At 71.8% G+C, this 115,343-nt stretch carries 86 protein-coding genes, 1 tRNA gene, 1 rRNA gene, 4 pseudogenes and 1 riboswitch (1 of these 93 running past the window's edge); of the genes and pseudogenes, 62 read left to right on the forward strand and 30 right to left on the reverse strand.

Annotated elements, in window-relative coordinates; all coding sequences use genetic code 11:
• Positions 1-159: 159 nt before the first annotated feature.
• From rrf to ACIHCX_RS04830, 4 genes and pseudogenes are all read left to right on the forward strand, one after another.
• A 5S ribosomal RNA gene (rrf, locus tag ACIHCX_RS04815) occupies positions 160-276 on the forward strand.
• Positions 277-375: 99 nt separating this feature from the next.
• Positions 376-600, forward strand: a pseudogene (locus ACIHCX_RS04820) (DegT/DnrJ/EryC1/StrS family aminotransferase); the annotation flags it as partial.
• A 150-nt stretch (positions 601-750) separates the two neighbouring features.
• A pseudogene (locus tag ACIHCX_RS04825) lies at positions 751-1,071 on the forward strand (DegT/DnrJ/EryC1/StrS family aminotransferase); the annotation flags it as partial.
• Between the two features lie 41 nt (positions 1,072-1,112).
• Positions 1,113-1,188, forward strand: a tRNA-Thr gene (locus ACIHCX_RS04830).
• 54 nt (positions 1,189-1,242) lie between these two features.
• Here the strand turns inward: ACIHCX_RS04830 and ACIHCX_RS04835 are convergent.
• On the reverse strand, positions 1,243-3,996 hold the full coding sequence (locus tag ACIHCX_RS04835; RefSeq protein WP_400026628.1) for a SpoIIE family protein phosphatase: 2,754 nt from the start codon (positions 3,994-3,996) through the stop codon (positions 1,243-1,245).
• A gap of 376 nt (positions 3,997-4,372) precedes the next feature.
• On the opposite strand from ACIHCX_RS04835, the gene ACIHCX_RS04840 reads away from it, so the two are divergent.
• The 9 genes from ACIHCX_RS04840 (at position 4,373) to ACIHCX_RS04880 (ending at position 19,049) form a co-directional block, all read left to right on the forward strand.
• The gene (locus ACIHCX_RS04840; protein WP_400026629.1) at positions 4,373-9,880 is read left to right on the forward strand and encodes a HAMP domain-containing protein; all 5,508 of its coding nucleotides are present in this window, start codon (positions 4,373-4,375) and stop codon (positions 9,878-9,880) included.
• Positions 9,881-10,171: 291 nt separating this feature from the next.
• Complete coding sequence (locus ACIHCX_RS04845; protein ID WP_400026631.1) at positions 10,172-10,852, forward strand: two-component system response regulator; 681 nt, start codon at positions 10,172-10,174, stop codon at positions 10,850-10,852.
• A 178-nt stretch (positions 10,853-11,030) separates the two neighbouring features.
• Positions 11,031-13,802, forward strand: a complete 2,772-nt coding sequence (locus ACIHCX_RS04850) for a DNA translocase FtsK (RefSeq protein WP_400026633.1) — start codon at positions 11,031-11,033, stop codon at positions 13,800-13,802.
• A 279-nt stretch (positions 13,803-14,081) separates the two neighbouring features.
• Positions 14,082-14,924: a helix-turn-helix domain-containing protein gene (locus tag ACIHCX_RS04855; protein WP_400026634.1), complete on the forward strand. Its 843-nt coding sequence runs from the start codon at positions 14,082-14,084 to the stop codon at positions 14,922-14,924.
• Positions 14,925-15,037: 113 nt separating this feature from the next.
• Positions 15,038-16,510 (forward strand): 30S ribosomal protein S12 methylthiotransferase RimO, encoded by a 1,473-nt coding sequence (gene rimO / locus ACIHCX_RS04860; protein WP_400026636.1) that lies wholly within the window; start codon positions 15,038-15,040, stop codon positions 16,508-16,510.
• Positions 16,507-17,322, forward strand: coding sequence for a CDP-diacylglycerol--glycerol-3-phosphate 3-phosphatidyltransferase (pgsA, locus tag ACIHCX_RS04865; RefSeq protein ID WP_400026638.1), 816 nt, complete (start codon positions 16,507-16,509; stop codon positions 17,320-17,322). Before rimO ends, pgsA begins: the two co-directional genes overlap by 4 nt.
• Positions 17,319-17,864, forward strand: coding sequence for a CinA family protein (locus ACIHCX_RS04870; protein WP_400026640.1), 546 nt, complete (start codon positions 17,319-17,321; stop codon positions 17,862-17,864). Before pgsA ends, ACIHCX_RS04870 begins: the two co-directional genes overlap by 4 nt.
• A gap of 109 nt (positions 17,865-17,973) precedes the next feature.
• Positions 17,974-18,351, forward strand: coding sequence for a helix-turn-helix domain-containing protein (locus ACIHCX_RS04875; RefSeq protein ID WP_400026642.1), 378 nt, complete (start codon positions 17,974-17,976; stop codon positions 18,349-18,351).
• 212 nt (positions 18,352-18,563) lie between these two features.
• Positions 18,564-19,049 (forward strand): hypothetical protein, encoded by a 486-nt coding sequence (locus ACIHCX_RS04880; protein WP_400026644.1) that lies wholly within the window; start codon positions 18,564-18,566, stop codon positions 19,047-19,049.
• Positions 19,050-19,061: 12 nt separating this feature from the next.
• On the opposite strand, the gene ACIHCX_RS04885 is transcribed toward ACIHCX_RS04880, so the two are convergent.
• Together ACIHCX_RS04885 and ACIHCX_RS04890 are read right to left on the reverse strand one after the other, a co-directional pair.
• Positions 19,062-19,907, reverse strand: coding sequence for an Fpg/Nei family DNA glycosylase (locus ACIHCX_RS04885; RefSeq protein WP_400026645.1), 846 nt, complete (start codon positions 19,905-19,907; stop codon positions 19,062-19,064).
• A gap of 128 nt (positions 19,908-20,035) precedes the next feature.
• Complete coding sequence (locus ACIHCX_RS04890) at positions 20,036-24,997, reverse strand: ATP-dependent helicase (RefSeq protein ID WP_400026647.1); 4,962 nt, start codon at positions 24,995-24,997, stop codon at positions 20,036-20,038.
• A 110-nt stretch (positions 24,998-25,107) separates the two neighbouring features.
• Here ACIHCX_RS04890 and ACIHCX_RS04895 point away from each other — a divergent pair, with 110 nt between their 5' ends.
• The 3 genes from ACIHCX_RS04895 to ACIHCX_RS04905 are packed head-to-tail and all read left to right on the forward strand — an operon-like array spanning position 25,108 to position 27,025.
• Positions 25,108-26,073 carry an AraC family transcriptional regulator gene (locus tag ACIHCX_RS04895; RefSeq protein ID WP_400026649.1) on the forward strand — a complete coding sequence of 322 codons (966 nt, stop codon included), beginning with the start codon at positions 25,108-25,110 and terminating at the stop codon, positions 26,071-26,073.
• A complete protein-coding gene (locus tag ACIHCX_RS04900) occupies positions 25,974-26,720 on the forward strand; it encodes an AzlC family ABC transporter permease (RefSeq protein ID WP_400026650.1) in 747 nt (248 codons plus the stop codon). The genes ACIHCX_RS04895 and ACIHCX_RS04900 overlap by 100 nt, the downstream gene beginning before the upstream one ends.
• Complete coding sequence (locus ACIHCX_RS04905) at positions 26,717-27,025, forward strand: AzlD domain-containing protein (protein WP_384083394.1); 309 nt, start codon at positions 26,717-26,719, stop codon at positions 27,023-27,025. The genes ACIHCX_RS04900 and ACIHCX_RS04905 overlap by 4 nt, the downstream gene beginning before the upstream one ends.
• Positions 27,026-27,057: 32 nt before the next feature.
• Here ACIHCX_RS04905 and ACIHCX_RS04910 read toward each other — a convergent pair whose 3' ends face one another.
• The gene (locus ACIHCX_RS04910) at positions 27,058-28,002 is read right to left on the reverse strand and encodes a hypothetical protein (protein ID WP_400026653.1); all 945 of its coding nucleotides are present in this window, start codon (positions 28,000-28,002) and stop codon (positions 27,058-27,060) included.
• Between the two features lie 80 nt (positions 28,003-28,082).
• Here ACIHCX_RS04910 and ACIHCX_RS04915 point away from each other — a divergent pair, with 80 nt between their 5' ends.
• The gene (locus ACIHCX_RS04915; protein WP_361415174.1) at positions 28,083-28,277 is read left to right on the forward strand and encodes a DUF3046 domain-containing protein; all 195 of its coding nucleotides are present in this window, start codon (positions 28,083-28,085) and stop codon (positions 28,275-28,277) included.
• A gap of 60 nt (positions 28,278-28,337) precedes the next feature.
• Positions 28,338-29,597 (forward strand): AI-2E family transporter, encoded by a 1,260-nt coding sequence (locus tag ACIHCX_RS04920; protein ID WP_400026655.1) that lies wholly within the window; start codon positions 28,338-28,340, stop codon positions 29,595-29,597.
• A 74-nt stretch (positions 29,598-29,671) separates the two neighbouring features.
• On the opposite strand, the gene ACIHCX_RS04925 is transcribed toward ACIHCX_RS04920, so the two are convergent.
• On the reverse strand, positions 29,672-30,454 hold the full coding sequence (locus ACIHCX_RS04925) for a phosphotransferase family protein (RefSeq protein WP_400026656.1): 783 nt from the start codon (positions 30,452-30,454) through the stop codon (positions 29,672-29,674).
• 446 nt (positions 30,455-30,900) lie between these two features.
• On the opposite strand from ACIHCX_RS04925, the gene recA reads away from it, so the two are divergent.
• Both recA and recX read left to right on the forward strand, forming a co-directional pair.
• A complete protein-coding gene (recA, locus tag ACIHCX_RS04930; RefSeq protein WP_400026658.1) occupies positions 30,901-32,016 on the forward strand; it encodes a recombinase RecA in 1,116 nt (371 codons plus the stop codon).
• A 3-nt stretch (positions 32,017-32,019) separates the two neighbouring features.
• On the forward strand, positions 32,020-32,853 hold the full coding sequence (gene recX, locus ACIHCX_RS04935) for a recombination regulator RecX (protein WP_400026659.1): 834 nt from the start codon (positions 32,020-32,022) through the stop codon (positions 32,851-32,853).
• A gap of 151 nt (positions 32,854-33,004) precedes the next feature.
• Here recX and ACIHCX_RS04940 read toward each other — a convergent pair whose 3' ends face one another.
• The 8 genes from ACIHCX_RS04940 to ACIHCX_RS04975 form a co-directional block, all read right to left on the reverse strand.
• A complete protein-coding gene (locus ACIHCX_RS04940) occupies positions 33,005-33,427 on the reverse strand; it encodes a rhodanese-like domain-containing protein (protein ID WP_400026661.1) in 423 nt (140 codons plus the stop codon).
• A complete protein-coding gene (locus ACIHCX_RS04945; RefSeq protein WP_400026662.1) occupies positions 33,424-34,026 on the reverse strand; it encodes a cysteine dioxygenase in 603 nt (200 codons plus the stop codon). The genes ACIHCX_RS04940 and ACIHCX_RS04945 overlap by 4 nt, the downstream gene beginning before the upstream one ends.
• A 182-nt stretch (positions 34,027-34,208) precedes the next feature.
• Entirely contained in the window at positions 34,209-34,373 is a 165-nt protein-coding gene (locus ACIHCX_RS04950; RefSeq protein ID WP_400026663.1) for a putative leader peptide, read from the reverse strand.
• 12 nt (positions 34,374-34,385) lie between these two features.
• Positions 34,386-35,987: an FAD-dependent monooxygenase gene (locus tag ACIHCX_RS04955; RefSeq protein WP_400026664.1), complete on the reverse strand. Its 1,602-nt coding sequence runs from the start codon at positions 35,985-35,987 to the stop codon at positions 34,386-34,388.
• 176 nt (positions 35,988-36,163) lie between these two features.
• On the reverse strand, positions 36,164-37,048 hold the full coding sequence (locus ACIHCX_RS04960; RefSeq protein WP_400026666.1) for an amino acid ABC transporter permease: 885 nt from the start codon (positions 37,046-37,048) through the stop codon (positions 36,164-36,166).
• On the reverse strand, positions 37,045-37,710 hold the full coding sequence (locus ACIHCX_RS04965; protein WP_400026667.1) for an amino acid ABC transporter permease: 666 nt from the start codon (positions 37,708-37,710) through the stop codon (positions 37,045-37,047). The genes ACIHCX_RS04960 and ACIHCX_RS04965 overlap by 4 nt, the downstream gene beginning before the upstream one ends.
• Before the next feature lie 75 nt (positions 37,711-37,785).
• The gene (locus ACIHCX_RS04970; RefSeq protein ID WP_400026669.1) at positions 37,786-38,625 is read right to left on the reverse strand and encodes a glutamate ABC transporter substrate-binding protein; all 840 of its coding nucleotides are present in this window, start codon (positions 38,623-38,625) and stop codon (positions 37,786-37,788) included.
• A gap of 98 nt (positions 38,626-38,723) precedes the next feature.
• Positions 38,724-39,500 carry an amino acid ABC transporter ATP-binding protein gene (locus tag ACIHCX_RS04975; protein ID WP_400026671.1) on the reverse strand — a complete coding sequence of 259 codons (777 nt, stop codon included), beginning with the start codon at positions 39,498-39,500 and terminating at the stop codon, positions 38,724-38,726.
• A 284-nt stretch (positions 39,501-39,784) separates the two neighbouring features.
• On the opposite strand from ACIHCX_RS04975, the gene ACIHCX_RS04980 reads away from it, so the two are divergent.
• Together ACIHCX_RS04980 and ACIHCX_RS04985 are read left to right on the forward strand one after the other, a co-directional pair.
• On the forward strand, positions 39,785-40,471 hold the full coding sequence (locus ACIHCX_RS04980) for a response regulator transcription factor (RefSeq protein ID WP_400026673.1): 687 nt from the start codon (positions 39,785-39,787) through the stop codon (positions 40,469-40,471).
• Between the two features lie 9 nt (positions 40,472-40,480).
• Entirely contained in the window at positions 40,481-41,896 is a 1,416-nt protein-coding gene (locus ACIHCX_RS04985; RefSeq protein ID WP_400026674.1) for a sensor histidine kinase, read from the forward strand.
• Here the strand turns inward: ACIHCX_RS04985 and ACIHCX_RS04990 are convergent.
• Complete coding sequence (locus tag ACIHCX_RS04990) at positions 41,886-42,884, reverse strand: TAXI family TRAP transporter solute-binding subunit (protein ID WP_400026676.1); 999 nt, start codon at positions 42,882-42,884, stop codon at positions 41,886-41,888. The genes ACIHCX_RS04985 and ACIHCX_RS04990 overlap by 11 nt on opposite strands.
• A 94-nt stretch (positions 42,885-42,978) precedes the next feature.
• Between ACIHCX_RS04990 and ACIHCX_RS04995 the strand changes: the two genes are divergently transcribed.
• Positions 42,979-43,383 (forward strand): MazG nucleotide pyrophosphohydrolase domain-containing protein, encoded by a 405-nt coding sequence (locus ACIHCX_RS04995; protein ID WP_400026677.1) that lies wholly within the window; start codon positions 42,979-42,981, stop codon positions 43,381-43,383.
• On the opposite strand, the gene ACIHCX_RS05000 is transcribed toward ACIHCX_RS04995, so the two are convergent.
• On the reverse strand, positions 43,307-44,614 hold the full coding sequence (locus tag ACIHCX_RS05000; RefSeq protein ID WP_400026678.1) for a glycosyltransferase family 87 protein: 1,308 nt from the start codon (positions 44,612-44,614) through the stop codon (positions 43,307-43,309). The two genes, ACIHCX_RS04995 and ACIHCX_RS05000, sit on opposite strands and share 77 nt — an antisense overlap.
• A gap of 171 nt (positions 44,615-44,785) precedes the next feature.
• Between ACIHCX_RS05000 and miaB the strand changes: the two genes are divergently transcribed.
• Together miaB and ACIHCX_RS05010 are read left to right on the forward strand one after the other, a co-directional pair.
• On the forward strand, positions 44,786-46,315 hold the full coding sequence (gene miaB / locus ACIHCX_RS05005) for a tRNA (N6-isopentenyl adenosine(37)-C2)-methylthiotransferase MiaB (protein WP_400026679.1): 1,530 nt from the start codon (positions 44,786-44,788) through the stop codon (positions 46,313-46,315).
• A 58-nt stretch (positions 46,316-46,373) separates the two neighbouring features.
• On the forward strand, positions 46,374-47,087 hold the full coding sequence (locus ACIHCX_RS05010; RefSeq protein WP_400026680.1) for a class III extradiol dioxygenase subunit B-like domain-containing protein: 714 nt from the start codon (positions 46,374-46,376) through the stop codon (positions 47,085-47,087).
• Positions 47,088-47,231: 144 nt separating this feature from the next.
• Here ACIHCX_RS05010 and ACIHCX_RS05015 read toward each other — a convergent pair whose 3' ends face one another.
• The gene (locus tag ACIHCX_RS05015; protein ID WP_400026681.1) at positions 47,232-47,564 is read right to left on the reverse strand and encodes an Rv0909 family putative TA system antitoxin; all 333 of its coding nucleotides are present in this window, start codon (positions 47,562-47,564) and stop codon (positions 47,232-47,234) included.
• A 208-nt stretch (positions 47,565-47,772) separates the two neighbouring features.
• Between ACIHCX_RS05015 and miaA the strand changes: the two genes are divergently transcribed.
• From miaA to hflX, 6 genes are all read left to right on the forward strand, one after another.
• The gene (gene miaA, locus ACIHCX_RS05020) at positions 47,773-48,711 is read left to right on the forward strand and encodes a tRNA (adenosine(37)-N6)-dimethylallyltransferase MiaA (RefSeq protein WP_400026683.1); all 939 of its coding nucleotides are present in this window, start codon (positions 47,773-47,775) and stop codon (positions 48,709-48,711) included.
• 108 nt (positions 48,712-48,819) lie between these two features.
• Positions 48,820-49,317 (forward strand): hypothetical protein, encoded by a 498-nt coding sequence (locus tag ACIHCX_RS05025; RefSeq protein ID WP_400027686.1) that lies wholly within the window; start codon positions 48,820-48,822, stop codon positions 49,315-49,317.
• A 221-nt stretch (positions 49,318-49,538) separates the two neighbouring features.
• Positions 49,539-50,408 (forward strand): diaminopimelate epimerase, encoded by an 870-nt coding sequence (gene dapF / locus ACIHCX_RS05030; protein ID WP_400026685.1) that lies wholly within the window; start codon positions 49,539-49,541, stop codon positions 50,406-50,408.
• A 298-nt stretch (positions 50,409-50,706) separates the two neighbouring features.
• Positions 50,707-52,974: a RelA/SpoT family protein gene (locus tag ACIHCX_RS05035; RefSeq protein ID WP_400026686.1), complete on the forward strand. Its 2,268-nt coding sequence runs from the start codon at positions 50,707-50,709 to the stop codon at positions 52,972-52,974.
• A gap of 208 nt (positions 52,975-53,182) precedes the next feature.
• The gene (locus tag ACIHCX_RS05040; RefSeq protein WP_400026687.1) at positions 53,183-54,661 is read left to right on the forward strand and encodes a M1 family metallopeptidase; all 1,479 of its coding nucleotides are present in this window, start codon (positions 53,183-53,185) and stop codon (positions 54,659-54,661) included.
• Between the two features lie 214 nt (positions 54,662-54,875).
• Positions 54,876-56,387 (forward strand): GTPase HflX, encoded by a 1,512-nt coding sequence (hflX, locus tag ACIHCX_RS05045; protein WP_400026689.1) that lies wholly within the window; start codon positions 54,876-54,878, stop codon positions 56,385-56,387.
• Positions 56,388-56,463: 76 nt separating this feature from the next.
• On the opposite strand, the gene ACIHCX_RS05050 is transcribed toward hflX, so the two are convergent.
• On the reverse strand, positions 56,464-57,684 hold the full coding sequence (locus ACIHCX_RS05050; protein ID WP_400026691.1) for a trypsin-like serine peptidase: 1,221 nt from the start codon (positions 57,682-57,684) through the stop codon (positions 56,464-56,466).
• A gap of 213 nt (positions 57,685-57,897) precedes the next feature.
• A complete protein-coding gene (locus ACIHCX_RS05055) occupies positions 57,898-59,136 on the reverse strand; it encodes a trypsin-like serine peptidase (protein WP_400026693.1) in 1,239 nt (412 codons plus the stop codon).
• Positions 59,137-59,582: 446 nt separating this feature from the next.
• Between ACIHCX_RS05055 and ACIHCX_RS05060 the strand changes: the two are divergent.
• From ACIHCX_RS05060 to ACIHCX_RS05075, 4 genes and pseudogenes are all read left to right on the forward strand, one after another.
• Positions 59,583-60,179 (forward strand): annotated as a pseudogene (locus ACIHCX_RS05060) (aminotransferase class III-fold pyridoxal phosphate-dependent enzyme); the annotation flags it as partial.
• Between the two features lie 513 nt (positions 60,180-60,692).
• Positions 60,693-62,618 carry an IucA/IucC family protein gene (locus ACIHCX_RS05065; protein WP_400026694.1) on the forward strand — a complete coding sequence of 642 codons (1,926 nt, stop codon included), beginning with the start codon at positions 60,693-60,695 and terminating at the stop codon, positions 62,616-62,618.
• A 53-nt stretch (positions 62,619-62,671) separates the two neighbouring features.
• Complete coding sequence (locus ACIHCX_RS05070; RefSeq protein WP_400026695.1) at positions 62,672-63,412, forward strand: GNAT family N-acetyltransferase; 741 nt, start codon at positions 62,672-62,674, stop codon at positions 63,410-63,412.
• A gap of 145 nt (positions 63,413-63,557) precedes the next feature.
• Positions 63,558-65,531 carry an ATP-dependent DNA helicase gene (locus ACIHCX_RS05075; RefSeq protein ID WP_400026696.1) on the forward strand — a complete coding sequence of 658 codons (1,974 nt, stop codon included), beginning with the start codon at positions 63,558-63,560 and terminating at the stop codon, positions 65,529-65,531.
• Between the two features lie 169 nt (positions 65,532-65,700).
• On the opposite strand, the gene lexA is transcribed toward ACIHCX_RS05075, so the two are convergent.
• Positions 65,701-66,480, reverse strand: a complete 780-nt coding sequence (gene lexA, locus ACIHCX_RS05080; RefSeq protein ID WP_400026698.1) for a transcriptional repressor LexA — start codon at positions 66,478-66,480, stop codon at positions 65,701-65,703.
• A gap of 573 nt (positions 66,481-67,053) precedes the next feature.
• Between lexA and nrdR the strand changes: the two genes are divergently transcribed.
• Both nrdR and ACIHCX_RS05090 read left to right on the forward strand, forming a co-directional pair.
• Positions 67,054-67,608, forward strand: coding sequence for a transcriptional regulator NrdR (gene nrdR / locus ACIHCX_RS05085; RefSeq protein ID WP_400026699.1), 555 nt, complete (start codon positions 67,054-67,056; stop codon positions 67,606-67,608).
• Positions 67,609-67,768: 160 nt separating this feature from the next.
• Positions 67,769-70,663 (forward strand): vitamin B12-dependent ribonucleotide reductase, encoded by a 2,895-nt coding sequence (locus ACIHCX_RS05090; protein WP_400026701.1) that lies wholly within the window; start codon positions 67,769-67,771, stop codon positions 70,661-70,663.
• Positions 70,664-70,726: 63 nt separating this feature from the next.
• Here ACIHCX_RS05090 and ACIHCX_RS05095 read toward each other — a convergent pair whose 3' ends face one another.
• A complete protein-coding gene (locus tag ACIHCX_RS05095; protein WP_400026703.1) occupies positions 70,727-71,260 on the reverse strand; it encodes a TerD family protein in 534 nt (177 codons plus the stop codon).
• A gap of 155 nt (positions 71,261-71,415) precedes the next feature.
• On the opposite strand from ACIHCX_RS05095, the gene ACIHCX_RS05100 reads away from it, so the two are divergent.
• The 5 genes from ACIHCX_RS05100 to ACIHCX_RS05120 all read left to right on the forward strand — a co-directional run bounded on the left by ACIHCX_RS05100 (position 71,416) and on the right by ACIHCX_RS05120 (position 75,564).
• Complete coding sequence (locus ACIHCX_RS05100; RefSeq protein ID WP_400026705.1) at positions 71,416-72,021, forward strand: YdbC family protein; 606 nt, start codon at positions 71,416-71,418, stop codon at positions 72,019-72,021.
• 115 nt (positions 72,022-72,136) lie between these two features.
• A complete protein-coding gene (locus ACIHCX_RS05105) occupies positions 72,137-72,805 on the forward strand; it encodes a histidine phosphatase family protein (protein ID WP_400026707.1) in 669 nt (222 codons plus the stop codon).
• Positions 72,806-72,808: 3 nt separating this feature from the next.
• Positions 72,809-73,717, forward strand: coding sequence for an ADP-ribosylglycohydrolase family protein (locus ACIHCX_RS05110; RefSeq protein WP_400026708.1), 909 nt, complete (start codon positions 72,809-72,811; stop codon positions 73,715-73,717).
• Positions 73,718-74,164: 447 nt separating this feature from the next.
• Entirely contained in the window at positions 74,165-74,866 is a 702-nt protein-coding gene (locus tag ACIHCX_RS05115; protein WP_400026709.1) for a ribonuclease HII, read from the forward strand.
• A 68-nt stretch (positions 74,867-74,934) separates the two neighbouring features.
• Positions 74,935-75,564, forward strand: a complete 630-nt coding sequence (locus ACIHCX_RS05120) for a hypothetical protein (protein ID WP_400026711.1) — start codon at positions 74,935-74,937, stop codon at positions 75,562-75,564.
• 227 nt (positions 75,565-75,791) lie between these two features.
• On the opposite strand, the gene ACIHCX_RS05125 is transcribed toward ACIHCX_RS05120, so the two are convergent.
• A complete protein-coding gene (locus ACIHCX_RS05125; protein ID WP_400026713.1) occupies positions 75,792-76,406 on the reverse strand; it encodes a hypothetical protein in 615 nt (204 codons plus the stop codon).
• A 261-nt stretch (positions 76,407-76,667) separates the two neighbouring features.
• The gene (locus tag ACIHCX_RS05130) at positions 76,668-78,833 is read right to left on the reverse strand and encodes a RecQ family ATP-dependent DNA helicase (RefSeq protein WP_400026715.1); all 2,166 of its coding nucleotides are present in this window, start codon (positions 78,831-78,833) and stop codon (positions 76,668-76,670) included.
• A gap of 236 nt (positions 78,834-79,069) precedes the next feature.
• On the opposite strand from ACIHCX_RS05130, the gene ACIHCX_RS05135 reads away from it, so the two are divergent.
• The 6 genes and pseudogenes from ACIHCX_RS05135 (at position 79,070) to ACIHCX_RS05160 (ending at position 86,332) form a co-directional block, all read left to right on the forward strand.
• Positions 79,070-80,704: a DUF4192 domain-containing protein gene (locus tag ACIHCX_RS05135; RefSeq protein WP_400026717.1), complete on the forward strand. Its 1,635-nt coding sequence runs from the start codon at positions 79,070-79,072 to the stop codon at positions 80,702-80,704.
• Between the two features lie 108 nt (positions 80,705-80,812).
• Positions 80,813-81,571, forward strand: a complete 759-nt coding sequence (locus ACIHCX_RS05140; RefSeq protein ID WP_400026719.1) for an NUDIX domain-containing protein — start codon at positions 80,813-80,815, stop codon at positions 81,569-81,571.
• 262 nt (positions 81,572-81,833) lie between these two features.
• Positions 81,834-82,195 (forward strand): annotated as a pseudogene (locus tag ACIHCX_RS05145) (ABC transporter ATP-binding protein); the annotation flags it as partial.
• Positions 82,196-82,390: 195 nt separating this feature from the next.
• Positions 82,391-83,278 (forward strand): FadR/GntR family transcriptional regulator, encoded by an 888-nt coding sequence (locus ACIHCX_RS05150; RefSeq protein ID WP_400026720.1) that lies wholly within the window; start codon positions 82,391-82,393, stop codon positions 83,276-83,278.
• A 532-nt stretch (positions 83,279-83,810) separates the two neighbouring features.
• Positions 83,811-85,355 carry an RNA polymerase sigma factor gene (locus tag ACIHCX_RS05155; protein WP_400026722.1) on the forward strand — a complete coding sequence of 515 codons (1,545 nt, stop codon included), beginning with the start codon at positions 83,811-83,813 and terminating at the stop codon, positions 85,353-85,355.
• 119 nt (positions 85,356-85,474) lie between these two features.
• Complete coding sequence (locus ACIHCX_RS05160; protein WP_400026723.1) at positions 85,475-86,332, forward strand: S1 family peptidase; 858 nt, start codon at positions 85,475-85,477, stop codon at positions 86,330-86,332.
• Between the two features lie 99 nt (positions 86,333-86,431).
• Here the strand turns inward: ACIHCX_RS05160 and ACIHCX_RS05165 are convergent, their stop codons facing one another.
• Positions 86,432-86,662, reverse strand: a complete 231-nt coding sequence (locus ACIHCX_RS05165) for a hypothetical protein (protein ID WP_400026724.1) — start codon at positions 86,660-86,662, stop codon at positions 86,432-86,434.
• Between the two features lie 442 nt (positions 86,663-87,104).
• Here ACIHCX_RS05165 and ACIHCX_RS05170 point away from each other — a divergent pair, with 442 nt between their 5' ends.
• The 3 genes from ACIHCX_RS05170 to ACIHCX_RS05180 all read left to right on the forward strand — a co-directional run bounded on the left by ACIHCX_RS05170 (position 87,105) and on the right by ACIHCX_RS05180 (position 91,563).
• Positions 87,105-89,228 carry a type IIA DNA topoisomerase subunit B gene (locus ACIHCX_RS05170; RefSeq protein ID WP_400026726.1) on the forward strand — a complete coding sequence of 708 codons (2,124 nt, stop codon included), beginning with the start codon at positions 87,105-87,107 and terminating at the stop codon, positions 89,226-89,228.
• Positions 89,229-89,419: 191 nt separating this feature from the next.
• The gene (locus ACIHCX_RS05175; RefSeq protein WP_400026727.1) at positions 89,420-89,974 is read left to right on the forward strand and encodes a DUF485 domain-containing protein; all 555 of its coding nucleotides are present in this window, start codon (positions 89,420-89,422) and stop codon (positions 89,972-89,974) included.
• The gene (locus tag ACIHCX_RS05180) at positions 89,971-91,563 is read left to right on the forward strand and encodes a cation acetate symporter (RefSeq protein WP_400026729.1); all 1,593 of its coding nucleotides are present in this window, start codon (positions 89,971-89,973) and stop codon (positions 91,561-91,563) included. Before ACIHCX_RS05175 ends, ACIHCX_RS05180 begins: the two co-directional genes overlap by 4 nt.
• 66 nt (positions 91,564-91,629) lie before the next feature.
• On the opposite strand, the gene ACIHCX_RS05185 is transcribed toward ACIHCX_RS05180, so the two are convergent.
• Positions 91,630-92,322, reverse strand: coding sequence for a response regulator (locus tag ACIHCX_RS05185; RefSeq protein WP_400026731.1), 693 nt, complete (start codon positions 92,320-92,322; stop codon positions 91,630-91,632).
• Between the two features lie 159 nt (positions 92,323-92,481).
• On the opposite strand from ACIHCX_RS05185, the gene ACIHCX_RS05190 reads away from it, so the two are divergent.
• The 3 genes from ACIHCX_RS05190 (at position 92,482) to ACIHCX_RS05200 (ending at position 95,287) form a co-directional block, all read left to right on the forward strand.
• The gene (locus ACIHCX_RS05190; protein WP_400026732.1) at positions 92,482-93,297 is read left to right on the forward strand and encodes an ABC transporter ATP-binding protein; all 816 of its coding nucleotides are present in this window, start codon (positions 92,482-92,484) and stop codon (positions 93,295-93,297) included.
• A complete protein-coding gene (locus tag ACIHCX_RS05195; protein ID WP_400026734.1) occupies positions 93,287-94,150 on the forward strand; it encodes an ABC transporter permease in 864 nt (287 codons plus the stop codon). The genes ACIHCX_RS05190 and ACIHCX_RS05195 overlap by 11 nt, the downstream gene beginning before the upstream one ends.
• Positions 94,151-94,231: 81 nt before the next feature.
• On the forward strand, positions 94,232-95,287 hold the full coding sequence (locus tag ACIHCX_RS05200) for an ABC transporter substrate-binding protein (RefSeq protein WP_400026736.1): 1,056 nt from the start codon (positions 94,232-94,234) through the stop codon (positions 95,285-95,287).
• A 57-nt stretch (positions 95,288-95,344) separates the two neighbouring features.
• Here ACIHCX_RS05200 and ACIHCX_RS05205 read toward each other — a convergent pair whose 3' ends face one another.
• From ACIHCX_RS05205 to ACIHCX_RS05215, 3 genes are all read right to left on the reverse strand, one after another.
• A complete protein-coding gene (locus tag ACIHCX_RS05205) occupies positions 95,345-96,025 on the reverse strand; it encodes a response regulator (protein WP_400026738.1) in 681 nt (226 codons plus the stop codon).
• Positions 96,022-97,692: an ATP-binding protein gene (locus tag ACIHCX_RS05210; RefSeq protein ID WP_400026740.1), complete on the reverse strand. Its 1,671-nt coding sequence runs from the start codon at positions 97,690-97,692 to the stop codon at positions 96,022-96,024. Before ACIHCX_RS05210 ends, ACIHCX_RS05205 begins: the two co-directional genes overlap by 4 nt.
• Before the next feature lie 95 nt (positions 97,693-97,787).
• Complete coding sequence (locus ACIHCX_RS05215) at positions 97,788-98,753, reverse strand: sucrase ferredoxin (RefSeq protein WP_400026742.1); 966 nt, start codon at positions 98,751-98,753, stop codon at positions 97,788-97,790.
• Between the two features lie 188 nt (positions 98,754-98,941).
• On the opposite strand from ACIHCX_RS05215, the gene ACIHCX_RS05220 reads away from it, so the two are divergent.
• On the forward strand, positions 98,942-100,132 hold the full coding sequence (locus ACIHCX_RS05220; protein WP_400026744.1) for a GTP-binding protein: 1,191 nt from the start codon (positions 98,942-98,944) through the stop codon (positions 100,130-100,132).
• Positions 100,133-100,231: 99 nt separating this feature from the next.
• Here the strand turns inward: ACIHCX_RS05220 and ACIHCX_RS05225 are convergent, their stop codons facing one another.
• Positions 100,232-102,688, reverse strand: coding sequence for a DNA topoisomerase (ATP-hydrolyzing) subunit A (locus ACIHCX_RS05225; protein WP_400026746.1), 2,457 nt, complete (start codon positions 102,686-102,688; stop codon positions 100,232-100,234).
• A gap of 321 nt (positions 102,689-103,009) precedes the next feature.
• Here ACIHCX_RS05225 and ACIHCX_RS05230 point away from each other — a divergent pair, with 321 nt between their 5' ends.
• From ACIHCX_RS05230 to ACIHCX_RS05240, 3 genes are all read left to right on the forward strand, one after another.
• A complete protein-coding gene (locus ACIHCX_RS05230) occupies positions 103,010-104,383 on the forward strand; it encodes a M16 family metallopeptidase (protein ID WP_400026748.1) in 1,374 nt (457 codons plus the stop codon).
• Positions 104,380-105,768, forward strand: coding sequence for a M16 family metallopeptidase (locus tag ACIHCX_RS05235; RefSeq protein ID WP_400026750.1), 1,389 nt, complete (start codon positions 104,380-104,382; stop codon positions 105,766-105,768). Before ACIHCX_RS05230 ends, ACIHCX_RS05235 begins: the two co-directional genes overlap by 4 nt.
• 235 nt (positions 105,769-106,003) lie before the next feature.
• Positions 106,004-106,161, forward strand: a riboswitch (cyclic di-AMP (ydaO/yuaA leader).
• Positions 106,162-106,173: 12 nt separating this feature from the next.
• Complete coding sequence (locus tag ACIHCX_RS05240) at positions 106,174-106,929, forward strand: M23 family metallopeptidase (protein WP_400026752.1); 756 nt, start codon at positions 106,174-106,176, stop codon at positions 106,927-106,929.
• A gap of 76 nt (positions 106,930-107,005) precedes the next feature.
• Here ACIHCX_RS05240 and ACIHCX_RS05245 read toward each other — a convergent pair whose 3' ends face one another.
• Positions 107,006-107,287 (reverse strand): HPr family phosphocarrier protein, encoded by a 282-nt coding sequence (locus ACIHCX_RS05245; protein WP_400026754.1) that lies wholly within the window; start codon positions 107,285-107,287, stop codon positions 107,006-107,008.
• 175 nt (positions 107,288-107,462) lie between these two features.
• Here ACIHCX_RS05245 and ACIHCX_RS05250 point away from each other — a divergent pair, with 175 nt between their 5' ends.
• Positions 107,463-110,825, forward strand: a complete 3,363-nt coding sequence (locus ACIHCX_RS05250) for a GNAT family N-acetyltransferase (protein WP_400026756.1) — start codon at positions 107,463-107,465, stop codon at positions 110,823-110,825.
• A 105-nt stretch (positions 110,826-110,930) separates the two neighbouring features.
• On the opposite strand, the gene ACIHCX_RS05255 is transcribed toward ACIHCX_RS05250, so the two are convergent.
• Complete coding sequence (locus ACIHCX_RS05255) at positions 110,931-111,932, reverse strand: AsnC family transcriptional regulator (RefSeq protein ID WP_400026758.1); 1,002 nt, start codon at positions 111,930-111,932, stop codon at positions 110,931-110,933.
• A 130-nt stretch (positions 111,933-112,062) separates the two neighbouring features.
• Here ACIHCX_RS05255 and ACIHCX_RS05260 point away from each other — a divergent pair, with 130 nt between their 5' ends.
• The 3 genes from ACIHCX_RS05260 to ACIHCX_RS05270 all read left to right on the forward strand — a co-directional run.
• Positions 112,063-113,484 carry an MFS transporter gene (locus ACIHCX_RS05260; RefSeq protein WP_400026760.1) on the forward strand — a complete coding sequence of 474 codons (1,422 nt, stop codon included), beginning with the start codon at positions 112,063-112,065 and terminating at the stop codon, positions 113,482-113,484.
• Complete coding sequence (locus tag ACIHCX_RS05265; RefSeq protein ID WP_400026762.1) at positions 113,481-114,722, forward strand: amidohydrolase; 1,242 nt, start codon at positions 113,481-113,483, stop codon at positions 114,720-114,722. Before ACIHCX_RS05260 ends, ACIHCX_RS05265 begins: the two co-directional genes overlap by 4 nt.
• A 154-nt stretch (positions 114,723-114,876) precedes the next feature.
• Positions 114,877-115,343 carry the 5' portion of a DUF5998 family protein gene (locus tag ACIHCX_RS05270; RefSeq protein WP_400026764.1) on the forward strand. Its footprint extends 130 nt past the window's final position, so 467 of the gene's 597 nt are visible here — the first part of the coding sequence; the start codon lies at positions 114,877-114,879; its stop codon lies beyond the right edge, outside the window.

A 115,343-nucleotide genomic window follows, 5' to 3' on the forward strand; every position in this document is an offset into this window, starting at 1 on the left:
GTTGATAGGCCGGATCTGGAAGCACCGTGAGGTGTGGAGGTGACCGGTACTAATAGGCCGAGGGCTTGTCCTCAGTTGCTCGCGTCCACTGTGTTGGTTCTGAAACCACGAACAACCCCATGCAGGTCACGCATGGTGCGGTTGACAGTTTCATAGTGTTTCGGTGGTCATAGCGTGAGGGAAACGCCCGGTTACATTCCGAACCCGGAAGCTAAGCCTCACAGCGCCGATGGTACTGCAGGGGGGACCCTGTGGGAGAGTAGGACGCCGCCGAACAAATTGTGAGAGGGTTGGACCCCGAACTTCGGTTCCGGGTCCAACCCTTTTTTGTTGTCCGTTACTTGAAGTTCATGTTGCACAACCAGCATCCGCCTCATGGGTATTGCTGCTCTGCTCAGGGCCGCCGGCGTCGGAGTCGGTGACGAGGTCGTCGTGCCGGCGTTCGGCAACGTGGAAGTCGCCGAGGCCGTGACACAGGTGGGTGCGCTGCCGGTGTTCGCCGACATAGATCCCGTGACGTACTGCCTCGACGCCGGTGCCGTCGAACAGACCCTGACCCCGCGCACGGCGGCCGTGGTCGTCGTACACCGGTTCGGCCGGTCCGCCGACATGGAGCGGCTGCACGCGATGGGCCGGCGACACGGTCTGCTGGTGCTGGAGCAGGGCGAGTCCGAGGCGCCGTACGACGAGATGGCGCAGCGCAGGGAGCGTGCCGCCTATCTGGACACCAAGCTGCGGGGCGTACGGACGCCCGACGGCGGTGACGGGCACACCTATCAGCAGTACGTGGTGCGGGTGCCCGGGAACGGCCGACCCGACCGGGACGCCTACGCACGTGCCATACGGGCCAGGGGAGTTGACTGCCGCGTGCCCGTGAAGACTCCTGTGCACCGGCTGCCGGAGTTCCGTCGGTGCGTGTCTCTTCCGGTGACCGAGCGGGCCGCCGAGGAGACACTCGCGCTCCCTGTGGAGGCCTCGTTGACACGCCGGGAGATGCAGCGGATCGTCTCGGTGTGCAACGCGCTCGGCGGACCGATCATGGTTGGGGGCACGGCCCTGTTCGGGGTATGATCTATTCCGTTGCCGCGGGGGAAATCCCCGAAAGGCGACCGGCCCCTATAGCTCAGTCGGTAGAGCGTCTCCATGGTAAGGAGAAGGTCAACGGTTCGATTCCGTTTGGGGGCTCCAACGGAAAAGGCCCTCACCCATCGGGTGAGGGCCTTTTCCATGCCCTGCGGCGCCCTACTGCTGAAGACCCGGCACCCGCATCGCCAGGATCGCCATGTCGTCGGACGGGGCGTCCGAGGCGAAGCGCTCCACCGCGCGCATGATGCGAGCCGCCACCGCACCCGCCGTCAGGCCCGTACAGGTGGTGAGAACGTCGGCGAGACCGTCGTCGCCGAGCATCCGGCTGCCCTCACGCCGCTCGGTGACGCCGTCCGTGACGCACAGCAGGACGTCGCCCGGGTCCAGCGTGATCGTCTGCTCGTACAGCTCCAGGTCCTCCATGACGCCGAGCAGCGGCTGGGGGTCGGCGGCCGGCTCCACCGTGCCGTCCTGGCGCAGTCGCAGCGGCAGCGGATGGCCCGCACAGACCACCTTCAGCCGGGCGCTGCCGTCCTCCTGCGGCCACAGCTCGCCGTACAGGAGCGTGAGGAAGCGGCTGCGGGCGCCCTCGTCGAGGATCGCGGAGTTCAGGCGCTCCAGCACCGCCGGGCCGCCGAAGCCCTCGCGGGCCAGCAGCCTGAGCGCGTGCCGGGCCAGGCCGGTCACCGCGGCCGCCTCCGGGCCCGTACCGCAGACGTCGCCGATGGCGAAGCCGTAGGCGCCGTCACGGATGGGGAAGAGGTCGTAGAAGTCTCCGCCGACCTCGTTGCCCTCGCCGGCCGCGCGGTAGATGACCTCGACCTCCACACCCGCGACGTCGGGGAGCCCCGGCGGCAGGAGGCTGCGCTGGAGGGACTGGCTGATGGCCGTGCGCTCCGAGTACAGGCGGGCGTTGTCCAGGGCGAGGGCGGCGCGGCGGCTCAGGTCCTCGGCCAGTTCCAGGATCTCCTGGCGGAAGTGTTCGTCGGTGGGCTTGCCGAGGGTGAGCATGCCGATGACGCGGTTGCGGGCGACCAGCGGCAGGACGACCGTCTCGCCGCCGACCGCGGCGGCCGTGGCGAGGGTCGGTCCGATGGCCGTACCGATCCGGTGGTGCGAGTCGCCGAGGCTGAGGCTGCGCATGGAGCTGCGCAGGGCCGCCTTGTGGGCGGCCTCGCCGGGCGCGGTCCACACGCGCGCTCCGGGCGTGGGCACCGGGTCGGGCGGGGCGATCTTGGAGAGCAGGGACTTGATGCCGTCGATCAGTTCCTCGTCCTCGTGCAGCACGTAGGACAGGTAGGGGTCGGAGGCCTGGTCGGCGATCGTGTAGACGGCGCACCAGGTGGCCAGGGTGGGGACCGTCATCTGGGCCATCAGGGCGAGGGTCTGGTCGCGGTCCAGGGTGCCGGCCAGCAGGTCGGAGGCCTCGACGAGGAAGCTGAGGGAGCCGCGGCGCAGCCGCTCCAGCTCGCCCAGGCGGGCCGACTCGACGGCGAGGGCGATGCGGTCGGCGGCGAACTGGAGGCGCAGCGCCTCCTCGTTGGAGTACCGGCCGGGCGCCTCCGCGGCGACGCCGAGCGAGCCGGTGAGACGGCCCTCGACCTTCAGCGGGACCGTGACGACGGAGCGCATGCCCGTGTTGTTGAGGAGGGGGACGGCGCCCGGGACGGCGGTGAGGTCGTCGTGGACCGCGGGCATCCGGGCAGAGCTGTAGCGGCCGGGGCCCGCCTCGACGGGGACGCGGGCGAAACGCTGCCGCGCGGAGGGCAGGCCCGTGGAGGCGCGAACCTCCAACTCCGTTTCGTCGTCGGTGGCCAGCAGGAGGAAGGCGGCGTCGCCGTCGAGCATGTCGCGGGCGCGTTCCACCGTGCGTTGCAGCAGGCCGTCGAGGTCGTCGGGGGCGGGAGAGCCGATGAAGACCTCGAACGGGTCGGTGCTGGGGCCCTCGGAGGCGCTGCCCGCGTCGGAGGTCGCCGGGAAGCGCAACGGTGTCTGGAGCACGGCGCGTTCGTGGTCCCGTACGAGCAGGCAGACCGTGGAGGGCTCGCCGTCGGTGTCGCGGACACGGAGGTGGGAGGCGTAGACGGGGATGACGCGGCCGTGGGCGCCGCGGATGCCGTAACTGCCTTCCCAGCGGGAGAGTTGGAGTGCCTCGGCGATGCCGGTGCTGGTGCCGGGGGTGTGCGGCCAGGCGGCGAGGTCGGTCAGCGGCCTGCCGGTGACCTGCTTGGCGGCGTAGCCGAACAGCTCCTCGGCGTCCTCGTTCCATGCGGTGACGGAGCCGCCGCGCTCGATCTGGACGACGGCGACGCGGACCCGGCCGTCGGCGAGCGGGAGGAGCTCGGCGGGCAGGCGGGGGCCGGCGGCGCGGGTGCCGACCGGGCGCTCGGGCAGGTCCAGTTGGAACCAGACCTTCTTGTGCGTCAGCGTGTACTCCACGCCCCAGTGGCCGGCCAGGGCCGCGCACAGTTGCAGGCCGCGGCCGCCCTCACGGTCGGGGCTGCCCATGTTGACCGCAGAGCTCTGCACCGGGAGCTCGCGCTCGGGGTAGCGGTCGCAGACCTCGATGCGCACCCCGTCGTCGCTGCGCAGGCACAGCACGTCGGCCGCGGTTCCGGCGTGGACGACGGCGTTGGTGACCAGTTCGCTGGTGAGGACCACCGCGTCGTCGACGATGTCGCCGAAGCCCCACCCCTGGAGGGTGTCGCGGACGAAGGACCGGGCGGTCGCGACCGATCGGCCCAGGGGATCGAAACTGGCGGCCGCGCGCGCGGTGATCACAGAACTCCTCGTCCGGTTGTCGACGTGGGGACCCTCGTGGCCGACGGGCTCGCGTCGCTGCTTTGGCAGCTGCGGTCCGTTCGGCTGCGGCTCCGGGGTAGGTCCCCCCGGGATCACTCCGGTGGTCATGTCTGCGGCCGCCCTCCGATGCCCGCTCGTTCCCGTGCCACCGCCCAGACCGGACGGACCGGTGCGGCTGGACAGCCCCATGCAAGGTTACTTACCTTCGCCGTCCATGCGGATGCCGGTCGCCAGTGTTTCCGCCTCGAGGGTGTGCGGAGGGTGTGCGAAGCTGCCGAACTGTTATGGCCTGGTTCGGCCGGGGTGAAACACTGGGCAGGCTTCTGGTGAAGGTCCGGGCAGGCTGAGTGTGTTCTCTGCACCCAGGGCAGCAGCTCTCCCTGTGTGCTGATTACATCGGACAGTAATACGCAGCAGTAACCGGTACGTCGAGCGGCCGTACCGCAGCACAGCGGTGACGGTCGACCCCTGCGGGAGGGACACAGTGGAGTCTGGCGCAGTGACGCGGGGCACGAAGACGCGCGCGAAGGGCGGACAGTCCCCGAAGAACCGGCGCACGACGCGCAACGGGACCACCGAGGTGGACACCGCTTCCCTGAACCAGCTGCTGGCCGCGCTGGTGTCGATGCGCGACGGCAATTTCCGTAGGCGGCTCACGGTGTCCGGGGACGGCGTGATGTCGGAGATCGCGGCCGTCTTCAACGAGGTGGCGGACCGCAATCTGCATCTGACCGGCGAGTTGTCGCGGGTGCGGCGCATGGTGGGGCGTGAGGGAAAACTCACCGAGCGGCTGGAGACGGGCGCCTGCGAGGGCTCCTGGGCGACGGCGATCGACCACTCCAACGCGCTCGTCGACGATCTCGTACGTCCGGTGTCGGAGGTCGGCCGGGTCCTGTCCGCGGTCGCCGAGGGCGATCTGTCGCCGCGGATGGAGCTGCGCACCCAGGCGCCGGAGGGGGCCGGGCATCCGCTGCGCGGTGAGTTCCTGAAGGTCGGGCGGACCGTCAACAACCTCGTCGACCAGCTGTCGACGTTCACCGACGAGGTCACGCGGGTGGCCAGCGAGGTGGGCACGGAGGGCAAGCTGGGCGGGCAGGCGCGGGTGCGCGGTCTGTCCGGGTCGTGGAAGGACCTCACGGACTCCGTCAACACCATGGCGTCCCGGCTGACGGCGCAGGTGCGGGACATCGCGCTGGTCACCACGGCGGTGGCCAAGGGCGATCTGTCACGGAAGGTGACCGTCCATGTCGCCGGCGAGATGCTGGAGCTGAAGAACACCGTCAACACGATGGTGGACCAGCTCTCCGCGTTCTCCTCCGAGGTGACGCGGGTGGCCCGCGAGGTGGGCACGGACGGCATCCTCGGTGGTCAGGCACATGTGCCCGGGGTCGACGGCACATGGAAGGAACTCACCGACTCGGTGAACCTGATGGCCGGCAACCTGACGGCGCAGGTGCGCGGGATCGCCCAGGTCACCACCGCCGTGGCGAACGGCGATCTGTCGCAGAAGGTGACCGTGCCGGCGCGGGGCGAGGTCGCGCAGCTCGCCGAGACGATCAACCAGATGACCGAGACGCTGCGCATCTTCGCGGACGAGGTCACCCGGGTGGCCAACGAGGTCGGTGCCGAGGGCCGCCTGGGCGGGCAGGCGAACGTGCCGGGGGTGGCCGGCACCTGGAAGGACCTGACGGACTCCGTCAACACGGTGTTCCGGAACCTCACCACACAGGTGAGGGACATCGCCACCGTGACGACGGCCGTGGCCAGCGGTGATCTGTCGCAGAAGGTCACCGTCGACGTGGCCGGCGAGATGCTCGAGCTGAAGAACACCGTCAACGGCATGGTGGACCAGCTGTCGTCGTTCGGTGCCGAGGTCACGCGGGTGGCGCGGGAGATCGGGGTCGAGGGCGAGCTGGGCGGTCAGGCGCAGGTGGCGGGCGCGGCGGGGACCTGGAAGGACCTCACCGACTCCGTCAACACCGCGTTCCGCAACCTCACCGGGCAGGTGAGGAACATCGCCCAGGTGACGACGGCCGTGGCGAACGGCGACCTGTCGCAGAAGGTCACCGTGGACGTCTCCGGCGAGATGCTCCAGCTGAAGAACACCGTGAACACGATGGTGGACCAGCTGTCGTCGTTCGCGGACCAGGTGACCCGGATGGCCCGGGACGTGGGCACGGAGGGCCGCCTGGGCGGTCAGGCGGTGGTGCCGGGCGTGTCGGGCACGTGGAAGGAGCTCACCGACTCCGTCAACTTCATGGCCGGGAACCTCACCTCGCAGGTGCGGCAGATCGCCCAGGTGACGACGGCCGTGGCGCGCGGTGACCTCTCGCAGAAGATCGACGTCGACGCGCGCGGGGAGATCCTGGAGCTGAAGAACACCATCAACACGATGGTCGACCAGCTCTCCGCGTTCGCCGACCAGGTCACCCGGGTCGCCCGGGAGGTGGGCACCGAGGGCCGGCTGGGCGGGCAGGCGCAGGTGCCCGGGGTCGCCGGTGTGTGGCGGGACCTCACGGACTCCGTGAACGGCATGGCCGGCAACCTCACCGCCCAGGTGCGCAACATCGCCCAGGTCGCCACCGCCGTGGCGCGCGGTGACCTCTCGCAGAAGATCACCGTGGACGCGCGCGGGGAGATCCTGGAGCTGAAGAACACCCTGAACACGATGGTGGACCAGCTCTCCTCGTTCGCCGAGGAGGTCACAAGGGTGGCCCGTGAGGTGGGCACGGAGGGCATCCTCGGCGGTCAGGCCGAGGTCCAGGGCGTCTCCGGCACCTGGAAGGACCTCACCCAGTCCGTGAACTTCATGGCGAACAACCTGACCAGTCAGGTGCGCAACATCGCCGAGGTCACGACCGCCGTCGCCAAGGGCGACCTGTCGAAGAAGATCACCGTCGACGCCAAGGGCGAGATCCTCGAGCTCGTCACCACCGTCAACACGATGGTCGACCAGCTGTCGTCCTTCGCCGAGCAGGTCACGCGGGTGGCCCGTGAGGTGGGCACCGAGGGCATCCTCGGCGGCCAGGCGCACGTCGCCGGTGTCGTGGGCATCTGGAAGGACCTCAGCGACAACGTCAACCTGATGGCCAACAACCTGACCATGCAGGTGCGCAACATCTCCCAGGTCGCGAACGCGGTCGCCAACGGCGATCTGACGCGGACGGTGACCATCGAGGCGCGCGGTGAGGTCGCGCAGCTCGCGGACACGTTCAACACCATGGTGAAGACGCTGAGTTCGTTCGCCGACCAGGTCACCAAGGTGGCCCGCGAGGTGGGCACGGACGGCATCCTCGGCGGCCAGGCGTACGTCCCGGGCGTGGCGGGCACCTGGAAGGACCTCACCGAGTCGGTGAACCAGATGGCGTCCAACCTGACCGGTCAGGTCCGCAACATCGCCATGGTCACGACCGCCATCGCCAAGGGCGATCTGACCAAGAAGATCGACATCGACGCGCGCGGGGAGATCCTCGAGCTGAAGACGACCATCAACACGATGGTCGACCAGCTGTCCAGCTTCGCCGAGGAGGTCACCCGGGTCGCCCGCGAGGTGGGCACCGAGGGCCAGCTCGGCGGCCAGGCACGCGTGCGCGACGTCGACGGCACCTGGCGGGACCTGACCGAGTCCGTGAACGAGATGGCCGGGAACCTCACCCGGCAGGTGCGCGCCATCGCGCGCGTGGCCACCGCGGTCACCCGCGGCGACCTGAACCTGAAGATCGACGTCGATGCCTCCGGCGAGATCCAGGAGCTCCAGGACTACATCAACAAGATGATCGCCAACCTGCGCGACACCACGATCGCCAACAAGGAGCAGGACTGGCTCAAGGGCAATCTCGCCCGTATCTCCGCGCTGATGCAGGGCCGCCGCGACCTCCAGGACGTGGCCTCGCTGATCATGAGCGAGCTGACGCCGGTGGTCTCGGCGCAGCACGGTGCCTTCTTCGTCGCCATGCCGCTCGCCGACGACACGGACCTCGGGGGCGAGGGCGAGGACTCCTACGAGCTGCGCATGCTGGGTTCCTACGGCTACTCGCTGGGCTCCATGCCGACGTCGTTCGGGCCGGGCGAGGGGCTGATCGGGACCGCCGCGCAGGAGCGGCGCACCATCCTCGTCGAGAACGCGCCCAGCGGCTATCTGAAGATCTCCTCCGGGCTCGGCGAGGCGCCGCCCGCGCAGGTGATCGTGCTGCCGGTGCTGTTCGAGGGGACGGTGCTCGGTGTCATCGAGCTGGCGTCGTTCACGCCGTTCACGCACATCCAGAAGGACTTCCTGAACCAGATCGCGGAGATGATCGCGACCAGCGTCAACACCATCTCCGTCAACACCAAGACCGAGCTGCTGCTGAAGCAGTCCCAGGAGCTGACCGAGCAACTGCGGCTGAGGTCGGCGGAGCTGGAGCAGCGGCAGAAGGCCCTTCAGGCGTCCAACGCCGAACTGGAGGAGAAGGCCGAGCTGCTGGCCCAGCAGAACCGCGACATCGAGGCGAAGAACTCCGAGATCGAGGAGGCCCGGCAGGTCCTGGAGGAGCGCGCCGAGCAGCTCGCCGTCTCCATGCGCTACCGCAGCGAGTTCCTGGCCAACATGTCGCACGAGCTGCGTACGCCGCTCAACTCCCTGCTGATTCTGGCCAAACTGCTCGCCGACAACGCCGAGGGCAACCTCTCCCCGAAGCAGGTCGAGTTCGCCGAGACGATCCACGGCGCGGGCTCCGACCTGCTCCAGCTGATCAACGACATCCTGGACCTGTCGAAGGTCGAGGCGGGCAAGATGGACGTCTCCCCGACGCGCATCGCGCTCGTCCAGCTGATCGACTACGTGGAGGCCACCTTCCGCCCGCTGACCGCGGAGAAGGGCCTCGACCTGTCCGTACGGGTGTCGCCTGAGCTGCCCGCGACCCTGCACACCGACGAGCAGCGGCTGCTCCAGGTCCTGCGCAACCTGCTGTCCAACGCGGTGAAGTTCACCGACTCCGGGTCGGTGGAGCTGGTCATCCGGCCCGCCCGGGACGACGTTCCGCAGGCGATCCGCGAGCAGCTGCTGGAGGCCGGCTCGCTGACGGACCCGGACGCGGGCATGATCGCCTTCTCCGTCACCGACACCGGCATCGGCATCGCGGCCAGCAAGATGCGGGTGATCTTCGAGGCGTTCAAGCAGGCCGACGGCACCACCAGCCGCAAGTACGGCGGCACCGGTCTCGGGCTGTCCATCTCGCGGGAGATCGCGCAACTGCTCGGCGGCGAGATCCACGCCCAGAGCGAGCCGGGCCGCGGCTCCACGTTCACCCTGTACCTGCCGCTGCACCCGGGGGACCTGCCGCCGCAGGGCTACCAGCAGCCCGGCTCCGTGCTGGACGCCGGCGAACTGGTCGCCGCCCCCGAGCCGGTCCCGTCCGGGCAGTCCGCCGCGCAGGCCGAGACGCCGGCGGAGGTGAAGTCGTACCAGGAGGCGCAGCACGGCCCCGCCGCGCTCTTCCGGCGTCGCCGCAAGGCCCTGCCTCCCACCGAGCCGAGGCCGGCGCAGCACGGGCAACCGCTCCAGGAGCAGTGGGTGGTGGCGTCGGCGGGCCCTGCGGAGCCCGAAACGGTCCCTCAGGGGCACCGCGACATCCGGTTCGGCGGCGAGAAGGTGCTCATCGTCGACGACGACATCCGCAACGTCTTCGCCCTCACCAGCGTCCTGGAACAGCACGGCCTGTCCGTGCTGTACGCCGAGAACGGCCGCGAGGGCATCGAGGTGCTGGAGCAGCACGACGACGTGGCGGTCGTCCTGATGGACATCATGATGCCGGAGATGGACGGTTATGCGACGACCACGGCGATCCGGCGGATGCCGCAGTTCGCCGGGCTGCCGATCATCGCGCTGACCGCGAAGGCGATGAAGGGCGACCGGGAGAAGGCGATCGAGTCGGGTGCCTCCGACTACGTGACCAAGCCCGTCGACCCCGATCACCTGCTGACCGTGATGGCGCAGTGGATGAGCGGGGAGTGACGGCGCGGCGGTGACCGGAACCTTCGAAGGGTGTGGGACGTTGTCGACTCGGAGGCCCCGGAGCCGTGTAGAGGTGCGGATTCCGGGGAACCTTCTGGTCTTCCACGGCGTTTCCGCCAGGTGCACAGTGACATCACGGTGACAGGGTGTGGCGACGGACGGGGTGCGGCTACGATGACCGGCACAAGGACGGGCGGCGCAAGGGAGTCGTCCCCCGGGGCGGCACCCGCCGGTGCCTTCCCGGTTCCTGCGGACAGGGGTGGCCCCAAGCCGGGGCGAGGAGGGCGGGCCATGGTGCAGAAGGCCAAGATCCTCCTGGTCGATGACCGGCCGGAGAATCTGCTGGCGCTGGAGGCCATCCTCTCTGCGCTCGATCAGACGCTGGTGCGGGCATCGTCCGGGGAGGAAGCGCTCAAAGCGCTGCTCACGGACGACTTCGCGGTCATTCTGCTGGACGTCCAGATGCCGGGCATGGACGGCTTCGAAACGGCCGCGCACATCAAGCGGCGGGAGAGGACCCGGGACATCCCGATCATCTTCCTCACGGCGATCAACCACGGCCCCCACCACACCTTCCGCGGTTATGCGGCGGGCGCGGTGGACTACATCTCCAAGCCGTTCGACCCGTGGGTGCTGCGCGCGAAGGTCTCGGTCTTCGTGGATCTGTACATGAAGAACTGTCAGCTGAAGGAGCAGGCGGCCCTGCTGCGGCTCCAGTTGGAGGGCGGCGGCAAAGGCGCGGTGGGCGACGGCAAGGAGTCGGCCGGCCTGCTCGCCGAACTCTCGGCCCGTCTCGCCGCCGTCGAGGAGCAGGCGGAGGCCCTGTCCAAGCAGTTGGACGACGAGTCCGCCGACGCGGCCGCGGTGGCCACGGCGGCCCATCTCGAGCGCAAGCTGACGGGTCTGCGACGCGCCCTCGACGCGCTGGAACCGGGCACGGGGAGCGCGTCGTCGGTGCCTTCGCAGGGCTGAGGCCGCATCCGGGGCGCGGGGCGCCGGCCCACTCGGCGAGCGGCGGAGTCGGGCCACGCCTCCCGTGACGTGCAGCTCTTGAGGGTGTGTCAGCCCGGCTCCTCTCGGGACACGACACGAACGGGTGAAGCAGCGGGCGCACGTGTCCGCTGCCGTCTCCCCCGGTAACCTCACACCCATGGTCTCACGTCCCTCCGCAGCCAAGAAGCAGCCCGCGAAGAAGGCTGCCGCTCCCGGAGCGGCTCCGGCGAGGAAGACCGCCGCGAAGAAGACCTCCGCCAAGAAGGCGCCTGCCAAGAAGGCCGGGGGCAAGCCCGCGTCCAGGCCGGCGCCCAGCCCGACGGGGGGCGTATACCGGGTCGTGCGCGCCCTGTGGCTCGGGCTCGCGCACGCCGTCGGCGCCGTCTTCCGCGGAGTGGGGCAGGGCGCCAAGAACCTCCACCCCGCGCACCGCAAGGACGGCATCGCGCTGCTGCTGCTCGCCGTCGCCCTGATCGTCGCCGCAGGCACCTGGGCCGATCTGCGCGGGCCCGTCGGTGACCTGGTCGAGATCCTGGTGACCGGCGCCTTCGGCCGGCTGGACCTGCTGGTGCCGATCCTGATCGCGGTCATCGCCGTCCGCTTCATCCGGCACCCCGAGAAGCCCGAGGCCAACGGCCGGATCGTCATCGGGCTGTCCGCCCTGGTGATCGGCGTGCTGGGGCAGGTCCACCTCGCCTGCGGCTCGCCCGCCCGCAGCGACGGCATGCAGGAGATAAGAGACGCCGGCGGACTCATCGGCTGGGGCGCGGCGACCCCGCTGACGTTCGCCGTGGGCACGGTCCTCGCCGTACCGCTGCTTGTGCTGCTCACGGTGTTCGGCCTGCTGGTCGTCACCGCGACCCCGGTCAACGCGATCCCGCAACGGCTGCGGCTGCTCGGGACGAAGCTCGGCATCGTGCACGACCCGGAGGCCGACGAGTACAGCGACGACGACGCGCGCTACGAGGAGCAGTGGCGCGAGGTACTGCCGGGGCGCTCCCGCAGGCGGACGAGCGCCCCCCAGGACTACGACCCGGACACCGCGGAGCAGGAGGCCCTCTCCAGGCGGCGTTCCCGCCCCCGTCGCTCGGCGGTGCCGCAGCCGGACATGGAACGGCAGATGGACGCCGTGGACGTCGCCGCCGCTGCCGCCGCCGCACTCGACGGCGCGGTGCTGCACGGCATGCCGCCCTCGCCGATCGTCGCGGACCTCACCCAGGGCGTCGGCGTGGGCGACCGGGGCGAGAGCACCACCCCGACGCCCGTGCCCGCCGCACGCCCCGGCCAGGACGGCCGCCCCGGCGAGGACGGCCGGACCGGGCGGTCCGCGCAGGACGCGCCGGCCGAGCGGCCCGCGAGCCGGCAGCCGTCCGGGGCCCTCGACCTCACGAAGACCCCGCCGCCCCAGCCCCGCGACCTGCCGGCGCGCGCCGAGCAGCTCCAGCTCGCCGGCGACATCACCTACTCCCTGCCCTCCCTGGACCTGCTCGAGCGGGGCGGCCCGGGCAAGGCGCGCAGCGCGGCCAACGACGCCATCGTCGACGCGCTCACCAACGTCTTCACCGAGTTCAAGGTGGACGCCCGCGTCACCGGGTTCACCCGTGGCCCGACGGTCACGCGTTACGAGGTCGAACTCGGGCCCGCCGTGAAGGTCGAGCGCATCACCGCGCTGGCCAAGAACATCGCGTACGCCGTCGCCAGCCCGGACGTGCGGATCATCAGCCCGATCCCCGGCAAGTCCGCGGTCGGCATCGAGATCCCCAACACCGACCGGGAGATGGTGAACCTCGGGGACGTGCTGCGCCTCGCGGCCGCCGCCGAGGACGACCATCCGATGCTCGTCGCGCTCGGCAAGGACGTCGAGGGCGGCTACGTGATGGCCAACATCGCGAAGATGCCGCACATCCTGGTCGCCGGCGCCACCGGCTCCGGCAAGTCCTCCTGCATCAACTGCCTGATCACCTCGATCATGATGCGGGCGACCCCGGAGGACGTGCGCATGGTCCTCGTCGACCCCAAGCGCGTCGAACTGACCGCGTACGAGGGCATCCCGCACCTGATCACGCCGATCATCACCAACCCCAAGCGGGCCGCCGAGGCCCTGCAGTGGGTCGTACGCGAGATGGACCTGCGCTACGACGACCTGGCGGCGTACGGGTTCCGGCACATCGACGACTTCAACGAGGCCGTGCGCAACGGCAAGGTCAAGGCGCCGGAGGGCAGCGAACGGGAGCTGAAGCCGTACCCGTACCTGCTGGTGATCGTGGACGAGCTCGCCGACCTGATGATGGTCGCGCCGCGCGACGTGGAGGACGCGATCGTGCGCATCACCCAGCTCGCGCGGGCCGCCGGTATCCACCTGGTGCTCGCCACCCAGCGCCCCTCGGTCGACGTGGTCACCGGTCTGATCAAGGCCAACGTGCCGTCCCGGCTCGCGTTCGCCACCTCCTCGCTGGCCGACTCGCGCGTCATCCTCGACCAGCCGGGCGCCGAGAAACTGATCGGCAAGGGCGACGGGCTGTTCCTGCCGATGGGCGCGAGCAAGCCGACCCGTCTTCAGGGCGCGTTCGTGACCGAGGCGGAGGTCCAGGAGGTCGTCCAGCACTGCAAGGACCAGATGGCTCCGGTCTTCCGGGACGACGTCGTCGTCGGCGGCAAGCAGAAGAAGGAGATCGACGAGGACATCGGCGACGACCTCGACCTGCTGTGCCAGGCGGCCGAACTGGTCGTCTCCACGCAGTTCGGCTCGACGTCCATGCTCCAGCGCAAGCTGCGCGTCGGCTTCGCCAAGGCGGGGCGCCTGATGGACCTCATGGAGTCCCGGGGCATCGTCGGGCCCAGCGAGGGATCCAAGGCGCGTGACGTTCTCGTGAAGCCCGACGAGCTGGACGGCGTGCTGGCCGTGATTCGTGGGGAGTCTGACGGGTAGCAGGAAGACACCGTCCGGCGGATGTGCTCGCCGCGGGTGGGCACGTGGACCGTGATCCACCCGTTAGCGAGCCACGGGCAACCGTTTCGCACGGGCGTACGTCAAGTTGAGCGAGAGGACCGGTGCGGGTCCCACCCCGGATGCCACATCTGTCCCACCATCGGATTGTCCGGCCATTCCGATGGCGTACAAAGTCCTACCGCCGGGTCGCTTCATCCTTTGGCACATCCCTAGACTGAACCCCCAGCACAGGCGGCTACACGCTCGAAAGGCGCCCCCGTGTCCATCGGCAACTCCCCTGAAGACGAGCGTCCCTTCGAAGACGTTTCCGAGGAAGCCCGCCCCTCCGTCGGCCGCGCCCTGAGGGAGGCACGGCTCGCCGCCGGGCTGACCGTCGACGACGTCACCAGCGCCACCCGGGTCCGCGTCGCCATCGTGCACGCCATCGAGGCCGACGACTTCGCGCCCTGCGGCGGCGACGTCTACGCCCGCGGCCACATCCGGAACCTGGCGAAGGCCGTGCACCTCGACCCGGTCCCGCTGCTCGCGCGCTTCGACGCCGAGCACGGCGGCCGCCCCGCCCCGACCCCGGCCGCCCCCCTCTTCGAGGCGGAACGTATTCGCCCGGAGCGGCGCGGACCCAACTGGACCGCGGCCATGGTCGCGGCGATCGTCGTGGTGATCGGCTTCGTCGGCTTCACGGCCTTCAAGGGCGGCGGCGACGACGCGGGCGCCAAGGCGCACGTCGGCGAGGGCTCCACGCCCACCGCCGGCACGTCGGCCTCGCCCACGCCGAAGAGCAGCAAGCCCGCCGACGCGGCACCGGCGCCGTCCGACAGCGCCATCGCGGCCGCGCCGCAGGACAAGGTGACCGTCCAGGTCAGCGCCGCCAACGGGCGCAGCTGGATCTCGGCCAAGGACCACAACGGCCGGATGCTCTTCGACGGGCTCCTGGAGAAGGGCGAGTCCAAGACCTTCCAGGACAGCTCCAAGGTCAACCTGATCCTCGGCGACGCCGGCGCGATCCAGCTGTACGTCAACGGCAAGAAGATCGAGGACCAGTTCCGGCCGGGTGCCGTGGAGCGTCTCACCTACACCAAGGGCGACCCGCAGGTCGGGTAGTGGCCGACCGGCCCGTACACCACGGGTCGAACAGGATGGCGAGAGCGGGGTTGGCCGAGATCGGCCAACCCCGTCGACGTGGGTGGTCAGAGAGACAAAGTAGTCTTGAGCCCATGCCTGAACGCCGTACCGTCGCACTAGTCACTCTCGGCTGCGCCCGTAACGAGGTGGACTCGGAGGAGCTCGCAGGCCGTTTGGAGGCGGACGGCTGGCAGCTCGTGGAGGACGCCGCGGAAGCGGACGTCGCCGTGGTCAACACCTGTGGCTTCGTGGAGGCCGCCAAGAAGGACTCCGTCGACGCCCTCCTCGAGGCCAACGACCTCAAGGACCACGGCAGAACGCAGGCGGTGGTCGCGGTCGGCTGCATGGCCGAGCGGTACGGCAAGGAACTCGCCGAGGCCCTCCCGGAGGCCGACGGCGTGCTCGGCTTCGACGACTACGCGGACATCTCCGACCGCCTCCAGACGATCCTGAGCGGCGGCGTCCACGCCTCGCACACCCCGCGCGACCGCCGCAAGCTCCTGCCGATCAGCCCGGCCGAGCGGCAGGACGCCGGGACGGAGGTCGCCATTCCGGGGCACGGTCCCGCCGATCTCCCCGAAGGTGTCGCCCCGGCCTCCGGCCCGCGCGCGCCGCTGCGCCGCCGCCTGGACGGCGCCCCGGTCGCCTCCGTCAAGCTCGCCTCCGGCTGCGACCGGCGCTGCTCCTTCTGCGCCATCCCCTCCTTCCGCGGCTCGTTCATCTCCCGCCGCCCGAGCGATGTGCTGAACGAGACGCGCTGGCTGGCCGAGCAGGGCGCCAAGGAGATCATGCTGGTCTCCGAGAACAACACCTCCTACGGCAAGGACCTCGGCGACATCCGCCTCCTGGAGTCCCTGCTGCCCGAGCTCGCCGAGGTCGAGGGCATCGAGCGGGTGCGGGTGAGCTACCTCCAGCCGGCCGAGATGCGTCCCGGACTGATCGACGTCCTGACCTCCACCCCGAAGGTCGCCCCCTACTTCGACCTGTCGTTCCAGCACTCCGCGCCCGGCGTGCTGCGTGCCATGCGCCGCTTCGGCGACACCGACCGCTTCCTGGAGCTGCTCGACACCATCCGCACCAAGGCCCCCGAGGCCGGCGTGCGGTCCAACTTCATCGTCGGCTTCCCCGGCGAGAGCGAGGCCGACCTGGCCGAGCTCGAGCGGTTCCTGAACAGTGCGCGGCTGGACGCCATCGGCGTCTTCGGCTACTCCGACGAGGAGGGCACGGAGGCGGCGACGTACGACGGCAAGCTCGACGAGGACGTCGTCGCCGAGCGGCTGGCGCGTGTCTCCCGGCTGGCCGAGGAACTCGTCTCCCAGCGGGCCGAGGAGCGCGTCGGGCAGACGGTGCACGTGCTGGTCGAGTCCGTGGACGCCGAGGAGGGCGTCCGCGGCCGGGCGGCGCACCAGGCGCCGGAGACGGACGGCCAGGTGCTGCTCGTGGGCGGCGAGGGCCTGGACGTCGGTCGTATGGTCGAGGCGAAGGTAGTCGGTACGGAGGGCGTCGACCTGGTGGCCGAGCCGCTGGCGGAGGCGTTCGCGTGGAGCGAGGAGGCGGGCAGATGACGGGAGTCCCGGCGTCCGCGGCGGGCGGCTCCTCGGGCGCGCAGGGGAGGGGCGTGGGAGCGGCCTCGCGCCGCGCCGGCGCCGACGGGGCTTCGGGCGCTTCCCGTGCCTCCCGACCTGCCGGCTCCGCCCCGTCCGCCGGTTCCGGTGCGGCGGACGCGTCGGGAGCGGCCGGCACCGGCAAGGGACCGCGGGGCGGGAAGATCGCGGCCGCCGCCGTGAACCAGGCCAGTGTGTGGAACGTCGCCAATCTGCTGACCATGCTCCGGCTGCTGCTTGTGCCCTGCTTCGTGGCTCTGATGCTGGCCGAGGGCGGGTACGACCCGGCGTGGCGGTCACTGGCCTGGGCGGCCTTCGCCGTCGCCATGATCACCGACCTGTTCGACGGCCATCTGGCGCGGACGTACAACCTCGTCACCGACTTCGGGAAGATCGCCGATCCCATCGCGGACAAGGCGATCATGGGGGCGGCGCTGATCTGCCTCTCGGGGCTCGGCGACCTGCCCTGGTGGGTGACCGGCGTGATCCTCGGTCGGGAACTGGGGATCACACTCCTGCGTTTCCTGGTCATCCGCTACGGCGTCATCCCCGCGAGCCGCGGCGGCAAGCTGAAGACGCTCACGCAGGGCGTGGCCGTCGGGATGTACGTGCTGGCGCTGACCGGCTGGCTGGCCACGCTGAGGTTCTGGGTGATGGCCGCGGCGGTCGTGCTGACCGTGGTGACGGGGCTGGACTACGTGAGACAGGCCATTGTGCTGCGCAGGCGGGGAATCGCCGAGCGGCGTGCCGCGTTGGAGGAGACGCAAGCGTGAGTTCGCCGGCCGTCGACGTAGTGGAGCTCCTCACGGTGAGGGGCGAGACGGTCGCCGTGGCCGAGTCGCTGACCGGTGGCCTGGTCGCGGCGGAGATCACCGCGGTGCCGGGGGCGTCGAAGGTGTTCCGGGGCTCCGTCACCGCCTACGCCACCGAACTCAAGCACCGACTGCTGGGGGTCGACGCCACCCTGCTGGCCGAGCGGGGAGCGGTGGATCCGCAGGTCGCGGCCCAGATGGCGGCAGGGGTGCGGAAAGCCCTGGAAGCCGACTGGGGTATCGCGACCACCGGGGTCGCCGGCCCCGACCCCCAGGACGGGCAGCCCGTCGGGACGGTCTTCGTCGCCGTGGACGGGCCGCGCGTGACCCGAACCGGCGCCGGAGGCGGCGGGAAAACGGCCGCGCTGCGGTTGAACGGCGGCCGGGCGGACATTCGTATGGAGAGTGTACGGAGCGTGCTCGCACTGCTGTTGGAGCAGATCGCGGGCGAACAGACCGGAAACGAGCGGGCACAGGATACGGAACGGAACGGGGGGTTTTGATGTATGCAGCCCTGAGTGAACACGACATCGCTCCCCGCACGGCCGCGGCGCAAGGCGGTACGGTGGGGCGTGAAGGATGCGGCTACGCGGTCCGAGGAGGGAGCCACCGATGATTCTGCTCCGTCGCCTGCTGGGTGACGTGCTGCGTCGGCAGCGCCAGCGCCAGGGCCGTACTCTGCGCGAAGTCTCCTCGTCCGCCCGAGTCTCGCTCGGCTATCTATCCGAGGTGGAGCGGGGGCAGAAGGAGGCTTCCTCCGAGCTGCTCGCCGCCATCTGCGACGCGCTGGACGTACGGATGTCCGAGCTCATGCGGGAAGTGAGCGACGAGCTCGCCCTCGCCGAGCTGGCCCAGTCTGCTGCGGCCACCGAGCCCGTGCCCACGCCGGTTCGCCCGATGCTGGGTTCCGTGTCGGTGACCGGTGTGCAACCGGAACGGGTGACCATCAAGGCGCCCGCCGCCGAGGCGGTGGACGTGGTCGCCGCGTGACCTGTCGCACGCGCGCGTGAACCGACGCACACGTGAGTGAGGCCCCGGCCGGGGCTTCTCCGGGGAGACCTGGAGGGGCACGGCCGGGGCTTTCACCTTGTACGGGGGTTTACGGCGGGTCGCGCCGCGCCCGTTTGCCGGTGCCGGGTGGGGCCGCCATCGTGGAGGCCAGTGCGGCGGTCCGCCGTCGGCTGGAGGTGACGGTGGGTGCGATGGCGGGGCCGATAGTGCGCTGGGGGGCCGCTCTGGGGTTCGGCGCGATGTGGTGGTGGGCGGTGCTGCGGCTGCTGTCGGGCCAGGCGGGGGTGCTGGAGGGGGCCGTCACGGCCGGGGGATGGGGGCTGAGCCTGCTGCCCGTGCACTGCGTGCCCAAGGAGAGGCCCGGGGAGAAGCGCAGGGAGAGGCTCAAGAAGCACACGCAGGGCCGTACGGGGTCGCAGGAAGAGTGGGACGGTTCGCAAGACGAGGCGGACGAGGAGTCGGTCGAGGGGCCGCCGGTCGAGGGACCGGGCACGGGGGCGGACGCGGGGCATGAGGCGCCGGCGCTCGCGGACGGCGGTGGAGCGCCGTTTCCCGCCTCCGGGGGGTGGCCGTACGGCGCCTTCGGGGGGCCGCCCTCCGCCGACGGGACGTGGCCGTTCGGCACCGCGACGGCATCGCCGCCCCACCGTTCGGAGGAGGAACCGGGCCCGTCGTGAAGGACGGGCCGGTCAACCAGTGGTGCGGTGGTAGCGGTTCCGCCACTTCTGCGCGGTGCCCGGCGGTGGCGCGGGGCCCGCCTGGCAGCTCGGACACCAGTACGTGGGCCGCTCCTGGGAGCCGTCGCCCTGGTCGGCGACCCGGACGGAGGTGCCGCAGCGCAGACAGGGGCGGGGTGCCCGGCCGTACACGAACAGGTCATGGCCTCGCAGGCCGGTGGTCCGGCGGACCACGCGGTCGCGGTTGGCCTCCAGAAGCTTCCTGGCCAGGGCGGGCAGCATCGCGGCGCGGTCGCCGGGCAGGGCGCCGACCGGCATCCACGGGGTCACGCCGAGCAGGAAGCACAGCTCGCTCTTGTAGACGTTGCCGATGCCGGCGAGATTGCGCTGGTCGAGCAGGGCCTCGCCGAGTGGGCGCCCCGGGTCGGCCAGGAGGTTGGCCAGCGCCAGGTCGGGGTCCCAGTCGGGGCCGAGGAGGTCCGGGCCGAGGTGGGCGACGGTGCGGTCCTCCTCCGAGGTGCGCAGCAGCTCCAGGACCTGGAGGCGGTAGCCGACGGCCGCGCGGTCGGCGGTGGCGAGGACGGCTCGGATCTGGTGGCCGGGGCCGCCCTTCCAGCGCTCGCCGGTGGCGTACACCTTCCAGGCGCCTTCCATCAGCAGGTGCGAGTGCAGCGTCAGACCGCCCTCGAACCGGGTGAGCAGGTGCTTGCCGCGGGAGACGGTGTCCAGGACCGTCCTGCCGGTGAGGTCGACCGTGGCGTACTTCGGCACCCGGAAGTCGCTGCGAGCCAGCACCTCGCCCGCGAGGGCGTCGCGCAGCCGCTTCGCGGTCTGCCAGACCGTGTCGCCTTCGGGCATGGGTCAAGGGTGACACGCGCGGGTGGGTGACCATGCAGCGCTGGGCGACCACGTACCGGTGGGGGGTGACCATGTACCGGGGGGTGACGACCTAGGGGGGCGCGTGCGCGTGGCGGCCGCTGCCCGGATCACGCGCGCAGGCGCAGGCCGCGCGGGGTCGCTATGAAGCCCGCGCGCTCCAGGAGGGCGCCGATGGGGGAGGTCAGGGCCGAAGCGCCGTTGACCCGCTCCACCGTGACCGTGCCCAGCGAGCCCGCGCGGGCGGCCGCCGCGAGCGCCTCGGCGGCCTCCCGCAGGCGCGGGTCCTCACCGGCCGTGCCGTCCGCGTCGGCCGGCCAGGCCAGCAGCGTCTTGCCGCCGCGCTCCATGTACAGCGCCAGTTCGCCGTCGACGAGCACCACCAGGGAGCCGGCCTTGCGGCCCGGCTTGTGCCCCGCGCCGGTCGGCGGCTCGGGCCAGGGCAGGGCGGCGCCGTAGGCGTTCGCGGGGTCGGCGGCGGCGAGGACGACCCCTCTGGTCCCGACGGAGGCGGTACGGCCACGGCGGCCACCGAAGCCGTTGCCGTACGGGAAGGCCTGCCCGCCGCCCCTCGGGCCGCCGTGGCCCGGTGAGGCGAGGTCCCGGGGAGAGACGTAGTCACCGGGGGCCGGGCGGCCGGAGTCCAGCCAGTCGGTGGGACCGCCGGAGGCCGGCCAGTCGGCGTCGGCGCCGAAGTCACCGCCGAAGTCGCCGCCGAGTTCGGCGGCGGGGAAGCCGGAGTCGACACCACCGGGGACCCGGGAGCCGTCGGGGGAGCCGAAGCCGTCGGGACCGCCGCCTGCGGAGACCCCGCCGGGCAGGCCCTCGCCCCGTTCACGGGCGTTCGCCACCGCGCGCAGCCGGTCCACCGCGCCGTCCATCGCGAACTGCGCGGCACCCAGTCCCTCCACCACATAGCCCCGCCGGGCCTGGCCGGTGTCCTCGAAGGCGGACAGGACCCGGTACACCGCCGAGAAGCCGCCCTCCACGCCCTCCGCCGCCACCGCGCCGCGCGTGACCACGCCGTGCCGGTCCAGGAGCGTACGGGCCAGGGCGTGCGCGCGCACGGTGGGGTCCGGGTCGCGGACCGGCAGCAGCGACCAGCGGCCGGCGACGGTCGGCGGGCCGCTGCGGGACGCCGTGCGGGCGGCGGCCGTCAGCGATCCGTAACGTCCGCGCGGGACCGCGCGCTTGGCCCGGTGCGCGGTGGAACCCGCGGTGCGGCCCGAGCCCAGCAGGGAGCGCATCGGGGCGAGCGTGTCGTTGGTGAGCCGTCCGGACCACGCCAGGTCCCACAGCGCATCGGCCAGTTGGGGATCGGTGGCCCCGGGGTGGGTGGTCGCGCGGACCTGGTCGGCGATCTGACGGAAGAACAGGCCGTATCCGCCGGACAGGGCGTCCAGGACCGACTGGTGGAGCGCGGTCAACTCCAGTGGGTGCGGGGGCGGCAGGAGCAGCGGGGCCGTGTCCGCCAGGTACAGGGAGACCCAGCCGTCCTTCCCGGGCAGCGCGCCCGCGCCCGCCCACACCACCTCGCCGGCCGCGGTGAGCTCGTCCAGCATCGACGGGGTGAAGTCCGCCACGCGGGACGGCAGGACCAGCTTCTCCAGCGCGGAGGCGGGCACGGACGCGCCCTGCACCTGCTCGACGGCGCGCACCAGCCCGTCGACGCCCCGCAGGCCGTGCCCCTTGCCGACGTGCTGCCACTGGGGCAGGAACTGCGCGAGCGCGGCCGGCGGCACCGGCTCCAGCTCGTGCCGCAGCGCGGCCAGCGAACGCCGGCGCAGCCGACGCAGCACGGTCGCGTCGCACCACTCCTGGCCGATGCCCGCCGGGTGGAACTCGCCCTGTACGACGCGGCCGCCCGCGGCGAGCCGCTGGAGCGCGCCCTCGGTGACCGCCACACCCAGGCCGAAGCGGGCCGCGGCCGCCGCCGACGTGAACGGGCCGTGGGTGCGGGCATAGCGCGCCAGGAGGTCGCCCAGGGGGTCCTTCACCGGCTCGGTGAACGCCTCCGGGACGCCCACCGGCAGCGCGGTGCCGAGCGCGTCGCGCAGCCGGCCCGCGTCCTCGATCGCGGCCCAGTGGTCGGCTCCCGCGATCCGAACCCGGATGGCCCGGCGGGCTCCGGCCAGCTCCTGAGCCCAGCCCGGCTCCGCGCCCCGCTCGGCCAGCTCGGCCTCCGAGAGCGGACCGAGCAGCCGCAGGACGTCGGCGACACCTTCGACGTCCTTCACCCGGCGGTCCTCGGTCAGCCACTGCAGCTCGAGCTCCAGCTCCCCCAGCACCTCGGCGTCGAGCAGCTCGCGCAGCTCCGCCTGGCCCAGCAGCTCGGACAGCAGCCGCGAGTCCAGCGACAGCGCGGCGGCGCGCCGCTCGGCGAGCGGCGAGTCCCCCTCGTACAGGAACTGGGCGACGTACCCGAACAGCAGCGAACGGGCGAAGGGGGACGGCTCGGGGGTGGTCACCTCGACCAGGCGCACCCTGCGCGACTCGACGTCGCCCATCAGCTCGACCAGGCCCGGCACGTCGAAGACGTCCTGGAGGCATTCGCGGACCGCCTCGAGGACGATCGGGAACGAGCCGAACTCGCTCGCCACCTGGAGCAGTTGGGCGGCGCGCTGGCGCTGCTGCCACAGCGGGGTGCGCTTGCCCGGGTTGCGGCGCGGCAGCAGCAGCGCGCGGGCGGCGCACTCGCGGAAGCGGGAGGCGAACAGGGCCGAGCCACCGACCTGGTCGGTGACCATCTGGTCGACCTCACCCTTGTCGAAGGTGACGTCCGCGGCCCCGACGGGCGCCTGCTCCGCGTCGTACTCCAGGCCGGCCCTCGTCGGCTCCTGGTCGAGCAGGTCCAGGCCCATCAGATCGGCGTCGGGCAGGCGCAGCACGATGCCGTCGTCGGCGTGCATCACCTGCGCGTCCATGCCGTACCGCTCGGACAGGCGGGCACCGAGCGCCAGCGCCCAGGGGGCGTGCACCTGGGCGCCGAAGGGGGAGTGCACCACGACGCGCCAGTCGCCCAGCTCGTCGCGGAAGCGCTCCACGACGATCGTCCGGTCGTCGGGGACGTGCCCGCAGGCCGCGCGCTGCTCCTCCAGGTACGACAGGACGTTGTCCGCGGCCCACGCGTCGAGGCCGGCTGCCAGCAGACGCAGCCGGGCGTCCTCCTGGGGCAGGGAACCCACCTCGCGCAGGAACGCGCCCACCGCGCGGCCCAGCTCCAGCGGGCGGCCCAGCTGGTCGCCCTTCCAGAACGGCAGCCGGCCCGGCACGCCCGGCGCGGGCGAGACCAGGACCCGGTCGCGCGTGATGTCCTCGATGCGCCAGGAGCTCGTGCCGAGGGTGAAGACGTCGCCGACCCGGGACTCGTAGACCATCTCCTCGTCCAGCTCGCCGACCCGGCCACCGCCCTTCTTGGGGTCCGAGCCGGCCAGGAACACCCCGAACAGCCCGCGGTCGGGGATCGTGCCCCCGGAGGTGACGGCGAGGCGCTGCGCGCCGGGGCGGCCGGTGATCGTGCCCGCGACGCGGTCCCACACCACGCGCGGGCGCAGCTCCGCGAACGCGTCGGACGGGTAGCGGCCGGCGAGCATGTCCAGGACGGCGGTGAACGCCGACTCCGGCAGGGAGGCGAACGGCGCCGCCCGGCGGACCAGGGCGAGCAGGTCGTCGAGCTGCCAGGTGTCCATCGCCGTCATCGCCACGAGCTGCTGCGCGAGGACGTCCAGCGGGTTGGCGGGCACCTTGAGGGACTCGATGGACCCGGAGCGCATCCGCTCGGTGACCACCGCGGCCTGGACCAGGTCGCCGCGGTACTTCGGGAAGACCACGCCGGTGGAGACCGCGCCGACCTGGTGTCCCGCGCGGCCGACCCGCTGCAGTCCCGAGGCCACCGACGGCGGGGACTCCACCTGGACGACGAGGTCCACGGCGCCCATGTCGATGCCCAGCTCCAGGCTGGAGGTGGCGACCACCGCGGGGAGCCGGCCCGCCTTCAGGTCCTCCTCGACCAGGGCGCGCTGCTCCTTGGACACCGAGCCGTGGTGCGCGCGGGCGATGACCGGCGGCGCGCCCTGCGCCGCGCCGGAGCCGCCCATCAGCTCGGCGGGCGAGTGGTGTTCGTCGAGGGGCTCGCCGGTGGCCCGCTCGTAGGCGATCTCGTTGAGCCGGTTGCACAGCCGCTCGGCCAGCCGCCGGGAGTTGGCGAACACGATCGTCGAGCGGTGGGCCTGGACCAGGTCGGTGATCCGCTCCTCGACATGCGGCCAGATCGACGGCCGCTCCGCCCCCTCACCGCCGTCGGCGACGGGTGAACCGCCCAGTTCGCCCAGGTCCTCGACGGGCACGACCACCGACAGGTCGAACTCCTTGCCGGACTCCGGCTGGACGATCTCCACCTTGCGGCGGGGCGACAGATAGCGGGCGATCTCGTCGACCGGGCGGACCGTCGCGGACAGGCCGATGCGGCGGGCGGGCCTGGGCAGCAGCTCGTCCAGGCGCTCCAGGGACAGTGCGAGGTGCGCGCCGCGCTTGGTGCCGGCCACCGCGTGCACCTCGTCCAGGATGACCGTCTCCACGCCGGTCAGCGCGTCCCGGGTGGCCGAGGTCAGCATCAGGAACAGCGACTCGGGCGTGGTGATCAGGATGTCCGGCGGGCGGGTGGACAGGGCGCGGCGCTCGGCCGCCGGGGTGTCGCCGGAGCGGATGCCGACCTTCACCTCCGGCTCGGGAAGGCCACGGCGGACGGACTCCTGGCGGATGCCGGTCAGCGGGCTGCGCAGATTGCGCTCCACGTCCACGGCGAGGGCCTTGAGCGGGGAGACGTACAGCACCCGGCAGCGCTTCCTCGGATCGGCCGGGGGCGGGGTGGAGGCGAGCTGGTCGAGCGCGGCGAGGAAGGCGGCGAGGGTCTTGCCGGAGCCGGTCGGGGCGACCACCAGCACGTCCGAACCCTCGCCGATGGCCTGCCACGCCCCCGCCTGGGCGGCGGTGGGCGCGGAGAAGGCCCCCGTGAACCAGCCACGGGTCGCGGGGGAGAAGCCCTCAAGGGCCCGGTGTGCGTCGCTGACCATGAGTCCATCGTGCACCCGGCCACTGACAACGCCCGCTGACCTGGGCGTGCCCGGACACCCGGGGCGGCCCCACCCTCGCGCGGCGGCGCCGACGACGGAGAATCGGGGGCATGGCGGCAGCGGGTGAGGAACGGGCGCGGCACTGGCAGTACGAGGAACTGCCCGGTGTCGATCTGCTGCGGGCCCGCTACGTCCGCAAGGAGTTCGTGCGGCACACCCACGAGCACTTCGTGATCGCCGCCGTCGTCGAGGGCGTCGAGGTCTTCCACCACGGAGGGTCCGACCAGTACGCGGGGCCGGGGGCGCTGGCGCTGGTCAATCCCGACACACCGCACACCGGGCGGGCGGCGGTGCCCGAGGGATGGCGGTACGGCGCGGTGTATCCGCGACCGGAGCTGGTCGCCGAGATCGCCGCGGAGACCACGGGCATTCGCGGGACGCCGGGCTTCGTCCGCCCCGTGCTCGACGATCCGTACGCCGTCGGGCTGGTCCACCAGGTGCTGCGGGCCGCGGACGAGGGGAACGCGCTGGCCGCCGACACCCTGCTGCGGGTCGCCGTGACGCGGTTGCTGCGGCTCAACGGCGGGGCGCTGCCGCAGCGGGAGACACGGACGGCGGGGGCCCGCATCGCGGCACGCGCGCGTGCCGTCCTGGAGGAGCGGATGGCCGAGCCGCCGAGCCTGGCAGGACTGGCGGCCGACCTGGGCAGCAGTCCGTTCGCGCTGCTGCGGGCGTTCCGCAGCGCCTACGGAATGCCGCCGCACACCTGGCTGACCGACGCCCGGGTGCGCCGGGCCAGGCGGCTGCTGGACGCGGGCGCCGCCCCCTCCCAGGCCGCGGTCGCCGTCGGCTTCACCGACCAGTCGCACCTGAGCCGGCACTTCTCCCGGATCGTGGGCGTGCCCCCGGGGGCCTACCAGCGCGAGCGCAAGAACGTACAAGACGACAGGCCCCGGCTCTTCCTACCCTCGGCGCTGTGGCAGAACAGACAGCTCTCGCAGACATGCGCGCCGACGACGGAGGAAAGCCCGACGCCGCCGTCGTACGGGACGCCCTGGGGGTCGGGGTCGCCGTAGGACTGTCCGGGTTCGCCTTCGGGGTGACCTCGGCGGGCAGCGGGCTCACGGTCTGGCAGACGTGCGCGCTCAGCCTGCTGGTGTTCACCGGGGCCTCCCAGTTCGCGCTGGTGGGGGCGCTGGCAGCCGGAGGCAACCCGTTCACGGCGGCCGCGGGCGCCTTCTTCCTCGGCGTGCGCAACGCCTTCTACGGGCTGCGCCTGTCGCAGCTGCTGGCCCTCCCGCGCGCGGTGCGGCCGCTCGCGGCCCAGTGGGTCATCGACGAGACCACCGCGGTGACGCTGGCCCAGCCCACGCGGCGCGGCGCGCGGATCGGCTTCACCGTCACCGGGGTCACCCTGTACGTGCTGTGGAACCTCACCACGCTGCTGGGCGCGCTGGGTGCCAAGGCCCTCGGCGACACCGACGCGTGGGGCCTGGACGCGGCCGGGCCGGCCGTGTTCCTGGCGCTGCTGGCGCCGATGCTGAAGACCGCGACCGAGCGGGCCGTCGCCGCGCTGGCCATCCTGCTCGGGCTCGGACTCCTGCCCGTGCTGCCGGCCGGGGTGCCGGTCCTGGCGGCCGCGCTCGCCGCGCCGGCCGTGCTGTACCTGCGAGGCCGCCGCGGGAGCGGCGCCCGTGACGACGTTCGAGAGGGAGATCGTTGAACATCTGGATCGCGGTGGCGGTGACCGCTGTCGGCTGCTACGCCGTCAAGCTGGCCGGGCTGCTCGTTCCGGCGGGTGCCCTGGAGCGACCGCTGGTGAGGCGGCTCGCCGCGTTGCTGCCCGTCGCCCTGCTGGCCGCGCTCACCGCCCAGCAGACGTTCGCCGACGGGCACACGCTGGTGCTGGACGCGCGGGCGGCCGGGCTCGCGGCCGCCGCCGTGGCGCTGCTGCTGCGGGCGCCGTTCCTGGTCGTGGTCGGGGCGGCCGTGGTGGTGACGGCGGGGGTGCGGGCCCTGACCGGGTGAGCCGGTGGGGCGGGGCGTCTGCCGGTGGAGGCTCAGCCGATCGTCCGGCCGTGGGCCCTGAGGGTGCGCAGCGCCTCGATCGTGACCATGGGACGTGCCTCCAGTGCGGGGGTCGGAGCCCACTGGCGCCAGGTGACCGGCCAGCCGCCGTCCTGCTGCTGGCGGCCGGCCAGGTGATCCAGCGAGCGGTTCATCTCCTCGTCCGTGAACCATGCGCGCGCCAGGGAGCCGGGCGTGCGCGCGTAGTCGTGCGGGAAGTGGTGCTCCCCGGCGGCGTAGCCCGGTGCGACCGGGTAGGCCTCCGGCCGCTCCGGGTCCAGCACCGCCAGGCGCCGCTCGCGCACCAGGCGGCCGAGCCGGTCGGCGGCCGCACGCGCGCGCGTGCGGTCGGGTGCGGAGTCCAGGAAGGTGATGGCCGCCTCCACCTCGTAGGGGTGGGAGGTCTCCAGGGACTCGACCCGCTGCCAGCAGAAGTCGGTGGCCCGGAACAGCCAGGCGTGCCACACCTCGTTGCGGTGCAGCAGGCCCACCGCCGGCCCGGTGGCCAGGAGGTCGCTCGGCGGGTCGTCCACGATCGGCACGAAGGGGGCCGACGGATAGCCGCGCTGGCCGGGATGGACCGCGGGCAGCGCGCCGTCGGGAGTGGAGACGGAGGTCAGATAGCGGCACACGCGCTCCGCCCGCTGTCCGCCGCAGCGGCCGACGGTGTCCAGCACGTACAGCGCGTGCGCGGTGTGCAGCGGCTGGCTGACGGGGCCGCGCAGATCGGGCTCCAGCGCGTGGCCGTACCCGCCGTCCTCGTTGCGGTAGGCATCCAGCGCGGTCTCCACCGGATCCGGGCCGCCGTTCAGGAAGTGGTACGCGAACAGTCGCTGCTCCAGCACACGCGCGGTGAGCCACACGAAGTGCTCGGCGCGGAACAGCGGGGAGGACGCCGGGGGCGGCGGGGGAGAAGGGGGAGCTCCGGTCTCGGCCATGCGTCAGACCGTAGGGCGGAAAGCGGTCTCCCCAGGTGGCCCCGGAACGAGGTCACCCGCAGGGGCGGGATACTGGGATCATGCGGTTGACGGTCTTCTGGGAGCGGATGGCGGAGCACTTCGGCACGGGGTACGCCGACACCTTCGCGCGCGACCACGTGATGTCGGAACTCGGCGGGCGCACGGTGCACGAGGCGCTGGCGGCCGGCTGGGACGCGAAGGACGTGTGGCGCGTGGTGTGCCAGGTCATGAACGTTCCGCGGGAGAGGCACTGACCGGTCCCGAGGACCGCGGGCCGGTGCCGGGCCGTCGGCGGCGTCGGCGAGACTTGCACCGTGGCACCCACTGACGAGACCGGGCAGACGGCCCCGCACGCATCCCCTTTCGATACGACGCCGCCTCCCCGGTCTCCGGGACCGGCCGGGGGAGCCGCCGGACCGGCCGAGGGAGTTGCCGAGGTTGCCGCCGGACCGGGCGACCGCATGCCCCGCTGGCTGCCGCGGGCCATGGTGCTCGCGATCGGCCTCGTCGCCGCCTTCCAGCTCGGCAGCTGGGCCTTCCACCAGCTGATCGGCCTGCTCCTCAACGTCCTCATCGCGTTCTTCCTGGCCCTCGCCGTCGAGCCCGCGGTCAGCCGCATGGCCGCCCGCGGGATGCGGCGGGGGCTCGCGACCTTCCTGGTCTTCCTCGGTCTGACGATCGCGTCGGCGGGCTTCGTGACACTGCTCGGCTCGATGCTCGCCGGCCAGATCATCAAGATGGTCGAGGGCTTCCCGGAGTACCTCGACTCCGTCATCAACTGGGTCAACACCACGTTCCACACCGAGCTCAGACGGGTGGACGTGCAGGAGGGCCTGCTCCACTCCGACTGGCTGCGCACGTACGCGCAGAACAGCGCCGCGGGTGTGCTCGACGTGTCCGCCCAGGTGCTCGGTGGCCTGTTCCGGCTGCTGACCATCGCGCTGTTCTCTTTCTACTTCGCCGCCGACGGTCCCCGGCTGCGCCGCACCGTCTGCTCCCTGCTGCCGCCCGCCCGCCAGGCGGAGGTGCTGCGCGCGTGGGAGATAGCCGTCGACAAGACCGGCGGCTATCTGTACTCGCGCGGCCTGATGGCGCTCGTCTCCGGGATCGCCCACTACGTCCTGCTCCAGGCCCTGGGAGTGCCGTACGCGCTCGTGCTCGCCGTCTGGGTGGGCCTGGTCTCGCAGTTCATCCCCACCATCGGGACCTATCTCGCGGGCGCCCTGCCGATGCTGATCGGCTTCACGGTCGACCCCTGGTACGCGCTGTGGGTGCTGGTCTTCGTGGTGGTCTACCAGCAGTTCGAGAACTACATGCTGCAACCCAAGCTGACCGCGAGGACCGTGGACATCCACCCCGCGGTCGCCTTCGGCTCGGTCATCGCCGGCACCGCCCTGCTCGGCGCGGTGGGCGCGCTGATCGCCATTCCCGCGGTCGCCACCCTCCAGGCGTTCCTGGGCGCCTACGTGAAGCGGTACGCCGTCACGGACGACCCCCGCGTCCACGGCCACCGCGATCGCGACCCGGCCCCGGGCCTACTCGCCCGCGCGCGCCGGCTGTGGCGGGACCGGTAGGACTCATCGAGAGCTGTTGCGCCGGTAGGTCGTGCCGGGCCAGCGACACGGGGCGTGGGGCCCGGAGCCCGCTGTCAGGCCAGTAGATCCAGCAACCGGCCGGCCTGGCGTTCCGTGGTGCCGACTGGGTTGCGAGGATGCTCGGGGTCATCGCCGGCCAGCAGAAACAGCCAGACCAGGGCGAGCAGCCGACGGCATGTCCGCAAGCGCGCTGCCTCCGCCGGGGAAAGATCGAACCGGTCCAGGAACGCCGGGACATCAAGCGGGTGCTCCACCCAACTCCCCACGTGCTCGGTGATCTCCGCCAACTCAAAGGCGCGATCACTGCGGCCAGAGTCCTCGAAATCGACTACCTGGACCCGGGAGCCATCCCAGAGATAGTTGGCCAGATTGCCGTCACCAGGGCCGAAGACCGGTGGAACCCCAGCGGGAGTGCCGGCTTTCAAGCCCGATTGGGCAAGCCACGACAACCCGGCCTCCATGGCCTCTCTCACCAGGCCGCTGGCCCGAGGGCATGCTGTCCCGGCCCAGATGTCGAGGTGGCCGATCAGTTCGCCTTGGTGTCCGGGCCTGAGGGGGATCTTGGCGATGATGTCGGACGGCACGGCGGAGTGCAGAGCGGTCACCGCCTCGGCCAGCGCCTTGATCTTCTCGTCCCCCACCGCAGCTCCGCGGAGGGGAACACCGGCGAGGCGCGACATCACCACGACAGGCTCGGATGCTGCCAGGTCCGCCTTCCGGGGATCCGGAGCCAGCCCAGGACCATGCATGGCGAGGAGCGTAAGCGCCCGCCACTCGCGCTCGGCACGACCATCGTCCCCCTTCGCGAACCGCTTGATCACGTTGTCAGCGGTCAACTCGATCGTATGGGTGCCCCATCGGCCAGAACTCATAAGGCGAGATCCTGCCAGGATCAGGAGTCACTGTCGGTGATGGCGGCTTGCGCGACCCCGGCCCGCAACGGCCCCGGCTCGACGAAGACCTCCACCAGCCGCTCGGCGACATCCGTTCGCAGACGTAGCCCAGCCCGCAGCCCGGCAGGCCCGATCCGTCGCCGCGAACGCCTCCGCCGCGTCCTCTTCGACGCGATCGGTCCGGCGTCGGCGTCGCGCTTGACACGAAAATCGAACATCCATTCTTATGGGAGCTCCGGCGAGGGTCGGCGGCAGGGATTTCGCCCCGGTTTGTGGGGGGATATGCCTGAGTTGTCCACAGGCCGGATGTGCGTCGGGGCGCATTGTCAGTGGCAGGCGTTAGCGTCTTTGACGTGAAGCGATCGACTCAAGCAAACCGGGTGGAACCCATGGCAGGAACCGACCGCGAGAAGGCGCTCGACGCCGCGCTCGCACAGATTGAACGACAATTCGGCAAGGGCGCGGTCATGCGCATGGGCGAGCGGTCGAAGGAGCCGATCGAGGTCATCCCGACCGGGTCGACCGCGCTCGACGTGGCCCTTGGCGTCGGCGGCCTGCCGCGCGGCCGTGTCGTGGAGATCTACGGACCGGAGTCCTCCGGCAAGACGACCCTGACCCTGCACGCGGTGGCGAACGCGCAGAAGGCGGGCGGCCAGGTCGCGTTCGTGGACGCGGAGCACGCCCTCGACCCCGAGTACGCGAAGAAGCTCGGCGTCGACATCGACAACCTGATCCTCTCCCAGCCGGACAACGGCGAGCAGGCCCTGGAGATCGTGGACATGCTGGTCCGCTCCGGCGCCCTCGACCTCATCGTCATCGACTCCGTCGCCGCGCTCGTCCCGCGCGCGGAGATCGAGGGCGAGATGGGCGACAGCCACGTGGGCCTCCAGGCCCGGCTGATGAGCCAGGCGCTGCGCAAGATCACCAGCGCGCTCAACCAGTCCAAGACCACCGCGATCTTCATCAACCAGCTCCGCGAGAAGATCGGCGTGATGTTCGGCTCCCCGGAGACCACGACCGGTGGCCGGGCGCTGAAGTTCTACGCCTCGGTGCGTATCGACATCCGCCGTATCGAGACCCTGAAGGACGGCACGGAGGCGGTCGGCAACCGGACCCGTTGCAAGGTCGTCAAGAACAAGGTCGCGCCGCCCTTCAAGCAGGCCGAGTTCGACATCCTCTACGGCCAGGGCATCAGCCGCGAGGGCGGTCTGATCGACATGGGCGTGGAGCACGGCTTCGTCCGCAAGGCCGGCGCCTGGTACACGTACGAGGGCGACCAGCTCGGCCAGGGCAAGGAGAACGCGCGCAACTTCCTCAAGGACAACCCCGACCTGGCCAACGAGATCGAGAAGAAGATCAAGGAGAAGCTGGGCGTCGGCGTGCGGCCGGAGGAGCCGGCCACGGAGCCGGGCGCGGACGCCGCGGTCACCACCGCCGCGGGCGACACGGCCAAGGCGGCGCCCGCCAAGGCCACCAAGCCCAAGGCCGCCTCGGCCAAGAGCTGACCCGTGACACGGCGAACCGACTGGGCCGAGTACGAGCACGCGTACGAGCACGCCGCCTTCGGTGCCCCACGGGGGAGGGGCACCGGGGACGACCTCGGCTCGGGCACGGACGGAGACGGCATACACGGGGATGCCGAGCCGGACGGTGATGTGCCTCGGGGCGACGATGGACAGCGGCGCGCGGGCGGCCCACCCGCGGGTGGTGCGCGCCGAAGCGGCTCGCGTGACGGCGGGCCGCACGGTGGACGCGGGCGCCGTCGGCGCGGCTTCGGCGAGGCGTCCGCCGAGGACGGGGGCACCGCCTCCTTGCCGAGGGAAGGGCAGGGGGAGCCTCCGGGGGACCCGGTGGAGCGGGCGCGCGCCATCTGCCTGCGCCTGCTCACCGGGACCCCGCGCACCCGCAAGCAGCTCGCCGACGCCCTGCGCAAGCGGGAGATCCCGGACGAGGCGGCGGAGGAGGTCCTGTCGAGGTTCGAGGAGGTCGGGCTGATCGACGACAGTGCGTTCGCGGACGCCTGGGTGGAGTCTCGGCACCACGGGCGCGGACTGGCTCGGCGCGCCCTCGCCCGGGAGCTGCGGACCAAGGGCGTCGACGCGGCACTGGTCGACGAGGCGGTCGGCCGGCTCGACGCCGAGCAGGAGGAGGCCACCGCGCGCGAGCTCGTCGCCCGCAAGCTGCGCTCCACCCGCGGCCTCGACCGCGACAAGCGACTGCGCCGCCTCGCCGGGATGCTCGCCCGCAAGGGCTACTCCGAGGGTCTGGCCCTGCGCGTGGTCCGGCAGGCGCTGGAGGAGGAGGGCGAGGACACGGACTTCCTGGTCGACGAGGGGTACTGAGCCGGCGTCCGCCGCGCGGCCGGCGAGGGATGACACGAACCCACGCGGGCAGGAGCGAACACCCGCGGGCAGGCACGAACACCCCAGGGTGCGCGGGCCTGGCGTGTGCTTCCCGCGCTTCCCGTGACCCCCGCGCTTCCCGCGATTTCCTCTACGCCGACTGAGCGCGGCCGTCCCACGGTGTCACCGGCAGCCCGGCCGAGCGCCATGCCTGGAAGCCGTCCACCAGGTCGGTCGCCCGGCGCAGCCCCAGCTGGTGCAGGGACGCGGCCGCGAGACTCGACGCGTAGCCCTCGTTGCAGACGACGACCACGCGCAGGTCGTGGCCGGTGGCCTCGGGGACACGGTGGCTCCCCAGGGGATCCAGCCGCCACTCCAACTCGTTGCGCTCCACGACGAGGGCGCCCGGGATCAGGCCGTCCCTCGCGCGCAGCGCGGCGTAACGGATGTCCACCAGGAGGGCGTCGCCGGCCCGGGCGGCCGTGTACGCCTCGCGCGCCTCGACGCGTTCGTAGCCCTGGCGGACCCGTTCCAGCAACGCGTCGATTCCGACGGGGGGTTGTGGCGTGCTCACTGCCAGTCCTCCGGGCGCTCGACCTGCTCCAGGCGCAGCGTCTGACCGGTGCGACTGTAACGGCGGATACGGGGCAGCGGCGGGTGGTAGGCGTGCACGGAGACAGCGTGTCGATCGGTGGACTCGTTGAGCACCTCGTGCACGTGGTGGCGGCCGAAGGAGCGGCCCCGCCCGGCCGGGAGCCGTCGTTCGCGGTCCACCCCGTCGGTGAGTTCGAGGGTCTTCCAGCCGTCGGTGGGCAGCCGGGCCGCGAGCGAGTTCTCCTTCAACTCGCCCGCCGCGGTGAGGAAGGCACCGGCCGAGTCCGCGTGGTCGTGCCACCCGGTGCCGGTGCCGGGCGGCCAGCCGATCAGCCAGGCCTCGCTGCCGCCGGGCCCGTCCAAGCGCACCCAGGTGCGGCCCTCCGGATCGAGCGGAAGCGAGGCGATCAGTTCGGCGTCGGCGGCGGTGCGCCGCACGAAGTCGAGGAGTTCCGCCTGCGTAGGCCCCTGCGCGGAGGGCGCGGAGGGCGCGGAGGGCGCGGAGGGCGCGGACGGCGCGGACGGCGCGTAAGCGGCGGGAGAGGACTCGGCGAGGGAGAAGCCGGAAGCGGAGGACATGGGGGCGGAGGACCCGGAAGCGGAGGACCCGAGGGGCGAGACAGACACGTACACCGTCCTGAGGAGCGTTCGCGGAGGGCGCGCGGCGGCACGGGATACGGACGGACGTACGCATGTGTGGACGTACGGGCGTACGGGCGTGTGCGGGTCGGGCGGCGCGCGTCGGGGGAGGGGAGGCGAGTTCAACAGGCCGGACGACACACGCAGCCCGCATAGCGGACGAGGTCCATGTGGACCCTCCGCCACAGGCGCACATCGGTGTCGGTCACGTTCCGGAGTAGACCACGGGGGTGCGGACCGGTCAACTCGCCGTAGGCCCTGTGGACCGCACCGCGGGTGAGGTCCACAGGGCTCCGCGGTCAGCGCGCGCCCGTCTCGGCACGGTCCTCGGCATGTGCGGCGCCGCCCAGTGCGGTCTCCGCCGCGGTGTACAGGTCGGCGGGGCGCACTCCGCTCAGCGCCGTGACCAGGTGCCCGTCCGGCCGTACCAGGAGGACGGTGTGGGGAGCGGCGCCCGGGTAGCTCTCGGCGACCAGCAGTTCGGCGGGGTGCGGCAGCGCGGTCACCGCGGCGGCCAGCCGGGGCATGATGCCGGCGCCCACCCAGTGCCGGCGCTCCCACACACCGGTGCCCGGCGCGATCAGCACCACGAGCAGCGCCCCCCGGCCCAGCCGGTTTCTCAGCTGCACGAAGGAGCCGTCCTCCGCGGTCACCACGACGTCGGCGACCGGGGCACCGGCCGGCGTGTCCACGACGGCCGCCCCGTCTAGGGGCGGCGGTGCGAGCGGCGAGTCCGCGTACACCCCCGGCGCGCCCAGCGAGCCGTCTCCCAGATGGCCGTCCATCAGCAGGGCATCGTGTCCACGGCCGGACCCGGGCACCAGGGACCGCAGTCCGCCGCCCCCGCGCAGCACCGGCAGCAACTGGTCGGCGGCGCGCAGCCGGGCGGCGACGACCGCGCGCCGCTCGCTCTGGTAGCTGTCCAACAGCGCCTCGTGCGGCCCGTGGTGCCAGGCGGGCGCCAGCTTCCAGGCGAGGTTGTCGGCGTCCCGCAGGCCCTCGTCCAGCCCCTGGGTGCCGAGCGCGCCCAGCAGGTGCGCCGCGTCCCCGGCGAGGAAGACCCGCCCGGCGCGCCAGCGGCGGGCCACCCGGTGGTGGACCGTGTGGACCCCGGTGTCCAGGAGTTCGTACGTCGGCGAGGGCTCGCCGGTCCAGCCGATGAGGGTCTCCCGGATGCGCGCGAGCAGCAGTTCGGGCGTGACCAGGTCCTTGCCGGGCGGCAGCAGCCAGTCCAGCCGCCACACGTCGTCCGGGAGCGGGCGGGCGGCGATCTCCCCGGCGAAGGGGCCGATCGTCCGCCACGGCGGCAGCCGGTGGAGGAACGCTTCGCCGGGCCGGGGGAGTTCGGTGCGCACCGCGGCGACGGCGTGCCGTTCGACGGCCGTACGGCCGGGGAAGCGGATGTCCTGGAGCTTGCGCACGGTCGACCGCGGGCCGTCGCAGCCGACCAGGTAACTTCCGCGCCACCACGTGCTGTTCGGGCCGCGGGTGTGGACGGTGACTCCCGCGGACTCCTGCTCCATGCCGTCGAGCCGGCTGTCCACGGCGAGTTCGACCAGCGGTTCGCGGGCGGCGGCGCCCCGCAGGGCGCCGGTCAGAACGTGCTGGGCGATGTGCAGCGGCGCGGGTCCGACGTCGTCGAAGGCGATCTCGCGCATCACCTGTTTGCGCCGCAACGACCGCCATCCGGCCCAACGGAGCCCGGCCCCGCCGAGTGGCGCACCGGTCAGGCGCTCCACGAGCGCGGCGGTGTCCTCGCGCAGGACGACGGTGCGCGCGGCGCGCGGCGCGTCCTTGCCGGATCCCTCGTCGAGTACGACGGACGGCACCTCCTGACGCGCCAGCGCCAGGGCGAGCGTGAGCCCGACGGGCCCCGCTCCGACAATGATCACCGGATCCACGGCGCGGCGCCCCCTGCCCGCAGCGGTGTCCTGACGGACAGGTGTGAGGAGAAAACCGGAGCAGGGTGCACGATCACAGAACGTATGCAACCCACTGCCGCTGCTTGCGTCAAGTGACGGGGGCAGTGGTGATCACTCCACTGCCCCCGTGTCACTTCTGTCCGGGTGAGCGGCCGTCAGGCGGAGGTTCCCGTCGACTCGGCGCCGCCCACCGCCGCGGCCGGCAGCACCGCACCCGTCGACTTCTTCCCGCGCCTCAGGCGCCGCTCCAGCCAGCTCGCGAAGCTGGCGAGGCTGAAGTTGATCGCCACGAAGATCACCGCCACGATCGTGAAGCTGGCGATGGTGTTCGCCCCGTAGTAGGAGCTCATGGGGGACACGGCGGCCAGCAGGTCCGGGAAGGTGAGGACGGCGCCGCCGAGCGCGGTGTCCTTCACGATGACCACCAGCTGGCTGACGATCGCCGGCAGCATCGCGGTGACCGCCTGCGGCAGCAGGACCGACGTCATGGTCTGGGTCTTGCGCAGGCCGATCGCCTGCGCGGCCTCCGTCTGCCCCTTGGGCAGGGAGAGGATGCCCGCGCGGACGATCTCCGCGAGTACCGAGGCGTTGTAGAGCACCAGACCGGTGACGACGGCGTACAGCGGGCGGTCGTCCGAGTTGACGTCGGTGTACTGGGCGAACAGCGCGAGCCCGAAGATCATCAGGATCAGCACCGGAATGGCGCGGAAGAACTCCACGACCGCCGCGGCCGGGATCCTGATCCAGGCGTGGTCGGAGAGCCGCGCGATGCCGAGGACCGCGCCGAGGGGCAGCGCGATGAGCATCGACAGGGCCGCCGCGATCAGCGTGTTCTTCAGCCCGGGCAGGATGTACGTGGTCCATGCCTCGGAGCCGGCGAAGAACGGCTTCCACTTCTCCCAGTCCAGCTGGCCCTTGTCGCTCAGGCTCTGGAACACCCACCACAACAGCGCCGCGGCGGCGAGGACGAACAGGACGGTGTAGAGGATGTTGCGCCGCTTGGCCCTGGGACCCTGGGCGTCGTACAGCACGGAGGTCATCGCTTCACCGCCACCTTCTTGCCCACCCAGCCGAGGATCAGACCGGTCGGCAGCGTCAGACACACGAAGCCGAACGCGAAGACCGCGGAGATCAGCAGGAGTTCTGCCTCGTTCTCGATCATCTTCTTCATCAGCAGGGCCGCCTCGGCCACGCCGATCGCCGCCGCCACCGTGGTGTTCTTGGTGAGCGCGATCAGCACGTTGGTGAGCGGGCCGACCACCGACCGGAACGCCTGCGGCAGCACGACCAGGGTCAGCACCTGGGTGAAGCTCAGCCCGAGGGCGCGGGCCGCCTCCGCCTGGCCGACCGGCACCGTGTTGATGCCGGAGCGGATCGCCTCACAGACGAACGCCGCGGTGTAGGCGATCAGACCCAGCACGGCGAGCCGGAAGTTGACGGTGTCGAAGTTCTGCGCACCGAGATTGACACCGAGCGTCTGGTTCAGGCCCAGCGAGGTGAACAGGATGATCACCGTCAGCGGGATGTTCCGCACGATGTTGACGTAGGCGGTGCCGAAACCGCGCATGAGTGGCACCGGGCCGACGCGCATGGCGGCCAGCAGGGTGCCCCAGACCAGGGAGCCGGCGGCCGAGAGCAGCGTGAGCTGCACGGTCACCCAGAAGGCTCCCAGCAGGTCGTAGCCTTGAAGAAAGTCGAACACGATCTCCCGCGCTTCCGCGTGTGGTGGGCCCCGGTGCGCCGCCCTGCGCGGGCGGCGCACCCGGCGGGCGCTGACTCAGCTCTTGATGTCGCCGATCTTCGGCGCGGGCTCGTTCTTGTAGTTCGCCGGACCGAAGTTGGCCTCCACGGCCTTCTCCCACGAACCGTCGGCGACCATGTCCTCGAGGGCCTTGTTGATCTTGTCCTTGAGGTCGCTGCCCTTCTTGACGCCGATGCCGTAGTTCTCGTTGGTCATCTTGAAGCCGCCCAGCTTGAACTTGCCCTTGAACTGCTCCTGGGAGGCGTAACCGGCGAGGATCGAGTCGTCCGTGGTCAGCGCGTCGATCGCCTTGTTCTGAAGGCCGGTCAGGCAGGCCGAGTACGTCGGGTACTGCTGGAGGTCCGCCTTGGGCGCCAGCTTGTCATGGACGTTCTGGGCCGAGGTCGAGCCGGTGACCGAGCACAGCTTCTTGCTGTTCAGGTCGGCCGGCGACTTGATCTTGTTGTCGTCGGCGCGGATCAGCACGTCCTGGTGGGCCAGCAGGTAGGGGCCGGCGAAGTCGACCTTCGCCTCGCGCTCCGGGGTGATCGAGTACGTGGCGGTGATGAAGTCCACGTCGCCGCGCTGCAGCATGGTCTCGCGGTCGCCGCTCTTGGACTCCTTCCACTCGATCTGGTTCTCGTCGTAACCGAGCTTCTTGGCCACGTACTTGGCCACGTCGACGTCGAAGCCGGAGTAGCCCTGCGGGGTCTTCTGACCGAGGCCCGGCTGGTCGTACTTGATGCCGACGGTGATCTTCTTCTTGCCACCGCCGGACGATCCCTCGTCCTTCTTGTCGTTCGAGCCGCACGCCGTCGCCGAGAGGGCGAGGGCGAGGACGACGGCCGAGGCGGCGGTGGCCTTGCGGAGCTTCATGTGAACTTCCTTCGGTGGTGAGGAGATGAGAAGCCGTCGGGACGGCGACGGCACGATCACGGGCCGGTGGCGCACGGCGTCACCGGCGGGCCGCCGCGTCAGTGGTGCAGGATCTTCGACAGGAAGTCCCTGGCCCGGTCGCTGCGCGGGTTGCTGAAGAACTGGTCGGGCGCAGCCTGTTCGATGATCCGGCCGTCGGCCATGAAGACCACCCGGTTTGCAGCCGATCGGGCGAATCCCATCTCGTGGGTGACGACGACCATCGTCATACCGTCCCGGGCGAGTTGCTGCATGACCTCCAGCACCTCGTTGATCATCTCCGGGTCGAGCGCGGAGGTCGGCTCGTCGAACAGCATGACCTTCGGGTCCATGGCCAGCGCCCGCGCGATGGCCACGCGCTGCTGCTGGCCGCCGGAGAGCTGCGCGGGGTACTTGTCGGCCTGCGCGCCCACTCCGACCCGGTCGAGCAGCTCCCGGGCCCGCTCCTCGGCCTTCCTCCGGTCCGTGCGGCGGACCTTGACCTGGCCGAGTATCACGTTCTCGAGCACGGTCTTGTGCGCGAAGAGGTTGAAGGACTGGAAGACCATGCCGACGTCGGCGCGCAGCCGGGCCAGCTCCTTGCCCTCCTGGGGCAGCGGCTTGCCGTCGATCGTGATGCTGCCCGAGTCGATGGTCTCCAGGCGGTTGATGGTGCGGCACAGGGTGGACTTGCCGGACCCGGAGGGCCCGATGACCACGACGACCTCGCCGCGGGCGATCGTCAGTTCGATGTCCTGGAGCACGTGCAACGCGCCGAAGTGCTTGTTGACGCTCTTCAGGACGACCAGATCGGCGGTCGAGGCCACGTCTTCCGTGGCCATCGATACTTCGGTCATCGCTTTCAGGCTCCGTCCTCCTCGGTTTCGGGGGACAGTAACGACCGATGAGACCAGCGTCACCACATCTGAGGGAGATCTGAGCATCACGATCCGGTAGCGGCCGGGCACGTCACGTAGCGCGGCCGGGCGGGGCACGTACCGGCTGGATAACGACACAGGGTGTGCAACCGGAACCCTCTTGACGCCGTCCGCGTCCATCGGCGTCACTGCCATGGTGCACGCGCGCGTGCACGATGTGTACACGCCGTGACCGTACGAACCATGAACCGGAGGGGGCCGGAATGCGACTGCTCCTCGTCGAGGACGACAACCACGTCGCCGCCGCCCTGTCCGCGGTGCTGGCACGGCACGGGTTCGACGTGACCCACGCCCGCAGCGGCGAGGAGGCGCTCCAGGCGCTCGTCCCCGAGAGCGCCGGCTTCAGCGTGGTCCTGCTCGACCTGGGCCTGCCCGACCAGGACGGCTACGAGGTCTGCGCCAGGATCCGCAAGCGCACCAGCACCCCGGTGATCATGGTCACCGCCCGCGCCGACGTCCGCTCCCGCATCCACGGCCTCAACCTCGGCGCCGACGACTACGTGGTGAAGCCCTACGACACCGGGGAACTGCTCGCCCGTATCCACGCCGTCAGCCGCCGCACCGTGCACGAGGACGCGAGCGCCGGCGGCGACAGCACGCTGCGCCTCGGCGCGGTGCACATCGAACTGCCCACCCGGCAGGTCAGCGTGGACGGCACGGCCGTCCAGCTCACCCGCAAGGAGTTCGACCTGCTCGCGCTGCTCGCCCAGCGCCCCGGGGTGGTCTTCCGGCGGGAGCAGATCATCAGCGAGGTGTGGCAGACCAGTTGGGAGGGCACCGGACGGACCCTGGAGGTGCACGTCGCCTCCCTGCGCTCCAAGCTGCGCACGCCGGCGCTCATCGAGACCGTGCGCGGCGTCGGTTACCGCCTCGTCGCCCCGGCGGCCTAGCGGGGACGGGTGAGCTCACGTCTGTTGCCGCTGCTCATCGTCCTGTTGGCGGCCGTCCTGCTCGCTCTCGGCGTCCCGCTCGCCGTCAGCGTCGCCGGTGCCGAGCAGCAGAAGGCGGTCGTGGACCGCATCGACGACACCGCGCGCTTCGCCGCCCTGGCCCAGTTCGTCACCGACGGGACCAGCGGCCCCCGGCGCACGGTCCCGGACGAGCGGTTGGAGACCCTCAGCCGCGAACTCGGCAGCTACCACGAGGTCTACGGCATCCAGGCCGGCGTCTTCTACCGGACCGGCATCCCGATGGCCAACGCCCCGGCCGACTGGTCGCTGCCCGCGCGCGGAGAGGTGCGCGACGCCTTCGAGGAGGCGCTGCTGAGCCGGCGCAGCCACGACCCGGAACAGGTCTGGCCCTGGCAGCGCCACCGGCTCGTCGTCGCCTCCCCCGTGATCCGGGACGGTGATGTCGTCGCGGTCGTCGTCACCGACTCGCCGACCGGGCAGATGCGTTCGCGGACCCTGCACGGCTGGCTGCTCATCGGCACCGGCGAGATCGCCGCGATGCTGCTCGCCGTCGGCGCCGCGCTGCGGCTGACCGGCTGGGTGCTCAGACCCGTGCGGATCCTCGACGCCACCACCCACGACATCGCCACCGGGCGGCTGAAGTCCCGGGTGGCGGCCGCCGGCGGGCCGCCCGAACTGCGTCGGCTCGCCCGCTCGTTCAACGAGATGGCGGACAACGTCGAGGACGTCCTTGAGCAGCAGCGCGCCTTCGTCGCCGACGCCTCGCACCAGTTGCGCAATCCGCTCTCCGCGCTGCTGCTGCGCATCGAACTGCTCGCGCTCGAACTGCCCCGGGACAACGAGGAGATCGCCTCGGTGCGCACCGAGGGCAAGCGCCTCGCCGAGGTCCTGGACGACCTGCTCGACCTGGCGCTCGCCGAGCACGCGGAACCGGATCTGAGACTCATCGACATCGGCGAGCTGGCTGCCGAGCGGGTGGCGGCCTGGGCGCCGGCCGCCGAGGCCGAGGGGGTGCGGCTGGTCGGCGAGTGCCCGGCCACCACGGCCTGGGCCGACCCGGTGGCCCTGTCGTCCGCGCTGGACGCGGTGATCGACAACGCCGTGAAGTTCTCGCCTGGCGGCGAGAGCGTCGAGGTGTCGGTCTCCTTCGACCGCGGCACGTCGACGATCGTCGTCGCCGACCACGGCCCCGGTCTCACCGACGAGGAGCTCGCCCGCGTCGGCGACCGCTTCTGGCGCAGCGGACGCCACCAGAACATCAAGGGATCCGGTCTCGGGCTGTCCATCTCCCGCGCGCTGCTCGCGGCGGGCGGCGGCTCGGTCTCCTACGCCCGGCACCGGGAGGAGAAGCCGCGCGGACTGCGGGTGACGGTGACCGTGCCGCGGTCGGCGCCTACGGCTTGACCGAGCGGTAGTAGCGCCGGGCGCCCTCGTGCAGTGTCAGGGGGTCGGTGTAGATCGCGGTGCGCAGGTCCACCAGCTGGGCGGAGTGGACGTGGGCGCCGATGCCGTCGCGGCTCTTGATGACGGTGCGGGTCACCCACTCCGTCAGTCTCGGGTCCATGTCCGCGCGCGTCATCAGCAGGTTGGACACCGCGATCGTCGGCACGGTCGCGCCCTGCTGGATCGACGGGTACGCCGACTCCGGCATGTTGGCGGCGCGGTAGTAGCGGGTGGCGCCGCCCTCGGCGTGCAGCCTGGCCACCAGGTCGGCCTCGATCGGCACGAAGCGGAACGCGAACTTCCCGGCCAGCCGCTGCAGACCGTCCGTCGGCAGCCCGCCCGACCAGAAGAACGCGTCGAGCTCGCCCCGCCGCAGCCGGTCCGGGGCGGTGCCTATGCCGTCGCTCATCGGGCGGATGCCCGTCCGCGGGTCGATCCCGGCGGTCTTGAGCACCCGCTCGGCGATCAGCCGCACACCGGACTCCGGCGGTCCGACCGACACCCGCTTGCCGCGCAGGTCCGCCACGGAGCGGACGGGCGAGTCGCGCGGGACGACGAGCTGCACGTAGTCGTCGTAGAGGCGGGCCACACCGCGCAGCCGCGCGGCACCCGGCCCGTGGCTCACCTCGTACGTCTCCACCGCGTCCGCCGCGGTGATGGTGAAGTCGGCCCGGCCGGTCGCCACCCGCGCGACGTTCTCCTGCGAGCCGTCGCTGGTCAGCAGCCGCACCTTCAGATCGGGCATGTCCTTGGCGAACGCGGTGCGCAGCCGCACGCCGTACTCCTGGTAGACCCCGCGCAGGGTTCCCGTGCTGAAGGTGATCGTTCCGCTCGGCGGGGCCTCGCCCAGGGGCAGCAGCCACCACAGCAGCAGCCCGAGGACCACGACCCCGGCGGCCGTGCCCGTCAGGCCGCGGCGTCGTCCGATGCGGGGGGACAGCTTTGGCATGGGCGCGATCCTGCCAGCGGTACGCCGCGCTGACCAGGGGCAAGCGACCCGGTGGCCGCCCGGCGCGGTTCGAGCCGGCGGCTACCCTCGCGGTATGAGTTCCTCGCCCGCCGATCTGGTCCGTGAGTTCCACCGCGCCTTCGGGCTCGACGCCCGCCGCACGCCGACCCGGGTGCCGCCGGAGCTCGCCGCGCACCGCGGGGAACTGCTGGCGGAGGAGGCGGCCGAGGTCGCGGAGGTCTCCGTCGGCGGCCCGCTCGACCGGCTCGCACACGAACTGGCGGACGTCGTGTACGTGGCGTACGGCACCGCCCTGGTGCACGGCATCGACCTCGACGACGTGATCGCCGAGATCCACCGCGCCAACATGACCAAGCTCGGCCCCGACGGGCAGGTCGCCCGCCGCGACGACGGCAAGGTGCTCAAGGGGGAGCACTACGTGGCTCCCGACGTGTCCGCCGTGCTGCGCCGGCAGGGCTGGGTTCCCGACGGCGTCTGACGAGGAACGCGTACGGCCCGCGTACGTCCGAAGCGGCGGGCCGCCGCGGTGCACGCCGGGCGCACCGCACGGCGAGCACCAGCGCGAGCCCGCACAGCGTGGCCGCGTCCTTGAATGCCCTGCGGGTCGAGCCGTCCAGGTGCGGGAAGGCGAACTGGGGCACCTGCGGGACGAGCGCGACCCAGAACCACGGCGAGCGCGTCACCGAGTCCGCCTCCAGCGCCCCGGCGACCAGCAGCGGCACGACGACGACCAGGTAGTGGTCGTAGGACGGCCGGGACACCAGAAAGGAGGCCAGCATCAGCAGCGCGGCCGTGTCCGCGAGTCGCGCGGGACCCGGATCGGCGCGGCGCCAGCGCAGCCGGGCGCAGAGCACACCGGCCGCCGCCGCGGCCAGGGCCACCGCCTCGGCCGGTACGGGCGGCAGACCCAGCCGCGGCAGTACCGCCGGCAGGGAGGCGTCGTACGGCCGCATCAGACCGTCCCCGCCCTTGAGCAGGAAGGGCAGGGTGCGGGTGAAGAAGCCGCCCGGGTCCGGCATGATCAGGGCCGCGCCCGCCGACACGGCCAGCGGCACCGCCACCATCCAGGCCAGCGCCCGCCACCGCCGGGCCAGCACCAGCAGGATGATCAAGGGCAGCAGCAGCGGCTTCACCGCCACCGAGACGCCCAGGACCACCCCGGCCGCGTCCCAGCGGCCCCGGTCGGCCAGCAGCAGCGCCAGCGGCAGGGCCAGGGCGCCGACCGCGGTCCAGTTCCCCAGGGTCACCAGGTGGCCGACCGGTGCCCAGCCCAGCACCAGCACCAGCAGCCCCAGCACCGCGAACCGGCTGCACGCCGGCACCCGGAACAGGCGCACCGCACACCACCAGCCGCCCGCGATCAGCGCCACGCAGGCCAGCGGCGCCGCGACGCGCACCACGGGCGCCGGGAGCGCGGCCTGCCCGGCGGCGAACAGCACGGCACTGGGCAGGTACAGGAAGCGCCGGTCGGCATACGGAGCGCCCCCGCCCAGCCAGATCTGCCCGGCATGGACGACGAAGGCGTTGTCCATCCCTCCCTGGGTGAACACGACGGCCACGCGCGCGGCGCGGGCGACCAGGACGACGGCGAGGAGGGCCACCGGGAGCGGACCGGCCGGCCGCAGCAGCCACGCGCGCAGCACCGCCGTCGGGGACACTTCCGGCGCGGGTGCCCGCAGGGCGTCACGAAGCTCCGTCACGCGTGTCATTTTGGGCCAGTTGCCCCCATGCGGGAGGAAGTGACCGGTCGTGTCGCCCTCACGTGGACGCAAAGCCTTCCGGCCGGGCCGTCGCTCCCGCGGATCCGCGCGGTGCCCGGCCCGGAAGGCCGTGGCGCTCCGCCGTCCGGGGGGCTGCCGGGGACCGCCTACCCTTGACGCATGACCAGCAGCAGCGACCGGAGCCCCGCAGTGGACGTTCAAGGACCCAAGAGCTACGAGATCCGCACCTACGGGTGCCAGATGAACGTCCACGACTCCGAGCGGCTGGCCGGGCTGCTCGAGGACGCGGGGTACGTGCGGGCGCCGGAGGGGGCGGACGGCGAGGCGGACGTCGTCGTCTTCAACACCTGCGCCGTCCGGGAGAACGCCGACAACCGGCTGTACGGCAACCTGGGGCACCTCGCGCCGATGAAGGCGAAGCGGCCCGGGATGCAGATCGCCGTCGGCGGCTGCCTGGCGCAGAAGGACCGGGACACCATCGTGAAGAGGGCGCCCTGGGTGGACGTCGTCTTCGGCACGCACAACATCGGCAAGCTGCCCGTCCTGCTCGAGCGCGCCCGCGTGCAGGAGGAGGCGCAGGTCGAGATCGCCGAGTCCCTGGAGGCGTTCCCCTCCACGCTGCCGACGCGGCGCGAGAGCGCGTACGCGGCCTGGGTCTCGATCTCCGTCGGCTGCAACAACACCTGCACCTTCTGCATCGTCCCCGCGCTGCGCGGCAAGGAGAAGGACCGCCGCCCCGGAGACATCCTCGCCGAGGTGGAGGCCCTGGTCGCCGAGGGCGTCTCGGAGATCACACTGCTCGGCCAGAACGTCAACGCCTACGGCTCCGACATCGGCGACCGCGAGGCGTTCAGCAAGCTGCTGCGGGCCTGCGGCACCATCGAAGGCCTGGAGCGGGTCCGCTTCACCTCGCCGCACCCGCGCGACTTCACCGACGACGTGATCGCCGCGATGGCCGAGACCCCGAACGCCATGCCGCAGCTGCACATGCCGCTGCAGTCCGGCTCCGACACGGTGCTGAAGGCGATGCGCCGCTCCTACCGTCAGGAGCGCTACCTCGGAATCATCGAGAAGGTCCGCGCCGCCATCCCGCACGCCGCGATCACCACCGACATCATCGTGGGCTTCCCCGGCGAGACCGAGGAGGACTTCGAGCAGACGCTGCACGTGGTGCGCGAGGCGCGGTTCGCGCAGGCGTTCACCTTCCAGTACTCCAAGCGTCCCGGCACCCCGGCCGCCGAGATGGAGGACCAGATCCCCAAGGAGGTCGTCCAGGCGCGCTACGAGCGGCTGGTCGTGCTCCAGGAGGAGATCTCCTGGGAGGAGAACAAGAAGCAGGTCGGCCGCACGCTGGAGCTCATGGTCGCCGAGGGCGAGGGCCGCAAGGACGGCACCACCCACCGCCTCTCCGGCCGCGCCCCCGACAACCGCCTGGTCCACTTCACCAAGCCCGAGCAGGACGTGCGCCCCGGCGACGTGGTCACGGTCGAGGTCACCTACGCCGCCCCGCACCACCTCCTCGCCGAGGGCCCGGTGCTCGACGTGCGCCGCACGCGCGCGGGTGACGCGTGGGAGAAGCGCACCGCCGCGGAGGCCGCCAAGCCGGCCGGTGTCATGCTCGGCCTGCCGAGGGTGGGCGTGCCCGAGCCGCTGCCCGTCGCCGCGAACAGCGGCTGCGGCTGCGACTGACCCGTCGAGCGGGCGGCCGCCCGACGTGCGGCCGCCCCGCGGAGCTACCCTGCGGATCATGCTTGTCGCCGCCGCTGTCTGCCCCTGCCCGCCCCTCCTCGTGCCCGAGCTGGCCGCGGGAGCCGCACCCGAGCTGGACTCCGCCCGGGCCGCCTGCACGGACGCGCTGGGCGTGCTCGCCGCCGCCCGGCCCGACCTGCTGGTGGTCGTCGGGCCCGCGGAGGGCCCCGGGCGCGGCCCCCACCCGGAGGGCACCCGGGGATCGTTCCGCGGCTTCGGCGTCGACCTGGAGGTCCGGCTCGGCCGGGACACCGGCACCGGGGCAGCGGGCGAGCTGCCGCCCTCGCTCGCCGTCGCCGCCTGGCTGCTGGAGCGCACCGGCTGGTCCGGCGCCCCCGTCGAGGGGCTCGGCGTGGGGGAGTCGCTGGAGCCCGAGCGGTGCGCGGCGGCCGGCCGGGACCTCGCCGGGCGGGCCGGGCGCGTGGCGCTGCTGGTGATGGGCGACGCCAGCGCGGCGCGGACGCTCAAGGCGCCGGGGTATCTCGACGAACGGGCCGAACCCTTCGACGCGGGCGTCGCCCGAGCGCTGGCGCAGGCCGACACATCGGCGCTCATGGCCCTCGACGTGGAGCCGGCCCACGAACTGAAGGCGTCGGGCCGGGCCCCCTGGCAGGTGCTGGCCGGCGCGGCCGAGCGCGCCGGGCTCTCCGGCGCGCTGCTTCACGACGACGCGCCGTACGGAGTGGGGTACCTGGTCGCGGCCTGGTCGTGAGAGGGACACGGCGGGCGCGGGGGACGCGGCCGGTACGGCCAGGACGGCACGCGTAGACCCGGCACGCGTAGACCCTGCGGGTGTTGCGGGCGGCCGGAAGGGCCTGCCTTCCGGCCGCCCGCCCCTGTCCTCCGCTGACGCCCGTCAGGGCGTGGGCGGCTGTCCCTCCGGCGGTGTCGGCGAGGAAGTGCCGCCCGGCGCCGTGCCGGCGCCCGGTTCCGGGCTCGTGCCCGCATCCGGCGCGGTGCGGGTCTCCGGGCTCGTACCGCCCTTGTGGGCGAGCCGGTCCATGGCGCCCTTGGCCTTGTCCGTACCTGCGTGAATCTTGTCGCTGTACTTGCCCTTGGTCTTCTCGTCGACCACCTTCGCGGCCTTGTCGAGGCTCTGTCCGATTGTGCCCCCGTGGCGCTGGGCGAGGTCCGACACCTTTTCCTTCGCCGGGCCGATCCTGGCCTTCATGTTGTCCATCAGACCCATGGTTCACCTTCCCTGACGGAGCGGATTCCTTCTCCCCGGCGGCCGAGGTCTCCTCCGCCCCTCCGACCGCCGAAGGAGTCGCGCGACCATCGAAGGGAGCCGCGCAAAAACGCCCATACTCATTCGATACCCTATTCGTTCTACCCCTTTACCTGCCGTCACACGACTCGTGCGCGGCACCTCCTGCGGGGTTTGGGAGACTGGTGCGGTGAGCAGCGCACCTTCCGCCCCCCGCGTCATCGCCGTCGTCGGCCCCACTGCGGCCGGAAAGTCCGATCTCGGCGTCTTTCTGGCCCAGCGCCTCGGCGGTGAGGTCGTCAACGCCGACTCCATGCAGCTCTACCGCGGGATGGACATCGGCACCGCGAAGCTGACGCCCGAGGAGCGCGGTGGCGTACCGCACCACCTGCTCGACATCTGGGACGTGACCGTCACGGCGTCCGTAGCCGAGTACCAGCGGCTCGCCCGGGAGCGGATCGACGCGCTGCTCGCCGAGGGGCGCTGGCCGGTCCTGGTCGGCGGCTCCGGCCTGTACGTCCGCGGGGCCGTGGACAACCTGGAGTTCCCGGGCACCGACCCCGAGGTGCGCGCCCGGCTGGAGGACGAACTCACGCTGCGCGGATCCGGGGCGCTGCACGCCCGCCTCGCCGCCGCCGACCCCGGGGCCGCGCGGGCGATCCTGCCCAGCAACGGCCGCCGGATCGTCCGGGCCCTCGAGGTCATCGAGATCACCGGCCGGCCCTTCACCGCCAACCTCCCGGGCCACGACTCGGTCTACGACACCGTGCAGATCGGCGTCGACGTGACCCGCCCCGAACTCGACGAACGGATCGCGCGGCGGGTCGACCGCATGTGGGAGGCGGGGCTCGTGGACGAGGTGCACGCGCTGGAGGCGCGGGGCCTGCGCGAGGGGCGTACGGCGTCGCGTGCGCTCGGCTACCAGCAGGTGCTCGCGGCACTCGCCGGAGAGTGCACGCTCGACGAGGCGCGCGCGGAGACCGTACGCGCCACGAAGCGCTTCGCGCGCCGCCAGGACTCCTGGTTCCGGCGGGACCCCCGTGTGCACTGGCTGAGCGGCGCTGCGGCGGATCTCACAGAACTTCCGCATCTCGCCCTGGCGTTGGTCGAACGACCGGTCACAGCCTGATCACGTCATGGCATCGGGACGCCCAGGCCGTCATCCGGGCCTCCGGCGCCGTGCCATCATCATGCTCGGATCGACCAAATGAAGTCCTAGTTGGGAGGGCGCGTGGCGATGGAGGCCGGCCCTCGCGACACCGCACAAGACACCGACCGCATCACCGTGGAGCGCGGTGACGCGGATCCGGACGAGGGCTCGTTGAGCCCCGACGGGCCCGACGAGACGCAGGGCGGCGTGACCGCGGACGGTCCCGGGCCCGAGGAGATGTTCGCCGGGCCCGAGGTGGAGGTCGAGCTGCGCCCGCAGCGGCGGCTGCGCATCTGGCAGCTGGCCCCGATCGTGGGCCTGGCTGTCGTCGGCTCGCTGATGTTCGCCTTCCCGCTGGCCTTCGACGGCGACAACGGTGCCGTGATCGCCATGCTGGGGCTGCTGATCTGCTCCTGCTCGGCCGGCTGGGGCATGATGGCCGCCCGCCGCGTCGGCCACACCTGGCCGGGCCTGCCGCCGCGCGGTTCCGGGCGGCGCCTGGACTGGCGGGTGCTCGGCGCGTACGTCCTCGTCGTCGCCGTGGTCGTGGTGCTCGCCGTGTGGCGAGTAGCCCGCCTGCGCTGACCCCCACCCGCCCCCGGCTCCGCCGGCCCCCGAGCACCACTGGTACCCGCGGCCCGTCCCCGCAGCCCCGGCCACCACTCACACCCGCGCCCGGCCCCTGGCCCCGCCGGCTCCCGGACACCCTTCTTGCCCGGGATCCGGCGTCGTCCCGTGCCCGGGCGGGCCGGGTCGTCGCTGGGCGTGATCGTGGGGTTGCCGGAGGGACCCCGTACGATCGAGCCATGAGCACGCGCATCCCCTTCCTCAAGGGGCACGGCACGGAGAACGACTTCGTGATCGTCCCGGACCCGGAGAACGCCGTCGAGCTGTCCCCGGCGGCCGTCGCCGCCCTGTGCGACCGCCGGGCGGGCATCGGCGGGGACGGGGTGCTGCACGTCGTGCGTTCCGCCGCGCACCCCGAGGCCCGCGCCATGGCGGCCGAGGCGGAGTGGTTCATGGACTACCGCAACGCCGACGGCTCCGTCGCGGAGATGTGCGGAAACGGCGTGCGGGTGTTCGCGCGCTACCTCCAGCACGCCGGGCACACGACCGAGGGCGACCTCGCGATCGCCACGCGCGGGGGCGTGAAGACCGTGCACATCGCCAAGGACGGTGACGTCACCGTCGGCATGGGCAGGGCGAGGCTCCCCGAAGGGGACGTCACCGTGAGCGTCGGCGGGCGCAGTTGGCCCGCGCGCAACGTGAACATGGGCAACCCGCACGCGGTCGCCTTCGTCGACGACCTCGACGACGCCGGGAACCTGCTCTCCCCGCCGCCCTTCAGCCCGGCCTCCGCCTACCCGGACGGCGTGAACGTCGAGTTCGTCGTCGACCGCGGTCCCCGCCACGTCGCCCTGCGCGTGCACGAGCGCGGCTCGGGCGAGACCCGCTCGTGCGGCACGGGCGCGTGTGCCGTCGCCGTGGCGGCCGCCCGGCGTGACGGCGCCGACCCGGCCGCCACCGGAACCCCGGCGACCTACACGGTGGATCTCCCCGGCGGAACGCTGGTGATCACCGAGCGGCCGGACGGCGAGATCGAGATGACCGGACCCGCGGTGCTCGTCGCCGAGGGCGAGATCGACGCGAAGTGGCTGGAAACAGCGGTCGGCTGACGGTCGGCCGGCTGGGCTTCGCAGCTCCGGCGACCCATGGGAAGGTCATACGTATACCCGGAGACCGGAACAGGCGGTGAATCCACGGCTGACCGCCTGTCAGGTGACTGAAAACCGTAAACCTCCTGGCCATCGCTCGAATGGGTGATCCGTTTCACGCTCGCCGAGAGACGGCCGGTCGGGCGTGCTGGGCTCGGTAGCATCAATCACCGGCCCGGACGGGGGATCCGTTGCCAACCCCTGTGCCGCGTACGCCCTGGGGCGCCCCGTCCACCGGTCCACGCAGCCGGAGGTGCCCATGAGTGCGGATGCCACGAATCCTGCGGCCCCGGGCCCGGTGGCTCCCGCGGGGCCCCGGCGCAGGGCCCGCCCGCGGATCGACCTGCGCCGGCTCGGCCGTGCCGCACTGCTCGGCCCGGCCGCCCGCGACCGGCTTCCGGACGCCATCGGCCACGTGGTCGAGGCCCACCGCGCGCACTTCCCCGAGGCCGACCTCGAACCCCTGCGCCGCGCCTACGTCCTGGCCGAGTCCTCGCACCGCGGTCAGATGCGCAAGAGCGGCGAGCCCTACATCACGCATCCGCTCGCCGTGACCCTCATCCTCGCCGAACTCGGCGCCGAGACCACGACGTTGACCGCGTCCTTGCTGCACGACACCGTCGAGGACACCGACGTGACGCTGGACCAGGTCCGCGAGCAGTTCGGCGAGGAGGTCCGCTACCTCGTCGACGGCGTCACCAAGCTGGAGAAGGTCGACTACGGCGCGGCCGCCGAGCCCGAGACCTTCCGCAAGATGCTCGTCGCCACCGGCAACGACGTCCGCGTGATGTCGATCAAACTCGCCGACCGGCTGCACAACATGCGCACCCTCGGCGTGATGCGCCCGGAGAAACAGGCCCGTATCGCCAAGGTGACCCGGGACGTCCTCATCCCGCTCGCCGAACGGCTCGGCGTGCAGGCGCTCAAGACCGAGCTGGAGGACCTCGTCTTCGCGATCCTGCACCCCGAGGAGTACGCGCACACGCGCGAGTTGATCGGGGAGAACGCGAGTCGCTCCGGCGACCCGCTCACCGAGGTCGCCGAGCAGGTGCGCGACGTGCTGCGCGAAGCGGACGTCCCTGCCGAAGTGCTCGTCAGACCACGGCACTTCGTCTCCATGCACCGGGTCTCCCGCAAGCGCGGCCGACTGCGCGGCTGCGACTTCGGCCGGCTGCTGGTGCTGGTGAACGAGGACGCCGACTGCTACGCCGTCCTCGGTGAGCTGCACACCTGCATGACACCCGTCGTCTCGGAGTTCAAGGACTTCATCGCCGTACCCAAGTTCAACCTGTACCAGTCACTGCACACCGCCGTCGCCCGCGAGGACGGGCAGGTCGTCGAAGTCCTCATCCGCACCCACCAGATGCACAAGGCCGCCGAGGCCGGGGTGGTCGCCCTCGGCAACCCCTACGCTCCCCCCGCGGAGGAGCACTCCGCCGGCGACGGCGAGCGCGCCGACCCCACCCGCCCCGGCTGGCTCTCCCGCCTCCTCGAATGGCAGCGGGCCGCGCCGGACACCGACACCTTCTGGTCCACCCTGCGCGAGGACCTCGCCCAGGACCGCGAGATCGCCGTCTTCCGGCCCGACGGGGGCACTCTGGGCCTGCCCGAGGGCGCCACCTGCGTGGACGCCGCCTATGCGCAGTACGGCGAGGACGCGCACGCGTGCATCGGAGCCCGCGTCAACGGCCGCCTGGCGACCCTGAGCACCGTCCTGAAGGACGGCGACAGCGTCCAGCTCCTGATGGGCCAGGACCCGGCCTCCGAGCCCTCCCGGGAATGGCTGGACCACGCCCACACCCCGGCCGCCCGCATCGCCATCCAACGCCGGCTGGCCACCCGCCAGTCCGCCGCGGACCGGACCCAGGGCACCGGCGGGGACGCCGCACCCGCCGCGGATCGGGCCCAGGGCACCGGCGGGGACGCCGCACCCGCCGCGGGTAGTCCTGCGCGCGCCGGCTCCGCCGAGGTCGCGCGGGCCGGTGCGGAGGCCGGCCCGTCGCCGGTTGCGGGTCCCGTCGGCCCGGTCCCGTCGACCGGGCCCGCCGCGCAGGCCGCCCCCGGGTTCGGCACGGCGAGCGTCGCGGTCGTCGGCAGGTCCGACGCGGCCGCACGGCTCGCGGGCTGCTGTACGCCCGTACCGCCCGACGAGGTCACCGGCTTCGCCGTGCGCGGGGGAGCGGTGACCGTGCACCGTGTGGAGTGCGCCGCGGTCGCGCGGATGAGAAGCGCGGGGCGCGCGGAGTTCGGCGTGCGCTGGGGGGAGACCACCGCGTGCCGTGTCACACTGCTCGCGGAATCGTTCGGCCGCCCCCACCTGCTGGCCGACCTCACCGAGGCCATCGCCCTGGAGGGCGTAGAGATCATCTCCGCGACCGTGGCCCCACCGGCACAGCAGCGCGTCCGCCACACGTACACCCTCCAACTCCCCGACGCGGCCGGGCTCCCGGCCCTGATGCGCGCGATGCGCGACGTGCCGGGCGTCTACGACGTGAGCCGCACCCAGCCTCAACCACCGGGGATGTGAGGCGCGCCTGCCCTGGTCCGCGCGCCCGGGCTGCCGACTCCGCGCCGGGGCTGCCGAGTCCGGGTCCGGGGCGCTCGCTCTCCGCGCCCGCGCGCCACTCCGCTCCACCGCACCTCCGTGGTCCTGGGCTTGCTCCCATGGGGCTCATTCGGGTGGGTTGGGCGCGCGTCGGCGCGGTGCGGTGGGTGGGCGCTGATAGCCGTGATGCATGCCGCTCAGCCTTGGACCACGTGTCCCGCGTCGCCTGAAGGCGACTCTCCTCGCGTCCGCCGCCTGCGCTTGTCTCGTCGCCGCGAGTGCTCCGCCCCAGCCGCTGGGCATCGGTGACCGGCTGTTCCCGTACCTGGGCAACCCGGGGTACGACGTGTCGTCGTACGACCTGTCGTTCACCTACGCCGGTGACCACGGCAAGCCGCTCCGGGCCGTCACCACGATCGACGCGTGGACCACCGAGGACCTGGAGCGCGTGAACCTCGACTTCGCGCACGGCTCGGTCGACTCCGTGGAGGTCGACGGCCTGCCGGCCGATTTCGCCACCGCCGGCGAGGACCTCGTGGTCACCCCGAAGGTCCCGCTGCCCCGAGGCAGTTGGATGCGCATCACCGTGCGTCACACCAGCGACCCGATGCCCGCGAAGGGCCGCGACGGCGGCTGGGTGCGCACCGTGGACGGCCTCGCCATGGCCAACCAGGCCGACGCCGCCCACCTGGTGTTCCCGTGCAACGACCACCCCTCCGACAAGGCGATGTTCACCTTCCACGTCACCGCGCCCGACGGGTACACGGCCGTCGCCAACGGCCTCCCGGCCGGTGTCACCCGGAACGGCGGAACGACGACCTGGACGTACCGCACCCGGCACCCCATGGCCACCGAGCTGGCGCAGGTGTCCATCGGCCGCTCCGCCGTGGTGCACCGCACCGGCCCGCACGGCCTGCCCCTGCGCGACGTCGTCCCCGCCAAGGACCGCAAGGTCCTCGAACCCTGGCTGGCCAGGACCCCCGACCAGATCGCCTGGATGGAGAGCAAGGTCGGGCGGTACCCCTTCGAGACCTACGGCGTGCTCACGGCCTCCGCCGCCACCGGCTTCGAACTCGAGACGCAGACCCTGTCCCTCTTCGAGAAGAAGCTGTTCACCGAACCCGCCTACCCCCGGTGGTACGTCGAGTCGCTCATGGTGCACGAGCTGTCCCACCAGTGGTTCGGCGACAGCGTCAGCCCCCGCACCTGGTCCGACGTGTGGCTCAACGAGGGCCACGCCACCTGGTACGAGGCCCTGTACGCCGACGAGAAGGCGAACAAGCCGCTGGTGACCCGCATGAAGGCCGCCTACGGCGCCTCCGACCGCTGGCGCGAGACCGGCGGACCGCCCGCTCGCCCCAAGCCGCCGAAGTCCGGACAGAAGATCGGCTTCTTCCGTGCGAACGTCTACGACGGCGCCGCGCTCGTCCTCTACGCGCTGCGCCAGGAGATCGGCAAGCCCGCCTTCGAGAGCCTGGAGCGGGCCTGGGTACGGGCCCACCGGGACGGCACGGCCACCACGGCCGACTTCGAACGCCTGGCATCGGGCATCGCCGGACGTGACCTGAGCGGCTTCTTCCAGGCCTGGCTGTACGGCGAGAAGACCCCGCCGATGCCCGGCCACCCCGACTGGAAGCCCACCCCGCCGCCGAAGGAGGCGAGGAAGTGAGCGGACGTGGAAGGAGCGGACGTGGAGGGACGGGACGTGAAGGGAGCGGATACGAAGGGGACGACCCGGAGGAGGAACCCGGAGGAATAACGCAGTGACGAGACGGGCCGTACCGTGCGACCATCTTCAGACCGGCGCGGCAGGGCCACGGGAATCTCCCGAGGCGCCCGTACGTTGTGACCGATGACGGACTCTCCCACCACGTAAGGACCAAATGACCTCCTCTTCTTCCTCTTCCCAGACGTTTGAGGCGTCCCAGGACAGCAAGCGCCTCGCGCACTCCTACCCCGAAGGTCTCCGGGCCGATGCCCTGATGGAAGAGGACGTCACCTGGAGCCACGAGTTCGACGGAGAGCGGGACGGCGATCAGTTCGACCGTTCCGAGCGGGCGGCGCTGCGCCGTGTCGCGGGCCTGTCCACCGAGCTCGAGGACGTCACCGAGGTCGAGTACCGCCAGCTCCGCCTGGAGCGGGTCGTGCTCGTCGGCGTATGGACCTCGGGGACCGCGCGGGACGCGGAGAACTCCCTGGCCGAGCTGGCCGCCCTCGCGGAGACGGCGGGCGCGGTGGTGCTCGACGGCGTGATCCAGCGCCGTGACAAGCCCGACGCGGCCACCTACATCGGCTCCGGCAAGGCGGCCGAGCTGCGCGACGTCGTCCTGGAGACGGGCGCGGACACCGTCATCTGCGACGGCGAGCTCAGCCCGGGCCAGCTGATCCACCTCGAGGACGTCGTCAAGGTCAAGGTCATCGACCGTACGGCCCTGATCCTGGACATCTTCGCCCAGCACGCCAAGTCCCGCGAGGGCAAGGCGCAGGTCGCGCTCGCCCAGATGCAGTACATGCTGCCGAGGCTGCGCGGCTGGGGTCAGTCGCTGTCCCGGCAGATGGGCGGCGGCAGCGGCGGCGGCCTCGCCACCCGCGGTCCCGGTGAGACCAAGATCGAGACGGACCGTCGGCGGATCCGCGAGAAGATGGCGAAGATGCGCCGGGAGATCGCGGAGATGAAGACCGGCCGCGAGATCAAGCGCCAGGAGCGGCGCCGCAACAAGGTGCCCTCCGTCGCCATCGCCGGCTACACCAACGCCGGCAAGTCCTCTCTGCTCAACCGGCTCACCGGCGCGGGCGTCCTGGTCGAGAACGCCCTGTTCGCGACCCTGGACCCGACCGTGCGCCGGGCCGAGACCCCGAGCGGGCGGCTCTACACGCTCGCGGACACCGTCGGCTTCGTCCGGCACCTGCCGCACCACCTGGTCGAGGCGTTCCGCTCCACCATGGAGGAGGTCGGGGACTCCGACCTGATCCTGCACGTGGTGGACGGCTCCCACCCCGACCCGGAGGAGCAGCTGGCCGCGGTGCGCGAGGTGATCAGGGACGTCGGCGCCACCGACGTACCCGAGATCGTCGTGGTCAACAAGGCGGACGCGGCGGACCCGCTGGTGATCCAGCGGCTGCTGCGGATCGAGAAGCGCTCCCTCGTCGTCTCGGCCCGCACCGGGCAGGGCATCGCCGAGCTGCTCGCGCTGATCGACAGCGAGCTGCCCCGGCCGTCCGTCGAGATCGAGGCGCTGGTGCCGTACACCCACGGCAAGCTGGTCGCCCGTGCCCACACCGAGGGCGAGGTGATCTCCGAGGAGCACACCGCGGAGGGCACCCTGCTCAAGGCCCGGGTGCACGAGGAGCTCGCGGCGGAGCTGGCACCGCACGTGCCCGCCCCCGCGCTCTGACCCACCGCCGCACGGCCCGAGGGCCCGCCCCCTGCGACAGGGGGCGGGCCCTCGGCTTCGTCACCGGCTCACCGGCTCACCGGCCGCCGTACGTCCTGCTCATGTTCTGGTACAGCGCCTCCGCGCCCTGACCGAGCTGCGGACCCGCCAGCCAGGTGTGGTCCGCCGGACCGATCGAGGTGTTGGACACCAGCTTGGTCCTGCCGTCCACCACGCGGAACCAGCCGCCGCCGGAGGAGCCGCCGGTCATGGTGCAGCCGATGCGGTACATCGTCGGGAGCGACGGGCTGAGCGACAGCCGGCCCGGCCGGTCGACGCAGCGGAACATCGTCAGCCCGCTGTACGGAGGCGCGGCCGGGTAGCCCCAGGCGCCCATCGTGGCGACCTGCGTCGCGGGCGGCGCGGAGAAGTCCACGTCCAGCGCCGCTCCGACGGTCTCCTCCAGCGACCGGGCACCGGACTGCGGCTTCACGTGCAGCACGGCGTAGTCGTACGCCGCGCCCGCGCCGCCCGTCTCGGAACCGCCCTGGATCCACTGGCTGGAGGTGGACGCCCAGTCCGCCCACCAGGCGCCGTACGGGGCGACCTCGGAGACCTTGGCGTTGCTCAGCTGCGCCGCGGACTTGCCGAGGTCGTTGTAGGCCGGCACGAACGCGATGTTGCGGTACCAGCCGCCGTCCCGGCCGGCGTGCACGCAGTGACCTGCGGTCCACACCAGGTTGGACTTGCCGGGGTGGTTGACGTCCTTGACGACCGTGCCCGAGCAGACCATCGAGCCCTGGGGCGAGTCGAAGAAGACCTTGCCGACCGGCGCGGCGTTCTCGTGGTACGGCGTCTTCTCCGCCTGCGCCCGGACCGGCTCCGGGGCCGGGTCGCTGACGCCCTGGTCGGCGGCGGCGTCCTTGGTGGAGATCGTCTTGTTGGCCTCCTGGGCGGACTTCATCCGCTCGGGCTTCCACAGGCCCTCGATCACCGGGTTGACGAAGTCCTTGGCCTCACTGAGCCACTTGTCCTTGTCCCAGTCCTTCCAGCCGCCGTTCTTCCACTTGTCGACGTCGACCCCGTGCTCCTTGAGCTTGTTCGCGATGTCGGCGGGAATCCTGGCCTTGCCGTCGCCGCTACCGCTGTCCGCGGTCTGCGAAGCCGTGGCGTCCGATGCGCCGGCGGCGGCGTCGGCCGAGCCCGAGCTGTCGCAGGCGGTGCCGGTGAGCGCCAGGGCCGCGACGAGCCCGGTGGCGGCGAGAACGCTGCGCCGGCGCGAGCGCCGGGGCGTGGCGGACCCAGGTATCGACTGCATGGTGCGATGAACCCCCGTCGGTTGGTGTGCATGCCGGTTGGTGTGCATGCCGGGCGCCCGGCCCGAGCGCCGAGCACCCTTGGTGTCATGAGCTTGTCATCCGGGCTTGCGTGCGGAGCCGTCCGGAGCGGCACCCCACTATGCCCGGGGAATCGAGGGCGAACGGCGGCGGGATGGTGAAGGTTCCCGTGAGACACCCCGCCGCCCCCCGGCCTACTGTCCGGCGAACTTCCCGCTGACCGCGTTGTACACGCCCTTGGCCTCAGAGCCCAGGCGCGGACCCGCCAGCCAGCCGGCCGTCACCGGGCCGATCGAGGTGTTGGAGACCAGAGCGGGCTTGCCGTCCGAGCCGGTCGCCACCCAGCCGCCGCCGGAGGAGCCGCCGGTCATGGTGCAGCCGATGCGGTACATCGTCGGGTCCGAGGCGTTCAGCGACAACCGGCCCGGCTTGTCCTGGCACTGGTACAGCCGCTGCCCGTCGTACGGCGGAGCGGCCGGGTAGCCGGTCGCGGTCATGCTCCGCACCTGCGGCACGGCCGGGGCGGCGAAGTCCACGGGCAGCGCCGTGCCGACGGTCTCCTCCAGCGACTTGCCGTCGCCGCCCTGCTCGGGCGTCACATGGATGACGGCGAAGTCGTAGGGGGCACCCTGCCCACCGGTCGGACCGCCCTGCTCGATCCACTGATCCGAGGTCTGCGCCCAGTCTCCCCACCACACGCCGTACGGCGCGACCTCGTCCTTGGTGGCGTTCTGGAGGTCGGCGGTGCTGCGGCCCGCGTCGTTGTACGACGGCACGAACGCGATGTTGCGGTACCAGCCGCCCTTCTTGCCGGCGTGCACGCAGTGGCCGGCCGTCCACACGAGGTTCGACTTGCCCGGGTGCGCCGGGTCCTGAACGACCGTCGCCGAGCAGACCATCGTGCCCTCGGGGGCGTCGAAGAGCACCTTGCCCGCCGTCGCCGCGTTCGCGTGGTACGTCGGCGAGACCGCACGCGCCGTCACCGGGGCCGGGGTCGGGTCGGTGACACCCTGGTCGCCGGAGAGGTCGTTGTCGTCGACGCCCTTGTCCGGGTCCTTGGCGCGGCGCATCCGGTCGGGATCCCACAGGTCCTTGATGATCGGGTTGACGAAGTCCTTCGCCTCACGGAGCCAGTCGTCCTGGTTCCAGTCCTTCCAGGCGCCGTTCTTCCACTTGTCGATGTCGATCCCGTGTTCCTTGAGCTTCTTCCTGACATCGTCCGGGATCTTGATCTTTCCGTCGCCGGTCACGCCCGAGTCGTCGGCGGTCGCGGCGGAGGAGGGCCGGCCGTCGGCCTCGCTGTCGCCCGAGTCGCAGGCGGTTGCGAAGAGCGCGAGCGCGGAGGCCAGGGTGACGGCGGTCAGCGCGGGTGAGGTTCTACGGCGGGCGCCCCCTCCTCGACACGTGGTGAAGAACGGGCGTATGGGTCGCATGCTCTGACTCCCCCTGCTGTGAACGGACTTGCTGCTTGCCGCGGCATTCTCACCCTGAGATCGGGCCCAGTTCACCCTGATCCCACGGCGTGCGCGAACGGCACCACACACTATGCGTTCGGCGTGGGGGACCGCCGACGGGACGGCAACGGTTTCGCTACGGGCGACGGTTCCGTCACGGGCCGTCCGCGGCCGTGGGCGTCGACCGGGCAACCTTCCATAGCAGCAGGGATCTTGAGCGCACCCGTAACCGTGCGGACCGTCCGGGGTTGTAGCGGTGAGGGTCCTGATGTCCGCGTCCGGGACCCGTGCCGCGGGCGGCGACCCGCCCGGCAGCGTGAGGCCTGCGCCTCGCGTCAGTGGCGGGCCGACGCCCTGGGACAGCGGGAGGACGAAGAGCCGTGACCGTGACGGAGTCTGCGCCCGGCAGGTGCGCGTCCGCGGAGGGGCGCGCCTCGCTGGCCGTGTTGGTCTACCGAGACGACCTTGACGTCCGGGAACCCGGCGCCCATGCGGGGACGTTCCGCGGCAACCAGCTCGCCATGGCCGCGGGCACGGCCACCCTGGCTCATGTCCGGGAGAGCCGCCTCGTCGAACGCGCGGTTTCCCTCGGCGTCCACATGCTGGCCCAACTGCGCGGCCTGGCCAGCCACTTCCCCTGCATCGGCGAGGTGCGGCGACGGGGGCTGATGATCGGCCTCGAACTGGTGAACCCGGAGGGTGCGCCCGAGTGGGACAGCGGCGGCGGGGCGGGCTTGCCCCGCGTCCTAGAGCCCCGTCCCGCCGCACCCGAACTCGCCGCGACCGTCCAACAGGAGCGCCTGTGGCGGGGCTTGATCGTCGAACTCGGTGACCGCCACGCAAGCGTCGTACGTCTGCTTCCCCCGCTGACGATCACCGACGAGCAGGTCGCCGCCGTGCTCGGCCGCCTGGCCGACGCGGTCGAGGCGGCGGCCCGGAGCCACACCGGCCGAGCCGGTCAGGAGCGCCGGATCTCTCGGAGGCAGCCGAGCCCCACCGGCCGCCCGGAAGGCGCGGGGTAGCAGCCCCGCCCGCGTCCATCGACGGACGCCGCCCGGGGCGAGCAGGCCCGACGCCGACGCCGCCACCAACGCCGCTCGGCCGCCCGGACCGAGGCAGTGGTGCCGGAGGCGGCCCGGACGAGTCGTCCGTTGCCCATAGTCCGTCGCCCGTCGCCCGTCGCCCGTCGCCCGCCGTCCGCCGTCCGCCGTCCGCCGTCCGTCGCCCGTCGCCCGCCGTCCGCCGTCCGCCGTCCGCCGTCCGCCGCCCGCCGTCCGCCGTCCGCCGTCCGCCGTCCGCCGTCCGTAGTCCGCAGCCCGTTGGCCCGTAGCCCGGCGCCTGCCGAACCCCAGCCTCCGGGCCCCGGGACCGGATGGACCGCTGAAGAAACGACCGCCCGCCCAGCCGCCCCACCGCTTGGTCCGTATCGCACCGCCGCTGCCTCCACCGCTGTCTCCACTGTCGCCTCCACCACCGCCCGGCCGGTCCGTCAGCTGCCGGACGGGTCGACCCGAACGTCACCCTCAGGAGCCGTCTTGAACCTCACCTCCACCTCCTACGGCCGCTCCCGCACCCACGACCCGGCCGAGGAGTTCCCCCTGCAGGCGAGAAGGACTGCGGCCGCCCCGCAGCCCGACGGCACGGCCACCGACCCCCTGGAGCACTCTGACCCGCACACCGCCGCCCAGGCCGCGGCCGTGGAGAACCTCCTGCGTTGCTGGGTGCGCGAGACCGGCACCGCCGCCCCCGGCTACGGCACCCTCCGTATCCCCCTCAGGACCAGCGGGACGGCCCTGCTCGTCCCGGTTCACCACTGGTCCCCGACGGGCTGGCACCGCTTCGGCCTGCCCTACCTGGCCGACGCGCCGGAGGACGCCCCGCCGGCCGACGCCGTCACGGTCGCCACGCTGCTCGTGCGGGAAGCACGCGCCAGGAACCGTGCCCCCAGGACCTCGCCGGCGCCCACAGCCGTCGACCCGTTCGCGAACCGGACTTCGGCCGAGCCCTCCGACACCGCCGCCCTGGACCTCGTCGCCCGTGTCGCCGACTCCGTTCGTGGCACCACCCTCTTCCTGCGCGACCGCCGGCACCGTCCCAGCGACGGAACCGACCGCTTCCTCTCCGCCGAGCAGGCCCTCCTGCTCGGACACCCGCTGCACCCGACCCCCAAGAGCCGCGAAGGCCTGTCGGAAACCGAAGTCCGCCACTACTCGCCCGAATTGCGAGGCTCCTTCCCGTTGCACTGGATGGCGGTCGCCCACTCCGTACTCGCCACCGACTCGGCCTGGACCGAACGCGGCCGGACCGTGCCCGCCGGCCTGCTCACCGCCCGGCTCGCCGGGGCGGGGCTGCCCCTGCCCGACGGATACACCGCCCTGCCGCTGCACCCGTGGCAGTGGGGCGAGATGCGCCACCGCCCGGGTACGGCGGCCCTGCTCGACGCGGGTCTACTGCGCGACCTGGGTCCCTACGGGCCGCCCTGGCACCCCACCTCCTCCGTACGCACCGTCCACCGCACCGGCGCGGCCGCCACGCTCAAGCTGTCACTGGGCCTGCGCATCACCAACTCCCGTCGTGAGAACCTCCGCAAGGAACTGCACCGCGGTGTCGAGGTCCACCGGCTGCTGCGCAGCGGCCTCTCGCAGCAGTGGCGCGCCGCCCACCCCGGCTTCGACATCGTCCGCGACCCGGCCTGGCTGGCCGTGGACCAGGACGGAGCACCCGTGCCGGGTCTGGACGTGGTGATCCGGCACAACCCGTTCGACCCGTGGGACGACGTCTCCTGCGTCGCCGGACTCGTGGCACCCCGGCCCTACCCCCGGGCCGGTGCCCCGCTCTCCCTGCGGTCCCGCCTGGCCGAGGTCGTCACCGGCCTCGCCGTCCGCACCGGCCGCCCGTCGAGAGCCGTCGCCACCGAGTGGTTCCTGCGCTACCTCGAGCAGGTGGTCCGCCCCGTGCTGTGGCTGGACGGCGAGGCCGGAGTCGCCCTGGAGGCGCACCAGCAGAACACGCTGCTCCTGCTGGACGACGAAGGCTGGCCGGCGGGCGGTCGCTACCGCGACAACCAGGGCTACTACTTCCGCGTCTCCCGGCACGCGGAACTCGACGCCAGGCTGCCCGGCATCGGCGAGCACAGCGACACCTTCGTCTCCGACGACGTCACCGACGAACGCTTCGCCTACTACCTGGCCGTCAACAACGTGTTCGGTCTCATCGGCGCCTTCGGCTCCCAACGGCTCGCCGACGAGCGGCTGCTGCTGGCCGCTTTCCGCCGCTTCCTCGCCGACGCGGCCTCCGGCCCCACCCGCACGCGCTCCACCCTGCCGGCCCGCCTGCTCGACTCCCCGGTCCTGCGCTGCAAGGCCAACCTGCTGACCCGGCTGCACGGCCTCGACGAACTCGTCGGCCCGGTCGACACCCAGTCCGTCTACGTCACCATCGCCAACCCCCTGTACCTCTGATCCACACTCCGACTCCCGCCTTCCGCACACCCGTCTTCCGAGAGGAGCGCGCCATGCCTCCCACCGATGCCGGCGCCGCCACCGGGCAAGGGCCGGCCACCGCTCCCCACCCCCGTCCGACCGAGGCGGGTGCCGAGGGAGAGGACACCCTCGAGCTGCGCCTGCCGGACGACTTCGTCGCGCGCTTCCGAGCGGCGAACAGGACGGGCACCCCGGCCATGGCCGACCTGCTCGACAGCGTGGGCGACTGGGGGCCCACCCCCACACCCGCGGGCGCCTTCCAGCTGGTTCCCGTCCGGCTCGAGCGGGACCTACCGCTGATCAGTCGCTGGATGAACGACCCCGCCGTCGCGGAGTTCTGGCAGCTGTCGGGGCCGCGGGGTGTGACCGAGGCCCATCTGCTCGCGCAACTCGGCGGCGACGGCCGCAGCGTCCCCTGTCTCGGGCTGCTCGAGGGCACGCCGATGAGCTACTGGGAGATCTACCGGGCCGACCTCGATCCGCTGGCCCGGTACTACCCGGCCCGCCCGCACGACACCGGTATCCATCTCCTCGTCGGTGGGGTCGCCGACCGTGGGCGGGGGCTCGGCAGCACCCTGCTCAGAGCCGTGGCCGACCTGGTGCTCGATCGACGCCGCACATGTGCCCGCGTCCTCGCGGAACCCGACCTTCGCAACGCACCCTCCCTGGCCGCATTTCTGAGCGCCGGTTTCCGGTTCGCCGCCGAGGTCGACCTGCCCGACAAGCGGGCCGCCCTCATGATCCGCGACCGGATCCTGCGCGATCTGCTGTGACCATGAGCCACAGTGTCATCACTTCTGGTACACCTCTCGGCCCGATCCGGTTCCCACCCCGCCGGACCCGCGGGGGAGATACCCAGCCACCGGTCCCCGCCTTGATCGCCCGATTGTCGGTCCCGAGCCGTAGGGTGGTCGCGCTATGACGAAGCCCTCCCTCCCCGAACTCCTGCATGCCGCCGTCGCCGCCGTCGGCGGTACGGAGCGCCCCGGCCAGGTGACCATGGCCCAATCCGTCGCGGACGCGATCGACGACGGCTCGCATCTGCTGGTCCAGGCCGGCACCGGCACCGGAAAGTCCCTCGGCTACCTCGTGCCCGCCCTGGCCCATGGGGAGAGAGTGGTCGTGGCCACTGCGACCCTCGCCCTCCAGCGCCAGCTCGTCGAGCGGGACCTGCCGCGCACGGTCGACGCCCTGCACCCGCTGCTGCGCCGCCGCCCGGAGTTCGCCATGCTCAAGGGCCGGTCGAACTATCTGTGCCTGCACCGCCTGCACGAGGGCATGCCACAGGACGAGGAGGAGGGGCTGTTCGACCAGTTCGAGGCGGCCGCGCCCACCAGCAAGCTGGGCCAGGACCTGCTGCGGCTGCGTGACTGGGCCGACGAGACCGAGTCCGGCGACCGCGACGACCTGGCGCCCGGAGTGTCCGACCGGGCCTGGGCACAGGTGTCGGTCTCGTCGCGGGAGTGCCTGGGCGCCTCCAAGTGCGCCTACGGCGCCGAGTGCTTCGCCGAGATGGCCCGGGAGCACGCCAAGCTCGCCGAGGTCGTCGTCACCAACCACGCGCTGCTCGCGATCGACGCCATCGAGGGCGCGCCGGTCCTCCCGCAGCATGAGGTGCTCATCGTCGACGAGGCGCACGAACTCGTCTCCCGGGTCACCGGCGTCGCCACCGGAGAGCTCACCCCCGGCCAGGTCAACCGCGCGGTGCGCCGCGCCGCCAAGCTGGTGAACGAGAAGGCCGCCGATCAGCTGCAGACCGCGGCCGAGGGCTTCGAGCGTCTGATGGAGCTCGCCCTGCCGGGCCGTCTGGAGGAGATCCCCGAGGACCTCGGCTATGTGCTGCTGGCCCTGCGGGACGCCTCGCGCAACGTCATCTCCGCGCTCGGCGCCACCCGGGACAGGTCGGTCCAGGACGAGGACGCCGTCCGCAAACAGGCCCTGGCCTCCGTGGAGAACGTGCACGACGTCGCGGAGCGCATCACCAACGGTTCCGAGTGGGACGTCGTCTGGTACGAGCGCCACGACCGCTTCGGCGCCTCCCTGCGCGTCGCGCCCATGTCCGTCTCGGGCCTGCTGCGGGAGAAGCTCTTCGCGGACCGCTCCGTCGTCCTGACCTCCGCGACCCTCAAACTCGGCGGCGACTTCAACGGCGTCGGCGCCTCCCTCGGGCTCGCGCCGGAGGGCACCGAGGGCGACGACGCGCCGCAGTGGAAGGGCGTCGACGTCGGCTCGCCCTTCGACTATCCCAAGCAGGGCATCCTGTACATCGCCAAGCACCTGTCGCGGCCCGCGCGGGACGGTGACCGGGGCGACATGCTCGACGAGCTGACGGAGCTGATCCAGGCGGCGGGCGGGCGCACGCTCGGCCTGTTCTCCTCCATGCGGGCGGCCCAGCTGGCCGCGGAGGAGCTGCGCGGCCGTATCCCCGAGTTCCCGATCCTGCTCCAGGGCGAGGAGACGCTGGGCGAACTGATCAAGAACTTCGCGGCGGATCCCAGGACGTGCCTCTTCGGCACGTTGTCGCTCTGGCAGGGCGTGGACGTCCCCGGGCCCAGCTGCCAGCTGGTCGTCATGGACAAGATCCCGTTCCCCCGCCCCGACGACCCGGTGATGAGCGCCCGCCAGAAGGCCGTGGAGGACGCCGGGGGCAACGGCTTCATGGCGGTGGCCGCCACGCACGCCGCGCTCCTCATGGCCCAGGGCGCCGGACGTCTCGTACGGGCGTCGGGGGACCGCGGCGTGGTCGCCGTACTGGATCCGCGCCTGGCGACGGCCCGGTACGGCGGCTATCTGAAGGCGTCGCTGCCGGACTTCTGGTCCACCACGGACCGCAACCAGGTGCGCAAGTCGCTGGCGGCCATCAACGCGGTGGCCGAGCAGGAGGGGAACTGAGCGCGGGGGTAGCCTGACCGGCGCCGGTCAGGCTACCCCCGCACTCCGGAAGCGCGGTGACCGGGGCCGGCCCCTACGGGGCCGTACACAGCACGGAGCCCCGGAACCGGCGCAGGGGTCCCGGGGCCCGATCAAGGGGGCAGGTGGGCGAGTGTGCCCGACGCGGTTCTCACACGCGCCGCAGCACCGCCACCACCTTGCCGAGGATGGTCGCGTCGTCGCCCGGGATCGGCTCGTAGGCCGCGTTGTGCGGGAGGAGCCAGACGTGGCCGTCCTCGCGCTTGAAGCGCTTGACGGTGGCCTCGCCGTCGATCATCGCGGCCACGATGTCGCCGTTCTCGGCGACCTGCTGACGGCGGACGGTGACCCAGTCGCCGTCGCAGATCGCGGCCTCGATCATCGAGTCGCCGACGACCTTGAGGACGAACAGCTCTCCGTCACCGACCAGCTGCCGGGGGAGGGGGAAGACGTCCTCGACCGACTCCTCGGCGAGGATGGGGCCACCGGCCGCGATCCGGCCGACCAGAGGGACGTACGACGCGGCCGGCTTGCCGACCGTGTCCGTCGGCTGCAACGCGGTGGCCTGGTCCGAGCCGCGGACCTCGTACGCCCGCGGACGGTGCGGATCGCGCCGCAGGAAACCCTTGCGCTCGAGCGCCATGAGCTGATGTGCGACCGAGGAGGTGCTGGAGAGGCCGACCGCCTGCCCGATCTCCCGCATGGACGGTGGGTAGCCGCGCCGCTGCACGGAGTCCCTGATGACTTCGATCACCCGGCGCTGGCGATCGGTGAGGCCCGAGCTGTCCGCCCGGATCCCCGGAGGTCGGCCCGGCAGGGAGCGCTTGTGCCCCTCTGGATTCGTGGCTTCGTTCATCGCATGCACCGGCTCGAGTCGGTCCTGGGAGCGGTCCTGGGCAGTGATGGTGGCACTGTCTGCGGTGGTGGTCACGTCGGCCCCTCTCGATGGTCTCCCTCCGGCACAACGGTAGTTGCTTTCGAAAGGTTGCGCCAAACACACGTTCGAGTGAAAAAAGGCCGTCAGCCGGACTTGAATCCGTATCTGGGTGTATGGGCAATGTGGTCCCCGGCGGGCAAAAGGGCTCATTGTTGTACTCTTCACCGCCGGGACGGCCGCCTCGTAAGGTGCCGCGTGCCGCCCCAGTCTGTCATCCGGTGCCCCTTCAGTCGGGTACCGCCTCCGGTCTGCCCGGGAGTCCCACGCGTCCTCCGTGCGGCGCTCACGGTATCTCCGTAAGCTCCCTCCGCGGGATTGGACGTCAGTGGCGCGTTGCCCGTGGTGGCTCTGCCGCCCGGCGTCCGGTCGCATTCGCGCGACACGCGCGCATCGCCTGCCCGTAGGGAGTCAATCCCCACATGTAGTGGTTGGATGGCTACAGCGGCCCACAGATTGTGTTCCCCCCGGTCTTCGGGCCGCAGTTCATCGCCTATGCTTGTGCCTGCTTCGCGGGGCCCATGAGCCTGGCGAGGCCCATGAGTCTGCTGTGAGGAGGGTTGGAGTCCCATGCACTGCCCCTTCTGCAGGCACCCCGACAGCCGCGTGGTCGACAGCCGTACGACGGACGACGGCACGTCCATCCGCAGGCGCCGCCAGTGCCCTGACTGCTCCCGTCGGTTCACGACAGTGGAGACGTGCTCGCTCATCGTGGTCAAGCGGTCCGGGGTCACCGAGCCCTTCAGTCGGATCAAGGTCATCAACGGTGTGCGCAAGGCCTGCCAGGGGCGGCCCGTCACCGAGGACGCGCTCGCCCAGCTCGGCCAGCGGGTCGAGGAGGCGGTGCGCGCCAGCGGCAGCGCCGAGGTGGCCGCTCACGAGGTGGGGCTCGCCATACTCGGCCCCCTGAAGGAGCTCGACCTCGTCGCCTATCTGCGGTTCGCGTCCGTCTACCGGGCGTTCGACTCGCTCGAGGACTTCGAGTCCGCCATCGCGGAACTCAGAGAAGGAACGGGGCGCCCCGCCGCGCAGGACGGCGACTGCCCTGGCGTGGGCGGCCAGGAAGACGGCCGCGGGCGTGGTGGGACGGCTGAGGTCCCCCTGCCCGCAGGCACCGCCGACTGAGGAGCGGGCCGATCCGGACGGCGCGTCCGGATCCGGCTCGGCGGCGGTGAGGAAGACCTGTCGCGGGTGGCAGCGAGGGTGCCCGCGGCACCAGACAGAACACCGTGCCCCGGAACAACAGGGGCACTTCAGGGCGTTTACGCCCGTACAGGGAGGCGGCATGACAGAGACGGCGAGCGGCCCGGCACGAGGTTCCCGAGCCAAGGGCACCAAGGCAGGCAAGGGGCTGCGTATCGAGCGCATCCACACCACCCCCGGCGTGCACCCGTACGACGAGGTGGCCTGGGAGCGCCGTGACGTCGTCATGACCAACTGGCGCGACGGCTCGGTCAACTTCGAGCAGCGTGGCGTCGAGTTCCCCGACTTCTGGTCGGTGAACGCGGTCAACATCGTCACCAGCAAGTACTTCCGCGGTGCCGTCGGCACCCCGCAGCGCGAGACCAGCCTCAGGCAGCTGATCGACCGCATTGTGAAGACGTACCGGCAGGCCGGCGAGGACAACAAGTACTTCGCCTCGCCCACCGACGCCGAGATCTTCGAGCACGAGCTGGCCTACGCCCTCCTGCACCAGATCTTCAGCTTCAACAGCCCCGTCTGGTTCAACGTCGGCACCAAGCAGCCCCAGCAGGTCTCCGCCTGCTTCATCCTGTCCGTCGACGACTCCATGGAGTCGATCCTCGACTGGTACAAGGAAGAGGGCATGATCTTCAAGGGCGGCTCCGGCGCCGGCCTGAACCTGTCCCGCATCCGCTCCTCCAAGGAGCTGCTCTCCTCCGGCGGCAACGCCTCCGGGCCCGTCTCCTTCATGCGCGGCGCCGACGCCTCCGCCGGCACCATCAAGTCCGGCGGCGCCACCCGCCGCGCGGCCAAGATGGTCATCCTCGACGTCGACCACCCCGACATCGAGGACTTCATCCAGACCAAGGTCACGGAGGAGGAGAAGATCCGCGCCCTGCGCGACGCGGGCTTCGACATGGACCTCGGCGGTGATGACATCACCTCCGTCCAGTACCAGAACGCCAACAACTCGGTTCGCGTGAACGACACGTTCATGAAGGCGGTCGAGCAGAGTGGCTCGTTCGGTCTGCGTGCGCGGATGACCGGCGAGGTCATCGAGCAGGTCGACGCCAAGGACCTGTTCCGGAAGATGGCCGAGGCCGCCTGGGCCTGCGCCGACCCGGGCATCCAGTACGACGACACGATCAACCACTGGCACACCTGCCCGGAGTCCGGCCGCATCAACGGCTCGAACCCCTGCAGCGAGTACATGCACCTGGACAACACGTCCTGCAACCTCGCCTCGCTGAACCTGATGAAGTTCCTCAAGGACGATGGCCAGGGCCACCAGTCCTTCGAGGTCGAGCGCTTCGCCCAGGTCGTCGAGCTGGTCATCACGGCGATGGACATCTCCATCTGCTTCGCGGACTTCCCGACCCAGAAGATCGGCGAGAACACGCGCGCGTACCGCCAGCTCGGCATCGGCTACGCCAACCTCGGCGCGCTGCTGATGGCGACGGGCCACGCCTACGACTCCGACGGCGGCCGCGCCCTCGCCGGTGCCATCACCTCCCTGATGACGGGTACCGCCTACAGGCGCTCGGCCGAGCTCGCCGCGGTCGTCGGCCCGTATGACGGCTACGCCCGCAACTCCCAGCCGCACCTGCGGGTGATGAAGCAGCACGCCGACGCCAACGCCACGGCCGTCCGCATGGACGACCTGGACTCGCCCGTCTGGGCCGCCGCCACGGAGGCCTGGCAGGACGTGCTGCGGATCGGTGAGAAGAACGGCTTCCGCAACTCCCAGGCGTCCGTCCTCGCGCCCACCGGCACGATCGGCCTGGCCATGTCCTGCGACACCACCGGTGTCGAGCCCGACCTCGCGCTGGTCAAGTTCAAGAAGCTGGTCGGCGGCGGCTCGATGCAGATCGTCAACGGCACCGTCCCGCAGGCCCTGCGCCGCCTGGGCTACCAGGAGGAGCAGATCGAGGCGATCGTCGCCCACATCGCCGAGCACGGCAACGTGGTCGACGCTCCCAGCCTCAAGCAGGAGCACTACGAGGTCTTCGACTGCGCCATGGGCGAGCGCGCCATCTCGCCGATGGGCCACGTCCGCATGATGGCCGCGATCCAGCCGTGGATCTCCGGCGCCATCTCCAAGACGGTCAACATGCCGGAGTCGGCGACCGTCGAGGAGGTCGAGGAGATCTACTTCGAGGCGTGGAAGCTGGGCGTCAAGGCGCTCGCCATCTACCGCGACAACTGCAAGGTCGGCCAGCCGCTCTCCGCCAAGAAGAAGGAGGACGAGAAGGCCGAGATCACCGAGAAGGCCGAGGGCACGATCCGCAGCGCGGTCGAGAAGGTCGTCGAGTACCGCCCGGTCCGCAAGCGTCTGCCCAAGGGCCGGCCCGGCATCACCACCTCCTTCACGGTCGGCGGCGCCGAGGGCTACATGACCGCCAATTCCTACCCGGACGACGGTCTCGGCGAGGTCTTCCTGAAGATGTCCAAGCAGGGCTCGACGCTCGCGGGAATGATGGACGCCTTCTCGATCGCCGTGTCGGTGGGCCTTCAGTACGGCGTGCCGCTGGAGACGTACGTCTCGAAGTTCACCAACATGCGCTTCGAGCCGGCCGGTATGACCGACGACCCGGACGTGCGGATGGCGCAGTCGATCGTCGACTACATCTTCCGCCGCCTGGCGCTGGACTTCCTGCCCTTCGAGACGCGCTCCGCACTCGGCATCCACTCCGCCGAGGAGCGTCAGCGCCACCTCGAGACCGGTTCCTACGAGCCGACCGACGACGAGCTCGACGTCGAGGGCCTGGCCCAGTCGGCGCCCCGGCAGACCGACCTGAAGGCGGTCGCCGCGCCGAAGGCCGAGGTCGAGGTGGCCAAGCCCGCTCCCCAGCAGGCGCACACCAGCGCCGAGCTGGTGGAGATGCAGCTGGGAATCCAGGCCGACGCCCCGCTGTGCTTCTCCTGCGGTACGAAGATGCAGCGGGCCGGCTCCTGCTACATCTGCGAGGGCTGCGGTTCGACCAGCGGTTGCAGCTGACCTGACGGGTACGCCGTGAAGTAAGGGGCGTCGGCCATTGGCCGCGCCCCTTACGCGTGTCGGCTACGACGGGCGCGCCCGGCCCATGTCGCGGAGGAAGGTCTCCGGGTCGTCCGCGAAGCCGTGGACGCCGGGGCGGAACTCCCAGGTGCCCGCCTCGTTCCGCGCGAACTCCGCGACGGTGGCAGCCGTCGCGGCGAGCACACCGCCGAAGTCGTCCTCGGCGAGGACGGTGTAGCCCTCGCGGACGCGCATTCCCGCAGCGAGTACGCCGGCGAAGGTGCGGCGCACCGGACGCTGCTGGATGACGACGCCGACCACCACGCGCGCGTAGCTGTCGTCGAGCCGGTCGAGTTCCAGCATCATGACCTCGTCCCATCCGAAGCCCTGGCCGTCCCTGCTGTCCCGGTTGAGAAAGATGGTGCCGTCCGGGGAGCGGCTGTCGAAGTGCACCACGTAGGCCGGATCACCCTGCGGATCGCCGGCCTGGTAGGTCGCGGCGACCAGATCCAGATCAGTGGGTGGCTGCCCGGCGGGACTGGGATCCCACTTGACCGCGACCTCGACCTTGCCGATCCCCTTGCTGAGTCCGCTCATCCGACTCCCCCTTGCTCGGCCCGTGCGCCCCTCTGCCTCAACTTCCCTTCCAAGGACGCCTGTTGTCCATCGTGCCACCCGCGCGGGGGCGCTTGCGCGGGCGCTGTCCCCACGGGAGTGACCGATGCCACGTCCCAGGGCCTTACGATGGCGCGGTGCTGGTCAAGTGGATTCGCTGCACCGTGGTGGACCGCCGGGGCTTCGAGCGGGGGCAGCGGAAGTGGGCGGGGCTTCTGGGGGAGCCGGGGTTTCGGGGACAGGGGGGCGGGTGGAGCCGGGCACGGCCGAGTGTCGCGCACATCTTCGCCTTCTGGGAGAGCCGTGCCTTCTACGACTCGTTCATGGCCCGCTCCCACGACCGGCTGGCGGCGGCACAGGCCGCCACCTTCAAGGACGCCCAGGTCCGGCTGTTCGACCACCGGTTCGACGTGAAGACGGGCTTCGAACCCCGCTTCTCTGACGCCGACCTGCTGCGGGTCGCCCTCTGCCGGGTCCACGAGGAGCGCGCCGAGCACTTCACGCTGATGCAGGAGAAGGTCTGGAACCCGGCGATGGCCGGCTCGCCCGGCATGGTGCGCGGCCTGTTCGGCGAGGCCCCAGGCAACGAGTTCCTTGTACTGTCCATGTGGCAGTCCTCCGCCGAGCACGGCAAGTACCGCACGGAGCGCGTGGAGCGCCTGGCGCTGCGCGCCCAGACGGAGGCCGACATAGCGTCGCTCACCGGTGACATCGTGGAACTCGAGAGCACCTGGACGGTCTGACGGCGGACGGGGGCCCGCGGGTCGGTGCGCCGCGCGCCGCGCGACCTGTGTGATCTGCGCCGTACGAGGCCCGCGCGAGTCCTCGATCGGCACCCACCCGATCTACTGTTCTGGCATGGCACGACCACGGCGCATCATCCTTGTCCGGCACGGCGAGTCCACGGGCAACGTCGATGACTCCGTTTACGAGCGCGAACCCGACCACGCGCTGGCGCTCACCGAGCGGGGCCGGCGACAGTCGGAGGAGACCGGCAAGGAACTGCGGGAACTGTTCGGACCCGAACGCGTGAGCGTCTACGTCTCCCCCTACCGGCGCACCCACGAGACCCTCCGCGCCTTCCAACTGGACCCCGACCTCATACGGGTGCGCGAGGAGCCGCGGCTGCGCGAGCAGGACTGGGGGAACTGGCAGGACCGCGACGACCTGCGCCTTCAGAAGAGCTACCGGGACGCCTACGGGCACTTCTTCTACCGCTTCGCCCAGGGCGAGTCCGGCGCCGACGTCTACGACCGGGTCGGCGGCTTCCTGGAGAGCCTCTTCCGCAGCTTCGAGGAGCCCGACCACCCGCCCAACGTGCTCCTGGTGACCCACGGTCTGGCGATGCGGCTCTTCTGCATGCGCTGGTTCCACTGGACCGTCGGCGAGTTCGAGAGCCTTTCGAACCCGGGGAACGCCGAGATGCGGATGCTCGTTCTCGGGGACGACGGCAAGTACACGCTCGACCGTCCGTTCGAGCGATGGCGTGAGCCGGAATGGTACGGGATCACTGGATGGAGCGGCTGAGCGATGACCTCTGACTCCTCTCCGGGCGTACGCCTGGAGCGCGCCCTGGCCAGCGCGCGCGGGCTCGCGGTGGGGGACGCGCTGGGCTCGCAGTTCTTCGCTCCGGTGAACCACCCGCTGCTCAGACGCCGCGAGCTGCCGTCCGGCCCGTGGCAGTGGACGGACGACACCGAGATGGCCTGCTCCGTCATCGCCGTCCTGGCCGCCCACCACCGGGTCGACCAGGACGCCCTGGCGCAGTCCTTCGCCCGGCGGCACGCACCGGAGCGCGGGTACGGCGCGGGGACGGCCGGGCTGCTGCGGCGGATCAGCGAGGGCGGCGACTGGCGCACACTGGCGCCCGCGCTGTTCAAGGGGCACGGGTCGTGGGGGAGCGGCGCCGCGATGCGCACGGCACCGCTCGGCGCCTGGTACGCGGACGACCCGGAGCAGGCCACCCACCAGGCCGAGATCTCCGCCTACCCCACCCACCAGCACCGTGAGGCCGTCGTGGGCGCCATGGCCGTGGCCGCGGCCGCCGCGCTGGCCGCCGCCCCCGGTGGCCCGCCGAACGCGGAGGCACTGCTCGGCGGCGTCATCGACCTCGTACCGGCCAGGAGCGCTGTGGGCGCCGGTCTGCGGCGCGCCCGCGACATGCTCGACTACGACGACGCGGCCACCGTCGCCGCGGTCCTCGGCTGCGGACGGCGCACGACGGCGCACGACACGGTGCCCTTCGCGCTCTGGTCGGCCGCCCGGTCTCCGGCCGACTTCGAGGACGCGTTCTGGACGACCGCCCGGGTCGGCGGTGATGTGGACACCACCTGCGCCATCGTGGGCGGCGTGCTCGCCTCGGGGAAGGCCGGGGCCCCGCCCGTCGAGTGGGTGCGGCGTACGGAGGCGCTGCCCGGCTGGGTGCCGTCGTCCCTGTGATCTGTGCTGCCCCTGTGATCTCCGCTTCGCGGGCCGTTGCCCGTGCAGGGGGCGAGTGGCCGGTGCGTCGCGGCCGCGCGCTTCGCACATGGATTCACGAATGCGACCTGAAGGGGGCGCATCGCTTCCAGGCCTGATCTCCGAGGGGCGGTTGAGTCGACGGGCAAGTTTCCTTGCGGACGTCTTCACCCCTGGAACACGGCCGGGAAAGTGAGGTCCGGGGCGGCGAACGGCCCTGTGCGCGAGGTCGTCCGGATCGTTGTGACGCGCCACGCCGGAATGTGCGCGAGCGAATAATCGGGCCGTATTCCCTAAGGGGTGACCGGCCGGACGGCGGTTCCGTCGTCGTCCCCGACCGGCCACTGACCGCCCGGGTGCGGGACGCCCCGGCTCATGAGGGAACCAGGGTGTCGCAGCAGGATCGGGGCAGCGTACGCTAAGGGCGCCATGCCGTACGAACCACCTACTCACACCGTCGAGCGCTCCCTCAGGGCCACGACCGGAGCGAAGGTCATTGCCGGTGTCGACGAGGTGGGGCGCGGCGCTTGGGCCGGACCCGTCACCGTCTGCGCGGCGGTCACCGGACTGCGCCGGCCGCCCGTGGGGCTCACCGACTCCAAACTGCTGACCGTCAAGCGACGCACCGAACTCGCCGCGGTACTGCAGGAGTGGGTGACCGCGTACGCTCTCGGGCACGCCGGCGTGGAGGAGATCGACGACCTGGGGATGACGGCGGCGCTGCGGCTCGCAGCCGTGCGCGCCCTGGAGGGGCTGCCCATCCCTCCCGACGCGGTCATCCTCGACGGGAAGCACGACTACCTCGGCGCCCCCTGGAGGGTCCGTACGGTCATCAAGGGCGACCAGTCGTGTGTGGCTGTCGCCGCGGCGTCGGTGATCGCCAAGGTTCACCGCGACAAAATGATGGCCGAACTGGGTGTCGAGCATGCAGACTTCGGCTTCGCGGCCAATGCCGGGTATCCGTCGCCCGTGCATAAGGCCGCGCTGGAGGAGCGGGGACCCACCCCGTACCACCGGATGTCGTGGGCGTATCTTGATGCGCTGCCCCGGTGGCGGCACCTCAAGAAGGTCCGCGTCCGGGCAGACGGAGGCGTTCCGGAGGTCGAGGGCCAGCTCGGCTTCGACTTCTGATCGTTCCCCTCGGCCCGATGTGCCACCCGCTCACGCGAGCCGCACCAACGTTTGATAAACATCAGCTCATGCCTCTCATTCCCGAGGAGCCTCAGATTCACGAGAGTGCCCAGGGTCCCCGCGCCACGCCGTCCGCCGGACGCACCGCGCCGACCCCTCGCCCCGTTCCCGGCCCCCGTCCCGCGGCCCCGCCGCGCCCCGGGCGCCCAGGTCCCGCACGGCCCGCGCCGCCGGCGCAGCGCGCGCCGCGGGAGTCGGCCCCGGCCAAGTCCGGGCCGTCCCGGCCGACCGCCCCTGCCGCCTCGGCGGCCCCGCAGATCCAGATGGTCCCGGCTTCCGCCGACGGCGCGCTCGACGCCGCCGAGGAAGCAGTCGACCTGCTCCTGGAGTCGGGCCGTGCCCCCGGCGACGTACTGGTGATCACCACCGGTGAGCCGCATCCGTGGGCCGCGCACGAACTGTCCTTCGGTGAGACGTCCTACTGGGCGCAGCACGACACGCGCGACGACGTGTTCTACGCGGACGCCGCCGTGGCCTCGCGTGCCGCGTCCCGCCCGGTGGTCGTGGTCGCCGTCAACGGCGGCACCCAGGCCGCCGCTGCCACGGCCCTGACGCTGGCGCACACCAAGGCCGGCGCGCTGCTGGTCGTCTGCGGCGACCCGCAGCAGATCAACTCGGTGCTGGGCGCGGCTGTCTGAGCCGCGGCCGGTCCGTCCGGCGGTCCTGAGCCCGCGTGGCTTCGAGCCTGTGCGGCTTCGAGGCCGTCCGGCGGTCCTGAGCTCTCCTCGGGTGGTCGTGAGCCCGCCGGGGGGCCGAGGGAAGGCGACGTCGTGTCCGCCGCGCCGTCCTGCCGGTGGCGGGGTCTTCGTCGTGCGCACTCCGCTTGGCCGTCCGGCATGGGCGGACGACCGGGGTGTGCCGTCCGTCAGCGGGCCGCCGCGCGGCGCAGCACCTCGGAGGCCGCGCCGCCGGTGCGCGGCAGCGGGGACGGGGCCTCGGCGGCACCGAAGGGCTCGGGTGCCGAGTGCGCGTGCGGCCGCCGGCCACCGCGGCCCTCGCCGAGAACCTGCCAGCCGTCCCGGGTCAGCGTGATGTACGCCCCGCAGCGCAGCCCGTGCAGCGTGCAGGCGTCACGCAGTCCCCACATCCACGCACCGTCCTCCTCGGTCCAACGCGCGTCCCCGTCACGGCAGTAGAGCAGTACGGCAGTGCGTACCGGGGTGCGGCGCCGCAGATCGTGCGGGATGATCTGGCGCAGTTGGGCCAGCAGCGCGTTGCGGAACATCCAGCCGTCGGCAGATGCCTGCCGACGCGCGAAGGAGGCGCTCGCCCGCAGCCGCTCGTCCGGGTCGAGGACCGCGACCACGGCGGTGGCCGGCCTGGGGTGGTGCCGGGCGTGCAGTCCGCTGACGACCTCCCGCGGATTGCGCAGCAGAGGGATGCCCGCGGCCGCCCACTCCGCGGGTTCGAGTACACGGTGGACGGAGGCGGCGGACGTCGACAGCGATGCCGCCGAGGACGGAGCGAATCCGAAGGTCACGTTCCTCCCTTCGGCTGTGCGCCCACACTGCGCGCGGGGTCGGATTCGGGGGAGCGCACACCGCAGGAGAGCCCTACCGGCCAACGGCTGAGCCGTGCGGGGAGCGGAGTTCAATTCTTCCTGTCGAACTTGGATGCGGCAACGAGCAATTGAGGGCACCGGCCGTTATCGGCTGACCCATGGCATATATCCCTACCCGGCGCTCCTCCCGCGACTCCCGGGACCGCCCGCGCCGTGCACAGGGGCCGCGGGCCTGCCCCGTCAGCCCTGCACTGCCAGGACCAGTGGCATCACCGCCTGCGTACCGGTCCTTCTGAGCAGGCGGGCGGCGACCGCGAGGGTCCAGCCGGTCTCGGTGAAGTCGTCCACGAGCAGCACCGGGCCCGGGTTGGCGGCCAGGGCGGAGACCAGAGCGGGCGGTGCGGTCAGCGCCCCGTCCAGGGCCTTCAGACGCTGGGCGCTGTTGCTCCGCGGCACCCGGCGCGCGTCGGGCGTGTACTCCACGCCGCCCAGCAGCGGCAGGCGGCCGACCTCCGCGATATGCGCGCCCAGGGAGTGGATCAGCCGGGGCCGGGTGCGAGAGGGCATGGTGACCACGCCGACCGGACGCGGCCCCGCGTCCGCCGCGCCAGGGGCCCAGCCGCCGGATCCCTTCGCCCAGTCGGCCAGCACGCCCACCACGGCCCGCGCCACGTCCTCCGGCAGGGGAGCGTCGGGTGTGCGGGGCGCGAGCATCGGCCGCAGCCGATTGCCCCAGCCGATGTCCGAAAGGCGTCCCAAAGCCCTTCCCTCAGCGGCCTGTTCACCGGCCGGGATGCGTCCTCTGAGATCGACGCCGACCGCCGGCAGACCCGTCGGCCACATACGGCGGGGCTGCACCTCCACACCGGCCCGGCCGAGGTCCACGCGCGCGGCGTCCAGCGCCCCGGTGGAGGTGTCCGCGGTGAACCGGGTGCCCGCGCAGTTGTCGCAACGGCCGCAGGGCCGGGCGCTGTCGTCGTCGAGCCGGCGTTGCAGGAACTTCATCCGGCAGTCCGTCGCCGCCGCGTACTCGCGCATCGCCTGCTGCTCGGCCTCCCGCTGCCGGGCCACCCACTCGTACCGCTGCGCGTCGTACGTCCACGGCCGGCCGGTCGCGATCCAGCCGCCCTTGACCCGCTTGACCGCTCCGTCCACGTCGAGCACCTTGAGCATCGCCTCCAGCCGGGAACGGCGCAGCTCGACCAGGGGCTCCAGGGCGGGCAGCGACAACGGCCCCTCCGTGCGGCCGAGCACGTCGAGGGTGCGGCGCACCAGATCCTCGGAGGGGAAGGCGAGCGACGCGAAGTACTCCCAGATCGCCTCGTCCTCCTTCCCGGGAAGCAGGAGCACCTCGGCGTGCTCCACGCCGCGGCCCGCGCGGCCCACCTGCTGGTAGTAGGCGATGGGGGAGGACGGTGACCCCAGGTGCACGACGAAGCCGAGGTCGGGCTTGTCGAAGCCCATGCCCAGCGCCGAGGTGGCGATCAGGGCCTTGACCTTGTTCGCGAGCAGGTCCTCCTCGGCCTGCTGCCGGTCGGCGTTCTCCGTCTTGCCCGTGTAGGACGCGACGGTGTGGCCGCGCTGCCGCAGGAACGCGGTGACCTCCTCGGCCGCGGCCACCGTGAGCGTGTACACGATTCCGGAACCCGGCAGGTCGTCGAGGTGGTCGGCGAGCCAGGCCATCCGGTGCGCGGCCTCCGGCAGCCTCAGCACGCTCAGGCTGAGGCTCTCCCGGTCCAACGGGCCGCGCAGCACCAGGGTGTCCGAGGCGTCGCCGGTCCCCAGCTGTTCCGCGACGTCCGCGGTCACGCGCGCGTTGGCGGTGGCGGTGGTGGCGAGGACGGGGACGCCGGGCGGGAGCTCGCCGAGCATGGTGCGCAACCGCCGGTAGTCCGGGCGGAAGTCGTGGCCCCAGTCGGAGATGCAGTGCGCCTCGTCCACCACGAGGAGTCCCGTCGCGGCGGCGAGCTTGGGCAGGACCTGGTCGCGGAAGTCCGGGTTGTTGAGCCGCTCCGGGCTGACCAGGAGGACGTCGACCGCCCCTTCGGCGATCTCGCTCTGGACGGTGTCCCACTCCTCGGTGTTCGCCGAGTTGATCGTCCGGGCGTGGATGCCGGCGCGGGCAGCGGCCTCGACCTGGTTGCGCATGAGGGCGAGGAGTGGGGAGACGATCACGGTGGGGCCGCTTCCGCGTGCCCGGAGCAGGGAGGTGGCCACGAAATAGACCGCGGACTTGCCCCAGCCGGTGCGCTGCACGACCAGGGCCCGGCGCCGGTCGGCGACCAGGGCCTCGATCGCCTTCCACTGGTCCTCGCGCAGTCGGGCCGTGCCCGTGCTGTCGGCGACCAGGCGGGCGAGGACCGTGTCGGCCGCCTTCCGGAGGTCGGCGTTGCTCGTGTGCTCCATGCGTTCCATACAACAGGACGGCAGTGACAACCGGGAAAAGCCGGGGCGGTCGGGAGCCCGGTGGCCAGGAAGCGGTGGCCAGGAAGCGGTGGCCAGGAAGCGGTGGCCAGGAATCGGCGGTCGGGATCCTGCGGTCGGCGGGCCGGAGCAGGCGCGAGGGATGCGGCTGACGTGTCCTCGTCCAGAGTTGTCCACAGGCTCAAGCGGACTTTTGCATTCCGCGAGATCGTCATCACATGACGAATCACAGCGAAACGACCGGATCCTTCGAAAACGGGGACATCGCGTACGACGGATCCGCCCCCGAACACCAGATCACCCTCCGTACCCCGGCCGAACTCGCCGACGCCCTGCCCTATCTGCTCGGGTACCGCCCCGAGGACAGCATCGTCCTGGTCGCGCTGAACGACCGGGGCGGGCGCGGCCGGTTCGGCGGCCGTGCCCGGCTCGGCATTCCCGCCAGCACGGACGACTGGCCCTTCGCCGCCCGTCAGCTGGCCCACGGCCTGATCGCGGGAAGCGAGCGCAGGGGTGCCAAGCCCGAGCAGATGGTGGCCTTCCTCTGCCAGGAGCCGGCAGCGGGCGAGTCGGGACGCGACGTCGTGCGGAGGCTGGAGCCGCTGGCCCAGAAACTGCGTACGGAATGCGGCCGTCTCGACGTCCCCGTGATCGAGGCGCTGTGCATCTCCGGCGGGCGCTTCTGGTCGTACTGCTGCCCGACCGAGGGATGTTGTCCCGGCGAAGGGCTGCCCATGGGACTGCCCGGCACCTCGGTGCTGGCCGCCGCGGCGGCGTACGCGGGCATCCAGGTCAGGGGCAGCCTGAAGGAGCTGCGGGCCAGGATGCTGCCCTGGGAGACCGCCGCGGCCCTGGAACAGGAGATCGCCCTGGACGCCGCGGGCCTGTCCCTGGTGCCCAGGATCCTCGACGAGGCCGAGCGCGCGTCGGTGGCCGAGGAGACCCTGATTCTCGCCGAGCGCGTCATGACCCGGTTCGCCGAGGCGCCCGTCCTGCCCGGTACCGTCCGTGCGGACCTCCGTGACGACCAACTGCTCGACCACGAGGAAGCGGCGTCACTGATCCTCGGCCTCCAGGACCGTACGACACGCGACCGCGCCGCGGCGTGGATGGAGGGGGACGAGGCCGAGCCGGCCCTGCGGCTGTGGCGGGCGCTCGCCCGCCGCTGTGTCGGCCCGTACGGAGAGCACGCCGCGGCGCCCCTGACCCTGGCCGGCTGGGTGGCCTGGTCGGCCGGGGACCAGCTGGAGGCCCGGGAGGCCCTGGCCATGGCTCTGGGCGCGGACCCCGACTACCTCTTCGCCCGGCTCCTGCACCAGGCCTGCAACGAGGGGCTGGACCCCGAGTCGGTCCGGCGCTGCCTGCGCACGGAGCGCCAAGGGCGCGCACGGTCGACGGTCCCGGACGCGGGTCCCGTCGCGAGAGCGGCCGAGGTCGACACCCCGCGGGGCGAGCCGGCCGTCGGGGACGACAGGGCAGCACGGGGCGACGTGGCAGTAGGGGGCGCCGCGGCAGCAAGGGGAGACGTGGCCGCTGAGGGCGATGAGGGCGATGAGGGCGCCGGGGACGACGGGGATGCCGCCGTGCCGCACGAGGCGAGCGGAACCGATGGCGGCGCCGTCCCGGCGGCGCCTGACCCGGCGTCCCGCCGTCGTCGCCGGACACGCGTGGGCGAAGCCGTGCCGGCCGGGTCGCGCCCCCGGACCTCACGGACCGACAGCGCGCGCCCGGGCCTCTCCAGGGCACCGGGGCGCCCGTGTACGCGCACCTCGGGACGGGGTGGAGCACGTCGCCGGGGTGCCGAGAGGCCGGGCACCGACCGGGGGAGCGGCGCCACCGAGAAGCGCCCGTGAACGAACGCCGGCGTGGCTCGCGGGGGAGCGGAGGACCGATGCGGATCAGCCATCGATGAGACCGGAGAAGGGAGTGTTTATCGTCAGGCAGACGACTATGATCGCGGCATGCCCTACGACCCGTCAGCCTTTCCGCCTTTCGCCGTCACCGTTGACCTGGTCGTGCTGACCGTGCGCCGCCACTCCCTGTGCGCGCTGGCGGTGCGCAGGGGCGAGCCGCCGTTCCAGGGCCGGTGGGCGCTTCCCGGAGGTTTCGTACGGGAGGACGAGGATCTGGCGCAGGCGGCGGCGCGGGAGCTGGCCGAGGAGACCGGACTGTGCGTGCACGACCCGGTCGCCCCGGTCCAGGACCACGGTGCGCATCTGGAGCAGCTCGCGACCTACGGCGACCCCAAGCGTGACCCGCGGATGAGGGTCGTCAGCGTCGCGCACCTCGCCCTGGCTCCCGACCTGCCCGCGCCTCGGGCGGGCGGTGATGCCGACCACGCCCGTTGGGCGCCCGTGGAGGAACTGCTGCAGCAGGGCGGCTACGGCCGTGACGGAGAGCCGGTGGCGCCGCTGGCCTTCGATCACGCCCAGATCCTCGCGGACGGAGTGGAGCGGGCCCGTTCGAAGATCGAGTACTCCTCGCTGGCGACCGCGTTCTGTCCGCCCGAGTTCACCGTCGGCGAACTGCGTCGGGTCTACGAAGGGGTGTGGGGCGTGGCTCTCGACCCGCGCAACTTCCACCGCAAGGTGACAGGCACCCCGGGCTTCCTCGTGCCGACGGGAGGGACGACCACCCGCCAGGGCGGCCGGCCGGCCCAGCTCTTCCGGGCCGGGGGAGCCACGCTGCTCAACCCGCCGATGCTACGCCCGGAGGTCTGACCCGCGTCCGTCTGTCGCCGACGTGCGTCGGCGTGTGTCGGCGCGTTCGCCCAGCGGATGACCGGGCCCGCCGAACCAATCCTGTTGCTGCGCGAGAGGAAGGAGCCGAGTAAGGAGCCGGCTAAGGAGCCGAGTAGGGCGGACAGTTGTCGAATGCGGGACCCGGCAGCCGGAAAGAGCGGACACGAGGCGCTACCTTGCTGCGGGTGATTCAGGCCTTCGGGCCGACCAGCGATTCCCGTAGGACATTCCGCGTGGCCACGGCAACTGCCCCGGCCGACTCGGACTGCTCGCCGCGAAGCCGGCCGTGGCCGCCACCGCGACCGCGACCGCGACCTCGACCTCGACCGCGCTGACGGTCGCCTTCCTCACGTTCGGCTGCGATGTCGAAGTGTTCTGTGCCGTCCATGGGCAGGAGCTCACTCGGGTCCCGGCGACTGGCTGTCGCTGGGCGTGAGTTGGATCGGCCTCGTGGCGGGATGCGCCCGGGCCGGGGTGCTGGCCGCAGGGGCGCTCCGGTCCACCACGGCGGGGCTCGCGGCCGTGCCCACCGTGGCGCAACTGATCGCCCAACCCGTGGGCGGCGCTCTGGCGTTGAAGCTCGCCGTGCCGTTGTGCGCGTAGCTGTTGACCGCGCTGCGGAGCCGGAGCCGATGACGGCCGTTCGCTCCCTTTCGGTCGGGCTCTGTACGCAACTTCCCAGGGAGAGCCCATTTCTTTCCGATAAGGCGTCAATTGCGACGAAGTGAGCGATCACCCTTTCGTGTGCTTTTCACCAAAGCCCTCAAGGGAGTTGGAGGCGGCGCCGACAAAAGATCCGTGAGTACCCTTGCGCACACCATGATGACCGCCGCCCGCTCCGCAGACTCCGGCCTGGTCGGCCCGGGCGAACTCGACCGTTACCCCTACACCGAGGCGACCGCCCCCGACCGCGTCGCGAGCCCCTCCTGGGAGGGGCCCGACCCGGAGCTGGGGCGCGTGGGTCGGCGTACCGCGGGCAGCCGCGGCCGCGGACTGCACGGCCAACTCGTCCAGCAGCTGGGACAGATGATCGTCTCCGGGGACCTGGGCGCCGACCGTCCGCTGGTGCCCGAGGAGATCGGCCAGCGCTTCGAGGTCTCCCGCACCGTCGTCCGCGAGTCGCTCCGCGTCCTGGAGGCCAAGGGCCTGGTCAGCGCCCGCCCGAACGTCGGGACGCGGGTGCGCCCGGTCAGCGACTGGAATCTCCTCGACCCGGACATCATCGAGTGGCGGGCCTTCGGACCGCAGCGCGACGACCAGCGCCGCGAGCTGAGCGAACTGCGCTGGACGATCGAGCCGCTCGCCGCGCGACTCGCCGCCGGGCACGGGCGCGAGGACATCCAGCAGCGCCTGTCCGACATGGTCGAGATCATGGGGCACGCCCTGGGGCAGGGTGACGCGCTCACCTTCTCCCGCGCGGATGCCGAGTTCCACTCGCTGCTCATCCAGATCGCGGGCAACCGGATGCTGGAGCACCTCTCCGGGATCGTCTCGGCCGCCCTCCAGGTGTCCGGCGGCCCCGTCACGGGCTGCGACCGGCCGAGCGAGGCCTCCCTGGCGCAGCACGCCCGGATCGTCGACGCGGTCGCGGGCGGCGACGGCGCCGCGGCGGAAAGCGCCATGCGCCAACTGCTCACGGCGCACCCCGAGGTCGAGCGGGTGGTCCCCGCGCCGCGCGAGCACTGAACCGCTCGGGCATCGGTCCCTGTGTGGGCGGCACGGCCCGGGGCCTGCCGTCCTCCGGCGGGGTCCTGCGAGAGGCGGTTCGCCGGCCGACGGCGTCCGCGGGTCCGCGAGTCCCTCCGTGAACCGGCCGACGGGGGCGCGCGGGACAGGACGAGCCGCGGGCAGGACCCGACGAGCCGCGCGTGGGATCGGACGAGTCGCGGGTGAGATCGGACGGGTCGTGGGTGAGATCGGCGAGCCGCGCGTGGGATCGTGTCCGTGGCGGCCGCCCTATTGCATCTGCCCACCTCTGACCGTTTTTACGCACTTACGGGGTGTGACTGGGGCCACGCAGATTGGGCGTAACACTCCTGGGTACAACGCGATGACCTAAGAGGTGACAGCCGAGGAAGGAATACGGACGCCGTACACGGCGCTGTGCGACTTCCCGGCCCCCGCCCGCGCCGTCGGCCCAATCCCCAGGCCGGTGGTCGGCTCCTGTCCATGACGGACGGGGCCGGAAGCCGTTTTCCAACGTTCCGAGAGGTTGTTCGTGTCGGCCAGCACATCCCGTACGCTCCCGCCGGAGATCGCCGAGTCCGTCTCTGTCATGGCGCTCATTGAGCGGGGAAAGGCTGAGGGGCAGATCGCCGGCGACGATGTGCGTCGGGCCTTCGAAGCTGACCAGATTCCGGCCACTCAGTGGAAGAACGTACTGCGCAGCCTCAACCAGATCCTCGAGGAAGAGGGTGTGACGCTGATGGTCAGTGCCGCGGAGCCCAACAAGCGCACCCGAAAGAGCGTCGCAGCGAAGAGTCCGGCCAAGCGCACCGCCACCAAGACGGTCGCGGCGAAGACGGTGACCACCAGGAAGGCCACCGCCGCCGCTGCTCCGGCGGCGCCCGCCGTCGGCGCGTCCGTCGAGGACGAGGCCCCCGCGAAGAAGGCCGCTGCCAAGAAGACGACCGCCGCCAAGAAGACGGCGGCCAAGAAGACGACGGCCGCCAAGAAGACGACGGCCGCCAAGAAGACCAGCGCCGCCAAGAAGGACGACGCCGAGCTGGTCGAGGACGAGGTGCTCGAGGAGGCCAAGGGCGCGGAGGAGCCCGAGGGCGCCGAGAGCGCCGGATTCGTACTCTCCGACGAGGACGAGGACGACGCGCCCGCCCAGCAGGTCGCCGCGGCCGGCGCCACCGCCGACCCGGTCAAGGACTACCTCAAGCAGATCGGCAAGGTCCCCCTGCTCAACGCCGAGCAGGAGGTGGAGCTGGCCAAGCGCATCGAGGCGGGCCTCTTCGCCGAGGACAAACTGGCGAACTCCGACAAGCTCGCCCCCAAGCTCAAGCGCGAGCTGGAGATCATCGCCGAGGACGGCCGCCGCGCCAAGAACCACCTCCTGGAGGCCAACCTCCGTCTGGTGGTCTCCCTGGCCAAGCGCTACACCGGCCGCGGCATGCTCTTCCTGGACCTCATCCAGGAGGGCAACCTCGGTCTGATCCGCGCGGTGGAGAAGTTCGACTACACCAAGGGCTACAAGTTCTCCACGTACGCCACCTGGTGGATCCGTCAGGCGATCACCCGCGCGATGGCCGACCAGGCCCGCACCATCCGTATCCCGGTGCACATGGTCGAGGTCATCAACAAGCTCGCGCGTGTGCAGCGCCAGATGCTCCAGGACCTGGGCCGCGAGCCCACCCCGGAGGAGCTGGCCAAGGAGCTCGACATGACCCCCGAGAAGGTCATCGAGGTCCAGAAGTACGGCCGCGAGCCCATCTCGCTGCACACCCCGCTGGGCGAGGACGGCGACAGCGAGTTCGGTGACCTCATCGAGGACTCCGAGGCGGTCGTCCCGGCCGACGCGGTCAGCTTCACGCTGTTGCAGGAGCAGCTGCACTCGGTCCTCGACACCCTGTCCGAGCGCGAGGCCGGCGTCGTCTCCATGCGCTTCGGTCTCACCGACGGTCAGCCGAAGACCCTCGACGAGATCGGCAAGGTCTACGGCGTCACGCGTGAGCGGATCCGCCAGATCGAGTCCAAGACCATGTCGAAGCTGCGCCACCCGTCGCGTTCCCAGGTGCTGCGCGACTACCTCGACTAGTCCGGTCGTATGACACGGAGAGCCCGGCCCCCGCGAGGGGCCGGGCTCTCCGTGCTGCGCGTCGCGCCACTCTGCATGACTCTGGGTGTTCCATGATCGCCCGAGAGTGAGGAGCATCCATGCGACGCCGTATTGCCCGTGCCCTGATCGGGCCGCTGGTCTTGGCGGCCGCGGGGGCCGCGATACCGTTGGCCACCGCGGCCCCCGTGGCCGCCGACAGCGTTGTCATCGGCGGTTTCCCCGTCGATGTCTCGCAGAGTCCGTGGACCGTGGCGCTCTCCAGTCGTGCCCGGTTCGGAGGCACCCGTGCGGGGCAGTTCTGCGGGGGCGTGGCCATCGGCCGCACCGCGGTGCTCACCGCGGCCCACTGTCTGTCAGCGGAGGCCGTGGGCGCGCCACGCACGCCGGATCTGAAGGTGATCACGGGACGCACGGATCTGCTCTCCGATCAGGGCAAGGAGGTCCCCGTGCGTGGCACCTGGATCAATCCGCACTACGACCCCGCCACCAATGCCGGTGACTTCGCCGTACTCACGCTTGCCGAGCCCTTGCCGAAGAGAGCCGTCATCCCCATGGCGGGCGCCGGCGACCCGGCGTACGCGCCGGGCACGAGCGCCACGGTCTACGGATGGGGGGACACCACGGGCGCCGCCTCCTATTCCACCAGCCTGCATGCCGCGTCCCTCCACGTCCTGCACGATGCGGAGTGCCAGAAGGCCTATCCGGGCGGCGGTGACGGTACGTACCGGCCCGAGAGCATGCTGTGTGCGGGGGAGAGTAGCGGTGGCCGGGACGCGTGCCAGGGAGACAGCGGGGGCCCGCTGGTCGCACAGGGGCGGCTGATCGGCCTGGTGTCGTGGGGCAGTGGCTGCGGGCGCGCCGGGAGCCCCGGCGTCTACACGCGGGTGTCCGAGGTCGTCCGGGCGCTGGCCCGGACCGGCGCGAAGGCGCCGCGTCCGTCGTCCGTCGAGTCCTGACCGGCGTCCAGGGGCACGGGGACGGGCGGTCGCTCCTGGATGCCAGGAGCGACCGCCCGTTCGCCGGCCTGCGCGGGAACTCGCTCGTCGGGCGGGATGTCAGCGCTCTTCGTCGGGGGCGTCCGTCGGAACGGAGGTCAGGCGCTCGGTCTCGTCCTGTATCTCAGCGGCGATCTTCTTGAGTTCTGGCTCGAACTTGCGACCGTGGTGGGCGCAGAAGAGCAGTTCTCCGCCGCTCAGCAGGACGACGCGCACGTATGCCTGCGCGCCGCAGCGGTCGCAGCGATCAGCGGCCGTCAGTGGGCTCGCGGGGGTCAGAACAGTAGTCACGTCGCCTCTTCTCTAGCTCGACGAGCTGTCGTACCAGGGTCAACATCCAACCAGCCCCAAACGTTCCCGATCGTGGCTTTTCCTCGAAAAATCAATTCCAGGCCGGTTGGTTGCTGCCGGTTTGGCGGCGAATGTGCCGTATTGCGTGTCTATGTGTCGTACGGGTTCGCGCTGTCGGTCATGGTCGGTCCTCCCCGGCCGGGTTGCCGGTTGTGAATGAGGACGTGCCCGGAGCCTAAATGGTTCATGCCTCGAAGGGAACGTGATATGTGCTTCACTCGGCTGAAAGATCGAACGTGTATGCGACTCTCTACTAGTCTGGGTTCCTGCCGAGGGTTGCGTTACAAGGGCCCTACCAGGCCTCGGTACCCTCTGAGCGGCTACCCAAGCCGTGCCCGTACCCAACGGGACCCCAACTGAAATTCAGCGAGGAGCGAACCGCGTGACCGCCGAGACGTCCGTGCCGTCCACAGCGCTGCTGGCAGGAGCAGACCGCGACGGGTCCAACTACACCGCTCGGCACCTGCTCGTCCTCGAGGGACTCGAAGCCGTGCGCAAGCGTCCGGGCATGTACATCGGCTCGACCGACAGTCGCGGCCTGATGCACTGCCTGTGGGAGATCATCGACAACTCCGTCGACGAGGCCCTCGGCGGCTACTGCGACCACATCGAGGTCGTCCTGCACGACGACGCCTCGGTGGAGGTGCGGGACAACGGCCGTGGCATCCCGGTCGACGTCGAGCCCAAGACGGGCCTGTCCGGTGTCGAGGTCGTGATGACCAAGCTGCACGCAGGCGGCAAGTTCGGCGGCGGCTCGTACGCCGCCTCCGGCGGTCTGCACGGCGTCGGCGCCTCCGTGGTCAACGCCCTGTCCGCCCGGCTGGACGTGGAGGTGGACCGAGGCGGCCACACCCACGCCGTCAGCTTCCGGCGCGGCGTGCCCGGCGCGTTCACCGGGGGCGGACCCGACGCCAGGTTCGAGCCCGGGAGCGGTCTGCGCAAGGCCAAGAAGATCCCCAAGACCCGCAGCGGCACCCGCGTGCGCTACTGGGCCGACCGCCAGATCTTCCTCAAGGACGCCAAGCTCTCCCTCGAGACCCTGCACCAGCGCGCCCGCCAGACGGCGTTCCTGGTGCCCGGACTGACCATCGTCGTCCGTGACGAGTACGGCCTCGGCGACGGCGGCAGCAAGGGCGAGGAGTCCTTCCGCTACGACGGCGGCATCAGCGAGTTCTGCGAGTACCTGGCGAGCGACCGGGCGGTCTGCGACGTCCTCCGCTTCACCGGGCACGGGACCTTCAAGGAGACGGTCCCGGTCCTCGACGAGCACGGGCAGATGACTCCCACCGAGGTCACCCGCGAGCTCGGCGTCGACGTCGCCATGCGCTGGGGGACCGGCTACGACACCACGCTGCGGTCCTTCGTCAACATCATCGCCACCCCCAAGGGCGGCACGCACGTGGCCGGCTTCGAGCAGGCCGTCACCAAGACCGTGAACGAGGTGCTGCGCGCCAAGAAGATGCTCCGCGTCGCCGAGGACGACATCGTCAAGGACGACGCCCTGGAGGGCCTCACCACGGTCGTCACCGTCCGCCTGGCCGAGCCCCAGTTCGAGGGCCAGACCAAGGAGGTCCTCGGCACCTCGGCGGCCCGCCGCATCGTGAACAACGTCGTCACCAAGGAGCTCAAGGCGTTCCTGACCTCCACCAAGCGTGACGCCGCACAGCAGGCGCGCGTGGTGCTGGAGAAGGCCGTCGCCGCGGCGCGCACGCGCATCGCGGCCCGCCAGCACAAGGACGCGCAGCGCCGGAAGACGGCCCTGGAGTCCTCCTCGCTGCCGGCCAAGCTCGCCGACTGCCGCAGCGACGACGTCGACCGCAGTGAGCTGTTCATCGTCGAGGGCGACTCGGCGCTCGGTACGGCGAAGCTGGCGCGGAACTCCGAGTTCCAGGCGCTGCTGCCGATCCGCGGCAAGATCCTCAACGTGCAGAAGTCGTCCGTCACGGACATGCTGAAGAACGCCGAGTGCGGCGCGATCATCCAGGTGATAGGAGCCGGCTCGGGCCGCACCTTCGACCTGGACGCGGCCCGCTACGGCAAGATCATCATGATGACCGACGCCGATGTCGACGGCTCCCACATCAGGACCCTGCTCCTGACGCTGTTCCACCGCTACATGCGGCCCATGGTCGAGGCGGGCCGGGTGTTCGCCGCGGTGCCCCCGCTGCACCGTATCGAGCTGATCCAGCCGAAGAAGGGCCAGGACAAGTACGTCTACACCTACTCGGACCGCGAGCTGCGCGACAAGCTGCTCGCGTTCCAGGGCAAGGGCGTGCGGTACAAGGACTCGATCCAGCGCTACAAGGGCCTCGGCGAGATGGACGCCGACCAGCTCGCGGAGACCACCATGGACCCGCGCCACCGCACGCTGCGCCGGATCAACCTCTCCGACCTGGAGGCCGCCGAGCAGGTCTTCGACCTCCTGATGGGCAACGACGTGGCACCCCGCAAGGAGTTCATCGCGAGCTCGGCCGCGACCCTGGACCGCTCGCGCATCGACGCCTAGCCAGGGCACACCGGTTCCCTTCGGCGCGGGCGCGGATACAAGTGCGGGTGCGGGTGCGGGTCTTCCCTCCGGGGGAGGCCCGCACCGCCGTGTCGGTGCCGGCGCGGCCACCGACGGGCTGCGTCACCTGATGGAGTGAAGAGCGGAGAGAAGAGAAGTCAGGGAACTTCCGCTTCTGTCCATCCTTGGACATGCAGCCAAGCAACGACCGCTTCCGCGCCGGAGGGGGCGGTCCCGGGAACGTGCCCGGGACCGACGAAGGCCAGGATCCGGAGCCCGAGGACATCAGGTACCGCGACCCGTGGTACGACGCGCTGGCCTCCGGCTGGGGCGACGGCAACGGCACGGGAGCTCCCACCGCACCCGTACCGGCGGCCCACCGGGAGGGGGTGGCCGGGCCGGAGGCCGGCGCGGCGGCCGAGGCGTACCTCGAGGTGCAGCGCAGCGCGGCGTTCCAGGAGGTGCGCAGCCGGTACCGGAGGTTCGTGATCCCGGCGGTCGCCCTCTTCCTCGCCTGGTACGTGGGATACGTCCTGACCGCGACGACCGCGCCCGGGCTGATGGCGCGGCCGGTGGCGGGCGCGGTGAACGTGGGAATGCTGGCGGGCCTCGGGCAGTTCCTCAGCACCTTTCTCCTCGCCTGGGCCTACGCCCGGCACGCACGGCTGCGCAGGGACCGGGCGGCGCTCGAACTGCGCTGGGACACACAGGAGCTGACGCGCGGCGTGCGCGGTGGTGCCTCGTGACGGGCAACCACCAGACGCTGGCGCTCGTCCTGTTCAGCGTGTTCGTGGCGGTCACCCTGGGGATCACCACCTGGGTGAGCCGCAACCGGCACGGATCCGCGGAGGAGTTCTACGCGGGCGGCCGGCTGTTCTCGCCCATGGAGAACGGTTTCGCCATCGCGGGCGACTACGCGTCGGCCGCCTCCTTCCTGGGCGTCCCCGGACTGATCGCCCTGTTCGGCTACGACGGGGTGCTGTACGTGGTGGGCTTCTTCGTGGCCTGGCTGGTCGTGCTCTTCCTCGTCGCCGAACTGGTCCGCAACTGCGGGCGGTTCACGCTCGCCGACGTGGTCGCGGCGCGGATGAGCGAGCGGCCGGCGCGGATCGCGGCGGGAACCTCCTCGGTCACCGTGTCCGTTCTGTACCTGGTCGCGCAGATGGTGGGCGCGGGCAGCCTGGTGGCGTTGCTCCTGGGCCGGACCGGCGCGGGGACGCAGGCCTGGACCGTCATCGGCGTCGGCGCCCTGATGGTGATCTACGTCTCGCTGGGAGGGATGCGGGCCACCACCTGGATCCAGATCGTCAAGGCGGTCCTGTTGCTGGGCGGCACCGTCGTGCTGACCGTGCTCGTCCTGGTCAGGTTCCACGGCGACCTCGACCGGCTGCTGCTCACCGCGGCCGAGCGCAGCGGCCACGGCGACGCCTTCCTGGCGCCAGGACTGAAGTACGGCGGGGACCTGACCGCGCGCCTGGACTTCATCAGTCTCGGGCTGGCGCTGGTGCTCGGCACGGCGGGGCTGCCGCACATCCTGTCCCGCTTCTACACCGTGCCGACCGCGCGGGCCGCCCGGCGCTCGGTGATCTGGTCCATCGGGCTGATCGGCGGCTTCTACCTGATGGCGATCGTCCTCGGCTTCGGCGCGGCCGCGATCGTCGGTCCTGACGCCCTGCGCGGGTCCAACGCGGCCGGGAACACGGCGGTCCCGCTGCTGGCCCTCGACCTCGGCGGCGGCGCCGACTCCACGGCGGGGACGGTCCTGTTCGCGGTGGTGGCCGCGGTCGCCTTCGCCACGATCCTCGCGGTGGTCGCCGGGATCACCCTCGCCTCCTCGGCGTCGGTGGCCCACGACCTGTACGCGTCGCTGCGCCGCCGCGGCGCCCGGCAGTACGGCGAGGTGGCCGTGGCGCGCGTCGCCGCGGTCGGCGTCGGCGTGGTGGCCATCGCCCTCGGTCTGCTCGCCCGCAACCTCAACGTGGCCTTCCTGGTGGGCCTCGCGTTCGCCGTCGCCGCCTCGGCGAACCTGCCGGTGCTGCTGTACTCGCTGTTCTGGCGCGGTTTCACGACCCGGGGCGCGGTGTGGGCCGTGTACGGCGGACTGGTTCCCGCCCTCGGGCTCGTCGCGCTCTCCCCGGTGGTCTCCGGCAGCCCCGACGCGTTGTTCCCGGGTGTCGACTTCCAGTTCTTCCCGCTGGAGAACCCCGGCCTCGTCTCCGTCCCGCTGGGATTCCTCGCCGGCTGGCTCGGCACCGTCACCTCCACCGAGGTGCCGGACGAGGCCAAGCACGCCGAGACGGAGGTGCGGTCGCTGACGGGGGCGGGGGCCGTGTAGCGAGGCCCGGCACCGCACCGCGGCGTCAAGAGCCTCCGTTCCGCCGTGCGGCGCGCGCAGGACGGGCTACGGCGCCACCCAGGCGTAGCGGTGCTCCGGCCGCCCCGTGTCGCCGTACTTCAGGGACAGGCGCAGGCGTCCGGCCTGCTCCAGGTGGCGCAGGTAGCGCTGGGCGGTGGAGCGGCTCAGGCCGGTGCGGGCGGCCACCTCGTGGGCGGACAGGGGCTGGTCGGCGCGGTGCAGCACACCGCAGATGAGGTCCGTCGTCGGTTCCGAATGGCCGCTGGGCAGCCCCGGGGACGCCGGCGCGGGCGTGGTGCGCAGGGCGCCGAAGATCCGGTCCACCTGCTCCTGCCCGGTGACGCCGCGTCCGCCGACACGGTCGACGGTGCGGCGCAGGGCGGCGTAGGACTCCAGGCGGGTGCGCAGCGCGGCGAAGGTGAACGGTTTGACCAGGTAGTGCAGCGCGCCCAGACGCATCGCCTGCTGGACGGTCGCCACGTCGCCGGCTGCCGTGATCATGATGACGTCGGTGCCGATGCCCTGTTCCCGCATGCGGTGGACGAGTTCAAGACCGGTGCGGTCGGGCAGGTAGTGGTCGAGCAGGACCAGGTCGATGCCACCGTGCTGCACGGTGGTCAGGGCCTGCGCGGCACTGTGCGCGCGGGCGGCCACCCGGAAACCGGGAACCTTTCCCACGTACTTGGCGTTTATCTCAGCGACACGGAAGTCGTCGTCGACCACCAGGACGTCAATCATCGGGCCACTTTCCCTGAAGGCCATGCGGGCGTTGAGCCGTTGTCCGGCTCCGTTGTTGTAGCGCGAGCAAAACGAGCACAACAGGTGCTTGCGAGCAAAAGAACGGATTGCGCTCAGAAGACTGCTGCTGTGGGCGGGGCCACATCTACCGTCCCGGCCATGAGCGCAGACACCAGCCCCGCCATCGAACTGCGGGGCGCGAGCAAAACGTTCAGGACCCCGTCCGGGGGCCTGCACACGGCGGTCCGGGACCTCGACCTCACCGTGCGGCGCGGCGAGTTCGTGGCCGTGGTCGGCCCCACCGGCTGCGGCAAGTCGACGACCCTGACCCTGGTCAGCGGGCTGGAGGAGCCCACCGAGGGTGATGTGCTGGTGGCCGGCGAGCCCGTGCAGGGCGTCGGCGGCAAGGTCGGCTTCGTCTTCCAGCAGGACGCCACCTTCCCCTGGCGTACGGTGCTGTCCAACGTGATGGCGGGACCGCGCTTCCGCGGCGTACCGAAGGCGGAGGCGAAGGAGAAGGCGCGCGCCTGGCTGGCCCGCGTCGGGCTCTCCGCCTTCGAGGACCGCTACCCGCACCAGCTCTCCGGTGGTCAGCGCAAGCGCGTCGCCCTCGCCGCCACCTTCGTCAACGACCCCGAGATCCTGCTGATGGACGAGCCCTTCTCGGCGCTCGACGTGCAGACCCGGGCACTGATGTCGGACGAGCTCCTGGAGCTGTGGGAGGGCACGGGCGCCTCGGTGGTCTTCGTCACCCACGACCTGGAGGAGGCCATCGCGCTGGCCGACAAGGTCGTCGTCATGACCGCCGGCCCCGCGACCGTGAAGCAGGTCTTCGACATCGACCTGCCGCGGCCGCGCAAGGTCGAGCAGGTGCGCCTGCAGCCCGAGTTCATCGACATCTACCGCGAGATCTGGGATTCGCTCGGCGAAGAGGTCCGCATCACCCGTGAAAGAGGTGCCGCTCATGTCGCCTGAGGTTCTCAGCACTCCGGTCGTCGATACGGCCAAGGCCCCGGACCGCGCGCACTCCAGGGCCCGCGCCGCGCGTAGGCGCAAGGTGGTCGTCGGCTCCGCCCGCGCCCTGGTGCTGGTGGCCGTGCTCGGCCTGTGGGAGGCGCTGTCCCGGGCCGAGGTCATCGATCCGTTCAACTTCTCGATGCCCTCGAAGATCTGGGACCAGATCTGGACCTGGACCATGCACGGCACCGCGCAGGGCTCGCTGGGTGAGCAGGTCTGGTACACGCTCTACGAGGCCCTGATCGGCTGGGTGTTCGGCGTGGTGGTCGGTGTGATCCTCGGTATCGCGCTCGGACGCATCACCTTCCTCGCTGATGTCCTCGGCCCCTACATCAAGGTGCTCAACTCCCTCCCGAGGATCGTCCTGGCCCCGATCTTCGTGATCTGGTTCGGGCTCGGACCTCTCTCCAAGATCGCCTCGGCCGTCGTGCTCGTGTTCTTCCCGGTGTTCTTCAACGCCTTCCAGGGCGCCCGGGAGGTCGACCGCAACCTGGTGGCCAACGCGCGGATCCTCGGCGCGAGCGACCGCAGGGTCACCTTCCAGGTGGTCATCCCGTCCGCGACCTCGTGGATCTTCACCAGCCTGCACGTCAGCTTCGGCTTCGCCCTCATCGGCGCCATCGTCGGCGAGTACATCGGCGCCACCAAGGGCATCGGCCTGCTGGTCGCGACGTCCCAGGGCACCTTCAACGCGGCCGGTGTGTACGCCGCGATGGTCATCCTCGCCGCGGTCGCGCTCGTCGCCGAGGGGCTGCTCACCTTCACCGAGCGCCGCATCTTCCGCTGGAAGCCGGCGGGCTCCGGGGACTGACCGCCCACTGCCACACCGGCTCTGGTCCCCCCTTTCTTCTTCGTCTCCTCGTACTGCTCTCTCACAAGGACGTGAACTCTCATGCGCAAGACCGCCAGATTCGCGGCGTCGGCCGCCGCCGGCCTGCTCGCCCTGTCCTCCCTCACCGCCTGCGCCAACGACGCGGCAAGCTCCACCTCTGACTCGGGCAAGAGCAAGGGCAAGGGCGAGCACGTCAAGATCATGGTGGGCGGCCTGGACAAGGTCATCTACCTGCCCGCGATGCTCACCCAGCGCCTCGGCTACTTCACCGACGAGGGCCTGGACGTCGAGCTGCTGAGCGAGCCCGCCGGCGTCCAGGCCGAGACCGCCCTCGTCTCCGGCCAGGTCCAGGGCGCCGTCGGCTTCTACGACCACACTCTGGACCTTCAGACCCACAAGAAGTACGTCGAGTCCGTGGTGCAGTTCTCGCACGCGCCGGGCGAGGTGGAGGTCGTCTCCAACAAGGCGGCGGACAAGATCACGTCACCGAAGGACTTCAAGGGCAAGAAGCTCGGCGTCACCGGCCTGGGTTCCTCGACCGACTTCCTCACCAAGTACCTGGCGGTCAAGAACGGTGTGAAGGTCAGCGAGTTCAGCCCGGTCGCCGTCGGCGCGGGGCCGACCTTCATCGCCGCACTCGAGCAGGGCTCCATCGACGCCGGTATGACGACCGATCCGACCGTCGCGACGATCCTGGAGAAGAAGGCGGGCAAGGTCCTCGTCGACATGCGCACGCCCGAGGGCTCGCAGGAGGCGCTCGGCGGCCCGTACCCGTCGTCCAGCCTCTACATGCAGACGGACTGGGTCAACGGCCACAAGGAGACCGTCCAGAAGCTGGCCAACGCGTTCGTCAAGACGCTCAAGTGGATGTCCACCCACAGCGCCGACGAGATCGCCGCCAAGATGCCCGCCGACTACTCCCAGGGCGACCAGGCGCTCTACGCGGAGGCGATCAAGAGCACGCTGCCGATGTTCACCACCGACGGCGTCATGCCGCAGAACGGTCCGGAGACCGTCGAGAAGGTGCTCAAGGCGTTCAACCCCAACATCCAGAACGCCAACGTGGACCTGAGCAAGACGTACACCACCGAGTTCGTCGAGAAGGCCGCGGGCTGACACCTGTAGGCAGGGGCCCCTCCCGGGGCCTGTTGCGAACAGGTCCCAGCCATGGCCTCAGGCGCGGGCCGCCCACACGTAACGGTGTTCCGGGCGGCCCGTGCCGCCGTACTTCAGCGTCAGCCGGGCCTGCCCGGTGCGCTCCAGGAACTTCAGACAGCGCTGGGCGGTCTGCCGGCTCACCGCGGTCCGTTCGGCGACCTCCTGGGCCGACAGGGGCCCGTCGGCGCTCATCAGGGTCCGGCGGACGAGTTCGGCGGTGGCGGGGGAGTGCCCCTTGGGCAGCCCGGGTTCCGGCGGCGCCGACAGCGCCCCGAAGAACCGGTCGACCTGGGCCTGTTCTGCCTCCCCGCCGTCGTCCAGGGCGCGGCGCAGCGCCGCGTACGCCTCCAGTCTGGACCGCAGCCCGGCGAAGGTGAACGGCTTGATCAGGTAGTGGAGCGCGCCGTGCCGCATCGCCGCCCGCACGGTCGACACGTCGCGGGCCGCCGTCACCATGATCACGTCGGTCAGGTGGCCGCGACCGCGCATCTCCCGCACGACCGACAGACCCGTGTCGTCGGGCAGGTAGTGGTCCATGAGGACCAGGTCGAGGCGCGGCAGCGTCTCCAGCCGGAGGAGGGCCTCGGCCGCGCTGTGCGCCTCACCGGCGACGCGGAAGCCCGGCACCTTCTCCACGTAGGCGGCGTTGACCCGCGCCACCCGGACGTCGTCGTCCACGACCAGGACCTCGATCACCGCTGCTCCTCGCCGGCCGCCGCAGCGGGGCCGAGGACGGCCGCCGGCTCCGGTTCCGGCTCGGCGAGCGCCTCGGGGAGGACGACCGTGAACTCCGCGCCGCCGCCGTACGCCTCGCCGACCGTGACGGTTCCGCCCTGCCGCTCGGCGAGCCTGCGCACCAGGGACAGACCGATACCGCGCCTGCCGTGCGCCGGCGGCTGCTTGGTCGACCACCCCTCCGTGAAGATCAGGTCACGCCGGCCCGCCGGGACCCCGGGACCGGTGTCGCGCACCCGGAGCACGGCGGTACGTCCCTCCGCGCGCAGCTCGACCTCCACGCGCGCGTGGGGGGTCGCCGCGACGGCGTCGAGCGCGTTGTCGACCAGGTTGCCGACGATCGTCACCAGCCCCCTGGGGTCGACGAGCCGGTCGGGCAGGTGCGTGCGGTCCGACAGCCACAGCGCGACCCCGCGCTCGGCCGCGACGGTCGCCTTGCCGACGAGCAGGGCGGCGAGCAGCGGGTCCTGGATCTTCTCGGTGACCTGCTCGGCGGTGGCCCGGTGGTCGCCGACCACCTCTCCGACGAACTCCACGGCGTCGTCGTACATCTCCAGCTCCAGCAGCCCGAGCAGCGTGTGCATGCGGTTGGCGTGCTCGTGGTCCTGGGCGCGCAGGGCGTCGATCAGGCCGCGCGTCGAGTCCAGCTCCCGGCCCAGTTCCTCCAGTTCGGTGCGGTCGCGCAGGGTGGCGACGGCGCCCCCGTCGTCGGTCGGCATCCGGTTGGCGACCAGGACGCGCTGCCCGCGCACGGTGAGCAGGTCGGTGCCCGTCACCCGCCCGGCCAGGACGTCGGTCGTACGGCCCTGGCCGAGCGCCTCGTCGAGCGACCGGCCGACCGCCGCGTCGTCGAGGCCGAGCAGCCGCCGTGCCTCGTCGTTGAGCAGGCGGATCCGCCCGCCGCGGTCCAGGGCCACGACCCCCTCCCGGATGCCGTGCAGCATGGCCTCGCGCTCGGCGAGCAGGGCCGCGATGTCCGAGAAGGCCAGGTCCCTCGTCTGCCGCTGGACCCGCCGGGAGACGAGCCACGCGGCCAGCGCGCCCACGGCCAGGGCGCCGCCGGCGTAGGCGAACAGGCCCGGGATGGCGTCGATCAGCTTGGCCCGCACGCTGCCGTAGGCGATGCCGACCGAGACCGCCCCCACGATGCGGTGGTCGTCGTCGTACAGGGGCACCTTTCCGCGTGCCGAGCGGCCCAGCGTGCCGGTGTCGATCTCCATGACCTTCCGGCCGGCCAGGGCCGTCCCGGGATCCGTGGACACGGGCCTGCCGATCTGCTCCGGATCCGTGTGCGACCAGCGCGTGCCGTGCATGTCCATCACCACGACGTACTCGGCGCCGGTCGTCTTCCGGATCCGCTCCGCCTCCCGCTGCACGGGCCCGTCGACGCTCGGTGCGGTGTGCTGGAGGTCCCGTGCGATCTGCCGGTTCTGGGCGGCGGTCTCGGCGATGGCGAGCGCCCGCCGCATCGCCTGCTCGTCCAGCTGGTGGCCCAGCGGCGCGAGGAACAGACCGGTCGCGAGCACGGCGACTCCCGCGGCGATCACCAACTGCATCAACAACACCTGCGAGAAGACACGTCGCGGCAGGCCCAGCCGCCGGCGGCGTGCGGGAGGAGAGGCGCTCATGACCATGACAGTACGTCGGGGCGCGGGGGCTGCTCCCGGGTGTGGTGCGGATCTCCCGCCGTGCGCCTCGGTGGTCGTCCCCGGCCGGTGGGCCGTCAGCAGGCGAGCGGTGCGGTCGCCGGTTCGCGGACGGCGACGACCTCCATGCGCGTCGGCCCGCCCAGCGGCGAGGCGCCACAGCTCTCCGGGTGCGGCGGCAGAGCGGCCCGCTGGACGACGGTCACACGCCACCGGCGTCCGTCGGCATGGGCGACGGTGACCTCCCAGCACGGCGCCGAGCCGGCGGTGAGCAGGTCCTCGGTGCGCACGACGCTCAGCGCGTCCGCGCGGAACTCGCCCGCCGCCTCCCGCACCGCCAGTTCCGCGGCCTGCCCGGGCCGCTCCCAGGCCGTGCGGCCCCGGCAGCCCTCGAGGACCACCCGGCCCTCGCTCACACCGTGCAGGACCTCCTTGACCGCGTGGGCCTCGGCCCTGCCGTAGGCGTATCCGAACGGCAGCACGAGCAGTGTCGGCGAGAAGCGGTGGCCGCCCAGGTGCGTGACCTCCCAGACGTCCTGGACTCCGGAGGAGGCGAGCTCGGCCGCGAGGGGGCGGCCGAGGAGGGCGCAGCACTGGTCCCGCTTGCCGTTGGTGCACACCAGCGCGAGCGGATCACCTGTGTGGGGTCCGCCCCGCAGAGCGGCGTCGAAGGTGTGGTGGTCACCCTTGCCCAGGGCGGCGAAGTCGAGGGCCAGCAGGTCGTCCGGGTCGGTGGTCGTGGCGCTGTGCAGCGATACGTTTCCGGGGACGGTGTGGGCCGCGTACACCTGCCGTACGGACCGTACGGGCCGGGTGCGGCGGTCGGCGTGCCGCCCCGGACGGCGGATGAGCGCGACACGGACGCCGGTGCCCTGCACCGCGCGCTCCAGCGCACGCCCGAGCGCGGGGTCCAGATGGCTCGAGGTGAGTGCCTTGGCACCCCAGGGGCCGGGCTGTTCCAGCAGCAGCCAGGTCGTCGCCGTGGCCGCGGTGGCGGCCACCGGCTCGTCGAGCTGCCGGGAGGAGGTGGAGCACGTACTCACGCAGGTGAGCCTAACCTGACTCCGGCCGGAGCAGCGTCCAGCCCCCGGAGTGTTCTGCTCCGGATACCGCCGCGCCGGCGGTTCGGCGGCCGTGACGCCCACGGCTCGTATCCTTGGTCGGCATTCCATCCTCGTACGTGCGCCGGTTCTTGAGCCGGCGCGCGCGTCGGCGTGAGAGAGGTCGCACGGTGAGTCAGCCGAGCCGGTACCCGAGTCCGAGTCGCAGCGCGGCGCAGATCCCGGTCGTGGTGCTCGCCGGATTCCTCGGCTCGGGCAAGACCACGCTCCTCAACCACCTGCTGCACCGCAGCGGCGGCAGCCGCATCGGTGCGATCGTCAACGACTTCGGGGCCGTCGAGATCGACGCCATGGCGGTCGCGGGAGCCCTCGGGGACTCCACCGTCTCCCTCGGCAACGGGTGCCTGTGCTGCGCGGTCGACGCCAGTGAGCTCGACGTGTACCTCGACCGGCTGACGAGTCCGGCCGCCGGTGTCGACGTCGTCGTCATCGAGGCCAGCGGGCTCGCCGAACCCCAGGAACTCGTCCGCATGGTGCTGGCCAGCGACAACCCCAGGGTCGTCTACGGCGGGCTCGTCGAGGTCGTCGACGCCGTCGAGTTCGACGACACCCGCGCGAGGCATCCCGAGATCGACCGGCATCTGGCGCTCGCCGACCTCGTGGTCGTCAACAAGACCGACCGGGCCGCCGCCGGTGGGAAGGTGCTCGAACTCGTACGGACCCTGGCCGACGGGGCCGCCGTCGTCCCGGCCTCGTACGGCCGGGTGGACCCCGAGTTCCTCTTCGACTGCCGGCCGAGCGAGGAGCGGGTCGGGCAGCTCTCCTTCGACGACCTGCACGTGCCCGACGCGGACGACGCCCACGACCACCATGCCGGGCATCTGCACGCCGGCTACGACAGCCTCTCCTTCGTCTCCGACGTGCCGCTCGACCCCCGCCGGCTGATGCGGTTCCTGGACAGCCGCCCCGACGGGCTCTACCGGATCAAGGGGTACGTCGGCTTCGGCCCGTACGATCCGCGCAACCGGTACGCCGTGCACGCCGTCGGGAGCTTCCTGCGCTTCTACCCCGAGCCCTGGCCGGACGGCGAGCCCCGCCTCACCCAGCTGGTGCTCATCGGTTCCGGCATCGACGCGGGCGCCCTCGGCAAGGAGCTGGAGGCGTGCAAGCGGATCGCTCCGCAGGCCGACGAACACGGAATGTGGGGCGTCCTGCGCTACGTCCGGGACCCCGAGCCCCACGACCCCACGACCCCGGCCCCGGACCTCGCCCCGGACCCGGTCCTCGCCCCGGACCCGGTCCTCGCCCCGGACCCGGTCCTCGCGGACCCGCCCCCGGACCTGGTGGACCCCTCGGTCTAGACGAGCCTGGGCACCCTGGCCTCGGGTTTCGCGGAACCGGTCCCCGCCCCGGTCCCGGCCCTTCCGGTCCTGGTGCCGGGACCGGAAGGGGCCCTCGGATCAGGCGGGGCCGGCCACCACCCACACCGTCTTCGGCAGGGACACGCCCGAGCCGTCGCGGCGCGGGTCGATCTCCGGGAGTTCGGCCGGGCTGCCGTTCTTCTGGGTGGCACGGGCCGGGACCGGGCCGGCCCAGGCGAAGGCCAGGCAGTCCTCGCCCTTCAGGAACCGCTGGCAGCGCACGCCGCCGGTGGCGCGGCCCTTGCGCGGGTACTGGTCGAACGGCGTGACCTTGCCCGTCGTCTGCACGGAGTCGTCCAGCGTGCCGCGCGAGCCCGCGACGGTGAGGACGATCGCGTCGGCGGCCGGGTCGACGGCCGTGAACGAGATGACCTTGGCGCCGTCGGTGAGCTTGATGCCGGCCATGCCGCCGGCCGCGCGGCCCTGCGGGCGGACCTGGGAGGCCTGGTAGCGCAGGAGCTGGGCGTCGTCCGTGATGAAGACCAGGTCCTCCTCGCCGGTGCGCAGCTCGACCGCCCCGACGATCCGGTCACCCTCCTTGAGCGTGATCACCTCCAACTCCTCCTTGTTGGAGGGGTAGTCGGGGACGACCCGCTTGACGACACCCTGTTCGGTGCCGAGCGCCAGGCCCGGCGAGGACTCGTCCAGCGTGGTGAGGCACACCACGGTCTCGTCGTCCTCCAGGGAGACGAACTCGGCCAGCGGAGCGCCGCCGGAGAGGTTCGGCGCAGACTCCGTCTCCGGCAGTTGGGGCAGGTCGACGACGTTCACGCGGAGCAGGCGGCCCGCCGACGTCACCACGCCCACCTCGCCTCGGGCGGTCGCCGGGACAGCCGAGACGATCACGTCGTGCTTGTGCCGCTTGCCGTCCGTGTCCCGCGGGAGCGGCTCGCCGCTCACCGTGCGGGCCAGCAGGCCCGTCGAGGACAGCATGACGCGGCACGGGTCGTCCGCCACCTGCAGCGGCCCCGCGGCAGCCGGGGCCGCGCCCGCCTCCAGCAGCATGGTGCGCCGAGGGTTGCCGAACTTCTTGGCGACCGCGGCCAGTTCGGCCGAGACCAGCTTGCGCAGCTCCGCGTCCGACTCCAGGATCCGGGTCAGCTCCTCGATCTCCGCGGTGAGCCTGCTCTTCTCCGCCTCCAGCTCGATGCGGTCGAACTTGGTCAGGCGGCGCAGCGGGGTGTCGAGGATGTACTGGGTCTGCACCTCGCTCAGCGAGAAGCGCTCCATCAGGCGTTCCTTGGCCTGCGCGGAGTTCTCGCTGGCGCGGATCAGACGGATGACCTCGTCGATGTCCACCAGCGCGGTGAGCAGACCCTCGACCAGGTGCAGTCGGTCGCGCCGCTTGCCCCGGCGGTACTCGCTGCGGCGGCGTACGACGTCGAAGCGGTGGTCGAGGTAGACCTCCAGGAGCTCCTTCAGGCCGAGCGTGAGGGGCTGGCCGTCGACCAGGGCGACGTTGTTGATGCCGAAGGACTCCTCCATCGGCGTCAGCTTGTAGAGCTGCTCCAGGACGGCCTCCGGCACGAAGCCGTTCTTGATCTCGATGACCAGGCGCAGGCCGTGCGCACGGTCGGTGAGATCCTTGACGTCGGCGATGCCCTGGATCTTCTTCGAGCCGACCAGGTCCTTGATCTTGGCGATCACCTTCTCCGGGCCCACGGAGAAGGGCAGCTCGGTGACGACCAGGCCCTTGCGGCGGGCGGTCACGGTCTCCACCGAGACCGTCGCGCGGATCTTGAAGGTGCCGCGGCCGTTCTCGTAGGCGTCCCTGATCCCGGACAGACCGACGATCCGGCCACCGGTGGGCAGGTCGGGGCCCGGGACGTGCCGCATCAGGGCGTCCAGGTCCGCGTTCGGGTGGCGGATCAGATGGCGGGCGGCCGCGATGACCTCGTTGAGGTTGTGCGGGGGCATGTTCGTGGCCATGCCGACGGCGATGCCCGAGGCCCCGTTCACCAGCAGGTTCGGGAAGGCGGCCGGCAGCGCCACCGGCTCCTGCTCCTGGCCGTCGTAGTTGGGGGCGAAGTCGACGGTGTCCTCGTCGATGGACTCCGTCATCAGGCCCGTGGCCTCGGCCATCCGGCACTCGGTGTACCGCATGGCGGCCGGCGGGTCGTCGTTGCCCAGCGAGCCGAAGTTGCCGTGGCCGTCGACCAGGGGGACGCGCATCGAGAAGGGCTGGGTCAGACGCACCAGGGCGTCGTAGATCGACGCGTCGCCGTGCGGGTGCAGCTTGCCCATGACCTCGCCGACGACGCGGGCGCACTTCACGTAGCCGCGGTCGGGACGCAGGCCCATCTCGTTCATCTGGTAGACGATGCGGCGGTGCACCGGCTTGAGTCCGTCCCGGGCGTCCGGCAACGCGCGGGAGTAGATGACCGAGTACGCGTACTCGAGGAAGGAGCCCTGCATCTCGTCGACGACGTCGATGTCGAGGATTCTCTCCTCGTACGAGTCGTCGGGCGGCGGGGTCTTCGTGCTGCGGCGGGCCATCGCTGCCGGCTCCTTGCTGAAGCGTGACGGGATCTGACGCCGACCATTGTGGACCGCCCGGCTGACAACCCGGACCACGCCCCGTCCCCACAGGGCGCGTTCCGGGGTCCCGTCCGGCCTCCGGGCCGCCCTCCCGCCCGTCCGCGCCCGTCCTCGCGACCCGTCCCGCTCCCGGGTGCCGCCGGGGCGCGTCGCTTTCCGTCTCGCTCTCGGCGTACGGACCGTGGGAACTTCGCCAGGGGTCCACACGCTTGCATACAGTGGCAGGACCGGCAGGAAAAGGGCGGTTCGCAGACCGCCACCGCGATCGAAGGGACGTACATGCCCAAGGGTCACACGGCCGCAGCCGAAGCAGGATCCGGCGGCCTGACAGCGACCGAGCACCGGCTGGCCAACGGCCTGCGCGTGGTGCTCTCCGAGGACCACCTGACCCCGGTCGCGGCGGTGTGCCTCTGGTACGACGTCGGCTCGCGCCACGAGGTCAAGGGACGCACCGGCCTGGCTCACCTTTTCGAGCACCTGATGTTCCAGGGCTCCGCCCAGGTCAAGGGCAACGGCCACTTCGAGCTGGTGCAGGGCGCGGGCGGCTCGCTCAACGGCACCACCAGCTTCGAGCGCACCAACTACTTCGAGACCATGCCCGCCCACCAGCTGGAGCTCGCCCTCTGGCTGGAGGCCGACCGCATGGGCTCCCTGCTCGCGGCGCTGGACGACGAGTCCATGGAGAACCAGCGCGACGTCGTCAAGAACGAGCGCCGCCAGCGCTACGACAACGTCCCCTACGGCACCGCCTTCGAGCGGCTGACCGCCCTCGCCTACCCGGAGGGCCACCCGTACCACCACACGCCGATCGGGTCCATGGCGGACCTGGACGCGGCCACCCTGGAGGACGCGCGCGCGTTCTTCCGCACGTACTACGCGCCGAACAACGCCGTCCTGTCGGTCGTCGGCGACATCGACCCGGAGCAGACGCTCGCCTGGGTCGAGAAGTACTTCGGCTCCATCGCGTCCCACGACGGCAAGCCCGAGCCCCGCGACGGCTCCCTGCCCGAGGTCATCGGCGGGCAGCTGCGCGAGGTCGTCGAGGAGGAGGTCCCGGCCCGCGCCCTGATGGCCGCCTACCGGCTGCCGCACGACGGCACGCGCGCGTCCGACGCGGCCGACCTGGCGCTCACCATCCTCGGTGGCGGCGAGTCCTCCCGGCTCTACAACCGGCTGGTGCGCCGCGACCGTACGGCCGTCGCGGCCGGCTTCGGACTGCTGCGGCTGGCCGGCGCGCCCTCCCTGGGCTGGCTGGACGTGAAGACCTCCGGCGACGTCGAGGTCCCCGTCATCGAGTCGGCCATCGACGAGGAGCTCGCCCGGTTCGCCGAACAGGGCCCGACGGCCGAGGAGATGGAGCGCGCCCAGGCCCAGCTGGAGCGCGAGTGGCTGGACCGCCTCGGTACGGTCGCCGGCCGCGCCGACGAACTGTGCCGCTACGCCGTCCTGTTCGGCGACCCGCAGCTCGCCCTGACCGCCGTCAAGCGCGTCCTGGAGGTGACGCCCGAGGAGGTTCAGGAGGTCGCCAAGTCCCGTCTGCGCCCCGACAACCGCGCGGTGCTCGTCTACGAGCCGACCACCGCCGACGCGCAGGACGACGCCCAGGACGCGGACGCCGCGGCCACCGACGAGACCGAGGAGGCGGCGAAGTGACCGAGCTCGCCACGATGGAGTTCCACCCCCAGCCCCGGGCCGGCGCGGCCAAGCCGTGGGCGTTCCCCGCACCCGAGCGCGGGACGCTGGACAACGGCCTGACGGTGCTGCGCTGTCACCGCCCCGGCCAGCAGGTCGTCGCCGTCGAGGTGCTCCTTGACGCACCCCTGGACGCGGAGCCGGCCAGTCTGGACGGCGTCGCCACGATCATGGCGCGGGCCTTCTCCGAGGGCACCGACCAGCACTCCGCCGAGGAGTTCGCCGCCGAGCTGGAGCGCGCCGGTGCCACCCTCGACGCGCACGCCGACCACCCCGGCGTACGGCTGAGCCTGGAAGTCCCGGCCTCCCGCCTGGCCAAGGGTCTCGGCCTGCTGTCCGACGCCCTCAGGGCGCCGGCGTTCGCCGACTCCGAGGTCGAGCGGCTGGTGCGCAACCGGCTCGACGAGATCCCGCACGAGCTGGCCAACCCGGCCCGCCGCGCCGCCAAGGAGCTGTCCAAGGAGCTCTTCCCGGCCGACGCGCGCATGTCGCGTCCGCGCCAGGGCACCGAGGAGACGGTCGGCGCCATCGACGCGGCGGCCGTGCGCGCCTTCTACGACCGGCACGTGCGCCCGGCCACGGCCACCGCCGTGGTCGTCGGCGACCTCACCGGCGTCGACCTCGACGAGCTGCTGAGCCGGACCCTGGGCGCCTGGACCGCCTTGCCCGCCAAGCCGCGGCCCGTGCCGCCGGTGACCGCCGACGACACCGGCCGTGTGGTCATCGTGGACCGGCCCGGCGCCGTCCAGACGCAGTTGCTCATCGGGCGGATCGGTCCCGACCGGCACGACCGCGTGTGGCCCGCCCAGGTGCTCGGCACCTACTGCCTCGGCGGCACCCTCACCTCCCGCCTGGACCGCGTCCTGCGCGAGGAGAAGGGATACACCTACGGGGTGCGGGCGTTCGGTCAGGTGCTGCGGTCGGCCCCCGACGGGTCGGGCGCCGCGATGCTTGCCATCAGCGGCTCGGTCGACACCCCGAACACCGGCCCGGCCCTGGACGACCTGTTCACGGTGTTGCGCAAGCTCGCCGCGGAGGGCCTCACCGACGCCGAGCGGGACGTCGCTGTGCAGAACCTCGTCGGTGTGGCGCCGCTGAAGTACGAGACGGCGGCCGCCGTGGCCGGCACGCTGGCCGACCAGGTCGAGCAGCACCTGCCCGACGACTACCAGGCGACGCTCTACCAGCAGCTCGCCGCGACCGGCACGGTGGAGGCCACCGCGGCCGTCGTCAACGCGTTCCCGGTGGACCGTCTGGTGACGGTCCTCGTCGGTGACGCGGCGCAGATCAAGGAGCCCGTCGAGGCCCTGGGCGTCGGCCGGGTCGTCGTCGTCGCGGCCGAGTAGAGGCCCGCCTCGCCGCCGCCGAGCGCGGCGAGGGGCACACGCGCGCACAGGGCCCTGGTGACCGAAGCGTCACCAGGGCCCTGTGTTGTCCTGGTGTTGTCCGAATTGAGGGGGAGATCGCCTGTCTGCCCTGTGGTGTGCGCTACAAAACATCTGATCCGTTTGGGGATTGAAAGCGGCCCCGTCTAGCGTCGGTCCGGCTGTTCGTCGGGCAGTGCGCCGCGTCCGCGGCACCGGACAGTCATCGCCGAGTCCCCGTACGGCGCGAGCCAGGGGAGCCGGGGACCCACCGTCCCTGGGGTGAATCGGCCGTCAGCGCGACGCGCGGCGCCGTAGGAGACCTTCCTGCTCCGAACCCGTCAGCTAACCCGGTAGGCGACAGGGAAGGAAAGGACCCACGTCTCCATGGCGTTCACCCGTGCCGCCGGGAAGCACCGACGGCCGAGCCGGATGCACCGCACCACCGCCCGCGCGGCGGGCGTCGCGGCCCTGGCCACCACCGGTGTCATCGGCACCCTCGCCGCCCCGGCCCTCGCCGCGGACGTTCCCGCCCTCGAGGACACCGGCCTCACCCCGGTCGTCACCCTGGGCGACAGCGTCGCCGAGAAGATCGAGGCCCAGGCCGTCGCCCAGCACCGGGCCGCCGCGCGCAAGCAGGCCGAGGCGGTCGCGCGCAAGAAGGCCGCGGAGGGGGCGGCGAAGGAGCGCGAGGCCAAGGCCCGCGCCGCCCGCGAGGCCGAGCGCAAGCGCCTCAACGCCTTCGTGACGCCGATCCTCGACTCCTACATATCGACCGGCTACCGGGTCGGTGGCTCCCTCTGGTCCTCCGGCACCCACACCGGTGTCGACTTCCACGCCGCGAGCGGCACCCCCGTGCACGCGGTCGGCCTCGGCACCGTCGTCGACGCCGGCTGGGGCGGGGCGTACGGCAACCAGGTCGTGATCAGGATGGCCGACGGCATGTACACCCAGTACGGGCACCTGTCGTCCATCGCGGTCTCCGTGGGCCAGCGGGTCGTCCCCGGCCAGCGGATCGGCCTGTCCGGCGCGACCGGCAACGTCACCGGACCGCACCTGCACTTCGAGGCCCGTACGACCCCGGACTACGGCTCCGACGTCGACCCCGTGGCCTACCTCCGCAAGCACGGCGTCCACGTCTGATTCCCTGCGCCGACGCGGCGAAGCCGTGCCGCCCGGACGGGGCGGCACGGCTTCGGTGCTTCACCGGTCCTGCCGGTCAGACCGTCTCGGGAAGCTCCTCGAGCCCCTCGGCGACCAGCTTGGCCAGCCGGTCCAGCGCGGCGTCCGCGCCGTCGGCGTCGGAGGCCAGGACGATCTCCTCGCCGCCCTCGGCGCCGAGGCCGAGCACGGCCAGCATGGAGGCCGCGTTGACGGGCGTGCCGTCGGCCTTGGCGATCGTCACGGGGATGCCTGCGGCCGTGGCGGCCCGGACGAAGATGGAGGCGGGGCGGGCGTGGAGACCCTCGGCCCAGCCGACGTTGACGCGGCGCTCAGCCATGTGTTGCTGCCCTTCAGGTGATCAGGGTTGTCTAGACCAGTTTTCCATATGTGGAACAGGTCCGGAGCGGCGCGTGCGCCGCTCCGGGTGGCATCGGACCGCGGCCTCGGTCCGATGGGTGTCCTCCACAGACTGCCTCGCGCCGCTGTCGGACGCGAGCCGTACGCTGGGGCGCATGCAGACCTCGCCGGACCGGCACGCGTACCCCGCCCACTGGGAGGCCGACGTGGTGCTGCGCGACGGCGGCACCGCGAGGATCCGCCCCATCACCGCCGACGACGCCGACCATCTGGTCAGCTTCTACGAACAGGTGTCGGACGAGTCCAAGTATTACCGCTTCTTCGCGCCCTACCCGCGTCTGTCCGCGAAGGACGTCCACCGCTTCACGCACCACGACTTCGTGGATCGGGTGGGACTCGCGGCCACGGTCGGCGGCGAGTTCATCGCCACCGTACGCTACGACCGCGTCGGCGTGGACGGCATGCCCGCCTCGGCGCCCTCCGACGAGGCCGAGGTCGCCTTCCTGGTGCAGGACGCCCACCAGGGACGCGGGGTCGCCTCCGCGCTCCTGGAGCACATCGCGGCCGTCGCCCGCGAGCGTGGCATCCGCCGCTTCACCGCCGAGGTGCTTCCGGCCAACACCAAGATGATCAAGGTGTTCACGGACGCCGGGTACACCCAGAAGCGCAGCTTCGAGGACGGCGTCGTACGCCTGGAGTTCGACATCGAGCCGACCGACCGCTCGCTGGCCGTGCAGCGCGCACGGGAGCAGCGGGCCGAGGGCCGGTCGGTACGGCGGCTCCTGGCGCCCGGCTCGGTCGCCGTCATCGGCGTGGGCCGCGCGCGCGGCGGCGTGGGCCGCGGCATCCTCGACAACATCCGCGACGCCGGGTTCACGGGCCGGCTGCACGCCGTGAACCGGGCCTTCGGCGAGGACCGCGAGGAGATCGACGGGGTGCCCGCCCACCGCTCGGTGCGGGACATCGACGGGCCCGTGGACCTCGCCGTCGTCGCCGTGCCGGCCGAGCACGTCCCGGACGCCGTCGCCGAGTGCGGCGAGCACGGCGTGCAGGGCCTCGTCGTGATCTCCGCGGGCTACGCGGAGAGCGGCCCCGAGGGACGTGAGCGGCAGCGCGCGCTCGTGCGACAGGCGCGGACGTACGGCATGCGGATCATCGGGCCCAACACCTTCGGGATCATCAACACCTCGCCGGACGTCCGGCTGAACGCCTCCCTCGCCCCCGAGCTGCCGCGGCCCGGCCGCATCGGTCTGTTCGCCCAGTCCGGGGCCATCGGCATCGCGCTGCTGTCCCGGCTGCACCGGCGCGGCGGCGGGGTCACCGGGGTCACGGGCGTGTCGACCTTCGTGTCCGCCGGCAACAGGGCGGACGTCTCCGGCAACGACGTCATGCAGTTCTGGTACGACGACCCCGACACTGACGTCGCCCTGATGTACCTGGAGTCCATCGGCAACCCGCGCAAGTTCACCCGCCTGGCCCGGCGCACGGCGGCGGTGAAGCCGCTGGTCGTGGTGCAGAGCGCGGGCTCCGCCCCGCAGGGGCACGCGGTACGGGCGACGCGGCTGCCGCACGCGACGGTGTCCGCGCTGCTGCGGCAGGCCGGTGTGATCCGGGTCGATACCATCACCGAACTGGTCGACACCGGCCTGCTGCTCGCCCGGCAGCCGCTGCCGCCGGGGCCGCGCGTGGCGATCCTCGGCAACTCCGAGTCGCTGGGCGTGCTGACCTACGACCGCTGTCTCGCGGAGGGGCTGCGCCCCCAGCCGCCGCGGGACCTGACGACGGGGGCCTCGGCGGAGGACTTCCGGATCGCGTTGTCCCGGGCGCTCGCCGACGAGACCACCGACGCGGTGGTCGTCACGCTGATACCGGCGCTGGGGGAGGGGGCCGCCGAGAACGCCGCCCTGGCCGAGGCGCTGCGCTCGGCCGCGCAGGAGGTGCCAGGCAAGCCGGTCCTGGTCGTGCACGTCGAGTTCGGCGGGCTGGCGGAGGCCCTGTCCGCCGCCACCAGCACCGCCCCGCCGCCCGGCCCGGGACCCCAGCCGGGAGCGACCCCCCTGCTCCCACCGCCGACGACCCCCCGGCCCACCCCGTCTTCCCCGTCCTCCCCGGCCGGCCCGGGCCACCGGGCGAGCGCGGCTTCCCCTGCGGGCCCTGAGCCCGGCGCGGGACCGCGGGCGGGCGCGGGCCTCGGGCCGGAGCCGACCCACCAGGTGGACGCGGCCTCCCTGGCCGACCCGAACCCGGAGACCGGCACGGGCCCGAAGGCAGGCACAGGACCGCAGCGAGGTCCGGAGCACACCGGTGTTCCTGGTCATGCTGCTGGTCCGGAACGCACCGGTGTTCGTGGTCATGCCTCCGGTCCGGAGCACACCGGTGTTCCTGGTCGTGCTGCTGGTCCGGAGCACACCGGCGTTGCTGGTCATGCCCCCGGTCCGGAGCACGCCCGCGTTCCTGGCCACGCCCCCGGTTCCGGCCATGTCCGCGGCCAGGGCCGCGTCTCCGGTCACGGCCAGGCCTTCGGCGCGGGATCGCAGCCGGGTCCCGGCCCCCGGCGACCGGCCCCCGCCGTGTCCGAAAGGGCCGCGGCCACGGGCGCGGGACCCGCGTCCGTGGTGCCGTCCGGTGCGGCGCCCGAGCCGGTTCGCACCGGGACGCGTCTGGTCACCGCCTATCCCGCCGCCGAGCGCGCGGTGCGGGCCCTCGCCGAGGCGGTCCGGTACGGCCAGTGGCGCAGGGAGGCCGCGAACCCGGGCAAGGTGCCGGAGTACGAGGACATCGACGAGAAGGGCGCCGCCACGTTCATCGGCGGACTGCTCGAGCGCGGGCAGGGCCTCACGCTCGGCACGGAGGAGACCTGCGAGCTGCTCGGCCGGTACGGCATCCACGTGCGCCGGGCCCTGCCCGCCCCCACCCCCGACGCCGCCGCGGAAGCCGCCCGCGCCCTCGGCTACCCCGTCGCCCTGAAGGCCACCGCCCCGCACCTGCGGCACCGCGCCGACCTCGGCGGCGTACGCCTCGACCTCACAGACGAGGAGCAACTTCGCCGCTCCTACGCGGAGTTGACCGACCTCTTCGGCAAGCCCCAGGAGCTGCGGCCGGTGGTGCAGGCGATGGCACCCCGAGGGGTCGACACCGTCGTGCGCGCGGTCATCGACCCCGCGGCCGGCGCGGTGCTCTCCTTCGGGCTCGCCGGGGTCGCCTCCCAGCTGCTCGGCGACATGGCGCACCGGCTGATCCCGGTCACCGACCGCGAGGCCACCTCCCTGATCCGCTCCATCCGCACGGCCCCCCTGCTCTTCGGCTGGCGCGGCTCGGCCCCGGTCGACACGCCCGCGTTGCAGGAGCTGCTGCTGCGCGTGTCACGGCTGGTCCACGACCACCCGGAGGTCGTCGCCGTCACCCTGGAGCCGGTCGTCGTCGCCCCGCACGGGCTGAGCGTCCTCGACGCCTCCGTACGCCTGGCACCCCCGCCCGCCCGCGACGACCTCGGCCCGCGCACGCTCCCGGTGTACTGAGCACCCTCGCCCGCCCAGCGGATCGGCCACGGGGGTCCGGTCTCACGGGGAACTTTCGGTCAGCCGGGTGCCGTTCCGCTACGGTCCGCGGAACCGGTGCGCGCCCTACCAGGGCCGCATGGGCCGCGTTCCCGTGCGCCGCCCGTCCCCGTCGAGCAGGTGCCCCATCCGCTTGACCGTCCGCAGCCCGACGATCCGGTCGGTGATCATGAGGGAGGGGAGCCGGGCGCAGAGCGCGGTTTCGCGGTGCTGGATCTCCCCGATGTCGCGCAGCCAGTACGTGGCGAGGACGGCCGAAGTCCCGGTGACGGCGGCGACGAGACGGCATTCGGGCAGGGGCGCCAGCGTTCGGTGAAGGGTGTTCAGGTCGCGGGCGGGGACCCGGCCGCGAAAGGTGACGGACACAGGCAGTCCCGTCAGCCGCGGGGCCATGTCGCAGCGGAAGACGAGCACGCCCGAGTCGGTGAGACGGCGCAGCCTGCGGCGGACGGTCGCGGCGCTGGTGTCCGTGCGCTCGGCCAGCACGGCGAGCCCCAGACGGCCGTCGCACACCAGAAGATCGAGAAGAGCATGGTCGAGGTGGTCCAGTTCCGCGGAGGGATCCGCCTCACGGACACCACCGACGGCAGGTCCGAGCGCGCTCAGTTGCGCGGAATCGAGGGAGTGCAGCCGCCAACGGCTCCCCTCCGCGTACAGCGAGGTGGCGAAGAGGCATTCCGTCGCGCTCACCCCGGGCAGTACCTCCAGGCGCTCGGTGAGGAAGCGGGTCAGCGAGCGCATGTCCGGGGTCAGCACGTCGAGCAGCAGATCGACGCTGCCGGGCGCGGTGAGCTCCACGGTGACGACCTCCTCGAAGGCGGACACGCGTTCGGCGAGACGTCGCCGTGTGCCCGGGCGGCAGCGCAGCAGTACGAACGCGGTGCAACGGGTGCGGGAGAACGCACGGCCCGGGGACGCGTACACCCAGGCGAGCCCTTCCGCGCTCAGTCGCTCCCAACGCCGCGCGAGCGTGCTCGCCGTCACCCCGAGCAGCGGCGCCAGTTCCGACCATGAGGCCCGGGGCTGCACCTGCAGTGCGTGCACCAGGGCGAGGTCCAGCTCGCTCACGATGCCCGTTTCTCGCATCCGACGTGCCCTCCTCGCACGATTTCCGCGAAGTTCCGGGCCGGTTCGGCCGGTGCCCGCACAGTATCCCCCACGTCGGGTTCCAGCCATCAGAAGTAGAGGTGAAAGAACGGTGACCAGAGGGATCGCTTCCGGCCGCGGACTGCTCGCGACCATGACGGTGATCGTGGTGTGCAGTGGCGTCGTACAGGGGTACCTGACCCCGCTGCTGCCGAAAGTCGGCCGTCATGTCGGCATCGGCGGCGTCGGCCAGAGCAACCTCTATCTGCTGTCCCAGCTCGCGTTCGCGGTGATGACGCCCCTGCTGGCGCGGCTGGGCGACATCCACGGGCACCGCAGGCTGCTGCGCGCATGCGTCGCGATGGTGGCGGGCGGTTCCCTGCTGATAGCGGTGTGGCCGACGACGGCGACCCTCGCCGTCGGCGTGACCCTGCAAGGAGCCGTCGTCGGCTTCTTTCCGCTGCTGGCGGGCATCCTGCGCTCCCGTGCACCGGAACGCGGCCGGGTCGGCATGTCCGTCCTGGTCGGTGCGCTGCTCATCTCGATCGGCGTCGGTGGCCTCGTCGCGGGTGCGCTCAGCGAGGAGCACGCCGTTGCCGGGCTGTGGACGGCCGTGCCGGTCGGCGCGCTCGCGGTGACCGCCGCCCTGCTGCTGCCGGACAGCGCCACCGCCCGCGGGGGGAACTTCAACGTCAAGGCGGCGATCCTGCTCACCCTTGGCCTGGTGGCCCTGGTCCTCGTCCTGACCCAGGGCGACACCTGGGGCTGGCTGTCCCCCGACTCCCTGGTCACAGCTGTCCTGGCGGTGTCCCTGCTGGTGGTCTGGGTGATGGTCGAGCACCGGTCCGCGCATCCCCTGGTCGATGTGCGGCTCCTGCGCGCTCCCCGCCTCGCGGTGGTCAGCGCCCACACCTTCTGCGTCGCCTTCGGCGCCATCGGGTTCCTGGGCGCGAACGCCGTGTTCCTGGGGTCCGATCCGGAGGCGACGGGTTACGGCATGGGCCTGGGCTCCCAGGCGATCGCGTTCGTCTCCCTCGCCATGGTCGTGGCCGGCTGTCTGGGCTCGACCGCGACCCCGCGGCTGTCGCGGCGGGTCGGGGACCGCGCGGTGCTCTGCGCGGTGGGTGTCATCGGTGCGACCGGCTTTCTCTCCTTGATCCTTTTCCACGACTCCCTGTCCCGGTACCTCGTGGGGGCCCTGATCGTCGGACTGGCCACGGGCATGTTCGAGTCGATCACGCGCGCCCTGTCCGCGGAGGTCGTCGCGGAGACCGAGACCGCGCTCTCCGTCGGCCTCAACGAACTGGCGCTCTCCCTGGGCGCGGCCATCGGGGCGGCCGTGATCGGCGGGCTGTTCGCGGGCCACCGGCTGAGGGGCGGCCACATCGCACTCACGGGGTATCTGTGGTGCTGGGGGGTGTGTGCCGGTGTCGCCCTGCTGGGCGGACTGCTCGGCCTGGGCTTCCGCCCCGTGCCCGCCGCCGGGACCGGACAGGTGCGTCCCTCCCTCGCGCAGAGCGGAGAGCCGGCATGACACGGGCGCGGCACGACGTCATCGGGCCGGAGGTCAGGGGACACGCCGTGGCCGAGGTGACCGGAACCGTCCGCGGCCGGCGGGACCGCCTGATCGGCCTGAGCCACAGTCTGTACGACGAGCCGGAGACGGCTCTGCGGGAGCACAGATCGGCCGCCAAGGTCGCCGCCCTGCTCACCGAGGCCGGCTTCGCCGTCACCCGGGGCGTCGGGGACCTGCCCACCGCGGTGGTGGCCACCTACGGCACGGGCGACCTGGTCGTGGCCCTGTGCGCGGAGTACGACGCGCTGCCCGGGATAGGACACGCCTGCGGCCACAATGTGAACGGGGCGGCGGCGGTCGGCGCCGCGCTCGGTCTCGCGGCGGTCGCCGACCGGCTCGGCATCACCGTGAAGCTCGTCGGCACGCCGGCCGAGGAGGACATCGGCGGCAAGGTACTGCTCCTGGAAGCCGGGGTGTTCGACGACGTGGCGGCGGCCATGATGGTGCACGCGGCGCCGGAGGACACCGTCGGCGCCTCGTCGCTGGCCGTCAGTGCCTGGGACGTCACCTACCGGGGGAGGCCGTCGCACGCCGCGCTGGCCCCTTGGGAGGGCGTCAACGCGCTCGACGCGATGACCCTCGCCCACACGGCGATCGGCCTGCTGCGCCAGCAGCTCCCGCCCGGCACCCTGGTGCACGGCGTCGTCTCCGAGGCCGGGCAGGCCGTGAACGTGATCCCGGCACTCGCCCAGGCCCGCTACGAGCTGCGGGCCCCCACGTCCGAGCAGCTCGCGTACGCCCGGCGACGGGTACGGTCCTGTTTCGAGGCGGGCGCCCTTGCGACGGGCGCGGAACTCGAACTCGTCCCGCACGGCCACGACTTCGCCGATCTGCGACAGGACGCCTCCATGACGGAGTCCTACGCGCGGGCGCTCGGGGAGCTGGGCCGCACACCGGTGCCGCGGCACGGGGAGCTGATGGCCTCGACCGACATGGGCAACGTCTCCCACGTGGTGCCGACGATCCACCCGACCGTCGGATACGACACCGGGGGCGCGAAACCCCACACGGCCGAGTTCGCCCGGTACGGCAAGAGCGAAGGCGCCGACCGGGCCGTCATCGACGGGGCGACGGCCCTGGCGCACGTGGGGGTGGAACTGGCCACCGACGCCGTGCAGCGACGCCGGCTCCTGGACGGTGTCGCCGACCGCCGCCACCGTCCCGGCGGTTCGGCTGCCGCCCGCCCGCCTCGCTGAAAGCGTTCGCACCGCTCTCCGGGGGCCTGCCGGCCGCGTGGCCGACAGGCCCCCGCAGGTCTTCGCCCGGTACGGCACGTGCGGGACGGCCCTGCCGCCCGGGCGGACCGGGTTGCCGTCGACTGGCCCGGACCGCCCCCACCCACGGATTAGGATGGACGGCATGGCCAAGACCAGTACGACGACCCAGGGGCTGCGCTCGGCGATCGAACGCAGTGGCTACTACCCGGCTCTCGTGGCCGAGGCGGTGGAAGCCGCCGTGGGCGGGGAGCCCATTCGGTCGTTCCTGGTCCATCAGGAGACCACGTTCGACCAGAACGAGGTGCGGCGGCACGTGACCGTGCTCGTCCTCACCGGCAACCGCTTCATCGTCAGCCACACCGACGAGCAGGGAGCCGACAGCACCTCCCCGACGCCGTACGCCACCACGTCCACGGAGTCGGTGAAGCTCGACCGGATCTCGTCGGTCGTGGTCAGCCGCGTGGTCGCCAACCCGGAGCAGTACACGCCGGGCACGCTGCCGCGGGAGGTCGTGCTGACCATCGGCTGGGGCGCCGTGTCCCGCATCGACCTGGAGCCCGCCGCCTGCGGCGACCCCAACTGCGAGGCCGACCACGGCTA

The sequence above is a fragment of the Streptomyces sp. NPDC052043 genome (genome assembly GCF_044548235.1).
In the GTDB taxonomy this organism is placed as follows: Bacteria; Actinomycetota; Actinomycetes; order Streptomycetales; family Streptomycetaceae; genus Streptomyces.

What these genes read in the sequence shown, in the direction of transcription:
- ACIHCX_RS04835 (WP_400026628.1), bottom strand. Translation starts at nt 3,996, where the DNA reads ATGACCACCGGAGTGATCCCGGGGGGACCTACCCCGGAGCCGCAGCCG.
- ACIHCX_RS04845 (WP_400026631.1), top strand. Translation starts at nt 10,172, where the DNA reads ATGGTGCAGAAGGCCAAGATCCTCCTGGTCGATGACCGGCCGGAGAAT.
- ACIHCX_RS04850 (WP_400026633.1), top strand. Translation starts at nt 11,031, where the DNA reads ATGGTCTCACGTCCCTCCGCAGCCAAGAAGCAGCCCGCGAAGAAGGCT.
- rimO (WP_400026636.1), top strand. Translation starts at nt 15,038, where the DNA reads ATGCCTGAACGCCGTACCGTCGCACTAGTCACTCTCGGCTGCGCCCGT.
- pgsA (WP_400026638.1), top strand. Translation starts at nt 16,507, where the DNA reads ATGACGGGAGTCCCGGCGTCCGCGGCGGGCGGCTCCTCGGGCGCGCAG.
- ACIHCX_RS04875 (WP_400026642.1), top strand. Translation starts at nt 17,974, where the DNA reads ATGATTCTGCTCCGTCGCCTGCTGGGTGACGTGCTGCGTCGGCAGCGC.
- ACIHCX_RS04880 (WP_400026644.1), top strand. Translation starts at nt 18,564, where the DNA reads ATGGCGGGGCCGATAGTGCGCTGGGGGGCCGCTCTGGGGTTCGGCGCG.
- ACIHCX_RS04885 (WP_400026645.1), bottom strand. Translation starts at nt 19,907, where the DNA reads ATGCCCGAAGGCGACACGGTCTGGCAGACCGCGAAGCGGCTGCGCGAC.
- ACIHCX_RS04890 (WP_400026647.1), bottom strand. Translation starts at nt 24,997, where the DNA reads ATGGTCAGCGACGCACACCGGGCCCTTGAGGGCTTCTCCCCCGCGACC.
- ACIHCX_RS04895 (WP_400026649.1), top strand. Translation starts at nt 25,108, where the DNA reads ATGGCGGCAGCGGGTGAGGAACGGGCGCGGCACTGGCAGTACGAGGAA.
- ACIHCX_RS04910 (WP_400026653.1), bottom strand. Translation starts at nt 28,002, where the DNA reads ATGGCCGAGACCGGAGCTCCCCCTTCTCCCCCGCCGCCCCCGGCGTCC.
- ACIHCX_RS04915 (WP_361415174.1), top strand. Translation starts at nt 28,083, where the DNA reads ATGCGGTTGACGGTCTTCTGGGAGCGGATGGCGGAGCACTTCGGCACG.
- recA (WP_400026658.1), top strand. Translation starts at nt 30,901, where the DNA reads ATGGCAGGAACCGACCGCGAGAAGGCGCTCGACGCCGCGCTCGCACAG.
- ACIHCX_RS04945 (WP_400026662.1), bottom strand. Translation starts at nt 34,026, where the DNA reads ATGTCCTCCGCTTCCGGCTTCTCCCTCGCCGAGTCCTCTCCCGCCGCT.
- ACIHCX_RS04960 (WP_400026666.1), bottom strand. Translation starts at nt 37,048, where the DNA reads ATGACCTCCGTGCTGTACGACGCCCAGGGTCCCAGGGCCAAGCGGCGC.
- ACIHCX_RS04970 (WP_400026669.1), bottom strand. Translation starts at nt 38,625, where the DNA reads ATGAAGCTCCGCAAGGCCACCGCCGCCTCGGCCGTCGTCCTCGCCCTC.
- ACIHCX_RS04975 (WP_400026671.1), bottom strand. Translation starts at nt 39,500, where the DNA reads ATGACCGAAGTATCGATGGCCACGGAAGACGTGGCCTCGACCGCCGAT.
- ACIHCX_RS04980 (WP_400026673.1), top strand. Translation starts at nt 39,785, where the DNA reads ATGCGACTGCTCCTCGTCGAGGACGACAACCACGTCGCCGCCGCCCTG.
- ACIHCX_RS04990 (WP_400026676.1), bottom strand. Translation starts at nt 42,884, where the DNA reads ATGCCAAAGCTGTCCCCCCGCATCGGACGACGCCGCGGCCTGACGGGC.
- ACIHCX_RS04995 (WP_400026677.1), top strand. Translation starts at nt 42,979, where the DNA reads ATGAGTTCCTCGCCCGCCGATCTGGTCCGTGAGTTCCACCGCGCCTTC.
- ACIHCX_RS05000 (WP_400026678.1), bottom strand. Translation starts at nt 44,614, where the DNA reads ATGACACGCGTGACGGAGCTTCGTGACGCCCTGCGGGCACCCGCGCCG.
- miaB (WP_400026679.1), top strand. Translation starts at nt 44,786, where the DNA reads ATGACCAGCAGCAGCGACCGGAGCCCCGCAGTGGACGTTCAAGGACCC.
- ACIHCX_RS05010 (WP_400026680.1), top strand. Translation starts at nt 46,374, where the DNA reads ATGCTTGTCGCCGCCGCTGTCTGCCCCTGCCCGCCCCTCCTCGTGCCC.
- ACIHCX_RS05015 (WP_400026681.1), bottom strand. Translation starts at nt 47,564, where the DNA reads ATGGGTCTGATGGACAACATGAAGGCCAGGATCGGCCCGGCGAAGGAA.
- ACIHCX_RS05025 (WP_400027686.1), top strand. Translation starts at nt 48,820, where the DNA reads ATGGAGGCCGGCCCTCGCGACACCGCACAAGACACCGACCGCATCACC.
- dapF (WP_400026685.1), top strand. Translation starts at nt 49,539, where the DNA reads ATGAGCACGCGCATCCCCTTCCTCAAGGGGCACGGCACGGAGAACGAC.
- ACIHCX_RS05035 (WP_400026686.1), top strand. Translation starts at nt 50,707, where the DNA reads ATGAGTGCGGATGCCACGAATCCTGCGGCCCCGGGCCCGGTGGCTCCC.
- ACIHCX_RS05040 (WP_400026687.1), top strand. Translation starts at nt 53,183, where the DNA reads ATGCCGCTCAGCCTTGGACCACGTGTCCCGCGTCGCCTGAAGGCGACT.
- hflX (WP_400026689.1), top strand. Translation starts at nt 54,876, where the DNA reads ATGACCTCCTCTTCTTCCTCTTCCCAGACGTTTGAGGCGTCCCAGGAC.
- ACIHCX_RS05050 (WP_400026691.1), bottom strand. Translation starts at nt 57,684, where the DNA reads ATGCAGTCGATACCTGGGTCCGCCACGCCCCGGCGCTCGCGCCGGCGC.
- ACIHCX_RS05055 (WP_400026693.1), bottom strand. Translation starts at nt 59,136, where the DNA reads ATGCGACCCATACGCCCGTTCTTCACCACGTGTCGAGGAGGGGGCGCC.
- ACIHCX_RS05070 (WP_400026695.1), top strand. Translation starts at nt 62,672, where the DNA reads ATGCCTCCCACCGATGCCGGCGCCGCCACCGGGCAAGGGCCGGCCACC.
- ACIHCX_RS05075 (WP_400026696.1), top strand. Translation starts at nt 63,558, where the DNA reads ATGACGAAGCCCTCCCTCCCCGAACTCCTGCATGCCGCCGTCGCCGCC.
- nrdR (WP_400026699.1), top strand. Translation starts at nt 67,054, where the DNA reads ATGCACTGCCCCTTCTGCAGGCACCCCGACAGCCGCGTGGTCGACAGC.
- ACIHCX_RS05090 (WP_400026701.1), top strand. Translation starts at nt 67,769, where the DNA reads ATGACAGAGACGGCGAGCGGCCCGGCACGAGGTTCCCGAGCCAAGGGC.
- ACIHCX_RS05095 (WP_400026703.1), bottom strand. Translation starts at nt 71,260, where the DNA reads ATGAGCGGACTCAGCAAGGGGATCGGCAAGGTCGAGGTCGCGGTCAAG.
- ACIHCX_RS05105 (WP_400026707.1), top strand. Translation starts at nt 72,137, where the DNA reads ATGGCACGACCACGGCGCATCATCCTTGTCCGGCACGGCGAGTCCACG.
- ACIHCX_RS05110 (WP_400026708.1), top strand. Translation starts at nt 72,809, where the DNA reads ATGACCTCTGACTCCTCTCCGGGCGTACGCCTGGAGCGCGCCCTGGCC.
- ACIHCX_RS05115 (WP_400026709.1), top strand. Translation starts at nt 74,165, where the DNA reads ATGCCGTACGAACCACCTACTCACACCGTCGAGCGCTCCCTCAGGGCC.
- ACIHCX_RS05120 (WP_400026711.1), top strand. Translation starts at nt 74,935, where the DNA reads ATGCCTCTCATTCCCGAGGAGCCTCAGATTCACGAGAGTGCCCAGGGT.
- ACIHCX_RS05130 (WP_400026715.1), bottom strand. Translation starts at nt 78,833, where the DNA reads ATGGAGCACACGAGCAACGCCGACCTCCGGAAGGCGGCCGACACGGTC.
- ACIHCX_RS05135 (WP_400026717.1), top strand. Translation starts at nt 79,070, where the DNA reads ATGACGAATCACAGCGAAACGACCGGATCCTTCGAAAACGGGGACATC.
- ACIHCX_RS05140 (WP_400026719.1), top strand. Translation starts at nt 80,813, where the DNA reads ATGCCCTACGACCCGTCAGCCTTTCCGCCTTTCGCCGTCACCGTTGAC.
- ACIHCX_RS05160 (WP_400026723.1), top strand. Translation starts at nt 85,475, where the DNA reads ATGCGACGCCGTATTGCCCGTGCCCTGATCGGGCCGCTGGTCTTGGCG.
- ACIHCX_RS05175 (WP_400026727.1), top strand. Translation starts at nt 89,420, where the DNA reads ATGCAGCCAAGCAACGACCGCTTCCGCGCCGGAGGGGGCGGTCCCGGG.
- ACIHCX_RS05185 (WP_400026731.1), bottom strand. Translation starts at nt 92,322, where the DNA reads ATGATTGACGTCCTGGTGGTCGACGACGACTTCCGTGTCGCTGAGATA.
- ACIHCX_RS05190 (WP_400026732.1), top strand. Translation starts at nt 92,482, where the DNA reads ATGAGCGCAGACACCAGCCCCGCCATCGAACTGCGGGGCGCGAGCAAA.
- ACIHCX_RS05195 (WP_400026734.1), top strand. Translation starts at nt 93,287, where the DNA reads ATGTCGCCTGAGGTTCTCAGCACTCCGGTCGTCGATACGGCCAAGGCC.
- ACIHCX_RS05200 (WP_400026736.1), top strand. Translation starts at nt 94,232, where the DNA reads ATGCGCAAGACCGCCAGATTCGCGGCGTCGGCCGCCGCCGGCCTGCTC.
- ACIHCX_RS05210 (WP_400026740.1), bottom strand. Translation starts at nt 97,692, where the DNA reads ATGAGCGCCTCTCCTCCCGCACGCCGCCGGCGGCTGGGCCTGCCGCGA.
- ACIHCX_RS05225 (WP_400026746.1), bottom strand. Translation starts at nt 102,688, where the DNA reads ATGGCCCGCCGCAGCACGAAGACCCCGCCGCCCGACGACTCGTACGAG.
- ACIHCX_RS05230 (WP_400026748.1), top strand. Translation starts at nt 103,010, where the DNA reads ATGCCCAAGGGTCACACGGCCGCAGCCGAAGCAGGATCCGGCGGCCTG.
- ACIHCX_RS05240 (WP_400026752.1), top strand. Translation starts at nt 106,174, where the DNA reads ATGGCGTTCACCCGTGCCGCCGGGAAGCACCGACGGCCGAGCCGGATG.
- ACIHCX_RS05245 (WP_400026754.1), bottom strand. Translation starts at nt 107,287, where the DNA reads ATGGCTGAGCGCCGCGTCAACGTCGGCTGGGCCGAGGGTCTCCACGCC.
- ACIHCX_RS05250 (WP_400026756.1), top strand. Translation starts at nt 107,463, where the DNA reads ATGCAGACCTCGCCGGACCGGCACGCGTACCCCGCCCACTGGGAGGCC.
- ACIHCX_RS05265 (WP_400026762.1), top strand. Translation starts at nt 113,481, where the DNA reads ATGACACGGGCGCGGCACGACGTCATCGGGCCGGAGGTCAGGGGACAC.